General features: G+C 53.2%; 111 protein-coding genes, 3 tRNA genes, 4 rRNA genes and 1 pseudogene (2 of these 119 running past the window's edge). 52 read left to right on the top strand and 67 right to left on the bottom strand.

Translation table 11 applies throughout. The features are described 5' to 3' along the window. From glmM to rlmE, 4 genes are all read right to left on the bottom strand, one after another. Positions 1-1,289, bottom strand: the 5' portion of a protein-coding gene (gene glmM, locus HVX64_RS02790; protein ID WP_042998287.1) for a phosphoglucosamine mutase. It extends 49 nt beyond the left edge of the window; only the first 1,289 of its 1,338 coding nucleotides appear in the window; it begins with the start codon at positions 1,287-1,289; its stop codon lies off the left edge, out of view. Continuing rightward, on the bottom strand, positions 1,282-2,130 hold the full coding sequence (gene folP, locus HVX64_RS02785) for a dihydropteroate synthase (RefSeq protein WP_042998288.1): 849 nt from the start codon (positions 2,128-2,130) through the stop codon (positions 1,282-1,284). Before folP ends, glmM begins: the two co-directional genes overlap by 8 nt. 88 nt (positions 2,131-2,218) lie before the next feature. Then, positions 2,219-4,150, bottom strand: a complete 1,932-nt coding sequence (ftsH, locus tag HVX64_RS02780; protein ID WP_044255934.1) for an ATP-dependent zinc metalloprotease FtsH — start codon at positions 4,148-4,150, stop codon at positions 2,219-2,221. A 99-nt stretch (positions 4,151-4,249) separates the two neighbouring features. Continuing rightward, the gene (rlmE, locus tag HVX64_RS02775; protein WP_042291855.1) at positions 4,250-4,879 is read right to left on the bottom strand and encodes a 23S rRNA (uridine(2552)-2'-O)-methyltransferase RlmE; all 630 of its coding nucleotides are present in this window, start codon (positions 4,877-4,879) and stop codon (positions 4,250-4,252) included. Between the two features lie 126 nt (positions 4,880-5,005). Here rlmE and yhbY point away from each other — a divergent pair, with 126 nt between their 5' ends. Beyond that, the gene (gene yhbY, locus HVX64_RS02770) at positions 5,006-5,299 is read left to right on the top strand and encodes a ribosome assembly RNA-binding protein YhbY (protein ID WP_041686369.1); all 294 of its coding nucleotides are present in this window, start codon (positions 5,006-5,008) and stop codon (positions 5,297-5,299) included. Between the two features lie 145 nt (positions 5,300-5,444). Here yhbY and greA read toward each other — a convergent pair whose 3' ends face one another. Continuing rightward, positions 5,445-5,921, bottom strand: coding sequence for a transcription elongation factor GreA (gene greA, locus HVX64_RS02765; protein ID WP_042998290.1), 477 nt, complete (start codon positions 5,919-5,921; stop codon positions 5,445-5,447). A 246-nt stretch (positions 5,922-6,167) separates the two neighbouring features. Between greA and dacB the strand changes: the two genes are divergently transcribed. After that, positions 6,168-7,601: a serine-type D-Ala-D-Ala carboxypeptidase gene (gene dacB, locus HVX64_RS02760; RefSeq protein ID WP_044255937.1), complete on the top strand. Its 1,434-nt coding sequence runs from the start codon at positions 6,168-6,170 to the stop codon at positions 7,599-7,601. Positions 7,602-7,649: 48 nt separating this feature from the next. Here dacB and cgtA read toward each other — a convergent pair whose 3' ends face one another. From cgtA to rplU, 4 genes are all read right to left on the bottom strand, one after another. After that, a complete protein-coding gene (gene cgtA, locus HVX64_RS02755) occupies positions 7,650-8,822 on the bottom strand; it encodes an Obg family GTPase CgtA (protein ID WP_042325080.1) in 1,173 nt (390 codons plus the stop codon). Between the two features lie 15 nt (positions 8,823-8,837). Then, positions 8,838-9,803 (bottom strand): DMT family transporter, encoded by a 966-nt coding sequence (locus HVX64_RS02750; RefSeq protein WP_042998293.1) that lies wholly within the window; start codon positions 9,801-9,803, stop codon positions 8,838-8,840. Positions 9,804-9,931: 128 nt separating this feature from the next. Then, complete coding sequence (gene rpmA / locus HVX64_RS02745) at positions 9,932-10,189, bottom strand: 50S ribosomal protein L27 (protein WP_003861831.1); 258 nt, start codon at positions 10,187-10,189, stop codon at positions 9,932-9,934. A gap of 19 nt (positions 10,190-10,208) precedes the next feature. Further along, a complete protein-coding gene (gene rplU, locus HVX64_RS02740) occupies positions 10,209-10,520 on the bottom strand; it encodes a 50S ribosomal protein L21 (protein WP_003025032.1) in 312 nt (103 codons plus the stop codon). A 258-nt stretch (positions 10,521-10,778) separates the two neighbouring features. Here rplU and ispB point away from each other — a divergent pair, with 258 nt between their 5' ends. Beyond that, complete coding sequence (gene ispB / locus HVX64_RS02735; RefSeq protein ID WP_042998294.1) at positions 10,779-11,750, top strand: octaprenyl diphosphate synthase; 972 nt, start codon at positions 10,779-10,781, stop codon at positions 11,748-11,750. A 227-nt stretch (positions 11,751-11,977) separates the two neighbouring features. Continuing rightward, positions 11,978-12,265 (top strand): DNA-binding transcriptional regulator SfsB, encoded by a 288-nt coding sequence (gene sfsB, locus HVX64_RS02730; RefSeq protein ID WP_042998295.1) that lies wholly within the window; start codon positions 11,978-11,980, stop codon positions 12,263-12,265. A 55-nt stretch (positions 12,266-12,320) separates the two neighbouring features. Here the strand turns inward: sfsB and murA are convergent, their stop codons facing one another. The 7 genes from murA to mlaF all read right to left on the bottom strand — a co-directional run bounded on the left by murA (position 12,321) and on the right by mlaF (position 17,125). Next, positions 12,321-13,580: a UDP-N-acetylglucosamine 1-carboxyvinyltransferase gene (gene murA, locus HVX64_RS02725; protein WP_042998296.1), complete on the bottom strand. Its 1,260-nt coding sequence runs from the start codon at positions 13,578-13,580 to the stop codon at positions 12,321-12,323. Between the two features lie 52 nt (positions 13,581-13,632). Further along, positions 13,633-13,887: a BolA family iron metabolism protein IbaG gene (ibaG, locus tag HVX64_RS02720; RefSeq protein ID WP_042325065.1), complete on the bottom strand. Its 255-nt coding sequence runs from the start codon at positions 13,885-13,887 to the stop codon at positions 13,633-13,635. A gap of 123 nt (positions 13,888-14,010) precedes the next feature. After that, a complete protein-coding gene (mlaB, locus tag HVX64_RS02715) occupies positions 14,011-14,307 on the bottom strand; it encodes a lipid asymmetry maintenance protein MlaB (protein WP_042998297.1) in 297 nt (98 codons plus the stop codon). After that, entirely contained in the window at positions 14,307-14,942 is a 636-nt protein-coding gene (mlaC, locus tag HVX64_RS02710) for a phospholipid-binding protein MlaC (protein WP_042998298.1), read from the bottom strand. Before mlaC ends, mlaB begins: the two co-directional genes overlap by 1 nt. An 18-nt stretch (positions 14,943-14,960) precedes the next feature. Further along, on the bottom strand, positions 14,961-15,518 hold the full coding sequence (gene mlaD / locus HVX64_RS02705; RefSeq protein WP_043001758.1) for an outer membrane lipid asymmetry maintenance protein MlaD: 558 nt from the start codon (positions 15,516-15,518) through the stop codon (positions 14,961-14,963). A gap of 4 nt (positions 15,519-15,522) precedes the next feature. Continuing rightward, the gene (gene mlaE / locus HVX64_RS02700; protein ID WP_044255944.1) at positions 15,523-16,305 is read right to left on the bottom strand and encodes a lipid asymmetry maintenance ABC transporter permease subunit MlaE; all 783 of its coding nucleotides are present in this window, start codon (positions 16,303-16,305) and stop codon (positions 15,523-15,525) included. Between the two features lie 7 nt (positions 16,306-16,312). Further along, on the bottom strand, positions 16,313-17,125 hold the full coding sequence (gene mlaF, locus HVX64_RS02695; RefSeq protein WP_042998300.1) for a phospholipid ABC transporter ATP-binding protein MlaF: 813 nt from the start codon (positions 17,123-17,125) through the stop codon (positions 16,313-16,315). A 208-nt stretch (positions 17,126-17,333) separates the two neighbouring features. Here mlaF and HVX64_RS02690 point away from each other — a divergent pair, with 208 nt between their 5' ends. The 12 genes from HVX64_RS02690 to yrbL all read left to right on the top strand — a co-directional run bounded on the left by HVX64_RS02690 (position 17,334) and on the right by yrbL (position 26,086). After that, on the top strand, positions 17,334-18,311 hold the full coding sequence (locus tag HVX64_RS02690) for a calcium/sodium antiporter (protein ID WP_042998301.1): 978 nt from the start codon (positions 17,334-17,336) through the stop codon (positions 18,309-18,311). A gap of 14 nt (positions 18,312-18,325) precedes the next feature. After that, positions 18,326-19,312 (top strand): arabinose-5-phosphate isomerase KdsD, encoded by a 987-nt coding sequence (kdsD, locus tag HVX64_RS02685; RefSeq protein WP_042998302.1) that lies wholly within the window; start codon positions 18,326-18,328, stop codon positions 19,310-19,312. Positions 19,313-19,332: 20 nt separating this feature from the next. Beyond that, entirely contained in the window at positions 19,333-19,899 is a 567-nt protein-coding gene (gene kdsC, locus HVX64_RS02680; RefSeq protein ID WP_042998303.1) for a 3-deoxy-manno-octulosonate-8-phosphatase KdsC, read from the top strand. After that, positions 19,896-20,471: an LPS export ABC transporter periplasmic protein LptC gene (lptC, locus tag HVX64_RS02675; protein ID WP_044255950.1), complete on the top strand. Its 576-nt coding sequence runs from the start codon at positions 19,896-19,898 to the stop codon at positions 20,469-20,471. Before kdsC ends, lptC begins: the two co-directional genes overlap by 4 nt. Further along, on the top strand, positions 20,440-20,994 hold the full coding sequence (lptA, locus tag HVX64_RS02670) for a lipopolysaccharide ABC transporter substrate-binding protein LptA (RefSeq protein ID WP_042325045.1): 555 nt from the start codon (positions 20,440-20,442) through the stop codon (positions 20,992-20,994). Before lptC ends, lptA begins: the two co-directional genes overlap by 32 nt. A gap of 6 nt (positions 20,995-21,000) precedes the next feature. Further along, positions 21,001-21,726, top strand: coding sequence for an LPS export ABC transporter ATP-binding protein (lptB, locus tag HVX64_RS02665; protein WP_042998305.1), 726 nt, complete (start codon positions 21,001-21,003; stop codon positions 21,724-21,726). A gap of 47 nt (positions 21,727-21,773) precedes the next feature. Beyond that, positions 21,774-23,207 carry an RNA polymerase factor sigma-54 gene (rpoN, locus tag HVX64_RS02660; protein ID WP_046401907.1) on the top strand — a complete coding sequence of 478 codons (1,434 nt, stop codon included), beginning with the start codon at positions 21,774-21,776 and terminating at the stop codon, positions 23,205-23,207. Positions 23,208-23,229: 22 nt separating this feature from the next. Then, positions 23,230-23,517, top strand: a complete 288-nt coding sequence (hpf, locus tag HVX64_RS02655; protein WP_003025078.1) for a ribosome hibernation promoting factor — start codon at positions 23,230-23,232, stop codon at positions 23,515-23,517. A 115-nt stretch (positions 23,518-23,632) separates the two neighbouring features. After that, a complete protein-coding gene (ptsN, locus tag HVX64_RS02650; RefSeq protein ID WP_042325036.1) occupies positions 23,633-24,124 on the top strand; it encodes a PTS IIA-like nitrogen regulatory protein PtsN in 492 nt (163 codons plus the stop codon). Between the two features lie 33 nt (positions 24,125-24,157). After that, positions 24,158-25,012, top strand: a complete 855-nt coding sequence (rapZ, locus tag HVX64_RS02645) for an RNase adapter RapZ (RefSeq protein WP_012908509.1) — start codon at positions 24,158-24,160, stop codon at positions 25,010-25,012. After that, positions 25,009-25,281: a PTS phosphocarrier protein NPr gene (gene npr / locus HVX64_RS02640; RefSeq protein ID WP_042998307.1), complete on the top strand. Its 273-nt coding sequence runs from the start codon at positions 25,009-25,011 to the stop codon at positions 25,279-25,281. Before rapZ ends, npr begins: the two co-directional genes overlap by 4 nt. Before the next feature lie 199 nt (positions 25,282-25,480). Continuing rightward, positions 25,481-26,086 (top strand): PhoP regulatory network protein YrbL, encoded by a 606-nt coding sequence (yrbL, locus tag HVX64_RS02635; protein WP_181825226.1) that lies wholly within the window; start codon positions 25,481-25,483, stop codon positions 26,084-26,086. A 34-nt stretch (positions 26,087-26,120) separates the two neighbouring features. Here the strand turns inward: yrbL and mtgA are convergent, their stop codons facing one another. The 4 genes from mtgA to HVX64_RS02615 all read right to left on the bottom strand — a co-directional run bounded on the left by mtgA (position 26,121) and on the right by HVX64_RS02615 (position 31,078). Then, a complete protein-coding gene (mtgA, locus tag HVX64_RS02630) occupies positions 26,121-26,840 on the bottom strand; it encodes a monofunctional biosynthetic peptidoglycan transglycosylase (RefSeq protein ID WP_042998309.1) in 720 nt (239 codons plus the stop codon). After that, a complete protein-coding gene (gene elbB, locus HVX64_RS02625) occupies positions 26,837-27,490 on the bottom strand; it encodes an isoprenoid biosynthesis glyoxalase ElbB (protein WP_044255959.1) in 654 nt (217 codons plus the stop codon). The genes mtgA and elbB overlap by 4 nt, the downstream gene beginning before the upstream one ends. A gap of 228 nt (positions 27,491-27,718) precedes the next feature. Continuing rightward, a complete protein-coding gene (gene arcB / locus HVX64_RS02620; protein WP_042998311.1) occupies positions 27,719-30,055 on the bottom strand; it encodes an aerobic respiration two-component sensor histidine kinase ArcB in 2,337 nt (778 codons plus the stop codon). Positions 30,056-30,148: 93 nt separating this feature from the next. Next, a complete protein-coding gene (locus tag HVX64_RS02615) occupies positions 30,149-31,078 on the bottom strand; it encodes a TIGR01212 family radical SAM protein (RefSeq protein WP_044256074.1) in 930 nt (309 codons plus the stop codon). Between the two features lie 686 nt (positions 31,079-31,764). Here HVX64_RS02615 and gltB point away from each other — a divergent pair. From gltB to HVX64_RS24275, 3 genes and pseudogenes are all read left to right on the top strand, one after another. Beyond that, positions 31,765-36,225: a glutamate synthase large subunit gene (gene gltB / locus HVX64_RS02610; protein WP_044255961.1), complete on the top strand. Its 4,461-nt coding sequence runs from the start codon at positions 31,765-31,767 to the stop codon at positions 36,223-36,225. A gap of 12 nt (positions 36,226-36,237) precedes the next feature. Next, positions 36,238-37,656, top strand: a complete 1,419-nt coding sequence (gene gltD / locus HVX64_RS02605) for a glutamate synthase subunit GltD (protein ID WP_042998313.1) — start codon at positions 36,238-36,240, stop codon at positions 37,654-37,656. Between the two features lie 213 nt (positions 37,657-37,869). Then, positions 37,870-37,968: pseudogene (locus tag HVX64_RS24275) on the top strand (hypothetical protein); the annotation flags it as partial. Between the two features lie 108 nt (positions 37,969-38,076). Here HVX64_RS24275 and nanQ read toward each other — a convergent pair. The 8 genes from nanQ to sspA form a co-directional block, all read right to left on the bottom strand. Continuing rightward, the gene (nanQ, locus tag HVX64_RS02600; RefSeq protein ID WP_044255963.1) at positions 38,077-38,544 is read right to left on the bottom strand and encodes an N-acetylneuraminate anomerase; all 468 of its coding nucleotides are present in this window, start codon (positions 38,542-38,544) and stop codon (positions 38,077-38,079) included. Beyond that, entirely contained in the window at positions 38,531-39,415 is an 885-nt protein-coding gene (locus tag HVX64_RS02595) for an N-acetylmannosamine kinase (RefSeq protein WP_044255965.1), read from the bottom strand. The genes nanQ and HVX64_RS02595 overlap by 14 nt, the downstream gene beginning before the upstream one ends. Next, positions 39,412-40,101 carry an N-acetylmannosamine-6-phosphate 2-epimerase gene (locus tag HVX64_RS02590; protein WP_044255967.1) on the bottom strand — a complete coding sequence of 230 codons (690 nt, stop codon included), beginning with the start codon at positions 40,099-40,101 and terminating at the stop codon, positions 39,412-39,414. Before HVX64_RS02590 ends, HVX64_RS02595 begins: the two co-directional genes overlap by 4 nt. Positions 40,102-40,148: 47 nt before the next feature. Beyond that, positions 40,149-41,639 (bottom strand): MFS transporter, encoded by a 1,491-nt coding sequence (locus tag HVX64_RS02585; protein WP_181825225.1) that lies wholly within the window; start codon positions 41,637-41,639, stop codon positions 40,149-40,151. A 115-nt stretch (positions 41,640-41,754) separates the two neighbouring features. Then, positions 41,755-42,648, bottom strand: coding sequence for an N-acetylneuraminate lyase (nanA, locus tag HVX64_RS02580; RefSeq protein ID WP_044255969.1), 894 nt, complete (start codon positions 42,646-42,648; stop codon positions 41,755-41,757). 133 nt (positions 42,649-42,781) lie between these two features. Further along, positions 42,782-43,573, bottom strand: a complete 792-nt coding sequence (nanR, locus tag HVX64_RS02575; RefSeq protein WP_080343284.1) for a transcriptional regulator NanR — start codon at positions 43,571-43,573, stop codon at positions 42,782-42,784. Positions 43,574-43,684: 111 nt separating this feature from the next. Further along, positions 43,685-44,185: a ClpXP protease specificity-enhancing factor gene (gene sspB, locus HVX64_RS02570; protein ID WP_042998320.1), complete on the bottom strand. Its 501-nt coding sequence runs from the start codon at positions 44,183-44,185 to the stop codon at positions 43,685-43,687. A 5-nt stretch (positions 44,186-44,190) separates the two neighbouring features. Then, positions 44,191-44,829, bottom strand: coding sequence for a stringent starvation protein SspA (gene sspA / locus HVX64_RS02565; RefSeq protein ID WP_042998321.1), 639 nt, complete (start codon positions 44,827-44,829; stop codon positions 44,191-44,193). A gap of 113 nt (positions 44,830-44,942) precedes the next feature. Here sspA and HVX64_RS02560 point away from each other — a divergent pair, with 113 nt between their 5' ends. After that, positions 44,943-45,137, top strand: a complete 195-nt coding sequence (locus HVX64_RS02560) for a hypothetical protein (protein WP_099433685.1) — start codon at positions 44,943-44,945, stop codon at positions 45,135-45,137. On the opposite strand, the gene rpsI is transcribed toward HVX64_RS02560, so the two are convergent. The 3 genes from rpsI to zapE all read right to left on the bottom strand — a co-directional run bounded on the left by rpsI (position 45,134) and on the right by zapE (position 47,329). Beyond that, a complete protein-coding gene (gene rpsI, locus HVX64_RS02555) occupies positions 45,134-45,526 on the bottom strand; it encodes a 30S ribosomal protein S9 (protein WP_000829818.1) in 393 nt (130 codons plus the stop codon). The two genes, HVX64_RS02560 and rpsI, sit on opposite strands and share 4 nt — an antisense overlap. 15 nt (positions 45,527-45,541) lie before the next feature. Next, positions 45,542-45,970, bottom strand: coding sequence for a 50S ribosomal protein L13 (rplM, locus tag HVX64_RS02550; protein ID WP_042998322.1), 429 nt, complete (start codon positions 45,968-45,970; stop codon positions 45,542-45,544). 231 nt (positions 45,971-46,201) lie between these two features. Continuing rightward, positions 46,202-47,329: a cell division protein ZapE gene (zapE, locus tag HVX64_RS02545; protein WP_044255971.1), complete on the bottom strand. Its 1,128-nt coding sequence runs from the start codon at positions 47,327-47,329 to the stop codon at positions 46,202-46,204. Between the two features lie 192 nt (positions 47,330-47,521). On the opposite strand from zapE, the gene zapG reads away from it, so the two are divergent. From zapG to degS, 3 genes are all read left to right on the top strand, one after another. Beyond that, the gene (zapG, locus tag HVX64_RS02540) at positions 47,522-47,920 is read left to right on the top strand and encodes a Z-ring associated protein ZapG (RefSeq protein ID WP_043001761.1); all 399 of its coding nucleotides are present in this window, start codon (positions 47,522-47,524) and stop codon (positions 47,918-47,920) included. 168 nt (positions 47,921-48,088) lie between these two features. Continuing rightward, complete coding sequence (gene degQ, locus HVX64_RS02535) at positions 48,089-49,456, top strand: serine endoprotease DegQ (protein WP_042998324.1); 1,368 nt, start codon at positions 48,089-48,091, stop codon at positions 49,454-49,456. A gap of 90 nt (positions 49,457-49,546) precedes the next feature. Next, a complete protein-coding gene (gene degS / locus HVX64_RS02530; protein WP_042998325.1) occupies positions 49,547-50,614 on the top strand; it encodes an outer membrane-stress sensor serine endopeptidase DegS in 1,068 nt (355 codons plus the stop codon). Positions 50,615-50,683: 69 nt separating this feature from the next. Here the strand turns inward: degS and mdh are convergent, their stop codons facing one another. Next, positions 50,684-51,622, bottom strand: a complete 939-nt coding sequence (mdh, locus tag HVX64_RS02525; RefSeq protein WP_042998326.1) for a malate dehydrogenase — start codon at positions 51,620-51,622, stop codon at positions 50,684-50,686. A 414-nt stretch (positions 51,623-52,036) separates the two neighbouring features. Between mdh and argR the strand changes: the two genes are divergently transcribed. Both argR and yhcN read left to right on the top strand, forming a co-directional pair. After that, a complete protein-coding gene (argR, locus tag HVX64_RS02520) occupies positions 52,037-52,507 on the top strand; it encodes a transcriptional regulator ArgR (RefSeq protein ID WP_042324992.1) in 471 nt (156 codons plus the stop codon). Positions 52,508-52,874: 367 nt separating this feature from the next. Then, positions 52,875-53,138 (top strand): peroxide/acid stress response protein YhcN, encoded by a 264-nt coding sequence (yhcN, locus tag HVX64_RS02515; RefSeq protein ID WP_042998327.1) that lies wholly within the window; start codon positions 52,875-52,877, stop codon positions 53,136-53,138. A 57-nt stretch (positions 53,139-53,195) separates the two neighbouring features. Here the strand turns inward: yhcN and HVX64_RS02510 are convergent, their stop codons facing one another. The 5 genes from HVX64_RS02510 to aaeX form a co-directional block, all read right to left on the bottom strand. Further along, the gene (locus tag HVX64_RS02510; protein WP_042324989.1) at positions 53,196-53,468 is read right to left on the bottom strand and encodes a barstar family protein; all 273 of its coding nucleotides are present in this window, start codon (positions 53,466-53,468) and stop codon (positions 53,196-53,198) included. 29 nt (positions 53,469-53,497) lie between these two features. Next, complete coding sequence (locus tag HVX64_RS02505; protein WP_044255973.1) at positions 53,498-54,946, bottom strand: NAD-dependent succinate-semialdehyde dehydrogenase; 1,449 nt, start codon at positions 54,944-54,946, stop codon at positions 53,498-53,500. A 90-nt stretch (positions 54,947-55,036) separates the two neighbouring features. After that, on the bottom strand, positions 55,037-57,004 hold the full coding sequence (gene aaeB / locus HVX64_RS02500) for a p-hydroxybenzoic acid efflux pump subunit AaeB (RefSeq protein ID WP_044255975.1): 1,968 nt from the start codon (positions 57,002-57,004) through the stop codon (positions 55,037-55,039). Between the two features lie 5 nt (positions 57,005-57,009). Then, positions 57,010-57,942: a p-hydroxybenzoic acid efflux pump subunit AaeA gene (gene aaeA, locus HVX64_RS02495; RefSeq protein ID WP_042998330.1), complete on the bottom strand. Its 933-nt coding sequence runs from the start codon at positions 57,940-57,942 to the stop codon at positions 57,010-57,012. Between the two features lie 7 nt (positions 57,943-57,949). Next, positions 57,950-58,153, bottom strand: a complete 204-nt coding sequence (aaeX, locus tag HVX64_RS02490) for a p-hydroxybenzoic acid efflux pump operon protein AaeX (RefSeq protein WP_000051841.1) — start codon at positions 58,151-58,153, stop codon at positions 57,950-57,952. Positions 58,154-58,335: 182 nt separating this feature from the next. Here aaeX and aaeR point away from each other — a divergent pair, with 182 nt between their 5' ends. After that, on the top strand, positions 58,336-59,265 hold the full coding sequence (gene aaeR / locus HVX64_RS02485; RefSeq protein WP_042998331.1) for an HTH-type transcriptional activator AaeR: 930 nt from the start codon (positions 58,336-58,338) through the stop codon (positions 59,263-59,265). 91 nt (positions 59,266-59,356) lie between these two features. Here aaeR and tldD read toward each other — a convergent pair whose 3' ends face one another. From tldD to csrD, 8 genes are all read right to left on the bottom strand, one after another. After that, positions 59,357-60,802 carry a metalloprotease TldD gene (gene tldD / locus HVX64_RS02480; RefSeq protein WP_044263671.1) on the bottom strand — a complete coding sequence of 482 codons (1,446 nt, stop codon included), beginning with the start codon at positions 60,800-60,802 and terminating at the stop codon, positions 59,357-59,359. A 77-nt stretch (positions 60,803-60,879) separates the two neighbouring features. Next, entirely contained in the window at positions 60,880-64,680 is a 3,801-nt protein-coding gene (gene yhdP / locus HVX64_RS02475; RefSeq protein WP_044255983.1) for an AsmA2 domain-containing protein YhdP, read from the bottom strand. A 56-nt stretch (positions 64,681-64,736) separates the two neighbouring features. Continuing rightward, entirely contained in the window at positions 64,737-66,206 is a 1,470-nt protein-coding gene (gene rng / locus HVX64_RS02470; RefSeq protein WP_042998334.1) for a ribonuclease G, read from the bottom strand. Continuing rightward, the gene (locus tag HVX64_RS02465; RefSeq protein WP_042998335.1) at positions 66,196-66,789 is read right to left on the bottom strand and encodes a nucleoside triphosphate pyrophosphatase; all 594 of its coding nucleotides are present in this window, start codon (positions 66,787-66,789) and stop codon (positions 66,196-66,198) included. Before HVX64_RS02465 ends, rng begins: the two co-directional genes overlap by 11 nt. An 8-nt stretch (positions 66,790-66,797) precedes the next feature. Then, on the bottom strand, positions 66,798-67,286 hold the full coding sequence (gene mreD / locus HVX64_RS02460; protein ID WP_042998336.1) for a rod shape-determining protein MreD: 489 nt from the start codon (positions 67,284-67,286) through the stop codon (positions 66,798-66,800). Beyond that, on the bottom strand, positions 67,286-68,314 hold the full coding sequence (gene mreC, locus HVX64_RS02455) for a rod shape-determining protein MreC (RefSeq protein WP_042998337.1): 1,029 nt from the start codon (positions 68,312-68,314) through the stop codon (positions 67,286-67,288). The genes mreD and mreC overlap by 1 nt, the downstream gene beginning before the upstream one ends. A 63-nt stretch (positions 68,315-68,377) precedes the next feature. Next, entirely contained in the window at positions 68,378-69,421 is a 1,044-nt protein-coding gene (mreB, locus tag HVX64_RS02450; protein WP_000913396.1) for a rod shape-determining protein MreB, read from the bottom strand. A gap of 308 nt (positions 69,422-69,729) precedes the next feature. Next, the gene (csrD, locus tag HVX64_RS02445; protein ID WP_044255989.1) at positions 69,730-71,670 is read right to left on the bottom strand and encodes an RNase E specificity factor CsrD; all 1,941 of its coding nucleotides are present in this window, start codon (positions 71,668-71,670) and stop codon (positions 69,730-69,732) included. Positions 71,671-71,876: 206 nt separating this feature from the next. On the opposite strand from csrD, the gene HVX64_RS02440 reads away from it, so the two are divergent. From HVX64_RS02440 to accC, 5 genes are all read left to right on the top strand, one after another. Continuing rightward, positions 71,877-72,851 carry an MDR family oxidoreductase gene (locus HVX64_RS02440; protein ID WP_044255991.1) on the top strand — a complete coding sequence of 325 codons (975 nt, stop codon included), beginning with the start codon at positions 71,877-71,879 and terminating at the stop codon, positions 72,849-72,851. A gap of 105 nt (positions 72,852-72,956) precedes the next feature. Further along, the gene (gene msrP / locus HVX64_RS02435) at positions 72,957-73,961 is read left to right on the top strand and encodes a protein-methionine-sulfoxide reductase catalytic subunit MsrP (RefSeq protein WP_042998340.1); all 1,005 of its coding nucleotides are present in this window, start codon (positions 72,957-72,959) and stop codon (positions 73,959-73,961) included. Further along, a complete protein-coding gene (msrQ, locus tag HVX64_RS02430) occupies positions 73,962-74,561 on the top strand; it encodes a protein-methionine-sulfoxide reductase heme-binding subunit MsrQ (RefSeq protein ID WP_044255994.1) in 600 nt (199 codons plus the stop codon). A 382-nt stretch (positions 74,562-74,943) separates the two neighbouring features. After that, the gene (gene accB, locus HVX64_RS02425; RefSeq protein ID WP_042998342.1) at positions 74,944-75,411 is read left to right on the top strand and encodes an acetyl-CoA carboxylase biotin carboxyl carrier protein; all 468 of its coding nucleotides are present in this window, start codon (positions 74,944-74,946) and stop codon (positions 75,409-75,411) included. Positions 75,412-75,421: 10 nt separating this feature from the next. Continuing rightward, entirely contained in the window at positions 75,422-76,771 is a 1,350-nt protein-coding gene (accC, locus tag HVX64_RS02420) for an acetyl-CoA carboxylase biotin carboxylase subunit (RefSeq protein WP_042998343.1), read from the top strand. 92 nt (positions 76,772-76,863) lie between these two features. Here the strand turns inward: accC and HVX64_RS02415 are convergent, their stop codons facing one another. Together HVX64_RS02415 and HVX64_RS02410 are read right to left on the bottom strand one after the other, a co-directional pair. Next, positions 76,864-77,301 (bottom strand): DoxX family protein, encoded by a 438-nt coding sequence (locus HVX64_RS02415; RefSeq protein WP_044255997.1) that lies wholly within the window; start codon positions 77,299-77,301, stop codon positions 76,864-76,866. A 28-nt stretch (positions 77,302-77,329) separates the two neighbouring features. Then, the gene (locus HVX64_RS02410; protein WP_161804588.1) at positions 77,330-78,022 is read right to left on the bottom strand and encodes an oligogalacturonate-specific porin KdgM family protein; all 693 of its coding nucleotides are present in this window, start codon (positions 78,020-78,022) and stop codon (positions 77,330-77,332) included. A 579-nt stretch (positions 78,023-78,601) separates the two neighbouring features. Between HVX64_RS02410 and HVX64_RS02405 the strand changes: the two genes are divergently transcribed. From HVX64_RS02405 to HVX64_RS02370, 8 genes are all read left to right on the top strand, one after another. Further along, the gene (locus HVX64_RS02405; protein ID WP_042998345.1) at positions 78,602-78,844 is read left to right on the top strand and encodes a YhdT family protein; all 243 of its coding nucleotides are present in this window, start codon (positions 78,602-78,604) and stop codon (positions 78,842-78,844) included. Further along, positions 78,834-80,285 (top strand): sodium/pantothenate symporter, encoded by a 1,452-nt coding sequence (gene panF, locus HVX64_RS02400; RefSeq protein WP_042998346.1) that lies wholly within the window; start codon positions 78,834-78,836, stop codon positions 80,283-80,285. Before HVX64_RS02405 ends, panF begins: the two co-directional genes overlap by 11 nt. Positions 80,286-80,296: 11 nt before the next feature. Then, on the top strand, positions 80,297-81,178 hold the full coding sequence (prmA, locus tag HVX64_RS02395; protein WP_042998347.1) for a 50S ribosomal protein L11 methyltransferase: 882 nt from the start codon (positions 80,297-80,299) through the stop codon (positions 81,176-81,178). Positions 81,179-81,324: 146 nt separating this feature from the next. After that, a complete protein-coding gene (locus HVX64_RS02390; RefSeq protein WP_044256000.1) occupies positions 81,325-82,065 on the top strand; it encodes a carbonic anhydrase family protein in 741 nt (246 codons plus the stop codon). Positions 82,066-82,392: 327 nt separating this feature from the next. After that, positions 82,393-83,358, top strand: a complete 966-nt coding sequence (gene dusB / locus HVX64_RS02385) for a tRNA dihydrouridine synthase DusB (RefSeq protein WP_044256003.1) — start codon at positions 82,393-82,395, stop codon at positions 83,356-83,358. 25 nt (positions 83,359-83,383) lie between these two features. Beyond that, a complete protein-coding gene (gene fis / locus HVX64_RS02380) occupies positions 83,384-83,680 on the top strand; it encodes a DNA-binding transcriptional regulator Fis (protein WP_000462905.1) in 297 nt (98 codons plus the stop codon). An 85-nt stretch (positions 83,681-83,765) separates the two neighbouring features. Next, a complete protein-coding gene (gene yhdJ / locus HVX64_RS02375) occupies positions 83,766-84,650 on the top strand; it encodes an adenine-specific DNA-methyltransferase (protein ID WP_044256007.1) in 885 nt (294 codons plus the stop codon). Between the two features lie 82 nt (positions 84,651-84,732). Beyond that, entirely contained in the window at positions 84,733-84,897 is a 165-nt protein-coding gene (locus tag HVX64_RS02370) for a DUF2556 family protein (RefSeq protein WP_042998358.1), read from the top strand. Between the two features lie 27 nt (positions 84,898-84,924). Here the strand turns inward: HVX64_RS02370 and envR are convergent, their stop codons facing one another. Further along, positions 84,925-85,572, bottom strand: a complete 648-nt coding sequence (envR, locus tag HVX64_RS02365) for an acrEF/envCD operon transcriptional regulator (RefSeq protein ID WP_042998359.1) — start codon at positions 85,570-85,572, stop codon at positions 84,925-84,927. Between the two features lie 412 nt (positions 85,573-85,984). Between envR and HVX64_RS02360 the strand changes: the two genes are divergently transcribed. The 7 genes from HVX64_RS02360 to HVX64_RS02330 all read left to right on the top strand — a co-directional run bounded on the left by HVX64_RS02360 (position 85,985) and on the right by HVX64_RS02330 (position 95,320). After that, entirely contained in the window at positions 85,985-87,148 is a 1,164-nt protein-coding gene (locus HVX64_RS02360; RefSeq protein ID WP_044256011.1) for an efflux RND transporter periplasmic adaptor subunit, read from the top strand. An 11-nt stretch (positions 87,149-87,159) separates the two neighbouring features. Next, positions 87,160-90,273 (top strand): efflux RND transporter permease subunit, encoded by a 3,114-nt coding sequence (locus tag HVX64_RS02355; protein ID WP_044256013.1) that lies wholly within the window; start codon positions 87,160-87,162, stop codon positions 90,271-90,273. Between the two features lie 244 nt (positions 90,274-90,517). After that, positions 90,518-90,739, top strand: a complete 222-nt coding sequence (locus HVX64_RS02350; protein ID WP_000825639.1) for a membrane protein — start codon at positions 90,518-90,520, stop codon at positions 90,737-90,739. Positions 90,740-91,164: 425 nt separating this feature from the next. Continuing rightward, complete coding sequence (locus HVX64_RS02345; RefSeq protein ID WP_044256016.1) at positions 91,165-92,190, top strand: amino acid ABC transporter substrate-binding protein; 1,026 nt, start codon at positions 91,165-91,167, stop codon at positions 92,188-92,190. 69 nt (positions 92,191-92,259) lie between these two features. Next, positions 92,260-93,441 carry an amino acid ABC transporter permease gene (locus HVX64_RS02340; RefSeq protein WP_044256018.1) on the top strand — a complete coding sequence of 394 codons (1,182 nt, stop codon included), beginning with the start codon at positions 92,260-92,262 and terminating at the stop codon, positions 93,439-93,441. Positions 93,442-93,450: 9 nt separating this feature from the next. Beyond that, positions 93,451-94,554, top strand: a complete 1,104-nt coding sequence (locus HVX64_RS02335; protein WP_044263691.1) for an amino acid ABC transporter permease — start codon at positions 93,451-93,453, stop codon at positions 94,552-94,554. Between the two features lie 7 nt (positions 94,555-94,561). Further along, on the top strand, positions 94,562-95,320 hold the full coding sequence (locus tag HVX64_RS02330) for an amino acid ABC transporter ATP-binding protein (RefSeq protein WP_042324914.1): 759 nt from the start codon (positions 94,562-94,564) through the stop codon (positions 95,318-95,320). A 106-nt stretch (positions 95,321-95,426) separates the two neighbouring features. On the opposite strand, the gene rrf (HVX64_RS02325) is transcribed toward HVX64_RS02330, so the two are convergent. The 7 genes from rrf (HVX64_RS02325) to HVX64_RS02295 all read right to left on the bottom strand — a co-directional run bounded on the left by rrf (HVX64_RS02325) (position 95,427) and on the right by HVX64_RS02295 (position 100,849). Next, positions 95,427-95,542 (bottom strand): 5S ribosomal RNA (gene rrf, locus HVX64_RS02325). A gap of 40 nt (positions 95,543-95,582) precedes the next feature. Next, positions 95,583-95,658 (bottom strand) — tRNA-Thr (locus tag HVX64_RS02320). A gap of 14 nt (positions 95,659-95,672) precedes the next feature. Then, a 5S ribosomal RNA gene (gene rrf, locus HVX64_RS02315) occupies positions 95,673-95,788 on the bottom strand. Between the two features lie 96 nt (positions 95,789-95,884). After that, positions 95,885-98,790: ribosomal RNA gene (locus tag HVX64_RS02310) — 23S ribosomal RNA — on the bottom strand. 181 nt (positions 98,791-98,971) lie between these two features. Beyond that, positions 98,972-99,047 (bottom strand) — tRNA-Ala (locus tag HVX64_RS02305). Between the two features lie 114 nt (positions 99,048-99,161). Continuing rightward, a tRNA-Ile gene (locus HVX64_RS02300) sits at positions 99,162-99,238 on the bottom strand. A 69-nt stretch (positions 99,239-99,307) separates the two neighbouring features. After that, positions 99,308-100,849: ribosomal RNA gene (locus tag HVX64_RS02295) — 16S ribosomal RNA — on the bottom strand. The 16S, 23S and 5S rRNA genes sit together here with 3 tRNA genes alongside, the layout of an rRNA operon. 471 nt (positions 100,850-101,320) lie before the next feature. On the opposite strand from HVX64_RS02295, the gene HVX64_RS02290 reads away from it, so the two are divergent. Next, on the top strand, positions 101,321-101,875 hold the full coding sequence (locus HVX64_RS02290; protein ID WP_042998365.1) for a gamma carbonic anhydrase family protein: 555 nt from the start codon (positions 101,321-101,323) through the stop codon (positions 101,873-101,875). Here the strand turns inward: HVX64_RS02290 and HVX64_RS02285 are convergent. The 6 genes from HVX64_RS02285 to dprA are packed head-to-tail and all read right to left on the bottom strand — an operon-like array spanning position 101,851 to position 105,643. Then, positions 101,851-102,108, bottom strand: a complete 258-nt coding sequence (locus tag HVX64_RS02285) for a DUF1488 domain-containing protein (RefSeq protein ID WP_042998366.1) — start codon at positions 102,106-102,108, stop codon at positions 101,851-101,853. The genes HVX64_RS02290 and HVX64_RS02285 overlap by 25 nt on opposite strands. Then, positions 102,105-102,923, bottom strand: coding sequence for a shikimate dehydrogenase (gene aroE, locus HVX64_RS02280; RefSeq protein WP_044257549.1), 819 nt, complete (start codon positions 102,921-102,923; stop codon positions 102,105-102,107). The genes HVX64_RS02285 and aroE overlap by 4 nt, the downstream gene beginning before the upstream one ends. 4 nt (positions 102,924-102,927) lie before the next feature. Further along, a complete protein-coding gene (gene tsaC / locus HVX64_RS02275; RefSeq protein ID WP_044257541.1) occupies positions 102,928-103,500 on the bottom strand; it encodes an L-threonylcarbamoyladenylate synthase type 1 TsaC in 573 nt (190 codons plus the stop codon). Then, the gene (locus HVX64_RS02270) at positions 103,493-104,047 is read right to left on the bottom strand and encodes a type I DNA topoisomerase (RefSeq protein WP_044257542.1); all 555 of its coding nucleotides are present in this window, start codon (positions 104,045-104,047) and stop codon (positions 103,493-103,495) included. Before HVX64_RS02270 ends, tsaC begins: the two co-directional genes overlap by 8 nt. Before the next feature lie 26 nt (positions 104,048-104,073). Further along, entirely contained in the window at positions 104,074-104,547 is a 474-nt protein-coding gene (gene smg / locus HVX64_RS02265; protein WP_012908442.1) for a DUF494 family protein Smg, read from the bottom strand. Next, entirely contained in the window at positions 104,519-105,643 is a 1,125-nt protein-coding gene (gene dprA, locus HVX64_RS02260; protein WP_044257543.1) for a DNA-protecting protein DprA, read from the bottom strand. The genes smg and dprA overlap by 29 nt, the downstream gene beginning before the upstream one ends. A 129-nt stretch (positions 105,644-105,772) precedes the next feature. Here dprA and def point away from each other — a divergent pair, with 129 nt between their 5' ends. The 5 genes from def to mscL all read left to right on the top strand — a co-directional run bounded on the left by def (position 105,773) and on the right by mscL (position 110,536). Next, positions 105,773-106,282 carry a peptide deformylase gene (def, locus tag HVX64_RS02255; RefSeq protein ID WP_044257544.1) on the top strand — a complete coding sequence of 170 codons (510 nt, stop codon included), beginning with the start codon at positions 105,773-105,775 and terminating at the stop codon, positions 106,280-106,282. Between the two features lie 14 nt (positions 106,283-106,296). After that, complete coding sequence (fmt, locus tag HVX64_RS02250; protein ID WP_044257545.1) at positions 106,297-107,244, top strand: methionyl-tRNA formyltransferase; 948 nt, start codon at positions 106,297-106,299, stop codon at positions 107,242-107,244. Positions 107,245-107,296: 52 nt separating this feature from the next. Continuing rightward, the gene (rsmB, locus tag HVX64_RS02245; RefSeq protein ID WP_044257550.1) at positions 107,297-108,586 is read left to right on the top strand and encodes a 16S rRNA (cytosine(967)-C(5))-methyltransferase RsmB; all 1,290 of its coding nucleotides are present in this window, start codon (positions 107,297-107,299) and stop codon (positions 108,584-108,586) included. A 21-nt stretch (positions 108,587-108,607) separates the two neighbouring features. Next, complete coding sequence (gene trkA, locus HVX64_RS02240; protein WP_042998372.1) at positions 108,608-109,984, top strand: Trk system potassium transporter TrkA; 1,377 nt, start codon at positions 108,608-108,610, stop codon at positions 109,982-109,984. A 141-nt stretch (positions 109,985-110,125) separates the two neighbouring features. Beyond that, on the top strand, positions 110,126-110,536 hold the full coding sequence (gene mscL / locus HVX64_RS02235) for a large-conductance mechanosensitive channel protein MscL (protein WP_042326268.1): 411 nt from the start codon (positions 110,126-110,128) through the stop codon (positions 110,534-110,536). On the opposite strand, the gene arfA is transcribed toward mscL, so the two are convergent. The 6 genes from arfA to rpsD form a co-directional block, all read right to left on the bottom strand. Beyond that, positions 110,533-110,751 carry an alternative ribosome-rescue factor ArfA gene (arfA, locus tag HVX64_RS02230; RefSeq protein WP_042998373.1) on the bottom strand — a complete coding sequence of 73 codons (219 nt, stop codon included), beginning with the start codon at positions 110,749-110,751 and terminating at the stop codon, positions 110,533-110,535. The genes mscL and arfA overlap by 4 nt on opposite strands. Before the next feature lie 55 nt (positions 110,752-110,806). Continuing rightward, the gene (zntR, locus tag HVX64_RS02225; protein WP_044257546.1) at positions 110,807-111,232 is read right to left on the bottom strand and encodes a Zn(2+)-responsive transcriptional regulator; all 426 of its coding nucleotides are present in this window, start codon (positions 111,230-111,232) and stop codon (positions 110,807-110,809) included. A 10-nt stretch (positions 111,233-111,242) separates the two neighbouring features. After that, entirely contained in the window at positions 111,243-111,611 is a 369-nt protein-coding gene (locus HVX64_RS02220) for a DUF1992 domain-containing protein (protein ID WP_044257547.1), read from the bottom strand. A gap of 106 nt (positions 111,612-111,717) precedes the next feature. Then, complete coding sequence (rplQ, locus tag HVX64_RS02215; protein WP_001216372.1) at positions 111,718-112,104, bottom strand: 50S ribosomal protein L17; 387 nt, start codon at positions 112,102-112,104, stop codon at positions 111,718-111,720. 40 nt (positions 112,105-112,144) lie between these two features. Beyond that, the gene (gene rpoA / locus HVX64_RS02210; protein WP_001162094.1) at positions 112,145-113,134 is read right to left on the bottom strand and encodes a DNA-directed RNA polymerase subunit alpha; all 990 of its coding nucleotides are present in this window, start codon (positions 113,132-113,134) and stop codon (positions 112,145-112,147) included. 25 nt (positions 113,135-113,159) lie between these two features. Continuing rightward, positions 113,160-113,412, bottom strand: the end of a protein-coding gene (gene rpsD, locus HVX64_RS02205; protein ID WP_000135226.1) for a 30S ribosomal protein S4. 368 nt of this gene lie beyond the right edge of the window; 253 of the gene's 621 nt are visible here — the last part of the coding sequence; its start codon lies off the right edge, out of view; it ends in the stop codon at positions 113,160-113,162.

Raw genomic sequence — 113,412 nt, 5'->3', positions numbered from 1 at the left:
TGGGCTTCATCTTCGCCTTCAACCATCACGCGGATTAACGGCTCAGTGCCCGATTTACGCAGCAATACACGTCCACGACTTCCCAGCGCAGATTCTACGTCCGCAGTCACGGCTTTCACCGTATCATTTTCCAGCGGATCGCCGCTACCGGCGGTGTAACGCACATTTACCAGGATCTGCGGGAACATTTTCATGCCGCTGCAGAGATCGTGAAGGCTCATGTGGTTACGCACCATCGCCGCTACTACCTGCAAACCGGCAACAATGCCGTCACCGGTGGTGGTTTTATCCAGCAGAATGACGTGACCAGAGTTTTCCGCCCCGATACGCCAGCCTTTTTCCTGCATTTTTTCCAGCACGTAGCGGTCACCGACTTTCGCACGGGTAAACGGAATGCCGAGTTGCTTGAGCGCCAGTTCCAGCCCCATATTGCTCATCAGCGTCCCGACCGCGCCACCGCGCAGTTGTCCCTGACGCAGGGCTTCACGGGCGATGATATACATGATCTGATCGCCATCGACTTTATTGCCTTCATGGTCAACCATGATCACGCGGTCACCGTCGCCATCCAGCGCGATACCCAGATCGGCTTTTTCCGCGAGCACGCGGGCCTGCAAGGCACGCACATCGGTGGCACCGACTTCTTCGTTAATATTCACGCCATTGGGCTCACAGCCAATGGTAATCACTTTCGCACCCAGTTCACGCAGCACGTTAGGCGCAATGTGGTAGGTTGCCCCGTTAGCGCAATCCACCACAATTTTAAGTTCGTTCAGGCTTAACTCGTTCGGAAAGGTGCCTTTGCAAAATTCAATGTAGCGCCCTGCTGCATCAACGATGCGGCTGGCTTTACCGAGCTCAGCGGAGTCCACACAGGTGATCTCTTTTTCCATCTCCGCTTCAATGGCTTCTTCGACGGCGTCGGGTAGTTTGGTACCGTCGATGGAGAAGAATTTAATACCGTTGTCATAGAACGGGTTATGCGATGCGGAGATCACAATCCCGGCTTCGGCGCGGAAAGTACGCGTCAGGTAAGCAACTGCAGGCGTCGGCATTGGGCCCGTAAACGAGGCGGACAACCCTGCTGCCGCCAGACCCGCTTCAAGTGCTGACTCCAGCATGTAACCGGAAATACGGGTATCTTTGCCGATGATGATTTTACGCGAGCCGTGGCGCGCCAGGACTTTACCGGCCGCCCAGCCCAACTTCAGTACAAAATCAGGCGTAATCGGCGCATCGCCCACACGGCCCCGGATCCCATCAGTGCCAAAATATTTACGGTTACTCATAGCGTTTGTTTTCCTTTGCGGACAATGTGGCTTCCACCACACGCATCGCTTCTACGGTTTCTTTGACGTCATGGACACGAATGATCTGCGCCCCCTGCATAGCAGCAATGACCGCACAGGCAAGGCTACCGCTCAGACGCTCTGATGGGCCCACATTGAGCAGTTGGCCCACCATCGATTTACGTGACATTCCCACCAGCAGCGGCAGGTTAAAATGGTGAAATTCAGCCAGTCGCGCCAGTAATGTATAGTTATGGGAGAGATTTTTACCGAAACCGAATCCCGGGTCGAGCAACAATTTCTCTTTTGCGATGCCTGCCCTTTCACAACGTGCTATTTGCTCAATAAAGTAGCGATTTACCTCGGCAAACACGTCCTCATATTTGGGCGCTTCCTGCATGGTCTTCGGCTGTCCCTGCATATGCATCAGACAAACCGGTAAACCAGTTTCTGCCGCCGCCTCCAGCGCGCCGGGTTCAGAGAGCGAGCGAATATCGTTAATGATGTGAGCACCGACTCTTGCCGATTCGCGGATCACTTCAGGCTTTGAGGTATCAACAGAAATCCAGACTTCAAAACGTTGGGCAATCGCCTCAACCACCGGGATAACACGCGCCAGTTCCTCTTCCACACTCACATCCGCCGCACCGGGGCGCGTAGACTCACCGCCGACATCAATGATAGTCGCCCCGGCATTAATCATCAGATTGGCATGTTTCACTGCCTCAATCAGCGTGTTGTGCGTTCCACCATCCGAGAAAGAGTCTGGCGTGACGTTAAGGATCCCCATCACATGAGGATGGCTGAGATCCAGTGAAGTGCCCTGGGCATAGAGTTTCATGGTGTTATCCCTGGTATAAATTGATAAGAAAAAACCCCGGAGCAAGCCCCAGGGTTTTCAATTAAACGCAGTCATCAACAACGGTAACTTATTTGTCGCCTAACTGCTCTGACATGGTATTACCTGGGTTCGGCGTGCGCGGTTCATCAACCGGGCGCGGCGCACGAGGCGTGCCATTGTTGTCAGAATTGTTAGAGCCCGGTTCTTCCCAGCCAGCTGGCGGGCGAACATCGCGGCGAGCCATCAGGTCATCAATCTGCGGCGCATCGATGGTCTCATATTTCATGAGCGCATCTTTCATGGCGTGCAGGATGTCCATGTTGTCATTCAGGAGCTGGCGTGCACGATTGTAGTTACGCTCAATCAGTGCTTTCACTTCCTGGTCGATGATACGCGCGGTTTCATCGGACATATGTTTCGCTTTTGCAACGCTACGACCGAGGAATACTTCGCCCTCTTCTTCCGCATACAACAGCGGACCGAGTTTGTCGGAGAAGCCCCACTGGGTCACCATGTTACGCGCCAGGTTAGTGGCCACTTTAATGTCGTTCGACGCACCGGTAGAAACATGTTCAACACCGTAGATGATCTCTTCAGCCAGACGACCGCCGTACAGCGTGGAGATCTGACTTTCCAGCTTCTGGCGGCTGGCGCTGATCGCGTCGCCTTCAGGCAGGAAGAAGGTCACACCCAGCGCACGACCGCGCGGGATAATCGTCACTTTATGCACCGGATCGTGTTCCGGTACCAGGCGACCGATAATCGCATGGCCTGCTTCGTGGTACGCGGTTGATTCTTTCTGCGCTTCCGTCATCACCATGGAGCGACGTTCCGCACCCATCATGATTTTGTCTTTCGCTTTCTCGAACTCAACCATCGACACGACGCGCTTGTTGCCACGAGCAGCAAACAGTGCCGCTTCGTTCACCAGGTTCGCCAGGTCCGCACCGGAGAAGCCCGGCGTACCACGGGCAATGATTGCCGCATCGATATCCGGCGCCAGCGGTACGCGACGCATATGTACTTTCAGGATTTGTTCACGACCACGCACATCCGGCAAGCCGACCACAACCTGACGGTCGAAACGGCCAGGACGCAGCAGTGCTGGGTCAAGAACGTCCGGCCGGTTAGTGGCTGCAATAACGATGATGCCTTCGTTACCTTCGAAACCATCCATCTCAACCAGCATCTGGTTCAGAGTCTGTTCACGTTCATCGTGACCGCCACCCAGACCTGCGCCACGCTGGCGACCTACGGCATCGATTTCATCGATGAAGATAATGCACGGTGCTGCTTTCTTGGCCTGTTCGAACATGTCACGCACACGAGATGCACCAACACCGACGAACATTTCCACGAAGTCAGAACCTGAAATCGTAAAGAATGGAACCTTCGCTTCACCTGCAATGGCTTTCGCCAGCAGGGTTTTACCGGTACCCGGAGGGCCAACCATCAGGACGCCTTTCGGGATTTTACCGCCCAGTTTCTGGAAGCGGCTCGGCTCGCGCAGGTATTCAACCAGTTCCGCAACCTCTTCTTTCGCTTCGTCACAACCTGCGACGTCGGCAAACGTGGTTTTGATCTGATCTTCCGTCAGCATGCGCGCTTTGCTCTTACCGAACGACATGGCACCTTTGCCACCGCCGCCCTGCATCTGACGCATAAAGAAGATCCAGACGCCGATCAACAGCAGCATTGGGAACCAGGAAATGAAGATGGAAGCCAACAGGCTCGGTTCTTCTGGTGGTTCACCCACAACCTTGACGTTCTTAGTCAGCAGGTTATCAAGCAGCTTCGGATCGCTTACCGGAATGTAGGTCGTGTAACGGTTACTATCTTTCTTGGTAACGTTGATCTCACGTCCGTTGATACGTGCTTCACGAACCTGGTCGTTGTTGACCTCTTGCAGGAAGGTAGAGTAATCCACCTTACGGCCATTAGACTCGCTGGGCCCAAAGCTCTGGAATACTGACATCAGCACAACGGCAATGACCAGCCAGAGTATTAGGTTTTTCGCCATGTCACTCAAGGGATTAACCTCTTATTACAACTGTGTTAAAAACAGCGTCAGGATACTCTATATCCAGCGTCTTTCAAACTTTCGTCTGAAATCGACCAGTTATGGTTTACGCCCGGTCGCTACAATATACACTTCACGCGAACGTGCGCGAGAAGAGTCCGGTTTACGAACTTTCACCTTCGTAAACAGGGAGCGAATTTCCCTTAGGTACTCATCGAAACCTTCGCCCTGGAACACCTTCACTACAAAACTGCCACCCGGCGCTAGCACATCACGACACATTTCTAACGCCAGTTCCACCAGATACATGGCACGGGGGATATCCACCGCTGGTGTTCCGCTCATGTTTGGTGCCATATCTGACATGACAACCTGGACTTTACTGTCACCCACGCGTTCCAGCAGCGCTTTCATGACAAGTTCATCACGAAAATCGCCCTGAAGAAAGTCCACACCAACGATAGGATCCATAGGTAAAAGATCACAAGCGATGATACGGCCTTTGCCGCCAATCTGCGAGACCACATACTGTGACCAGCCTCCTGGCGCAGCACCGAGATCGACTACCGTCATCCCCGGCTTAAAAAGTTTGTCACTTTGCTGTATTTCATCAAGTTTAAACCAGGCACGGGAACGCAACCCCTTTTTCTGTGCCTCTTGAACATATTTATCGCTAAAGTGTTCCTGAAGCCAGCGACTCGAGCTGGCAGAACGCTTCTTACCTGTCATTTAACTTTCCCATCGGGGCAGAACATCGTTGCCATACGGCGTAAATTTCCACGCACTATTTGGCGATATATGGGAGATGGCGGTAGAATGACCCGTTTTCAATCCCAACGTAAGCAAAAATATACGATGAATCTGAGTACTAAACAAAAACAGCACCTGAAAGGTCTGGCACATCCGCTCAAGCCGGTCGTTATGCTTGGCAATAATGGTTTGACCGAAGGGGTACTGGCCGAGATTGAACAAGCGTTAGAGCACCATGAACTCATCAAGGTGAAAGTCGCGTCTGAAGATCGCGAAACAAAAACCTTGATCGTGGACGCTATCGTGCGCGAAACCGGCGCCTGTAATGTACAGGTCATCGGTAAAATGCTGGTGCTTTATCGCCCGAGTAAAGAACGCAAAATCTCGCTGCCACGCTAAGAATATCCTAAAGTCGAACACAAAACCTGTGTAAAACGAGGGATTTCCCGCAAGCAGGAGAGCAAAATGCCACGCTCTCTTCGTTGATAAAAGGCCGCTATGCGGCCTTTTTCCTTTCTTTACAATACATCAACATCTTGAGCACTTACAGGTATTCTACCTTAGTGATTTCATATTCGACTTCGCCGCCTGGCGTTTTGATCACCACGACGTCATCCTGTTCTTTGCCAATCAGGCCGCGTGCAATCGGCGAATTGACGGAAATCAGGTTCTGTTTGAAGTCCGCTTCGTCATCGCCCACGATACGCCAGGTCTGCTCTTCGTCATTATCAAGGTTCAGAACGGTGACCGTCGCGCCAAAGACAACGCGACCGTTATTCGGCATTTTGGTGACATCGATGACCTGAGCATTCGACAACTTCGCTTCGATGTCTTTGATACGACCTTCACAGAACCCCTGCTGTTCACGCGCCGCATGATATTCCGCATTCTCTTTCAGATCGCCATGCTCACGCGCTTCGGCAATAGAGGCGATAATTTCAGGACGGCGCACAGATTTCAGAAAATCCAGCTCTTCGCGTAATTTTTCTGCACCACGTAAGGTCATCGGAATCGCTTGCATTTGTTATACCTCTTGAACATTCCTGTAGGGGGCGATTGCTGTGCCCCGGCTGTTAAGCCTGCCCCGGTATGGCGTCATACCCGGACCAGAAGCAAAAAAATACCGACCCGGACGCAAGGTCCAGGTCAGCTACAATTCTTAATTTGATACTCATTTTACCCTGGAGTTCCCTATGGGTCATCGTTTACTTTCCAGGGCATTGCGCCGTAGTATGTCGGCTTGTTTCCAGGTTGTTAGCGCGAGATTATGCGATTTTCCAGATTTATCATCGGATTGACCACCAGTGTAGCGTTCAGCGTCCAGGCCGCGAACGTTGACGAGTACATCAACCAGCTCCCTGCCGGAGCTAACCTTGCCCTCATGGTCCAGAAGGTCGGCGCCCCGACTCCCGCAATTGATTATCATAGTCAGCAAATGGCACTTCCTGCCAGTACGCAGAAAGTGATTACCGCGCTGGCGGCCTTAATTCAGCTTGGCCCTGACTTCCGCTTTACGACCACGCTGGAGACCAAAGGCAGCGTTGATGCGGGCGTTCTCAAAGGTGATTTAGTGGCGCGATTTGGTGCCGATCCGACGCTAAAAAGGCAGGATATTCGGAATATGGTGGTGAACCTGAAAAAAGCAGGCGTCACGCAAATCACCGGAAACGTCCTGATTGATACCTCTGTTTTTGCCAGTCACGATAAAGCGCCGGGATGGCCCTGGAACGACATGACCCAGTGCTTCAGCGCGCCGCCTGCGGCCGCCATTGTCGATCGAAACTGCTTCTCGATTTCGCTCTACAGCGCGCAAAAAGCGAACGATTTGGCCTATATTCGCGTAGCGTCTTACTACCCGGTCACCATGTTCAGCCAGGTTCGCACCCTCCCACGCGGCTCTGCGGAGGCGCAATATTGTGAACTGGACGTGGTTCCGGGCGATTTAAACCGCTTCACGTTGACCGGGTGTCTGCCGCAGCGTGCCGACCCTCTGCCGCTGGCATTTGCCATTCAGGACGGCGCCAGCTATGCCGGGGCGATCCTGAAAGATGAACTCAAACAGGCCGGTATCACCTACAGCGGAACCTTATTACGCCAGACACAGGTCAATGAGCCAGGCACCATTGTGGCCAGTAAGCAGTCTGCGCCGCTGCACGATCTGCTTAAGATTATGCTGAAAAAGTCGGACAACATGATTGCCGACACCGTCTTCCGAATGATTGGTCACGCACGGTTTAATGTACCGGGAACGTGGCGTGCGGGCTCCGATGCTGTGCGGCAGATCCTGCGTCAACAAGCCGGAGTCGATATTGGCAATACGATTATTGCCGACGGCTCCGGCCTGTCGCGCCATAACCTGATCGCCCCTGCCACCATGATGCAGGTTCTGCAATACATCGCGCAGCATGACAACGAGCTGAATTTCATCTCAATGCTGCCGCTGGCGGGCTATGACGGCTCTCTGCAGTACCGTGCGGGTCTGCATCAGGCGGGTGTCGATGGTAAGGTCTCAGCGAAAACGGGATCATTGCAGGGGGTGTACAACCTGGCGGGCTTTATTACCACCGCCAGCGGGCAACGGATGGCGTTTGTACAATATCTGTCGGGTTATGCGGTAGAACCTGCCGATCAACGTAACCGCCGCATTCCTCTGGTTCGCTTTGAAAGCCGATTGTACAAAGATATCTATCAGAATAACTGAGTCCGCAAAAACAAAAACCCCGGCAACATGTCCGGGGTTTTCCTGAGATTAACGCTTATAGATGAACTCGACGCCTTCTTCGTCGTCTTCGTCCCAGTCGTCATCCCAGTCGTCTTCCGCTTCTTCTTCCACTTCAGCGATTTGCTGGCGATGATAATCATCCCACATGAACTCGACTTTCTCTGGCTGCTTCGCTTCTTCCGCCTGAGTAATCGGGTTCTCGATGATAAAGGTCATCACATCCCAGCAGAGATCTTTCACGCCCAGTTGGCTGGCGGCAGAGATCAGATAGTATTTATCTTCCCAGCCCAGCGCCTGGGCGATAGCTTTGGCTTTCTCTTCCGCTTCGGCTTTGTCCAGCAAATCGATCTTGTTGAACACTAACCAGCGCGGTTTAGCTGCCAGATCCTGACTGTATTTTTCCAGCTCGCCGATGATGATGCGCGCATTCTCAACCGGATCGGAGCCGTCGATAGGATCGATGTCAATGAGATGCAGCAGTACGCGGCAACGCTCAAGGTGTTTCAGGAAGCGGATACCCAGACCGGCACCTTCCGCAGCGCCTTCAATCAGCCCCGGAATGTCCGCCACCACGAAGCTCTTCTCGTTATCCATACGGACAACACCGAGGCTCGGCACCAGCGTGGTAAACGGATAATCCGCCACTTTAGGCTTCGCCGCAGAGACCGCACGGATAAAGGTCGATTTACCGGCATTTGGCATCCCCAGCATGCCCACATCCGCCAGCAGCATCAGCTCCAGCAGCAGATCACGCTTGTCACCCGGCGTCCCCATCGTTTTCTGACGTGGCGTACGGTTGACGGAAGATTTGAAACGGGTGTTACCCAGACCGTGCCAGCCGCCTTTTGCGACCATCAGACGCTGACCGTGCTTAGTCATGTCGCCCATGGTTTCGCCCGTGCCCTGATCGATCACACGCGTACCTACCGGCACTTTAATCGTGACATCTTTCCCGCGTTTACCGGTACAGTCACGGCTGGCGCCATTCTGGCCTCGTTCTGCGCGGAAAGATTTCTCAAAACGGTAATCGATCAGGGTGTTCAGGTTTTCGTCGGCTTCCATCCAGACGTCGCCACCATCACCGCCATCGCCGCCGTCCGGGCCGCCTTTCGGGATGTATTTCTCACGGCGGAAGCTTACGCAACCATTGCCGCCATCGCCTGCAACGACCAGAATCGTTGCTTCATCAACAAACTTCATTTTACTCTCCGTAAATCATTCGCCTGAGCGGGGCTGCGATACCACCGATTCATGCTTACGTAATCCGCCCCAAATACGATGACCAATGGCGGAGTACATCGCGCCCGCAACCACGACAAACGCACCGAGATAACCGAGAAGGTTTAACATCGGTCTGGCGAAGAAATCGGGCCAGGCCATAGATAAAAGATCTGAAAATAACAGCGTAAACAGCGGGGTGAGCGTGATTAATGCGCTCACCTGCGCTGCCTGCCAACGCGCCATCGCTTCCGCCAGGGCGCCATATCCTACCAGTGTATTCAGCCCACAGAAAATTAAACAGGCAAGCTGCCAGTCACTGAGCTGGGCTATCACGCCGGGCTTCGCCAGCGGCAATAGCGCTATCGTACATAAAGTGTACAGTAAAAACAGGATCTGCGGTGATGCCAGACGTCGCAATAACACCTTTTGCGCGACACCATAACTTACCCAGACCGTAGCCGCACCGACGCCAAAAATGACGCCCCAGGTGTAATCGGTCAGCCTGGTAAAAATTTCGATCAGACTGGTGTTGAAGAACATCACCAGTCCGCACAACAGCATTATCGCGCCGACAATCTGCGTACCGCGCATTTTCTCTTTAAGGATAAATACGCTCGCGACCATCATGCCCACTGGCGACAGTTGGCCGATCACCTGCGAAGCCGTTGGGCTTAAATACTGCAGGGAAGAGCTGAACAGGATGAAGTTGCCAAAGAGCCCACCGGTAGCAATTGCCAGCAGAACCAGCCAGCGCGCTTTGCGAAAAATTCGCAGCGGCGGAAGCTTACGCTTCGCGGCCAGAATCGCCCCGAGGCCAATACTGGCGATTAAAAAACGGTAAAAAACGATGGTAGGAGGCTCCATCACCTCCAGCACCTGCTTCATAGCAATTGGCAAAGCCCCCCAACATACCGCCGTTGTGAGCGCCAAAAGAATACCAATGCCAGCCTGCTGCTTCATGCCCGTTTCCCTGCAAGGGCTCGTTATCCGGTGCAAAGCGGTTTCACGAGCATATTTACCGGTCGTCGAATGTAAAAAGCCCCGCAACAGGGTGCGGGGCTTTTATCCGTTACCGGACCACGAAAAACTTACTCAGCAACGATGCTGATGTATTTACGGTTGTTCGGGCCTTTAACTTCAAATTTCACTTTACCGTCTGCTTTAGCAAACAGAGTGTGGTCACGACCGCAACCTACGTTAGTGCCAGCGTGGAACTTGGTACCACGTTGACGAACGATGATGCTACCCGCCAGAACGGATTCGCCACCGAAACGCTTAACGCCCAGGCGTTTAGCTTCTGAATCGCGACCGTTACGAGTTGAGCCGCCAGCCTTTTTATGTGCCATTTAAATCTCTCCTCAGGTCTTAGGCGCTGATGCCAGTAATTTTCACATCAGTGAACCACTGACGATGGCCCTGCTGCTTACGATAGTGTTTACGACGACGAAACTTAACGATTTTAACTTTCTCGCCACGACCGTGAGCAACAACTTCAGCTTTGATAACGCCGCCATCAACGAAAGGAACGCCGATTTTGACTTCTTCACCGTTTGCGATCATCAGAACTTCAGCGAATTCAACAGATTCGCCAGTTGCGATGTCCAGCTTTTCCAGGCGAACGGTCTGACCTTCGCTTACTCGGTGTTGTTTACCACCACTTTGGAAAACCGCGTACATAAAAAACTCCGCTTCCGCGCACACCTTTTCAATGATTCAGAGTGCGCTATAAATATTCACAATAGGGCGCGAATATTACGCAAAACGTGAGCCTTTGACAAGTGCTACAGTCAATACATGAAGAAAAAAAACACAACGTGTACGGTAACGTTTATCTGCGGCGTTTTTTCAGTACAATCAGCATATATTTCTAACCCTAAACCCTAAGTTACCTTGCCGCATGATGAGGTAAACGGGGCGAAAAGCCCGGCTTTTGCGATGAATTTAGAAAAAATCAACGAGTTAACCGCGCAAGATATGGCGGGTGTCAATGCGACAATCCTTGAACAGCTTAATTCCGACGTCCAACTGATCAATCAGTTAGGCTATTACATTGTGAGCGGTGGCGGTAAACGCATTCGCCCGATGATTGCCGTCCTCGCGGCGCGCGCCGTTGGCTATCAGGGAAATGCCCATGTCACGATCGCGGCATTGATCGAATTTATCCACACCGCCACCCTGCTTCATGACGATGTGGTGGATGAATCCGATATGCGCCGGGGTAAAGCCACTGCGAACGCCGCGTTTGGTAATGCCGCCAGCGTGCTGGTTGGCGATTTTATCTATACCCGAGCTTTCCAGATGATGACCAGCCTCGGCTCGCTGAAAGTGCTGGAGGTGATGTCTGAAGCTGTGAACGTCATTGCTGAAGGTGAAGTCCTGCAGTTAATGAATGTTAACGACCCTGACATTACGGAAGACAGCTATATGCGGGTGATCTACAGTAAAACAGCGCGTCTGTTTGAAGCGGCGGCGCAGTGTTCCGGTCTCCTCGCGGGCTGTAGTGAAGCCGAGGAAAAAGGACTGCAGGACTATGGTCGCTATCTGGGCACTGCATTCCAGTTGATTGACGATCTGCTGGACTATAACGCCGACGGCGAACAGCTCGGTAAAAATGTCGGTGATGACCTGAACGAAGGCAAACCGACGTTACCGCTGCTGCATGCGATGCGTAACGGTACGCCAGAGCAGGCGCAAATGATTCGCCATGCGATCGAGCAAGGCAATGGCCGACATCTTCTGGAGCCCGTGCTGGAAGCGATGAACGCCTGCGGCTCACTGGAATGGACTCGCCAGCGTGCGGAAGAAGAGGCCGACAAAGCCATCGCCGCGCTGCAAGTGTTGCCGGATTCCCAATGGCGCGAAGCGTTGATCGGCCTGGCGCATATCGCCGTCCAGCGCGATCGCTAATAACGATGGAATCATCCCGCCACTCTGCGCGGGATGATTCATAAAAGATCTAATAAAACCCACCGAATCTCTCTATTCCGCTGCAAGCAAAGCAATAACTCTTAATAAATTCTGAATATTCAAACTCTTTACTTGAACATATTAGAACAACAATTCTCTGGGAGTATAGTGTCTTCTGCAAATTGATGGTGCAAATCAACGATGAATGACCATAAACGAGGGGATAAATGGAGAGCAAACTCATTGACTGGCATCCGGCAGATATCATTGCTGGATTACGTAAAAGAGGGACATCAATGGCTGCCGAGTCACGCAGAAACGGATTAAGTTCCTCCACGCTGGCAAACGCCTTAACCCGACCATGGCCGAAAGGCGAGCTGATCATTGCGAAAGCGCTCGGAACGGATCCCTGGGTGATCTGGCCTTCACGATACCATGACGCAAAAACTCATGCGTTTATCGACAGAACGCGCATGATGCGGGCGTCACGTCGTGACAAGCAGGATGTAGAGTAAGGCACAAAGCAGTAGCCCCAGCCATTGGCAATGGGGCTACTGATTTCATTGACGCTTATTCGGCTTTCACGCGCTCGATATTGGCACCCAGGGCGCGCAGTTTATCTTCGATACGCTCGTATCCGCGATCGATATGATAAATACGATCCACGACCGTCGTCCCTTCTGCAATACATCCCGCCAGCACCAGACTAGCCGACGCACGCAGATCCGTCGCCATCACCTGCGCACCGGAGAGCTTATCCACACCGTGACAAATCACGGTATTGCTTTCGATTTCTGCATGAGCGCCCATACGGCTCAGCTCAGGCACGTGCATAAAGCGGTTTTCAAACACGGTTTCCGTGATGAATCCGGTCCCTTCCGCTACCAGGTTCAGCAGCGTGAACTGGGCCTGCATGTCCGTCGGGAATGCCGGGTGCGGTGCAGTGCGCACGTTGACAGCTTTCGGACGTTTACCGTGCATGTCGAGGCTAATCCAGTCTTCACCCACGTCGATATCCGCGCCGGCATCGCGCAGTTTCGCCAGTACCGCGTCCAGCGTATCCGGCTGCGCGTTACGACAGAGGATTTTGCCGCGAGAAATTGCCGCTGCGACCAGGAAAGTCCCGGTTTCGATACGGTCCGGCAATACGCGATAGACACCACCGCCCAGACGTTCTACGCCTTCGATGGTGATACGATCGGTACCCTGGCCGGAAATTTTCGCTCCCAGCGCAATCAGGAAGTTGGCCGTGTCGACAATTTCTGGTTCACGTGCGGCGTTTTCAATGATGGTGGTGCCTTCCGCCAGCGTGGCGGCACACATGATGGTGACCGTTGCGCCAACGCTGACTTTATCCATGACGATATGCGCGCCTTTTAGACGGCCATCCACGGAGGCTTTCACATAGCCTTCTTCCAGCGTGATCGTGGCGCCCAGTTGCTCCAGACCGGTGATATGCAGGTCAACCGGACGTGCGCCGATCGTGCAACCGCCAGGCAGAGAAACCTGGCCCTGACCAAAACGGGCCACCAACGGTCCCAGCGCCCAAATTGATGCGCGCATGGTTTTTACCAGGTCATACGGTGCGCAGAAAACATTAACGTCGCGGGCATCGATGTGCACGGAGCCATTGCGTTCCACTTTGGCGCCAAGCTGACTTAGCAGTTTCATCGAGGTATCAACGTCCTTCAGTTTCGGGACGTTCTGGATCTCTACCGGCTCTTCCGCCAGCAACGCCGCAAAAAGGATCGGCAGAGCGGCGTTTTTCGCGCCAGAAATTGTGACTTCGCCCTCGAGCCGGGTTGGCCCTTGTACACGAAATTTATCCATGATGTTGTTCTCAGTTAAAATTCATCGTCGTTACCGGTGTGACACCCGTAACTCAAAAACCGTTAAGTTTGCGATCGCGCGCCCATTCTGCGGGGGTATACGCTTTGATCGACAGGGCATGAATGCGATTGTCCGCAATGTACTCCATCAGCGGCGCATAGACCGACTGCTGCTTCTTCACCCGGCTCATGCCGTCAAACATCTCACCCACGGCAATAACCTGAAAGTGACTGCCATCGCCAGAGACGTGGACTTCCTGGAGGGAGAGTGCGTTCATCAGCACGCTCTGAATTTCATTATTTTCCATGGGCTCTTCATTCGTCAGATTGTGAATACAGCCCAACATCTTAGAGCAAAGTTGCGCTGTCATAAATAAGCAAAAAGCCTCGCGGGTCAATCCAGCGAGGCTGTAGATAATAACGTACTGATATTACTGACGCGGAAGCACGTCAGCAGGCAGATTATAGAGTTCCGCCAGGGTAAAGACTTTGTCATTCACCCCCGACAACGACACGTTGTTGCCCTGCTGTTTCGCCAGACTGATGAGATGGACCAGCAGCGCCAGTCCCCCCGTATCCACTCGGGAAACCTGACTGAGGTCGATGCAGGTGACACCGGTCATTGCTTCAATGCGCGCATCCCACAAAGGATTAAGCACATCCTGGTCCAGTTCTCCCACCAGCGCCAGCTTGTCACCGTCACGCGTCCAGTTGAGTGACTGAGTCATTACTTCTTCTCTTCCAGCGTGATTTTTTGCTGCGCGATAGATTTCAGTTGCGCCGTCAGTCCATCGATCCCTTTAGTACGCAGCAGATCGCTCCACTCGTTCTGTTTGGTAGTGATCATGCTGACGCCTTCGGCGATCATGTCATAGGCCTGCCAGTGACCCGTCTGAGTGTTTTTACGCCACTGGAAGTCCAGACGCACCGGAGGACGGCCGTTGGGATCGAGGATGGTTACACGGATCGGAACGATGCTCGCATCACCCAACGGTTGTTCCGGAGCAATCTGATACGTCTGACCGTGATACATCGCCAGCGCCTGGCCGTAGGCCTGTTTCAGGTATTCACGAAACGCGGCGAAGTAGGCTTCACGCTGAGCCGGAGTGGCTTCTTTGTAGTAACGCCCCAACACCAGCGCGCCAGCATATTTCACCTGCACATACGGCAGCAGTTCCTGGTCAACCACGTCACGCAGATAGTCCGGATTAGAACGGATTTTCGGCTGTTCGTTTTTCAGGCGGTCGAAGGTTTTCTGCGCCGCTTCATTCATCAACTTGTAAGGGTTGGTCTGATCGGCTGCAATGGCGGTGCTCAGCGGTGCAATCACCAGCAGAGCCACCATCATTAAACGCTTAAGCATAATTCGATTCTCCTGAGATTAATTCGTTGTGCCCGCAGGCCCAGTGGCTTCATTATGGCCTTCGGTCGGCGCCGACGCATCGCCAGAATTCTTATTGTCATCGCCTTTACTGTTGCTGTTGTAAAGGAACTGACCAATCATATCTTCCAGCACCATCGCGGATTTGGTGTCCTGGATTGTGCCGCCATCTTTGAGGATAGACGTTCCCAGCTCAGGATCTTCAAAACCGACGTTCAGCGCCAGATACTGTTCCCCCAGCAGACCGGACGTCCGGATGCTCAGCGAACTGGTATCAGGGATGTGGTTATAGCGCTCTTCGATGTCCAGCGTCACGCGCGGTAAATAGGTCTTCGGATCCAGAGAGATATCCGCCACGCGCCCCACCACCACACCACCGATACGCACCGGCGAGCGCACTTTCAGGCCGCCGATATTATCGAATGTCGCGTAAATCGTGTAGGTCGGTTCTGTGCGCATAGAGGTCACATTAGCCGCCTTCAGGCAGATAAACAGTGCGGCCAGCAATGCGGCTAATAAGAAGATCCCCACCCAAATTTCATTTTTTTTCGTTTGCATGAACTCAATTCCCAAACATCAATGCGGTCAGTACAAAGTCCAGACCCAGAACGGCCAGCGACGAGTGCACAACGGTGCGTGTGGTTGCCCGGCTGATTCCCGCCGAGGTCGGAATCGCATCATACCCATTGAATAATGCAATCCAGGTTACCGTAATGGCGAACACCACGCTTTTAATCAAACAGTTGACCAGATCCAGACGCCAGTCGACGGCATTCTGCATCGCGGACCAGAAGAAGCCAGCATCAATCCCCTTCCAGCTTACGCCGACCAGAGAACCGCCCCAGATCCCGACGGCCACAAACAAAATCGTCAGCATCGGCAGCGAAATCACGCCCGCCCAGAATCGCGGAGAGATCACCCGGCGCAGGGGATCGACAGCCATCATTTCCATACTGGAAAGCTGCTCGGTCGCGCGCATCAGGCCAATTTCAGCGGTGAGTGCAGAGCCCGCACGCCCCGCAAATAACAACGCGGCGACAACCGGACCGAGTTCACGCAGCAGCGACAGTGCCACTAACATCCCCAGACTGGTTTCCGCGCTATAGGTGGTAAGTACCAGATAGCCCTGCAGCCCCAGCACCATGCCGATAAACACGCCAGAAACAATAATGATCAGCATCGACAGGACGCCCACATTATAAAGCTGGCGCACCAGCAACGGCGCGTGCTTACGAAATTCCGGTTTGCCGACCAGCGCATTGAACAACATTAACCCGGCGCGCCCGAACGTTCTGAGAGTTTTAATCCCCTTGTGTCCCAGCGTCGCCAGTGCATTTAACAGCATGAGTGGCTTAACTCCCTGTTCCGAGTAAATCAGAGTGATAATCGCCCGCAGGATAGCGGAACGGGACCGGCCCGTCTGCAATGCCATCCAGGAACTGACGCACACGCGGGTCGTCATTCTCTTGCAACGCCTGCGCGCTGCCGTGGGCCACAATCTTTTTGTCCGCCATAATATAGGCGTGATCGGCAATGCTCAGGACTTCCGGCACATCGTGAGAGACCACGACGCAGGTCACGCCCAGCGCATTGTTTAATTCAGAAATCAGTTTGACCAGCACGCCCATGGTGATCGGATCCTGTCCGACAAACGGTTCATCAAACATGATGAGATCCGGCTCCAGCGCAATGGCGCGTGCTAACGCCGCCCGGCGCGCCATCCCACCGGACAGTTCAGAGGGCATCAGTTTTGCCGCGCCGCGCAGACCGACAGCTTCCAGTTTCATCATCACCGTGCTCTTCAGTAACGGCGGGGGAAGCGTGGTATGTTCGCGTAGCGGATAGGCCACGTTATCAAACACGTTCATGTCGGTGAACAGCGCCCCGGACTGAAACAGCATACTCATCCGTTTGCGTACCGTGTAGAGGCGCGAGCGAGACATCTCAGGAATGTTCTCGCCATCAAACAAGATCTCCCCCTTGTCTGGCACAATTTGTCCGCCGATCAGACGCAAGAGCGTCGTTTTACCGATGCCCGATGGCCCCATGATCGCGGTTACCTTGCCACGCGGTACGGTCAGAGAGATGTTATCGAAAATGCAGCGGTCGCCGCGCGTAAAGCTGACATCGCGCATATCGACTAAATTCGCCACAGACTGCCCCATTGATTCATCCTTCGTGTTGCTTGTTGATCTCAGCATGGCGTGGAATTCAGCCATGAACCCAACATATTTACAGAATATTACCCGTGCTGGTTAGCTAAAGCTGGCATTTGTTTTACTTTTTAGCTGCATAAAGTCAAAATTAAGACTTCGTTACGGTTTCCAGACGATCCCGGTGGACCGGCGAGTATACCTGAAGAAAGGACTTTAGATGCTTTTAGCAACGGCGCTGTTAATTATTGGTTTATTATTGGTCGTCTACGGCGCCGACCGCCTGGTTTTTGCCGCGTCAATCTTATGTCGAACCTTTGGGATTCCGCCGCTGATTATCGGTATGACGGTAGTCAGTATAGGCACATCTCTGCCTGAAATTATTGTTTCTGTCGCCGCCTCTCTGCACGGGCAGTTAGATTTAGCCGTCGGCACCGCGCTAGGCTCTAACATTACTAACATTTTGTTGATCCTCGGGCTTGCCGCGCTGATCCACCCTTTTACCGTGCATTCCGATGTTCTGCGTCGCGAATTACCGCTAATGTTGCTGGTTAGCGTAGTGGCCGGATCCGTACTGTATGACGGACAACTCAGCCGCAGCGATGGTATCTTTCTTTTACTGTTAGCCGTGTTATGGCTGCTGTTCATTGTTAAAATCGCCCGTCTCGCTGAGCGTCAGGGCAATGACAGCCTCACCCGCGAACAGGTTGCCGAGTTGCCGCGTGAAGGCGGATTACCGGTGGCGTTTTTATGGCTGGGCATTGCGCTGATTATCATGCCGATGGCGACCCGAATGGTGGTGGATAACGCCACTGTGATTGCCAATTTCTTCGCGATGAGCGAACTGACGATTGGCCTGACGGTGATCGCAATTGGCACCAGCCTGCCTGAACTGGCAACCGCTATCGCTGGCGTGCGCAAAGGTGAGAACGATATCGCGGTGGGCAATATCATCGGCGCGAACATTTTTAACCTCACCATTGTTCTCGGCCTTCCCGCTCTGATTACGCCGGGTGACGTCAATCCGCTGGCGTTCAGCCGTGACTACAGCGTGATGCTGCTGGTGAGCATCATCTTTGCATTACTTTGCTGGCGGCGTCCCCGCCAGTCCGGTCGCGGCGCGGGCGTGCTGCTGACCGGCGGTTTTATCGTATGGCTGGCGATGCTGTATTGGCTATCGCCACTTCTCGTTGGATAACTGGAAACAGACATATGTCGCACTTAGCGTTACAACCGGGTTTTGACTTTCAGCAAGCCGGCAAAGAAGTTCTGGCGATTGAACGTGAAGGCCTGGCGGAGCTCGATCAGTACATCAACCAGGATTTCACTCTCGCCTGTGAGAAAATGTTCAACTGCACCGGCAAAGTGGTGGTGATGGGCATGGGGAAATCGGGGCATATTGGCCGCAAAATGGCCGCGACCTTTGCCAGCACCGGCACCTCTTCCTTCTTCGTTCATCCGGGCGAAGCCGCCCACGGCGATCTGGGAATGGTGACCTCGCAGGATGTAGTGATTGCCATCTCCAACTCCGGGGAATCCAGCGAGATCGCGGCCCTGATTCCAGTTCTTAAGCGACTGCAGGTTCAGCTTATCTGCATCACCGGGCGACCAGAAAGCAGCATGGCGCGTGCTGCGGATGTCCATCTGTGTGTTAAAGTACCGCAAGAAGCCTGTCCGCTTGGACTGGCCCCGACAAGCAGCACCACCGCTACATTAGTGATGGGCGATGCGCTGGCGGTGGCGTTATTAAAGGCGCGCGGCTTTACCGCTGAGGATTTTGCTCTGTCGCATCCGGGCGGTGCGCTAGGGCGTAAACTGCTGTTGCGCGTGAACGATATTATGCATACGGGTGATGAAATCCCGCATGTCACCAAAGAAGCCAGCCTGCGCGATGCGCTGCTGGAGATAACCCGCAAGAACCTCGGGATGACCGTGATTTGCGATGATGCGATGAAGATCGACGGTATCTTCACCGACGGTGATTTACGTCGCGTCTTTGATATGGGCGTTGATGTGCGCCAGCTCGGTATCGCCGACGTGATGACGCCAGGGGGCATTCGCGTGCGTCCAGGAATACTGGCGGTCGATGCCCTGAACTTAATGCAGTCTCGTCATATCACCTCCGTAATGGTTGCCGATGGCGACCAGTTACTCGGTGTGTTACATATGCATGATCTCCTGCGTGCAGGCGTTGTGTAGAAATTCAAGGATAAAATGAAATGAGCAAAGCAGGTGCGTCGCTTGCGACCTGTTATGGACCCGTCAGCGCAGACGTCATCGCCAAAGCAGAGAATATCCGTCTGCTGATTCTTGATGTCGATGGCGTGCTGTCGGATGGCCTGATTTATATGGGCAACAACGGTGAAGAGCTGAAGGCTTTCAACGTCCGTGACGGTTACGGGATCCGTTGTGCGCTGACGTCTGATATCGACGTCGCCATCATTACCGGACGAAAGGCTAAACTAGTAGAAGATCGGTGTGCCACACTGGGGATCACGCACCTGTATCAGGGGCAGTCGGACAAGCTGGTCGCCTTTCACGATCTGTTGGCAAAACTGGCGATTGCGCCGGAAAATGTGGCCTACGTCGGTGACGATCTGATTGACTGGCCGGTGATGGAAAAAATTGGCCTGAGCATTGCCGTTGCGGATGCGCATCCGTTACTGCTTCCGCGCGCGGATTATGTCACGAAAATCGCGGGCGGACGCGGCGCGGTACGAGAAGTCTGTGATTTATTATTACTGGCGCAGGGTAAGCTTGATGAGGCCAAAGGGCAATCGATATGAGTAAAGCCAGACGTTGGGTTATCATTCTACTGTCATTGGCCGTGCTGGTGCTGATTGGGATTAACCTGGCCGATAAAGACGACACGGCGCAGGTGGTGGTGAATACGAGCGATCCGACCTATAAGAGCGAGCATACGGATACCGTTGTCTACAGCCCGGAAGGTGCGCTGAGCTATCGTTTGATCGCCCAACATGTTGAATATTATTCCGATCAGGCCGTTTCGTGGTTCACACAACCCGTATTAACGACGTTTGATAAGGACAAGATCCCGACGTGGTCAATCAAGGCTGATAAAGCCAAGCTAACTGAGGATCGAATGCTGTATCTTTATGGTCACGTTGAAGTCAACGCGCTGGTGCCTGACGCTCAACTTCGCAGAATTACCACCGATAACGCGCAGATCAATCTGGTGACGCAGGATGTTACCTCTGAAGACCTCGTCACGTTATACGGAACAACATTTAACTCCAGCGGACTGAAAATGCGCGGCAACTTACGCAACAAGAACGCCGAGCTGATTGAAAAGGTTAGAACCTCCTATGAAATTCAAAACAAACAAACTCAGCCTTAATCTTGTGCTTGCCAGCTCACTTCTGGCCGCCAGCATTCCGGCGTTCGCCGTCACGGGCGATACCGAACAGCCGATCCACATCGAATCGGACCAGCAGTCTCTGGATATGCAGGGCAACGTCGTGACCTTCACCGGTAATGTCATTGTGACCCAGGGCACTATCAAAATTAACGCCGATAAAGTGGTCGTTACCCGCCCTGGCGGTGAAGAGGGTAAAGAGGTCATTGATGGCTTCGGCAACCCGGCCACGTTCTATCAAATGCAGGACAACGGTAAGCCGGTAAAAGGCCATGCGTCGAAAATGCATTATGAACTGGCGAAAGATTTTGTCGTGCTCACCGGCAATGCGTATCTGGAACAGCTCGACAGCAACATCACCGGGGACAAAATTACCTATCTGGTGAAAGAGCAGAAAATGCAGGCCTTCAGTGAGAAAGGCAAGCGTGTGACCACCGTTCTGGTTCCGTCGCAGTTGCAGGACAAAAACAAAAACCAGGCTCCGGCTCAGAAAAAGAGTAACTAATTCGTTATGGCAACATTAACTGCAAAGAATCTGGCGAAGGCCTACAAAGGCCGCCGCGTCGTGGAAGATGTCAGCCTGACCGTCAACTCGGGCGAGATTGTCGGTCTGCTTGGGCCGAACGGTGCGGGTAAAACCACCACCTTCTACATGGTCGTCGGCATTGTGCCGCGCGATGCCGGTAACATCATTATTGATGATGAAGACATCAGTCTGCTGCCGTTGCACGCCCGCGCGCGCCGCGGAATTGGCTATCTGCCGCAGGAAGCGTCGATTTTTCGCCGCCTGAGCGTGTACGATAACCTAATGGCCGTACTACAAATTCGTGACGATCTCTCCAGCGAACAGCGTGAAGACCGCGCTAATGAGCTGATGGAAGAGTTCCACATTGAGCATCTGCGCGACAACATGGGTCAGTCACTCTCCGGCGGGGAACGTCGCCGTGTGGAAATCGCCCGTGCCCTCGCCGCCAACCCGAAATTTATCCTGCTGGATGAACCCTTTGCCGGCGTTGACCCCATCTCCGTTATCGATATCAAACGCATTATTGAGCATCTGCGTGACAGCGGTCTCGGCGTGTTGATTACCGACCATAACGTCCGCGAAACGCTGGCCGTGTGTGAACGCGCCTATATCGTGAGCCAGGGACACCTGATCGCGCACGGCACGCCGACAGAAATCCTGCAGGACGAACACGTGAAGCGCGTATACCTTGGGGAAGACTTCAGACTCTGATAGGGTAGAAGTTTGCGACGTCATAGCGGGAGAAAACGACTCTGAACATGAAGCAAGGTTTGCAACTCAGGCTGAGCCAACAACTGGCGATGACGCCGCAGCTACAACAGGCGATTCGTCTGTTGCAGTTGTCCACGCTGGAACTGCAGCAGGAACTCCAGCAAGCGCTGGAAAGCAATCCGTTGCTGGAACAAACCGATCTTCACGACGAAGTTGATACCCGCGAAACTCAGGACAGCGAAACGCTGGATACCGCCGACGCGCTCGAACAAAAAGAGATGCCGGAAGAGTTGCCGCTTGACGCCAGCTGGGATGAAATCTACACCGCCGGAACGCCGTCGGGCACCAGCGGCGACTACATTGACGATGAGCTCCCCGTTTACCAGGGTGAAACCACGCAGACCCTACAGGATTACCTGATGTGGCAGGTGGAACTCACCCCGTTCTCCGATACCGACCGCGCAATCGCCACGTCGATTGTAGATGCCGTTGACGATACCGGTTATCTCACCGTTTCGCTGGACGACATCCTCGAAAGCATGGGCAATGAAGAGGTCGGCCTTGATGAAGTCGAAGCCGTACTCAAACGTATTCAGCGGTTTGATCCCGTAGGCGTGGCGGCAAAAGATCTGCGCGATTGCTTACTGATCCAGCTCTCGCAATTCGACAAATCGACCCCCTTCCTTGAAGAAGCCCGGTTGATCATCAGCGATCATCTCGATCTGCTGGCGAACCACGACTTCCGCACTCTGATGCGCGTCACTCGTCTCAAAGAAGAGGTGCTCAAAGAAGCGGTCAATCTGATTCAGTCACTCGATCCCCGACCCGGGCAGTCGATCCAGACCGGCGAACCGGAATACGTGATCCCGGATGTGCTGGTACGCAAGCATAACGGTCACTGGACGGTTGAGCTCAACGGTGACAGCATTCCCCGCTTGCAGATCAATCAGCACTACGCCGCCATGTGCAACGGTGGGCGTAATGACGCCGACAGCCAGTACATCCGCAGTAATTTGCAGGATGCGAAGTGGTTGATTAAGAGTCTGGAAAGCCGCAATGATACCCTGCTGCGCGTCAGCCGTTGCATCGTTGAGCAGCAGCAAGCCTTCTTTGAGCAAGGCGAAGAATTTATGAAACCGATGGTGCTGGCTGACATCGCCCAGGCCGTCGAGATGCACGAATCGACCATTTCTCGTGTGACGACGCAGAAGTATCTGCACAGTCCACGCGGCATTTTTGAACTGAAGTATTTTTTCTCCAGCCATGTGAATACCGAGGGGGGTGGCGAAGCGTCCTCCACGGCGATCCGCGCACTGGTGAAGAAGTTGATTGCGGCGGAAAACCCCGCGAAGCCTTTGAGCGACAGCAAGCTAACATCGATGCTGTCGGAACAAGGCATCATGGTGGCGCGCCGCACCGTTGCGAAGTACCGAGAGTCTTTATCCATTCCGCCGTCAAACCAGCGCAAACAACTGGTTTGACCCAACCGATAAGGAAGACACTATGCAGCTCAACATCACTGGAAACAACGTCGAGATCACAGAAGCCCTGCGTGACTTTGTGAATACCAAGTTCGCCAAACTCGAACAGTATTTTGACAGGATCAATCAGGTCTATATTGTGTTGAAAGTGGAAAAGGTTACCCACATCTCGGATGCAACACTGCATGTAAACGGTGGCGAAATTCACGCCAGCGCGGAAGGTCAGGATATGTATGCGGCTATTGATGGCCTGATTGACAAGCTGGCAAGACAGCTCACCAAACACAAAGATAAATTGAAACAACACTAATTGTCCGGGCAGTTAGCGGGTGCAGGACGGCCTGTTGTGCAGAACAACAGGCCATTTGTACAGTTAGCGCTCCGAATCCGTTCCGCTGTTGTGGGACGGATTCTTAGGTGAAATTATGATAAATAACGATACGACTCTACAACTGAGTAGTGTACTTAACCAGGAATGTACGCGCAGTGCCGTTCACTGCCAGAGCAAAAAACGCGCGCTGGAAATCATCAGTGAACTGGCTGCAAAACAGCTCAGTCTACCGCCGCAGGTCGTTTTTGAAGCGATCCTGACGCGCGAAAAAATGGGCAGTACCGGCATCGGCAATGGGATCGCCATCCCGCACGGTAAGCTGGAAGAAGATACCCTGCGCGCCGTCGGCGTGTTTGTGCAACTGGAAACGCCCATCGCCTTCGATGCGATTGATAATCAACCTGTTGATCTGCTTTTTGCCCTGCTGGTGCCTGCGGATCAAACCAAAACGCACCTGCATACACTATCGCTGGTGGCTAAGCGTCTGGCGGATAAAACCATCTGCCGTCGATTGCGCGCCGCACAGAGCGATGAAGAGTTGTATCAAATCATCACTGACACCGAAGGCGGTCAGGATGAAGCGTAACTCCCCTTTTTCCGTGGTGAGGAGAAACAGTACATGGTACTGATGATCGTCAGCGGTCGTTCAGGGTCAGGTAAATCTGTCGCCCTGCGCGCGCTGGAAGATATGGGCTTTTACTGCGTGGATAACCTTCCCGTCGTATTGTTACCCGATCTGGCTCGCACGCTTGCCGAACGCCAGATTTCGGCTGCCGTCAGCATTGACGTACGCAATATGCCAGAGTCGCCGGAAATTTTTGAGCAGGCGATGAACAACCTGCCCGAGGCGTTCTCGCCGCAGTTGCTGTTCCTCGATGCCGATCGCAACACGTTGATTCGTCGCTACAGCGATACGCGTCGTCTGCACCCTCTCTCCAGCAAGAACCTGTCGCTGGAAAGCGCCATTGATCAGGAAAGTGACCTGCTGGAACCGCTGCGTTCTCGCGCCGACCTGATCGTCGACACCTCAGAAATGTCGGTGCATGAACTGGCTGAAATGCTGCGGACCCGCCTGTTGGGTAAACGTGAGCGTGAACTGACGATGGTGTTTGAGTCCTTCGGCTTTAAGCACGGGATCCCCATCGATGCCGATTACGTTTTCGACGTCCGCTTTCTGCCAAACCCGCACTGGGATCCGAAACTGCGTCCAATGACCGGTCTCGACAAGCCCGTCGCCGCCTTCCTCGACAGACACACAGAAGTACACAATTTTATCTACCAGACTCGCAGCTATCTTGAGCTATGGTTACCCATGCTGGAGACCAACAACCGTAGCTATCTGACCGTTGCTATCGGTTGTACCGGCGGGAAACACCGTTCGGTGTATATTGCAGAACAGCTGGCAGACTACTTCCGCTCACGCGGTAAAAACGTACAGTCACGCCATCGTACGCTGGAAAAACGCAAAACATGACCGTGAAGCAAACTGTTGAAATCACGAACAAGCTGGGCATGCATGCCCGGCCAGCAATGAAGCTCTTTGAATTAATGCAGGGATTTGACGCGGAAGTCCTGCTACGAAATGATGAAGGCACCGAAGCGGAAGCCAACAGCGTCATCGCATTACTGATGCTGGACTCCGCCAAAGGCCGACAGATTGAAGTTGAAGCCTCCGGTCCGCAAGAGGTTGAAGCGCTGGCGGCCGTCATCGCTCTTTTCAATTCGGGATTCGACGAAGACTGAGTTTTCTCGTTCCGCGGATACCTTCACAGAAAACGCCACCAGGCGTTTTTTTTCGTTTTTGCCCCCTAAACTGTACAATTCGTGCGCTTTTTAACTTAAGAATTACCTTAAGAAAACCTTAAGACAAGTCGTTTAGGTTTCATTTAACCTGAGTGTTCATACTGGATTATTGTCAGTAAATATTTCCAGGATATCACTCATGATTCGTTTATCAGCAGAGACTCCCCTGGGCACCGGACGACATCGTAAGTGTTATGCGCATCCGGATGATGCCCAACGTTGTATTAAGATCGTTTACAACAGTGGACACGGCGGCGACAAAGAGACACAGCGTGAACTGAAGTACTATGCTCACCTCTCTCGCTACCTGAAAGACTGGAGCGGTATCCCACGCTATTACGGCACGGTCGAGACCGACTGCGGAACGGGTTACGTTTACGATGTGATTACCGATTACGACGGCAAGCCGTCCATCACTCTCACCGAATTTGCCAAACAATGTCGTTACGAAGACGACTTTGCCGTGCTGCGTCAGCTGCTGAAGACGCTAAAACGCTACCTGCGTGACAACCATATCGTCACCATGACGCTGAAACCACAGAACATTCTTTGTCACCGTATCAGCGAATCGGAAGTGGTGCCGGTGGTTTGCGATAATATTGGCGAAGGGACGTTGATCCCGCTGGCGACCTGGTCAAAATGGTTCTGCCATCGTAAGCAGGAAAGGCTGTGGCAGCGTTTTATCGCCCAACCGGTACTGGCCGTCGCGCTGGAAAAAGACGTCCACCCGAAAGAACGCAGCTGATTGTCACTCTCTTCGCGCGAGGCGTAATGCAGATTTAATGCAGGTGGTGGCGGGTCATAAACGACTCCCCACCCAACTGTCGCATTTGACGCAGTATCCACGCCTGACGGCTACGCACATAGCCTGAAGGTGCTGCGGCCTTAAAGCGCAGAGGATTGGGTAATACAGCGGCAAGCAGCGCCGCTTCTGACTGAGTCAATCGGCTGGCCGGTTTGCCAAAATAGCGTTGTGCGGCGGCTTCGACGCCAAATACGCCATCACCAAATTCCGCGATATTCAGGTAAACCGTCAGGATCCGCTTCTTGCTCCAGACCGTCTCTACACCGACGGTAAGTCCGGCTTCCAGCCCTTTCCGCAACCAGCTACGCCCATCCCAGAGAAAGAGATTTTTAACCGTTTGCTGTGACAATGTTGACGCGCCGCGAATGCGGTTTTCATTACGTTCGTTATGTGACAGCGCTTTTTCGATGGCAGCAACGTCAAAACCCCAGTGGTCCGGGAAGGTCTGGTCTTCTGCGGCAATCACCGCGAGTCCCATCCACGGAGAGATTTCATCCATACTCACCCAGTCGGAATGAGCAACATAGCCAAAGTCACCCTGTAGCCAGGCACCGATCTGCCGCTCAACCATTACCGCTGAAAAAGGCACAGGCACCACGCTAAACAGCGCAATGCCACCGCCCCAGAAAACGGCGAGGATAATCACGACGCGCAATATCACTCGCCTCAGAAAGGCGAAAACTCCTTTTTTCATTCCGCCAGGACCAGCACGCGTGATACCAGTTTTTCGATCCCCATTGCCGCCTGAGCGATGTCCTGCGCCAACATGTAGGCCGGTGTGGTGACGATTTTATTATCTTCATCAACGACGATATCATCGACCGGGCACGGCACATGCTCCGCCCCCATATCTTCCAGCACTTCCGCTGTATCAATATCGGTCCCGATTGTCAGACGTAGCGGAAAGTCGAAGATTTTCGGCAGCATCGCCGGGGCGATGCACATAAAACCCAGCGGCTTGCCCGACTGATGCATCGCCAGAGCGAGCCCGGCTAAATCCGGATCAACCCGGCATTCACTGCCCTGACTGGCAAAGTTGCTCAAATTTTTGGCCGCGCCAAAACCACCAGGAACAATCAGCGCATCCAGATCGGCTGAGACTGCCTGAGAAAGCGGACGAATGTTGCCGCGTGTAATACGGGCCGCTTCAATCAGTACATTACGGGTTTCCGCCATCGGTTCGCCCGTCAGATGATTAATCACATCGGCCTGCGCTTTGTCGGGCGCAAAGCAGACGGCCTGCGCGCCGCTGCGGGCAATGGACAGCAACGTCAGTACGGTTTCATGAATTTCAGCACCGTCATACACACCGCATCCACTGAGAACTACGCCAATTTTTTTCATTCAAATGTCCTTTTCACCACTATCTGCAGCACATTAATAATTGTGATTAAAATGCTACGCTTCACACATTTAACTGATTCATGTAACAAAGCATTTAAGATTTGCTATCTTAACTGCGTGCGGCCCGAATTTACGCGCTGCGCCTTTTAAATCACAATTATAACTTACGGCGCAGCCATGATTTCCCTGGTGTTGGCGCAGTATTCGCGCACCCCGGTCAAGCCGGGGTCATTTTTTTCCAGCGTTCGCCACCCAGGCCTTTAATACCGCAACGTCGTGTTGCCACTCCTGTTTCATCTCTTCAATCCATTCCCCCACGTTATCTTCCCATGCTGGAAGATCGGGTGACTGGATCTGCTGCCCCAGCTGTTGCAGATGACGAAGGCCAACAGAACCCGCCGCCCCTTTAATTTTATGCCCTTCTTCAACCACGCCTTTTTTGTCACGCGCGGTCAGATTGGATTCCAGAACGCTTAAATAACCTGGCATCATCTTCTCGAACACCGCCAGGCCATCGGTAATTAGTTTCGGCCCCACCAGCTCTATGTACTGTTCCAGCATCGGAATATCTAATAGCGCTTGCGATTTACTGCTCTCTTCAGATTTCACCGTGCACTCCTCCTCATCTTGGGTATCCCAGTACTTCTTAATCATGGCGGTTAACGCCGGTACCGACAGCGGCTTGCTCAGCACGTCATCCATACCGGCATCCAGATACTCTTTTTTATCTTTCAGGACGTTTGCCGTCAGCGCCACCAGCGGCGGCAGATCTTCACGCGCATAACGCTGGGTCAGTTCGCGTGAAATATCGAGGCCCGTCATATCCGGCAACTGAATATCCAGCAACACCAGGTCGTATTCGCCCGGCGTGAACATCTCCAGCGCCGCTTTCCCGGTCATCGCGACATCCACGCTATTACCGAGTTTTTCCAGCACCGAGCGCGCCACAATGACGTTCAGTTCGATATCTTCCACTAGCAGGACATTTAACGCCGGTAGCGGCAAATCGTCATCCTCAAACGCATCTTCAACTTCTTCTGCCACCGCTGGCGCATGGACGGTCAGAGTAAAGATTGAGCCTTTACCTGGCTGACTTGCCACGGTGATATCTCCACCCATGTTTTTCGCCAGACGACGCGAGACCGCCAGACCGATGCCTGTACCGGTCGCTGGTTTTCCGCCGTGACTGTCTTTCACCTGATAATACATGGCAAAGATTTTGTCCTGCTCATCCTGCGGAATGCCGATGCCGGAATCTTCCACTTCAAAGTGCAGAGTACTGCCGGCATCGTAACGTACGCGCACGGTCACCTGGCCCTGCTGGGTAAATTTCACCGCGTTGCTGATCAGGTTCCACAGGATCTGCCGCAGACGCGTGCCGTCAGTCACCACTTTATGCGGCAGCGGCAAGGTCGGGTCGAGCACAAAACGCAGCCCTTTCTGCTGCGCCTGCAGGCCGGAGAGGTTCTCCAGATCGGCCATGAAGCTGGTGAAATCCACTGGCTGGTTATCCAGTTGAACCTTACGCCGCTCCATCTTATCCATATCAATGATATCGTTGAAGATGTTCCCCAACGTCACGGCGGAGACATGGATCGTTTTCAGGTATTTTTCCTGTTCGGCCGTCAGCTCAGTGTCCAGCAGAATACGACTCAGACCGACAATTCCGTTCAGCGGTGTGCGCAGCTCGTGGCTAATGGTGGAAATAAAGGTGGTTTTATCGCGGCTGGCGCGCTCAAGCGCATCCTGATAGCGCTTGCGCTCGGTAATATCGCGACCAAAACCCATCAGGCCATGACGTTTACCAACGCGATCGTAATAAGGCACTTTGCGGATTTCAAAACAGGCTTTGCGCCCGTCGGGATAATCAAGCCATTGCTCATAGGTCAGCGACACATTATGGCGGAAAACTTTTTCGTCGGTCTCAATGACTTTTTCGGCGGCTTCCGGCGAGTACACATCAGCAGGCTTTAAATGAACCAGTTGTTTTTCGCTTTTGCCGGTGAGCAACTCCATCGCCCGGTTACAGCCGGAAAACTCTTTATCTTCGTTGCGATAAAAAACCAAATCCGGCGAGGCATCCAGAAAAGAACGTAAAAAAGAGGATTGCTGTTCAAGTTGGATCTGCGCCTCTTCGCGCTCTTTGATCTCAACTTTGAGCTGCTCAAACGTGGACTGGCGTTCCGCCTCTGCCTTTTCGCGGTCGGCAATCTCCTGATTCAGCTGCGAAATATTATCTTTCAGTTGGACGTTGAGCTTGAGGTCGCGCTCACGCATCTCTTCCAGCTTTTGCACCAGTCGGGATAACCGCTGACGGGATTCTTCCAGTTGCTCCACCACCACCGACAAAAAATAGACCGCCCAGGGGGTGATTAACAAACCAAAGAAAATGGAGCGGATGACATCGATCTGTTCGACCCGACCATGTAGCACCATGGTGACCGCCATCTGCACCACAATTGCCAGCACAACGAGCGCTAACGCCAACAACAGCGAAAAGCGCACCAGACCCAATTTCATCATCAGGTCCACATAGTACTGCGCCAGCATACGAATTTGCTTCATCAGGGATTTCCTTTACGACAACCTGGCACAATAATACTCAATTCTGGGCAAGACGTTGAAGAATGTGCAAGAAATGCGAATGCCCGTCATAGTTCAGGCGTCAGGCTGAACCCATGCCCGTCCGATCGCAGAACCCTGCACGCCATGCGTATTCAGATAACGATCCAGCTCGACCATCCCGGTCCAGCGGTTTTCGCACCACAACGGTGCCAGCAGCGTGGGACGGCGCGCGCTGGCGGAAATACGATGATAAATCACCTCCGGCGGGGTATGACGGATCATCTCGCCTGCGGTTCGCGTGTAGTCATCCAGTTCAATCCCGTTCAGACGCCCTGCTTCCCACGCTCTGGCCATAATGCTGCCCTTTACGATGTGCAGCGGATGCAGTTTGATGCCATCCACTCCCGTCTCCACTACTCGCTCAAGCGTTTGCAGACATTCCGCTTGCCGTTCTCCCGGCAGGCCGACAATAAGGTGCGAACAAACTTTCAGGCCGCGCTCACGGGCAAGGCGGGTCGTGCGCTGATAACAGGCAAAATCGTGACCACGATTAATACGGTACAGCGTTTTGTCATGTGCGGTCTGCAGCCCCAGCTCCAGCCACACTTCATAGCCCTGGTCTTTATACTCACAGAGCAGATCGAGAACCGCCTCCGGTACGCAGTCGGGACGCGTTCCCACGCACAGCCCGACAATACTGGCCTGACTGACCGCCTGCTGATACATCGAGCGCAACACCTGCACTTCAGCAAAGGTACTGGTATAGGCCTGGAAATAGGCCAGATAGCGTTTCGCACGATTAACCAGATGCGCCTGGTGCGCGAGTTGTTCGGCGATCGAATGATGCTGCTGCGCTTCATCCGCAAAAGAGGCAACATTACAGAAAGTGCAGCCGCCGCGTCCGATGGTGCCATCGCGATTTGGACAGCTAAATCCGCCGTGGAGCGTCAGTTTATGAACCTTTTGCCCATAACGCCGAGAAAGATCCCCACCAAACATATTGACTAATTTCTGTAACTGCATAATCTGATAGACCGCGCCTTGAAAAGAGGCCAAAGCCTGCCATTTTTAACCCTTGTCGGCGATGACCTGGATCAATCGCCCTGGCAGGCTTTTATCAATTGCATATTCAGTCAAAATAAACGATATTTCATTCACAACCCAGCCAATTACTTTTCCTTATCTCCGGTCATTTTTTTTATCTTCTGACGTCGATTGCGCAAAAACAGTATCATGAAATGCCATATCGCAACAAACCAGCACAAAACACTACATCTGACGATGAATAAAGCGGAGACATGAGCTAACAAGCGGTTATGACAGTGAGACAGATCACACTCCTCGCCTCGTTTCCAGTACGTTAATTCAATGTCAAAATGATATTATTTTCAATATTTTCATGAAGATAAATGCTCTATAGCACATTATTAGAGAAATAAGATTGCCATTTGACCTGTGTGTGGATTCCCGATAACGTGGAAATCCGCTGGAAGCTTTCTGGATGAGCGGTGTGCTCATCATATTTATGCAGTAATTGAGATTCCCTCTGACAGCAAGTCCTCAAACTTGTTTGACCTAAGCGAAATGGATAAAGAGGGCGAATGCGAGGTACGCGTATGACACGCAAACCCCGTCGCCATGCTCTTGGTGTGCCCGTGCGCAAACGGTATCGGAAGGGGGTCTCGCAGAGCCTGGGGAGGTTCACTGATATGTTGTACGATAAATCCCTTGAGAAGGATAACTGTGGTTTCGGCCTGATCGCCCACATAGAAGGCGAACCTAGCCACAAGGTAGTGCGTACCGCCATACACGCACTGGCCCGAATGCAGCACCGTGGCGCAATCCTCGCTGATGGTAAAACCGGCGATGGTTGTGGTCTGCTGCTGCAAAAACCTGACCGCTTTTTCCGCATCGTTGCGCAAGAGCACGGCTGGCGTTTAGCCAAAAACTACGCGGTTGGCATGATCTTCCTGAACAAAGACCCTGAACTGGCCGCCGCCTCTCGCCGTATTGTCGAAGAAGAGCTTCAGCAGGAAACTCTGTCGATTGTTGGCTGGCGTGATGTACCAACCAACGAAGGTGTACTGGGTGAAATCGCCCTCTCCTCCCTGCCGCGTATTGAACAAATTTTTGTGAATGCCCCTGCGGGATGGCGTCCGCGCGATATGGAACGTCGTCTGTTCATCGCCCGTCGCCGTATTGAAAAACGACTACAGGAAGACAAAGACTTCTACGTCTGTAGCCTGTCAAACCTGGTCAACATCTATAAAGGTCTGTGTATGCCGGCGGATCTGCCGCGCTTCTACCTGGACCTCGCGGACTTGCGTCTGGAATCGGCCATTTGCCTGTTCCACCAGCGTTTTTCCACCAACACCGTGCCGCGCTGGCCGCTGGCGCAGCCGTTCCGCTACCTGGCGCACAACGGCGAAATCAACACCATTACCGGTAACCGCCAGTGGGCTCGCGCCCGTACCTATAAATTCCAGACCCCGCTGATACCGGATCTGCACGACGCCGCGCCGTTCGTTAACGAAACCGGCTCAGACTCCAGTTCCATGGATAATATGCTGGAACTGCTGCTGGCGGGCGGGATGGACATCATCCGCGCCATGCGTCTGCTGGTGCCGCCAGCCTGGCAGAACAACCCGGATATGGATCCGGATCTGCGCGCCTTCTTTGACTTTAACTCCATGCATATGGAGCCGTGGGACGGCCCGGCCGGTATCGTCATGTCCGACGGGCGTTTCGCCGCCTGTAACCTCGACCGTAACGGTCTGCGTCCGGCGCGCTATGTCATCACCAAAGACAAGCTGATCACCTGCGCATCTGAAGTCGGGATCTGGGACTACCAGCCTGACGAAGTGGTCGAAAAGGGCCGTGTCGGCCCCGGCGAACTGATGGTTATCGACACCCGCAGCGGTTGCATTCTGCACTCCGCCGAAACGGACGACGACCTGAAAAGCCGCCATCCGTATAAAGAATGGATGGAGAAAAACGTCCGCCGCCTGGTGCCGTTTGAAGATCTGGCAGACGATCAGGTGGGCCAGCGTGAACTGGACGACGATACGCTCGCCAGCTACCAGAAACAGTTTAATTACAGCGCCGAAGAACTGGATTCCGTTCTCCGCGTGCTCGGCGAAAACGGTCAGGAAGCGGTCGGTTCAATGGGTGACGATACCCCGTTTGCCGTGCTTTCCAGCCAGCCGCGCATCATTTACGACTACTTCCGCCAGCAGTTTGCCCAGGTGACGAACCCACCTATCGATCCGCTGCGTGAAGCGCATGTCATGTCGCTGGCGACCAGCATCGGTCGCGAGATGAACGTCTTCTGCGAAGCGGAAGGCCAGGCGCACCGTCTGAGCTTTAAATCACCAATTCTGCTGTACTCTGATTTCCAGCAGCTCACTACGATGAAAGAAGAACATTATCGCGCCGACCGGCTCGATATCACCTTCGATGCGACGCAAACCACGCTGGAAGAGACAGTCAAAGCGCTGTGCGATACCGCCGAGCAAATGGTCCGCAGTGGCACCGTTCTGTTGGTACTGACAGACCGTAATATCGGCAAAAATCGCCTGCCGGTACCGGCGCCGATGGCCGTCGGCGCAGTACAAACGCGCCTGGTTGAGCAGAACCTGCGCTGCGACGCCAACATTATTGTCGAAACCGCAAGCGCTCGCGATCCGCATCACTTCGCCGTGCTGCTGGGCTTTGGCGCGACGGCCATTTACCCGTACCTCGCGTATGAGACGCTGGGCCGTCTGATCGACACTCAGGCGATCGCCAAAAACTACCGTACCGTGATGCTGAACTACCGTAACGGCATCAATAAAGGGCTATACAAAATCATGTCCAAAATGGGCATCTCGACCATCGCCTCCTACCGCTGCTCCAAACTGTTTGAAGCGGTGGGCCTGCATGATGATGTCGTGAATCTCTGCTTCCAGGGCGTGGTCAGTCGCATCGGCGGCGCGGGCTTTGCAGACTTCCAGCAGGATCTGCTGAACCTGTCCAAACGCGCATGGCTGGCACGTAAACCTATTTCACAGGGCGGCCTGCTGAAGTATGTGCATGGCGGCGAATACCACGCCTACAACCCGGACGTGGTACGAACCCTGCAACAGGCGGTTCAGAGCGGGGAATACAGCGACTATCAGGAATACGCAAAGCTGGTCAACGAGCGTCCCGCGACGACACTGCGCGATCTGCTGGCAATTAATCCTGGCGACAACGCGGTCAGCATCGAGGAAGTCGAACCGGCGAGCGAACTGTTCAAACGTTTTGATACCGCGGCAATGTCGATCGGCGCGCTAAGCCCGGAGGCACATGAAGCACTGGCCGAAGCGATGAACAGCATCGGCGGTAATTCCAACTCCGGCGAAGGCGGCGAAGACCCGGCGCGCTACGGCACCAATAAAGTGTCACGCATTAAGCAGGTGGCCTCTGGTCGCTTCGGTGTCACCCCGGCGTACCTGGTTAACGCCGACGTGATTCAGATTAAAGTCGCCCAGGGTGCGAAACCGGGAGAAGGTGGTCAGCTACCGGGTGATAAAGTGACCCCGTACATCGCCAAACTGCGCTACTCGGTACCGGGCGTGACGCTGATCTCCCCGCCGCCGCACCACGATATCTACTCTATCGAGGATTTAGCGCAGCTGATTTTCGATCTGAAGCAGGTGAACCCGAAGGCGATGATCTCCGTGAAGCTGGTGTCCGAACCGGGCGTCGGTACCATCGCGACCGGCGTGGCGAAAGCCTACGCTGACCTGATCACCATCGCCGGTTATGACGGCGGCACCGGCGCGAGCCCGCTCTCTTCAGTAAAATACGCAGGCTGTCCGTGGGAACTGGGCCTGGTGGAAACCCAGCAGGCGCTGGTCGCCAACGGCCTGCGTCATAAGATCCGTTTGCAGGTCGATGGCGGTCTGAAAACCGGCGTGGATATCATCAAAGCGGCGATCCTCGGTGCAGAAAGCTTCGGCTTCGGTACCGGCCCGATGGTGGCGCTGGGCTGTAAATACCTGCGTATTTGCCATCTCAACAACTGTGCAACCGGTGTGGCAACCCAGGACGATAAACTGCGCAAGAACCATTATCACGGTCTGCCGTTCAAAGTAACCAACTACTTTGAGTTTATCGCTCGCGAAACGCGCGAACTGATGGCGCAGCTTGGCGTGACGCGTCTGGTGGATCTGATTGGCCGTACCGACCTGCTGAAAGAACTGGACGGGTTTACCGCCAAACAGCAGAAACTGGCGCTGTCCCGGCTACTGGAAACCGCGGAGCCGCATCCCGGCAAAGCGTTGTACTGCACCGAGAACAACCCGCCGTTTGATAACGGTGTACTGAACGCACAGTTGCTGCAACAGGCGAAACCGTATGTTGATGAGCGCCAGAGCAAAACCTTCTGGTTCGATATTCGTAACACCGATCGTTCTGTTGGCGCGTCGCTCTCGGGATATATTGCTCAGACCCACGGCGATCAGGGGCTGGCCTCTGACCCAATTAAAGCGCACTTCAGCGGTACCGCAGGCCAGAGCTTCGGCGTCTGGAACGCGGGCGGCGTGGAGCTGTACCTGACCGGCGATGCTAACGACTATGTCGGCAAAGGCATGGCGGGTGGTCTGCTGGCGGTGCGTCCTCCGGTCGGTTCCGCTTTCCGTAGCCATGAAGCGAGCATCATTGGCAACACCTGCCTGTATGGTGCGACCGGGGGTCGTCTGTATGCCGCAGGGCGTGCGGGTGAGCGTTTCGGGGTGCGTAACTCCGGTGCGATCACCGTGGTGGAAGGGATTGGCGACAACGGGTGCGAATACATGACCGGCGGAATCGTCTGTATCCTCGGCAAAACCGGAGTGAACTTCGGCGCGGGTATGACGGGCGGGTTCGCCTACGTGCTGGATGAAGATGGTGAGTTCCGTAAACGTGTAAACCCGGAACTGGTCGAAGTGCTGGGCGTTGACGAACTGGCTATCCACGAAGAGCATCTGCGTGGCCTGATCACCGAACACGTGCAGCATACCGGTTCTCAGCGCGGGGAAGAGATTCTGGCTAACTGGTCAGCCTTCGCTAACAAATTCGCGCTGGTTAAACCGAAGTCCAGTGATGTGAAAGCACTGTTGGGTCACCGTAGTCGTAGCGCAGCAGAGCTGCGTGTGCAGGCGCAGTAAGGGGTAGCAGCAATGAGTCAGAACGTATACCAATTTATCGACCTGCAGCGCGTTGATCCGCCGAAGAAGCCGCTGAAGATCCGCAAAATCGAGTTTATCGAAATCTACGAACCGTTTTCAGAAGGTCAGGCAAAAGCACAGGCGGATCGTTGTCTTTCCTGCGGTAACCCGTACTGTGAGTGGAAATGCCCGGTTCATAACTACATTCCGAACTGGCTGAAGCTCGCCAATGAAGGACGCATTTTTGAAGCTGCGGAACTGTCTCACCAGACCAACACGCTGCCGGAAGTGTGCGGTCGCGTGTGCCCGCAGGACCGTTTGTGTGAAGGTTCTTGTACGCTGAACGACGAGTTCGGTGCCGTCACCATCGGCAACATCGAGCGTTATATCAATGATAAAGCGTTCGAAATGGGCTGGCGTCCGGATATGACCGGCGTTCGCCAGACTGACAAGCGGGTTGCGATCATCGGTGCCGGTCCAGCCGGGCTGGCTTGTGCCGACGTGTTGACCCGCAATGGCGTGAAGGCCGTGGTGTTTGACCGTCATCCAGAGATTGGCGGCCTGCTGACCTTTGGCATTCCGGCCTTCAAGCTGGAAAAAGAGGTGATGACTCGCCGCCGTGAAATTTTCACTGGCATGGGAATCGAGTTCAAACTGAATGTGGAAGTGGGACGTGACGTACAGCTCGACGACCTGCTGCAAGAGTACGATGCGGTATTCCTCGGCGTCGGCACCTATCAGTCCATGCGTGGCGGGCTGGAAAACGAAGACGCCGATGGCGTATTCGATGCCCTGCCGTTCCTGATCGCCAATACGAAGCAGATCATGGGCTTTGGTGAAACCACCGACGAACCGTACGTCAATATGGAAGGTAAACGCGTGGTGGTGCTGGGCGGTGGCGATACCGCCATGGACTGCGTGCGGACCTCCGTTCGTCAGGGCGCAACGCATGTCACCTGTGCCTATCGCCGTGACGAAGAAAACATGCCGGGTTCCCGACGCGAAGTGAAAAACGCGCGTGAAGAAGGTGTGGAGTTCCAGTTCAACGTGCAGCCGCTGGGTATTGAAATCAATGCGAATGGTAAAGTCAGCGGCGTGAAAATGGCACGTACCGAAATGGGTGCGCCGGATGCGAAAGGCCGCCGTCGTGCGGAAATCGTCCCCGGTTCCGAACATGTGGTTCCGGCGGATGCCGTTGTGATGGCGTTTGGCTTCCGCCCCCATAACATGGAGTGGCTGGCAAAACACAGCGTCGAACTGGATTCTCAGGGCCGTATTATCGCGCCGGAAGGCAGCGATAACGCCTTCCAGACCAGCAATCCGAAAATCTTCGCCGGCGGTGACATTGTGCGTGGTTCGGATCTGGTGGTGACCGCCATTGCCGAAGGCCGCAAAGCGGCTGACGGGATCATGAACTGGCTGGAAGTGTAGTAAACCTTTCTGACTCCCCTGCTCTGAGTTCTCGCTCAGGGATGGGGAGTCACCCTTTCTTTTCGCTATATCCCACCTTCATTCTTCGAAAGCGGCTCGCAAATTTCGCCGTAAATGAATGTAATGGGCTGAGTAGAATTGACCGTATATCCCTTTAAATGTACTGATAGCGAGATATTTTCAATCCGTAACTATCATGTCAGGGATAATATGATGGCAACAACATCGGCACAGCCCGCCGGCGATTATCAGCAAATCCACAACGGCATAATCCATCTGCTGGATACTGCCAGGACAGAGACCGTCCGCAATTGGCACTGACAGCGCAGCAAGCGGTATCCCAGAAACATCATTGACAAAATAATGAACGGGATGGATGTGTAAAGCGTAAGACCGGATGGTAAAAACCATCCGGCATTTTCATGCGACTAACAGGCTGGCGCGAACCTTGACGACAACTTTCTTAATCTCTTTCGGTTCTTCCACGCTACACCCCGGTTTGTGCGGCTCTCCGGGCATAAACACCGCGAACATGCCTGGCTGTAGGGTAGTGGTCTGACTACCCGCTATCTCGCGACAAAGCTGATAATCCTCCTCAACATGTACCTCTTCACATTGCCGCGCAGAATCCGCCACGCCGAAATGAATGCGTTCCTCTCCCGCCAGCAGTAGCTGGATATCGATGTATTGCTCGTGCAGTTCGGCCTTTTTCTCTGAGGCCGATTGCGTGGCAAACTGCATTACGTTCATAAAGATATCGTCCCCGCGTAGCTCAACGCGACCAGGGGATTGCTCCTGCGGTCTGGCGGTCAACGCCAGCGTCAGCGCCTCTTCCAGCACGGGATGTAAACCGGCATCAGACAACGAACGAACTTCACCTAATATCATCTTTCTCCCCTTTCGCTAACAATGCCGCGCCCAGCAGTCCCGCGTCGTGGCGGTAGTGTGCCGGGCTTAATTCTACGTGATAAACCGAAGGCATCCGTTCGAGACAGGCGCGGACCTGCGACAGATACCCCTGCGCCAGCCCAACGCTGCCGCCGACAACCACCCGCTGACAATCGGTGACCGCTTTCGTATCGGCAATCAGCCGTGCCAGCACCTGTGCGGAGTCAGCGACCAGTCGGCGGGCCTGTTCATCCCCTTCTGCCGCGCGGGCAAAAATGGTTTTCGCATCGCATCCGGCAAGCGAGCCTTGCGCTGCGGCAGCAATACCGCGTCCCGACGCGATAGCCTCGACGCATCCCACTCGTCCACAGCCGCACACCGGCCCATTAGGGTCCGCGAGGGTATGACCCAAGTGTCCGGCCAAACCACCGGTACCGGTGACTAGCTGACCGTCGCTGACCACACCGCCGCCGACGCCGGTTGAAACGGTGATAAACACCATATCCCGCGTTTCATCGGCAATTGCATGATATTCCGCCCATGCGGCAGCCTGTGCATCGTTGATCGCCAGCGTTGGTAAGCCGGTGAGGGCTTCTAACGTCTGCACCAGCGGAAAGTGAAGCAACCCGCCCAAATTAGAGGGATTTATCGCCAACAGGTGGCCTTCGCGGATAATCCCCGTCGAGGCTATCGCCACCCGATGCGCTTGCGACTGCAACGGTTGCACCAGTGTTTTCAGCGCGTCGCGTAGTGCCGGAGACGTTTTACTGGCAGGGGTGGGCAGCTCACGACGTTCGCGAATCTGCAAATCATCCTCCACCAGCGCGGCGGCGAGTTTCGTACCGCCAATATCAATGGCCAGCGTCGTCATAGCACCGCCCTTTTCAACGCTGTGTTATACCATTCACAGATGTGCTCCAGCCGGGTAATCGCAGATCCGACCGTCACTGCCCAGGCGCCGTGACGCATTGCTTCACCGGCCTGCGCCGGGGTATTGTAGCGACCTTCAGCAATCACCCGGCACCCGGCTTCACTCAGCGATTTCACTAGCGCCAGATCCGGTTCATCAGGGGTTTCTGCGGTGGTGTAACCCGAAAGCGTGGTGCCAATAATGTCTGCACCGAGCGCCTGACAGGCCAGGCCGTCCTCCTGTGAAGAGCAATCGGCCATTGCCAGCAACTGGTGGTGATGGATACGCGCCAGTAGCACCGCAACCGGCACCGGACGCACGCGGTCGGTGCCATCAATCGCGATAATGTCCGCGCCGGCCTGCGCCAGCGCATCGACATCCTCCAGAAACGCGGTGATGCGCACAGGAGAATCCGCGAGATCGCGTTTGAGAATGCCGATTATCGGTACGGAAACCACGGCACGCGTCGCCTTCAGGTTCTCAATCCCTTCAATACGTAACGCGACGGCCCCAGCTTGCTCTGCCGCCAGCGCCATCGCCGCCACAATCTCGGGTTTATCCAGTGGACTGCCGGGAACCGGCTGGCAGGAGACAATCAAACCACCACGCACGGCAATGCTTTTATCCAGTTGTGCAAGTAACGACATACTTCTTCCCTTACGTGTATTGCCCGGTGCAGGACCGGGCAAGTGGATTAACTTTTGCTTTTGACTAAGGGGCTTTTATCGCCGCCGAACGGGATAGCGCCGCTGAACGGCTTACCGTCAATGGCATCATGGGTACGCAGCGCCTCCGGTCGCAGCCAGCGCTGGACGCGGGATGGCATATCCAGACCAATCAGTAGAATCACCACAAAGGTCAGGCTGAAAGAGAGCGATCCCAACGCGGTGCCCAGATCCAGTCGTTGGGCAATCAGCGCCCCCAGGATCGGTGCCAGCGCCCCGCCGAGCGCCCCGACGTTATAGGTGAAACCCAGACCCGCCGCACGCTGATCGGTATCGAAATAACCGCCAATCAGTTTCGGTAAGATTCCGGAGATCCCTTGCCCCAGCATCTGCTGGAAAAACAGAAGTAAACCAAGTACCCAGACATTGGTACCGCCGATGGCAAACACCGGAATGATCAGCAATTGTGAGGCCAACAGACTGTAAACATAAGCTTTGCGGGTCCCCAGCCAGTCACCAAGGAAGCCGCCGACGCAGCAGCCGACCGCAGCACCAAAGCCGCTAAAGAAGAGTACGCGCGCCACGGTGGAAGGATCGTATGCCAGTTCCGTTTTCAGATAGGTGGGCAACAGCGCCTGAATCGGCCACGAGTAGAGGAAAGCAAACAGGACGACAATCATGAGCATCACGCCCGTCGGCCAGCGCTTGCCGCTACTTTGTACCATGAAGCTGATAAAGATCACCGCGCACAGCAAACCCAGTACCGCGACAATCGCCGCATTTTGCAAGTTCCCGGCAAAACAGAACCACAGTGCGGTCGCCGCCGCTATCGTCATCAGAATGTTGACGACGCGATGTTCACCCCGATAAAGAATATCGACCATCGTGCGTACCGGCGCTTTGCCTTCATGCTTCTCTTTCCAGTCCTCTGCTTCCGGTATGTTTTTGCGTAGCCAGAGGGCAAAAATAATCGGCAGAATGCCAATGAAGAACAGCGCGCGCCAGCCCCAGACCGGCACCACCAGGCTGTAGACCTGAGCCGCAATCACGGCACCAACGGAGAACCCCGAGATCAGAAAACCACTGGCCTTATTACGCAGATGTTTTGGCCAGCTTTCAATAACATAGGTCACACTGGAACCGTATTCGCCCGCCATCCCCATGCCAATCACCAGTCGGGCGATAAACATAGTGGTGTAACCCGGCGCAAAACCACAGGCCAGCGTTCCCATTGAAAACAGAATAATACTGGTGACCATCGCCAGACGACGCCCATACCGGTCACCCATCGCGCCCAGCATTAACCCGCCAAACCAGCGTGAAATAAAGGCTGCCGAAATCAGGCTCGCCGCCTGAACCGTCGTCAGCCCGAACTCTCCTTGTACTTCCGTCAGCACAAGGGCTATCAACACAAAATCAAAACCATCCAGCAAATATCCCAACCATGCGGCGGAGAATGCCCGCCATTGCGCCCGGTTGAGATGGCGATACCACGGGATGCTTTGGGTAGAAGTACTCATTTTACTCTCCCGACGATTTTTGTTGTTGTGCCGGATGACGATTCAGCCTTATCCGGCACACTATGCTTTTTTGTCGGCCGGGTAAGCGCAGCGCCCCCGGCACTACGTTACGCGGTTACGCCTTCTCTGCCATTAACTGCTGCGCCAACGCCTTCAGTTCCGGCAGATATTTTTCATCCACGGGGGCAAACGGCTTACGGCACAGCGGTACAGAAACCACGTCCATATAGTGCAGAACCGTTTTCAGCCCACGGAACACGCCAGCCTTAATGAGGAGATCGATAACCTTATTGCACTCTGTTTGCAGTTTTTGCGCAGTCCGGATATCTCCTTCTTTGAGCGCTTTCACAATTCCCAGATATCGCCAGCCCATGATGTTGTAAGTGCTGCCGATACCGCCGTCCGCTCCGGCCAGCAGGCCTGAAGCGAAAATTTCGTCATAACCGTTATAAAGCACCAGATCCGGATGCTCGCGACGGATCTGCTCCATCTGGAACAGATCGCCCGATGTTTGCTTCAGTGCACCTACGCCCGGCAGGGTGACCAACGTGTTGATCTGATCCAGCGTTAACTTCACGCCGCTCAACGCCGGAATGTTATAGACCACCATCGGCAAACCATCCGCCGAATCAATAATGGCCCGGTAATGATCGCAGTGCTCTTCAAAGCTGAACGGATAGTAGAACGGCGTCACCGCAGAGACCGCGTTAAAGCCGTAACGATGCGCGGCACGGGCGAGCTGCTGGCTCTCATGGGTGCTGACCGTTCCAACGTGAGCGATCAGCGTGACTTTGCCCTTCGCCTCTTCCGCGACGACTTCCAGCACCTGCTCCCTTTCCGCACAGCTCTGTACAAAGGCTTCGCCGGTGGAACCGCCCACGTACAGCCCATCGATCCCCTGAGCGATGTTAAAACGCACCAGCCGGCGCAGGCTTTCAATATCCAGCTTCTGTTGGTTATCGAAAGGGGTTAACAACGCCGGCATTACGCCTCGTAAATCTTTTGCCATAACGACCTCTGTCATGATTAGTGTTATCTAACTGCATACCTTTATACCTGTTATACCAGATCAAATAAGCAGCAATACAATACAGAACGCTTATAGTGCGATCTGCTTCACTAAACGATCGTCAGGATCGCGATCACTTACGCATTTTTGAATGTTGACCGAGGGCGTGCCAGGTGGCGGAAACGCTGTTGAGATGAGATTGCAGTGCGCGATCGGCCTCATCTGGATCGCGTCGGCGAATCGCATCAACGATAGCGATATGCTGCTGATAACTTACGTTATTATGCTCGAAGAGCTCGCGATCCGGCACGGTCGGGCGAGCGGCGATCAGCCAGTCCAGCAGCGCAACGTGGATCGCCATAAAGATCGGATTGCCGGGGATCTCCGCCAGCACGCGATGAAAATCGACATCTGAACGGATGAACAGCGTATTGTCATCCAGCGACTGGCTGTTGATCTCCAGCGCTTTTGCCAGCAGATCGATCTGTTCTTCTGTGGCATTCTCCGCTGCATAACGCACGAGACTGGACTCAAAGAACAGGCGCAACTGCTCAAAGTGGGCAATGCCGCCAGGATGTGCGAGGAAATCTTTTGCCATTCCGGACAGCTCACCAATGATGGTATCCGCCGAAGGACGGGAAACACGGGCACGTTCGCCGTTGTTGATTTGCACCAGGCCTTTACGCTTCAGCGCGGCCAGTGCCTCACGCACAGAGGGACGACCGACGTTGAAAAAGGCCATCAGTTCCCGTTCGGACGGCAACTGTTCCCCCTCGCCGAACTCACGGCGACGGATCATCTGCTCTAACTCTTCCTCGACCATTTCCGACAGCTTTTTTCGCGCCAGCGGACGACGGCGAAGGCTACGCCCAATAGTGGCTGGAGAATCTTCTGCTTGAGAATCGAATGCGTTCATAAGACCTATTTGCGAGTCACGGTGACAAACAACAGCAGGCTCATCGTAACACAGGATCGGAAGGAGGGTGAAACCACGGTCGGTGCGATCAAAAACAGGCCCAGCGGGGCCTGTTTTCATCTATTTAACAACACGTAATGCCGGTCGCCCACCACGCGGCGGCGGCGGATCGTCATCCGGATTGTTGTCATCGTCATGATCCGGTTTATCACCATCAATGACTGACATAACGGTTTCGCTCTCTGCGCCAGATGTCGCGTCATCATCATTAAGACTGGCAACATCTTCGTCATAGGCCGCTTCCGGTTCAAACATCGTTCCGGCACCGTTTTCACGCGCATAAATAGCCAGCACTGCCGCTAATGGCACAGAAACCTGACGCGGAACGCCGCCGAAACGCGCATTAAAACGCACCTCATCGTTAGCCAGTTCCAGATTCCCCACCGCGCGCGGTGCAATGTTCAGGACAATCTGCCCGTCGCGGGCATATTCCATCGGAACATGCACACCCGGCAACGTCACATCCACCACCAGGTGCGGCGTGAGCTGGTTGTCCAGCAACCACTCATAAAATGCACGCAGCAGATACGGACGGCGCGGTGTTAGCTGTGACAAATCCATCAGTATTAACCCCGGCCAAGACGCATTTCGCGTTCAGCTTCGGTTAAGGACGCCAGGAAAGAATCACGCTCAAAGACGCGGGTCATGTAACCCTTCAGCTCTTTCGCGCCCGCACCGCTGAACTCAATACCCAGCTGCGGCAAACGCCACAACAGCGGCGCCAGGTAGCAATCCACCAGGCTGAATTCATCGCTCAGGAAATACGGTTTCTGACCGAATACCGGTGCAATCGCCTGCAGTTCTTCACGCAGTTGTTTGCGAGCAACGTCAGCTTCTGAAGCAGACCCGTTAACGATGACGTTCATCAGCGTATACCAGTCTTTTTCGATACGGTGCATGTACAGGCGGCTTTCGCCACGTGCTACCGGGTAAACCGGCATTAATGGCGGATGCGGGAAACGCTCATCCAGGTATTCCATAATGATGCGAGATTCCCACAGGGTCAGCTCACGATCTACCAGTGTCGGGACGCTCTGATTCGGGTTGAGGTCAATCAGATCCTGAGGTGGATTGTCCTTTTCCACGTGCTCGATCTCGAAACTTACACCTTTCTCAGCCAGCACAATGCGGACCTGATGGCTATAGATGTCAGTAGGACCAGAAAACAGCGTCATTACCGAACGTTTGTTGGCAGCGACAGCCATGAAAACCTCCAGGTATATTCAGAATTTTTACTGCTACCAGCCATCGCATGGCCAGTCAGAAGTGATGTCACCCACGTCGGAAAAGTCATCATCGTTCAAAAAGCAAACAAAAAATGAGCAATACCCGATATTTGGGCAGAAAATTGGATGATAGTTTACCAGATTTTGTGACCTTTGTGGTGAGTCGATTCTGGAAATGGGGAAAAAGAGGGTTTTGTCAGAGGATTACGCCAGATTTATCCATAAAAAAACCCGCCGAAGCGGGTTTTTTCGCCAACCGTAATCTGCCAAAGGCAGAAAACAATTAACGTTTGGAGAACTGCGGACGACGACGTGCTTTACGCAGGCCGACTTTCTTACGTTCAACCTGACGAGCATCACGAGTAACGAAGCCTGCTTTACGCAGTTCGGAACGCAGGGACTCGTCGTACTCCATCAGAGCGCGGGTGATACCGTGACGGATCGCGCCAGCCTGACCAGAGATACCACCACCTTTAACAGTGATGTACAGATCCAGTTTCTCAACCATGTCGACCAGTTCCAGCGGCTGACGAACTACCATGCGGGCAGTTTCACGACCGAAGTACTGTTCCAGAGAACGTTGGTTGATAACGATTTTGCCGTTGCCCGGTTTGATGAAAACGCGAGCTGCGGAACTTTTGCGGCGACCAGTGCCGTAGTATTGATTTTCAGCCATTGCCTATAATCCCGATTAGATGTCAAGAACTTGCGGTTGCTGTGCCGCGTGGTTGTGCTCGTTGCCAGCGTAAACTTTCAGTTTACGGAACATAGCACGACCCAGCGGGCCTTTTGGCAGCATGCCTTTAACCGCGATTTCAATCACACGCTCAGGACGGCGAGCAATCATCTCTTCAAAGGTCGCTTCTTTGATACCACCGATGTGACCGGTGTGGTGATAGTACACTTTGTCAGTACGCTTGTTGCCGGTTACAGCAACTTTGTCAGCGTTCAGAACGATGATGTAATCACCGGTATCTACGTGCGGAGTGTATTCCGCTTTATGCTTACCGCGCAGGCGAATAGCCAGTTCAGTAGCCAGACGGCCCAGAGTTTTACCGGTCGCGTCAACAACGTACCAGTCGCGTTTTACGGTTTCTGGTTTAGCTGTAAAAGTTTTCATTAAAAGCTTACCCAATAAATAAGTTACACGTTGGTGAACACCCAAACGTTATGTCAGTTGAGGTTCACACGACAAAGTCCGGCAAACCTACCCCTTCGAATAGCCAATGCCAGCACACAAAAAGTTTTGGGAAAAAAACTTTCTTGTAACGTGGGGTCGCAAGATTATAGAGAAGTCGGGGTCAAAGATCGACCCCTTTCTGTGATTTGCACAACAGTTTATTGGCCGCGATCAGGGCATGTGTTCTTGCTTGAGATATTCCTCGCTCTGCATCTCCTGCAAACGCGACAGACAGCGCTGGAATTCGAACTTCAGTCGCTCCCCCTGATACACCTCATATAAAGGCACAGCGGCGCTTACCACCAGCTTGACGTGGCGTTCGTAAAATTCATCCACCAGCGCGATAAAACGACGCGCTTCGCTTTCCATTAACGGTGTCATCACCGGCACGTCAAACAGCATAACCGTATGGTAGAGGCGTGACAGCGCAATATAGTCGTGCTGGCTGCGGGCATCAATGCACAGCGTATGAAATGAGACCGCCAGCGTCTGGTTTTCCATGCCCAGCGTCGGCAATGGACGATGATTAATCTCCAGAACCGGTCCCTGCTGTTCACGTTTGGTGCCAGCCAGCGCCAGCCAGAGGTTATCCATCTGCTGCTGCGTTTCATTATTCAGTGGTGAGAGCCACAAATGCGCCTGGGTCAACGTCCGCAGACGATAATCCACGCCTGCGTCTACGTTCATGATGTCGCAATGCTGCTTAATCGCATCGATGGCGGGAAGAAAACGCGTACGCTGTAACCCGTTACGGTACAGCTCATCTGGCGGAATATTCGAAGTTGCCACCAGCGTAATACCGCGCGCAAACAGCGCCTTCATCAGGCCGCCGAGCAGCATGGCATCGGTAATATCAGACACAAAAAACTCATCAAAGCACAGCACATCTGTTTCTGCCTTAAAACGGTCGGCCACGATGTCGAGCGGATCGGTTTGTCCCTGCAACGCAGTTAACTCCTCATGCACGCGCAGCATGAAGCGATGGAAGTGCAGACGCTGCTTACGAACGCCAGGCAGGCTGTGGTAGAACAGATCCATCAGCCAGGTTTTCCCCCGACCAACGCCCCCCCACATATATAAGCCTCGCACCGGCGCGCTGTGTACCTCTTCCTTTTTCCCCAGCAGTTTGCCCACGCGGGCCATAAACCCTTTTGCGTCGGAAACCGCAGGGGGGTTCGCCGTTAACGCCTGGTAAATGCTCTCCAGACGATTGACCGCTTCTCTCTGCACGTCGTCGGGTTGGTGAGTGCCTTCGTTAATGGCTTTCAGGTAACGCGATGTGGGGGTAAAGCTCTGCATGATGTTATTGTTATTCCTTGAAAATCGGTGTGCCGTCGTTCACGGTTGACGAAAAAAAGGCCGTTCTACACTACGCGATATAAAGACGGGATTCCACTTCTGTGGGATTAGCGGTTATAGTGGCAGTATCAGGCGCAGGCATGGAGCCTAAAGCCAACACCCTACGGAAACAAAAGACAACGGGAGATGTTCATGACCTGGGAATATGCGCTAATTGGGTTAGTCGTCGGCATCATCGTCGGTGCTGTAGCCATGCGTTTTGGTAACCGGAAATTACGCCAGCAACAGGCGTTGCAGTACGAACTGGAAAAGAATAAAGCTGAGCTGGAAGAGTACCGCGAAGAACTGGTCAGCCATTTTGCCCGCAGCGCCGAGTTGCTGGACACCATGGCTCACGATTACCGTCAGCTGTATCAGCACATGGCGAAAAGCTCCAGCAGCCTGCTGCCGGAACTGTCTGCGGAATCTAACCCGTTCCGTAACCGTCTGGCTGAGTCTGAAGCCGGCAACGACCAGGCTCCGGTACAAATGCCGCGTGACTACTCCGAAGGCGCATCCGGCCTGCTGCGTAGTGGCGCAAAGCGCGACTGACTGCACAGCGATAATATTTTTCCTGGGCGCAGCGATTGCGCCCACCTCTTCTCTCCCGTCCCGACTATCATTTAATCATTATCCGCATTGTTAGCAGACTGAAAATTCAATAACATCAAACTGTTTTGAATCGTCTTTCCCTTTACTCAAGGTACGAGAGCAGGATCAATGAAAATACAAACCCAGCTGTTGAGTGCATTAGCGTTAAGTGTCGGGTTAACTCTCTCGGCGCCGTTTCAGGCCATTGCGTCGATCCCAGGCCAGGTTCCCGGCCAGCCCGCGCTTCCCAGTCTTGCCCCGATGCTCGAAAAAGTGCTGCCTGCCGTCGTTAGCGTGAAGGTTGAAGGCACCGCCACTCAAACGCAGAAAGTCCCGGAAGAGTTTAAAAAATTCTTTGGCGATGATCTGCCCGATCAGCAGGCACAGCCGTTTGAAGGACTGGGTTCCGGGGTCATTATCGATGCCGCAAAAGGCTATGTTCTGACCAACAATCATGTGATTAATCAGGCGCAGAAAATCAGCGTTCAGTTGAATGACGGGCGTGAATTCGAGGCCAAACTGATTGGCAGCGACGATCAAAGCGACATCGCCCTGCTGCAAATTCAAAACGCCAGCAAGCTGACGCAAATCGCCATCGCCGACTCGGATAAACTGCGCGTTGGTGATTTTGCTGTGGCGGTCGGTAACCCGTTTGGTCTGGGGCAAACCGCCACCTCCGGTATCGTCTCCGCGCTGGGACGCAGTGGGTTGAACCTGGAAGGTCTGGAGAACTTTATTCAAACCGATGCTTCAATCAACCGCGGGAACTCCGGCGGCGCGCTACTTAACCTGAACGGCGAGCTGATCGGTATTAACACCGCTATTCTTGCGCCTGGCGGCGGCAGCGTCGGGATTGGTTTTGCCATCCCCAGCAATATGGCCCGCATCCTGGCGCAGCAGCTGATTCAGTTTGGTGAAATCAAGCGGGGTCTGTTGGGGATTAAAGGGACCGAAATGTCCGCCGACATCGCCAAAGCATTCAAGATAGATGTGCAGCGCGGTGCCTTTGTCAGCGAAGTACTGCCAAACTCCGGTTCAGCCAAAGCGGGCATTAAGTCCGGCGATGTGATTACCAGTCTCAACGGCAAACCGCTCAACAGTTTTGCTGAACTGCGTTCCCGGATTGCCACCACAGAACCCGGTACTAAAGTGAAGCTGGGCCTGTTGCGTAACGGCAAACCGCTGGAAGTGGAAGTGACACTTGATACCAGCACCTCGTCATCTGCCAGCGCGGAGATGATTGCCCCGGCATTACAGGGTGCGACGCTGAGCGATGGTCAGCTCAAAGACGGCAGCAAAGGTATCAAAATTGACAGCGTTGAAAAGAGCAGTCCCGCCGCGCAGGCTGGTTTGCAGAAGGATGATGTGATCATCGGGGTCAACCGTGACCGCGTGAATTCTATCGCTGAGATGCGCAAAGTGCTGGAAGCCAAACCGTCCATTATTGCGCTACAGATCGTCCGCGGTAACGAGAGCATTTATCTGCTCCTGCGTTAAATCCAGACGACCGGGCATCAGCCTCGCGTGTGATGTCCGGTTAACTCGTGATATGCTGCTGCCGTTCCCTTTATTAATGACGCCTCCATCATGTTAGTGAAGCTCTTACGTTCGGTCGCAATTGGTTTGATTGTTGGTGCCATTCTTCTGGCCGCCATGCCTTCGCTACGCAAAATCAACACGCTTTCTGCACCGCAATATGACAGTGCCGACGAGACGCCCGCCAGCTATAACTCTGCGGTACGTCGTGCGGCCCCCGCTGTGGTCAACGTCTATAACCGCAGTATGAACAGCACCGCGCATAATCAGCTGGAAATCCGCACCCTGGGTTCAGGTGTAATCATGGATCAGCGCGGCTACATCATTACCAACAAGCATGTGATCAACGATGCCGATCAAATCATCGTCGCCTTGCAGGATGGACGTGTGTTTGAAGCGCTGCTGGTTGGCTCCGATACGCTGACCGACCTGGCGGTACTGAAAATCAACGCCACTGGCGGTCTGCCGACGATTCCGATCAACGCCGGACGTTCACCGCATATCGGTGACGTAGTCCTGGCGATCGGTAACCCTTATAATCTCGGACAAACCATCACCCAGGGCATTATCAGCGCCACGGGGCGTATCGGCCTGAACCCAACCGGACGACAGAACTTCCTGCAAACGGATGCCTCGATCAACCACGGTAACTCTGGTGGGGCACTGGTGAACTCGCTGGGTGAGCTCATGGGTATCAACACCCTGTCGTTTGATAAAAGCAATGACGGCGAAACGCCGGAAGGGATTGGCTTTGCCATTCCGTTCCAGCTGGCAACCAAAATTATGGATAAGCTGATCCGCGATGGCCGTGTTATCCGTGGCTACATTGGGATTGGTGGTCGTGAAATTGCCCCACTGCACACGCAGGGCGGCGGTATGGACCAAATCCAGGGGATCGTCGTGAACGAAGTGGCGCCGGATGGCCCGGCGGCGCAGGCCGGTATTCAGGTTAACGACCTGATTATCTCCGTGAACAGCAGACCGGCGGTCTCCGCACTGGAAACCATGGACCAGGTAGCAGAGATTCGACCAGGTTCGGTCATTCCGGTGATTGTCATGCGTGATGATAAGAAGCTGACGCTACAGGTCACTATTCAGGAATACCCGGCAACCAATTAGTTATCGGCAATCAGGCAATAAAAAACCGGAGACATATTGCTCCGGTTTTTTTATGGCTTCGCGGTTCGCTTACTTGTTAACGAACTCTTCACCCAGTTGAATATCTTTCTTCAGGGTATCCAGCATACCTTCCAGCGCATTCTGCTCGAATGCGCTCAGTTTGCCGATAGACTGACGCTCTTCGACGCCGTTTTTACCCAGCAGCAGCGGCTGCGAGAAGAAACGTGCGTACTGGCCGTCACCTTCAACGTAGGCACATTCTACAACGCCTTTTTCGCCCTGCAGCGCGCGCACCAGAGAAAGACCGAAACGAGCGGCCGCCTGGCCCATTGACAGGGTTGCCGATCCGCCACCCGCCTTCGCTTCAACCACTTCGGTACCTGCGTTCTGAATACGCTTGGTCAGGTCAGCGACTTCCTGGTCAGTGAAGCTCACGCCCGGGATCTGCGACAGCAGTGGCAGAATAGTCACGCCAGAGTGTCCGCCGATAACCGGAACTTCAACTTCAGTCGGCAGTTTACCTTTCAGTTCCGCCACAAAGGTGTTGGAGCGGATGATGTCCAGCGTGGTCACGCCAAACAGTTTATTTTTGTCGTAAACGCCCGCTTTTTTCAGTACTTCTGCTGCAATAGCGACAGTGGTGTTCACCGGGTTGGTGATGATACCGATGCAGGCTTTCGGACAGGTCGTCGCGATCTGCTGTACCAGGTTCTTCACGATGCCCGCATTGACGTTAAACAGGTCGGAACGATCCATACCCGGTTTACGCGCTACACCTGCGGAGATCAGCACCACGTCCGCACCGTGCAGTGCAGGGGTCGCGTCTTCACCGGAGAAGCCTTTGATTTTCACAGCAGTTGGGATATGGCTAAGATCTACAGCCACACCGGGAGTCACTGGAGCGATGTCGTACAGGGAGAGTTCTGAACCTGAAGGCAGTTGGGTTTTTAACAGTAGTGCAAGCGCCTGGCCGATACCGCCGGCAGCGCCGAGGACTGCGACTTTCATCCTAAACTCCTTATTATATTGATAAACTAGTGTTTGTTGCTCCGCGGCGGCGACGTTAAACCACAAATTCGATGAATACAATCACCCGTATTCAATTCTGTGTTGTCACGCGAATTTAGCTTTTATGCATTTAATTGACGTAATCCGAAGCTGTCTGTGCAGTAGAGCAACTTTCCAACAGGTGGTGACAATATACCCTACTACCAGCCCAAAACAACATCAATTTGATAACAATTAATTTACTTTTAAGCTTATTTGCGAGGCGTGACACAGGCATGTTTCTTGATAACAATATTTGATAAAATTCCGCTCTTTCATAACATTATTTCAGCCTTCACTTGGGCAGACTATTTGCATAAAAATTCATCTGTATGCATAATAATGTTGTTTCCACTCTCATACTACGGGTGACTTATGCGAAGCTCAGCTAAGCAAGAAGAATTAGTTAAAGCGTTTAAAGCGCTACTTAAAGAAGAAAAATTCAGCTCTCAGGGCGAAATTGTCCTCGCATTGCAGGATCAAGGCTTTGATAACATCAACCAGTCCAAAGTGTCACGCATGCTGACAAAGTTTGGGGCAGTCCGTACCCGCAATGCGAAAATGGAGATGGTGTACTGCCTCCCGGCTGAACTGGGCGTACCCACCACCTCCAGCCCACTGAAAAACCTGGTTCTTGATATCGATTTTAACGATGCAGTGGTGGTGATCCACACAAGTCCTGGCGCGGCGCAGTTGATCGCCCGCCTGCTGGACTCGCTGGGTAAAGCTGAAGGCATTCTGGGCACCATCGCCGGGGATGACACCATCTTTACCACCCCGGCTAATGGCTTTACGGTAAAAGATCTCTACGAAGCCATTCTGGAGCTGTTCGAACAAGAGCTCTGACCTTCTCACCCCGTCGTCTGAGGCGGCGGGGTAAAACCCTGCTTTAACGTTCACTTCCCGTTATTTTATCTGCCTGTTATTTAGCAAATAGTGCGTTTATCTGCCCAAAATCATTCAAGCAGTGAATATGCTCATGCAAAACCGCACAAATCGCAAAATTTCATATCCATATGATTTTATTAGATATAAACAAAAAACCATCACTTTTTAATTCCAGACAGGCATAAAAAAATAAATTTTCATTACTTACGCATTGCTGAAACCATTAGCGTGGTATTAATTTATCACGTGATTAGTGTATACTTGATTTTGTGATGAGGGTCACGAAACGAAGACCCCCAATAATAAATTCGACGAGGTACTTATCATGAAAATCAAAACAACTGTTGCTGCGTTAAGCGTTCTCTCTGTTCTTTCATTCGGCGCATTCGCCGCAGATTCTATCAACGCAGAACAAGCACAAAATCGCGAAGCGATTGGCTCTGTCTCCGTAAGTGCAATCGGCTCCAGCCCAATGGACATGCATGAAATGCTGAACAAGAAAGCCCAGGAAAAAGGCGCATCAGCGTATCAGATCACCGAAGCCCGTAGCGGTGACACCTGGCATGCCACTGCCGAATTGTACAAATAAACCCTCGTCGTCTAGTCCGACGACCTTGCCCCCGACTGTCGGGGGCTTTTTTATCTCTCAATGACGAACATTAAAACGCAACTGACCTTCCAGTTCTTCTTCTGCTTCATCAAACAACAAAATCAGTGCGCCATAACGCCGGCGTGATTTCTCGGGTAGATGTACAAACTCGATCTCCAGCGGTAACGGCAGCGCTTCACTCATGATGATGTCCCACAGAGAGTCGAGATCGCTTACTTTCTCTTTGGCCAGGCCAAACATTCGCGCAAACTCACGATAAAAGTCGTCCTGATCCTCAATTTCATCAAAATCAAATGTATAGATATTCATCTATCGCCACCTTCCCGATATCGGTCTGACTACAGGCCGCCAATATGCAGGGTTTTCACTTCCAGAAATTCGTCTAACCCCAGAACCGATCCTTCACGTCCCAGCCCGGACTCTTTCACCCCGCCAAACGGTCCCAACTCGGTGGAAACCGCACATTCGTTTATCCCGATCATACCGCTCTCAATAGCCTGAGAGACGCGGAACACCCGTTGTAGGTTTTGCGTATAGAAGTAAGCGGCCAGGCCAAACGGCGTGTTGTTCGCGCGCTCAATTACCTCTTCTTCTCGGGTAAAGAGGAAGCAAGCGGCAACCGGTCCAAACGTCTCTTCGCTCGCCAGTTTCATGTCATCACGACATTCACTCAATACCGTTGGTTGCCAGAAGTTACCGCCGAGTGCGTGCGCTTTCCCGCCCGCCAGCACTTTGGCTCCTTTCGCAACGGCATCTTCCACATGCTCACGCACTTTATCGACCGCAGACGGTTCGATCAGCGGCCCGACGACGACGCCGTCATCCAGGCCATTCCCCACCTGCAATGCCTGAACCGCATCAGCCAGTTTGCGGGTGAATTCGTCGTAGACACTCTCCTGGATATAAAAACGGTTCACGCTGACACAAACCTGCCCGGCATTACGGAACTTATTGGCAATAGCGCCTTTTACCGCCGCATCGATGTCCGCATCGTCAAACACGATATAGGGAGCATTGCCACCGAGTTCCATCGACACTTTTTTCATGGTTTCCGCGGCATTACGTACCAGCGTTTTACCGACAGCCGTTGAACCGGTGAACGAAATTTTGCGCACCGCATGACTTGCCATGATGGCATCGCTGATTTCCGGCGTATTGCCCGCTACGGCGTTGAGTACGCCATCAGGGACCCCCGCTTTCTTCGCCAGCGTGAGCAACGCAAAGGCACTCAGCGGCGTGTTATTGGCCGGTTTTATCACCCCGGTACAGCCCGCCGCCAGCGCCGGGCCGAGCTTACGGGTCAGCATCGCCATCGGGAAATTCCACGGCGTAATGGCTGCCACAACACCAATCGGTTCGCGGGTCGCCAGAATGCGAGAGCCGGGTTTGATCGGCGGGATAATTTCGCCATTGGCACGCTTCGCCTGCTCGGCAAACCATTGGATAAAGCTGGCAGCGTATTCGACCTCACCCTCGGCTTCTTTCAGCGGTTTCCCCTGTTCGGTGGTCATCAACCGTCCCAGCCAGCTTTTGTTTTCGATGATCAATTCATACCAACGGTACAGAATTGCCGAGCGCTCTTTTGCCGTTTTTGCCCGCCAGGCAGGAAATGCCTTACTGGCCGCGGCAATCGCCTCCTCGGTCTGCTGTTTTCCTGCTTTCGCCACCTTCGCGATCGCGTCGCCGGTCGCCGGATTGATCACATCAAAGGTGGTATCAAGCGTTTTCCACTGCCCATCAACCAGATATCCCGTCTGAAAAAGTTCGTTGTCCTGAAGCGTTTGCATGGTGTTTTCTCCTTCTGATGTCCTGCATTGCGCACATCGAATAAGTATAGCCATAAAAAAACCGACGCTTTTGGCATCGGTTTCTGAGGGTTAGCTGTCGGTTAGCGCATGCTGGTACTTGTGCAACATACCGGTCAGTCGTTTCACCGGTTCAGTGACCTGCGGGGGCGCTTCCCAGACTCGCAGCTTTTCCTGATACACGTCCAGCTCATCCAGTAGCTGACCAAAGTAGCGTCGACGTTTGTCGTCATTCACGGCTGAAATGACATGATCCGCCGTACGACGCAACTGCTGGTGGAACGCGGAGAGATCGTCGTTGACCGGAATCGGCGCATCCCGCAGACGCTGGTGTGCAATGATCATGGTCAGCGCCAGACGGAACTTCGGCAAATCCCCCGGGAATTTATTCATCAACAGAAACAGCTGCTGATAAAGCGCGGGAAGATGGTTCTCTTTGCGCCGTACCACGTTGGTGGTCATCGCTGACACCGCCGCAGAAACAAACTGGTTGAGCAGCACACGACCCGTACGATCGCGAGAATTATCGCGCACAATCACAATGACCAGAAAGGCCAGTACGCAGCCCACAATCTGCCCTAACGCACTGTCCAGGAACTGGCTGAAGTGGAAGGTCATCGGGTTATCCAACACGATAATGTTAATGGTACTGGCCAGCGCGCCCATCGACCCCAGACGCCGCTTCTGTACTTCGATCCCCAGAAAGAATCCCAGCACCGCGAGGCTCAGACAAAGCAACAGCATGCTCTGTTGGGTATTGGGGAGGATCACCAGAAAATAGAGCGCCCCCAACGGCAGCGCGGCAAGCGTACCGTAGATAAAGTCGATAGCGACCATGCGTGGGTTCGGCAGACGCATCGCCAGCGAAGTCACCACCGCAATCATCACCATTGCGCCGTTACCGGAAGTCCAGCCTGTCCACAGCCAGAACAGCGTTCCCAGCACACAAGAGAGCGTGGTGCGCCAGAAGTTCACCATGGCATGGTGACGTTCCGCGGACTCGACTTTCACCACCGGTTCTCCCTGCAACACCTCCTCTTCCGTGGCGCTGATTTTGGTATTGCTGATCACGCCACGCTTCAGCAGCAGATAGCGCGTTGCCGCCCCAGCCCAGGTATACAGCGTGACGGGCGTTTCACGCTCACCGGTCCAGGCAATCACCCGGCGCAGGCGCTTAAGCTGCTTATGCACATCCTGCGCGGTTTCAACCGGCATGGCGAAAAACTCGCGGAAGGTATCGGTGATCAGCTCAGGACGCGTGTTCTGGATCAGATAGGTTTCGCAAGATTGCGTAATCATGGTCAGCGACAGGGTATTGATCGCCTTCAGGCGGCGATTCGCCCGCGCCCAGCGGGAGGATTCCATGTTCAGGTTGCTGCGCATTCCTTCCAGCGCCGTGGCCCGACGTACCAGATCGCCCCAGGCTTTGTCCACTTCTTCGCTATCGCCATGTTTAATGCACAACTGCATCAGTTGGTACTGTGCCACCAGCAGGCTATCCAGCTCACGATCGACCTCTTGCTTGATCGATCGCGGAGAAAAGAGCAGATCTGCGATAATGGCGCAGACAATCCCGATGACAATCTCGCTACAGCGTTCTACAGCAAACTGCGGCGTAAGCAGCGGTTCGGTTTGAATAGTGATGACAATAATCAGCGCGGTGTAACCCGATAACCCCCATGCATAGGAGTTCTCAACGCGCACCAGCGAAGAGATCCACGTACAAAACCCCGCCCAGATACAGCACACCAGAATCATCAGCAAAGGTGCGCGGATCATCGCAATGATGATCACCAGTGCCGCAATACAACCAATAAAGGTGCCGACAATGCGCAACATCCCGCGATAACGAATCGCGCCAGAATACGGTTCGCCGCCGGCGGCAAAGGCCGGACCCGCCGCGACAATCGCCGCCGTCAGCACCGCCCAGCGTGGTGTTTCAAGCTGAAAGTGAAAGCCAACAAACAGCGCCAGGACAATCGCACAGGCCAGTTTGACCGCAAAGCGAATGTGCTGGTTGGCGATGGAAAAAATGCCCATCGCGATTAACCAAATTCGCGCAGACGGTGCGCCATTTTACGGAAGAACGAATCATTATTTTCGTCACGATCCTGCTTGCCGGTGATCACGACAGTCGCCGTGGTGCCGGCAGGCCACAGATTTTCCTGCTGATCGTCAAGCTGGATACGCACCGGAACGCGCTGCGCCAGGCGTACCCATTCCAGATTGGAATCGATCGTCGCCATGCCTTTATCGTCGCGGGTACTGCTGGCATTGGTGACCCCTGCCGCGATGCTATCGACTCGCCCTTTTAACACCTTATTGCTACCCAACGGGGTAATTTCTGCGCGATAGCCCGGACGGACGCCCTCCAGCTTGGTCTCTTCCATATAGGCCAGCACATAGAAGGAGTTCTGTTTCACCAGCGCCACGGCGGTAGAGCCTCGGGTAATAAACTCACCGGTATAGACGTTCAGGTTGGTCACCCAGCCATCCGCAGGCGCGCGAATGACGGTGCGTTCGAGATCTAACCTGGCGAGGTCGCGAGTCGCCTGCGCTTTAGCCAACTGATGTAATACGGTTTGCAGAACGTTATTGGCCTGATCAATCTCTTCACGGGACATCGCCTGGACGCCAAGACGGTTACGACGTCCGGCTTCCTGGCGTTTCTCTTGCGCCAGCACCTGATAATAGGCGACGTCGGCTTCGGCCTCTTCCAGCGCTTTTTGGTAGCGCGGTTGATCGATGGTGAACAGCACCTGATCTTTCTTCACCAGTTGATTATCATGCACCTTAACGGCAGTGATGAGTCCGGCAACGTCCGGCGCGATGGCAACCACGTCTGCGCTGAATCGGGCATCACGCGTCCACGGTGATTCAGTGTAATAGACCCAGGCGCGGAAAATAGCGATGAATGCCAGGATGACCAGTACGAGGGTAATGGCCGTACGGGAGATTTTTCTTGTTAGTGTTTTCACTTCAACCTCAAACGAACAGGCGCGATATCAAGTAAAAGAGACAGCAATACAGCGCAGTATTAAACAGAGCCGGATGCCAGACAAAATCATAGATGCCCGTAGGCACAAGCACCCGGCGCACCAGCCAGAAAATCGCCAGTGACAGAAGCAATTCAAAGAATATCGGTGGGAAGGACAGACCAAACACCACGATAACGGGAAACAGACTCATATTGACCTTGATATTGTAGAGAGTGCAGGCGATACAGTTTTCAGCAAATGTCGACGCGGAGAAGGGCAAGGAAAGCCAGGCGAGAGCGACATAGCCTTTATTTGAATAATAATATATTACCGTAACTGTTATGCTGTTATCTATAATATGTGATCTAAATCACTTTTAAGCCAGAGTGAATAATGGAACGATTAAAGCGCATGTCGGTGTTCGCGAAAGTGGTGGAATTTGGTTCCTTCACCGCCGCTGCCAGACAGCTACAAATGAGTGTTTCGTCGATTAGCCAGACGGTGGCAAAACTGGAAGATGAGCTGCAGGTCAAGCTGCTGAACCGCAGCACGCGTAGCATTGGCTTGACTGAAGCCGGGAAAATTTATTATCAGGGCTGTCGGCGTATGCTGCATGAAGTGCAGGATGTTCACGAGCAGCTTTATGCCTTTAACAACACGCCGATTGGTACGCTGCGCATTGGTTGTTCTTCAACCATGGCACAAAATGTCCTCGCGGGGATCACCGCTAAAATGCTCAAAGAGCACCCTGGCCTGACGGTCAATCTGGTCACCGGTATTCCGGCCCCCGACCTGATTGCCGACGGTCTGGATGTGGTTATCCGCGTGGGTGCCCTCCAGGATTCAAGCCTGTTTTCACGTCGCCTGGGCGCAATGCCGATGGTGTTATGCGCGGCGAAACGCTATCTCGCACAGTATGGGACACCGGAAAAACCGGCCGATCTCACCAACCACTCCTGGCTGGAATACAGCGTGCGTCCGGATAATGAGTTTGAGCTGATCGCCCCGGAAGGGATCTCCACGCGACTGATCCCACAGGGACGCTTTGTAACCAACGATCCAATGACCCTCAGCCGCTGGCTGACCGCCGGCGCAGGGGTTGCCTACGTCCCGCTGATGTGGGTGATCAATGAGATCAACCGGGGCGAACTTGAGATCTTACTGCCGCGCTACCAGTCCGATCCGCGTCCGGTCTATGCACTGTATACCGAAAAAGACAAACTGCCGCTGAAAGTACAGGTAGTGATTAACTATTTGACCGACTATTTCGTCGACGTGGCACAGATTTTTCAGGGAATGTATGGTCGGGGAAAAGAAAAGTGAGAAATTGCCCGGTGGCGCTGCCGCTTACCGGGCCTATGGGAGCATCAGTTGTTGACCGGACAGGCGTAAACCACTATCCGGCAACTGACAGTCAGGCGGTGCCGCCGACCGTCAGGTTATCCACTTTCAGCGTCGGTTGACCCACGCCCACCGGCAGGCTCTGGCCTTCTTTGCCACAGACGCCGACGCCGTTATCCAGCTTCAGGTCGTTACCGACCATCGAAATCTGCTGCATCGCTTCGATACCCGAACCAATCAACGTGGCCCCTTTCACCGGCTTCGTCACTTTGCCGTTCTCAATCAGATACGCCTCTGAGGTAGAGAAGACGAACTTACCGGAGGTGATATCCACCTGACCGCCGCCAAAGTTTGGCGCATAGATCCCGTACTCTACGGACTCAATGATCTCCTGCGGCGTGGATTTACCCGGCAGCATATAGGTGTTGGTCATACGCGGCATCGGCAGATGCGCGTAAGACTCGCGGCGACCGTTTCCGGTCGGCGCAACGCCCATCAGCCGCGCATTCAGTTTGTCCTGCATGTAACCTTTCAAAATGCCGTTTTCGATCAATACATTGTATTGACCCGGCGTGCCTTCGTCGTCAATGGCCACCGACCCCCGGCGCTCCGCCATCGTCCCATCGTCCACCACGGTGCACAGTTCAGAGGCGACCAGTTCGCCCATATGACCGCTGAATACCGATGTGCCGCGACGGTTAAAGTCCCCTTCCAGGCCATGTCCCACCGCTTCGTGCAGCAGTACGCCAGGCCAGCCAGCCCCCAACACAACGGGCAGCGTCCCGGCAGGCGCGGCAACCGCAGACAGGTTCACCAGCGCCATGCGTACGGCCTCTTTCGCCCACGCGTCGGCGCGGACGTCGCCATCCAGATCGGCGAGGAAATAATCGTAGCCAAAACGCCCACCGCCACCGCTGGCGCCGCGCTCACGTTTACCGTCTTCTTCCACCTGTACGCTGACCGACAGGCGCACCAGCGGACGCACATCGGCGGCCAGTGTCCCGTCAGTAGCGGCAACGAGGATCAATTCATACACGCCGGTCAGGCTGGCCGACACTTCCTGCACGCGTTTATCCGCTTCACGGGCAACTTTATCGACGCGGCGCAGGATATCGAGCTTCTCTTCACGGCTCATGCTTTGCAGCGGATCGACAGAGGTGTACAGCGCAGGATACTCAACGGCACCGAGGGTCTTCACTTTCCCGTCGCCATTGTCACGCACGATGGTACGCGCGGCGCGCGCACTCTGTTCCAGCGCCTGCAGACTGATCTGGTCAGCATAGGCAAACCCGGTTTTTTCACCGCTCACTGCGCGAACACCAACGCCCTGATCGATATTGTAAGAACCATCTTTAATGATGCGGTCTTCTAAAACCCAGGATTCGTGATAGCTCGACTGAAAATAGAGATCGCCGTAATCAAGACGACGTTCGGCCAGTTGGCCCAGAATGGCAAACAGATCCTGATGTTTCAGGCCGTTCGCCGCTAGCAATTGTTCACTTACCAGGTTCAGACTCATCGTTATTGCTACTCGTTAATGACTGCAGATAGAGGATCTATGTACTGAGAGTGGGGCAATTCCTTGCCCCCGTCAAATCATTGCGAATTTTCTTTCCGCGGCTGGCGCAGGACTTCGTTGATTTGTGGTTTGTCGACCGGACCGGTGATCCGATAGCGCAGAATCGAGACTTTACTCCATAGCGGTCCAAGCACTTTACTGGCGGCAAAGACTGCCGCACCAACGATCGGGTTCACCGCAAACGCGGCGGCTACCCCCACCGTGGCGGAGATTTCCGGTGCCACCACCGCTTCAATATCCAGCTCGCGGCGCACCAGGTTGACCGACCCTTTCATGGCGATATCCGCTTCCAGCCCGTCTACCAGCGTGTCGTCCGTATGCAATATGCCGTCTTTGATCCAGGCGGTGCTGCGAATGGAGTCGAAGTAAAAACCTTCATTGAAGGTATCGCTAAAATCGAAGCGTAGTTTACGCAGCAGCGCGTCAAAGCTCAGCAAGCGCAGCAACTGTCCCGCATGCCCGGTGCTTAGCTCGGTGATCTCCCCTTTGCCCAGACGGGTGCGGATAATGCCGTTCAGCGAGGCTTCCTCCGGCTTCCACGGCGGATTGCGCCAGTGCAGATCGTAATCCACGTTGAACGACGCGTTGCGAATCGGTGTAGAGACGCCAAAGAACCCTGCCGCGGCGTCAATTTTGTTACCCCGCAGTTTTCCTTTTAAAGAGGTACGCTCGCTGCCAGGGGTGTTAACCCACTGTCCGTCCGCCGTCAGCCTGGTGAAACCGGTGTCCAGCAGACCGTTACTCAGGTTCAGAGTGTCCCCCTGAATGGCCACATCCGCATCGATGCGTCCGTATTTCTGTCCCCACATCCAGCACTCTTCACAGCGTAACTGGACGTCAGGCCAGCCACGGAAACTAACGCGTTCTACGGATGCAAATGCCGATGCCGGCGTGTCGCTGTTATCCGTTTTGGCCACGGTGGGGTTGTAATAGAGGTATTTGATATTTGCCAGCCACGGTGCGTTATTGCGCATTGCCAGCGTTGCGTTGATCTCACGCCCCTGCGCCTCGACTTTAGTGCCATTCGATGCCGGTTCAGACACGAGGCTCAGGTTGTTCCACTGTTGTCCGCCCAGCGTTAACGCTGGCGTGCGCAGCGTAATGTGTTGCGGGAAGTTCGCGTTGGCACCAACGTTGTCCGCCGCACCTTTCTGGAACAGGGCCAGCCATTGTGCGCCATCCATCGCGGGCAGATTCAGCTCAATGCCTTCGCGTTCAGGCAAAGGCGGCGGCGTCCGGCTTTCCGCCGTCCAGATCGCGCGATCCAGCGTCAGCTTCTGATTTAACAGCCAGCGGCTGTTAAAATGATTTTCCTGTCCGGCGCTACCGGTCAGCGTAAAGCTGCGCAGGTCGCCCGTTGCTTTAATTTTAACGGGTAATGCCTCACCCGCGCTTTTATCCAGCGGAGAAGGTAAGTGACTGCTCACATTCCTGAGATCGCCGTTCAGCTCAACGTTGTAGGTCGTGCCGGAATGATACGGCAGGTCGATACCCACTTTACCGTCCCACGTCAGACTGCCGCTGAGCGCGTCATTAATTTGTGATGGCAGAACGCCAGTACGAGCGGGCTGCCAGTTACCGTTAAGATTCACCGCAACCTGATAGGCTTTCGTCCCTTCCGTGGTGGCGAAATCAACGTTCACTGGCTGATTAAACCAGTTCGCCGTCATCGGCTCGCTTTTCAGGTTGCCATTGGTAAAGCTGAATTTGCCGCTGAGGTTTTTCAGGGTGCTGTCGAGCGGTTTGATGAACAGGCTATTATCGCGCAGCGACACATCGCCTTTTGCGGTAACTAATTCGCCGTCCAGCGGGATATCCAGATGTAAGCGAGCATTCACATCGCCGTCGATCTGCAGTTGCTCAAGCGTGGCACCCAGCGAATCCTTCAACGGCGTGTCGTCAAAATACGGACCTACCGCCTTGCCTGGCCCCTGAATATCAGCATCAATCAGCAACTTCTCTTTGGCGTAGTCCGGGATGACCGCCGTCAGGTTCGTGGCCTTCACGCCGCCTAAATTGACGCCATCGGTTTTCATCCACAGGCCGTCATTCAGGAAATCCAGCTCGATATTCAGGTCGGTCAGTGCAGGCCAGTCCGGCTGAAAGGCAAATTTCGCATTGCGTAGTGGAACCAGCACTTCAAATTGGCCTTCGTTGTGCTTGTACGGGAACAAATGCGGATTACCGCCATACACCAGCGTCGCGTTTTCCGCTTCTCCACCCTGAATCGCACCGCTGAGATAGTCCACCAGCGCCTTGCCCATCAGATTTTCCGGGAAGTAACGCCAGGCCTGAGAGCCGTCATCAGTGCTGATACCCGCCAGAATCCCCAGCCAGGGGTCATCGCCTGTCGGCTGTAGATAGCGGAAGCCGCCACGCGCATGGACCGCTTTCGCTTTCACATCAATATTACGTCCGTCCAGCTGAAAACCGTTGTCATTCTTTAGCCAGTTCAGCGTGGCAACGCCGTCTTCAATTTCTAATGGCGCACGGAAGACCGTTTCGTAGGGCATTTTGGCCTGTTTCATCGATGCGGTCAGCGCGCCATTCTCCACACTCCCGGAGAGCGTTCCGGAGAAGTGCTCTGCCCCTGGCAACAGCTTCCACTGTTTCCACGCCAGATCGCGCCATGAGGCCTGAAAACGCGTCTTTTCCGTGGCCTGAAGCGGGATATCCAGCGCCAGGGTATCGATATTTCCGCTCGGTTGGGTGGCAAGCCAGATGTCACCCAGCTCGGGCGAAAGCTTCGACACCATCGGGCGTAGCCCCTCAAGCCCGGTCAACTCCAGATGGCTGGCGCGGATGCGCAGTTCGTCACTGCGTTTTCCGTCTGCGCCACCGACTTCCTGCTCGGGGATCCAGGCGAGCTGTAGCGCACCGCGCGGCCAGGCCTTGCCGTCCATTGTGATGCGAGTATCGGGAATAGAAAACTGCCAGCCCGGCTGTTCACGACTGATATGCGCCGTCAGATTGTCGACAGAGAGCGTATGGAGGTTATTGTCGCCTTTCCAGCTCGCGCCCCCCTGTTTCAGCCAGACATCGCCACCGGCGATCTCACCTTTGCTGATGGTCATCCAACTTTCGAGGCTAAAGCGCGCGGTCTCCAGCGCCACGTTATCCTGCATCCATTTTCCCAGCCACGGCTTCACGTCGATATCGTCGGCCTGCAACCAGACCCGACCATTATTCAGCAACCCTTCATCATCACGCAGATCCATGCGCACCTGCATGACGCCGTGCTGACCGGTCAGACTGGAGAGGCTGACTTGTCCTTCCGCGCGGTGGCGGTTTTTACCATTAACCCAGGTCAGTTGCGGAATCGCCAGTTCGGCGCGCTGACCGGAGAGCGTCAGAAAGCTGATTTGACTGTCGCGGAGATCGAAGTGATCGAACTGGCGCAGGAAAAGATCGTTGATTCGGCTGGCTTCCAGACCGTCACCGCTTTCGCTGCGTTCAATCGGCGTGTTGGTACGGAAATTCAGTTGCCAGAAGGTGAGATCGCGAAATTGCCAGCGCATGTGCAGCAAACTTTGCCAGACATCCAGCGCCAGGGTAACGCGTTTTACCGAAAATTCGCCGCCGTCTTTCAGTTCCGCGCGGATATCACGTGCTTCGAGAGTGGGTCCAAAATTTTGCCAGTTGGCGGAGATCTGGCTGGCCTTGACCGGCAGCCCCGTCGCAGACTCAATTTTGCTGAGGATCGTCGGACGCCAACTGTCGAGATGCGGTAATGCCAGGCGCAAACCACTGACCAACAGCGCTACGACAACGACGAGCGCGGCTCCAGTGAGCAATAATATCCCCGGCAATCGCCTCACGCGTCTCTCCTTGTCTGCCTGAAAATGCGCCGCCCGTCACGCGGCACCGTATCGGTTTACATCATTACGACGTCAAACTGCTCCTGGTTATAGAGCGGTTCAATTTGTACTTTCACCTGTTTGCCGACAAAAATCTCAACTTCCGCCAGCGCGTGCGACTCTTCCCCTTTCAGGGTTTCCGCCACTGCCGGAGAAGCATAGACCAGGAAGCGGTCGGAGTCGTAGGCGTGGTGCACGCGAACGATCTCACGCATGATCTCATAGCAGACAGTTTCCACCGTCTTCACCGTGCCGCGTCCGTGACAGGTCGGACATTCGTTGCACAGCACATGCTCCACGCTCTCACGCGTGCGCTTGCGCGTCATCTCCACCAGACCCAACTGCGAAAAACCGTTAATGCTGGTTTTCACCCGATCTTTACTCAGCGCCTGCTCAAGCGAATGCAGAACCCGGCGACGGTGATCCTCATTATTCATGTCGATAAAATCGATAATAATGATACCGCCGAGATTACGCAGTCGCAGCTGACGGGCAATCGCCTGGGTCGCTTCAATATTAGTGTTGAAGATGGTGTCATCAAGATTACGATGACCGACAAACGCGCCGGTATTAATGTCGACGGTGGTCATCGCTTCAGTTTGATCGATAATCAGATAGCCGCCGGATTTCAGTTCCACTTTGCGCTCCAGCGCTCGCTGGATTTCATTCTCAACGTCAAAGAGATCGAAAATCGGCTGGCGTCCGCTGTAATGCTCCAGCTTGCTGGTCATTTCCGGGATGTATTCCGCAGTAAACTCCAGCAGGGCTTCATAGGTCAGACGGGAATCCACGCGAATGCGGTCTAACTGTGCATCAGCAAAATCACGCAGTACACGCTGCGCCAGCGCCAGCTCGCCATACATCTGGTAACGCGTCTGCGGGCGCTTTTTGCGCTCCATCACTTTGGTCCAGACGCGCTTGAGGTACGCGGCGTCTGACGCCAGATCGTCTTCACAAACGCCTTCTGCCGCAGTGCGGATGATAAATCCCCCCTGCTCGTCACAGTACTCAGCGACCACTTTCTTCAGGCGCTCACGCTCGGCTTCACTTTCGATACGCTGAGACACGCCCACGTGCGAGGCGCCGGGCATAAAGACCAGATAACGAGACGGTAAAGTGATGTCGGTGGTCAGACGCGCGCCTTTGGTGCCCAACGGATCTTTCACCACCTGCACCATCAGATCTTGCCCCTGACGCACCAGCTCCGAAATATCGCGAACAGTAAACTGCTTCTGCTCTTCACCCGCCACGCATTCGGTGTGCGGCATAATGTCGGAAGCGTGAAGAAACGCGGCTTTATCCAGCCCAATATCTACAAAAGCCGCCTGCATACCCGGAAGTACGCGACTGACCCGACCTTTGTAGATATTGCCTACGATCCCGCGTCGCGCTTCGCGCTCAATATGAATTTCTTGCAGAATACCGCCATCAATGTACGCCACGCGTGTTTCCGATGGCGTTACGTTTACCAACAATTCAGCCGTCATGTGTATCCCTTTTCTCACGCAGTGAGTTAAAATTGCTCAGCAACTCATACGTTTCAACCAGCGGTAAGCCGACTACGGCGTGATAGCTGCCATTTATCTTCCTGACAAAACAGCCACCCTGCCCCTGAATACCGTATGCACCTGCTTTATCCATCGGTTCACCGCTGGCGATATAGTCAGCGATATCCGCATCCGTCAACGCTCTGAACGTCACCTCGGTCATCACCAGGCAGTCAAGCACATACTGGCTATCCGCCAGCGCAACGGCCGTCATCACCTGATGCGTTTGCCCGGACAATTTGCGCAACATCAGCGCCGCATGGTGTACGTCACGTGGCTTCTCTAACACTTCCCCATTGAGGATAACGATGGTATCCGCCCCCAGAACAGGGAGATCGCGCGGCGTCTGCGCCACGCCGGCCTGGGCTTTTTCCCGCGCCAGACGCGACACATATTGCTGTGCGCTTTCCCCCTCGCCACGCGTTTCTTCGATTCCCGTAACTATACGTTCGAAAGAAACGCCTAACTGCGTGAGCAGTTCCTGACGACGCGGCGAACCGGAAGCTAAGTATAGAGATGTCATAGAAACCTTTATTGCACTGCAAATTGCTGGCGGACTTTACGCATCAGCAAGAAAAGCCACGGCCAGAGCACACCGTTGACTACACTACTCCAGAACACTTCAGGTCTGAAAGAGACGTTGATCACTAAAAACTCTGACCAGAAAACAATAATATCCACCACCAGCGAAAGCAACATCACCACCAGTGCCTGCTGCCAGAGCGCCAGATTGCGAAAGAGCTGAAATTTCAGCGCAACCAGGTAAGCGATGATGCTCATCGACAATGCCCGCACGCCAAGCGTGGAACCACTAATGAGATCCAGTATGGCACCCATCACGAAACCTGTGCCCACATTGACGCGATGCGGCAGGGCGAGGATCCAGTAGAGTAAAATAAGCAGCACCCAGTTTGGCCGAAAGACAATGATCTCATCCGGCCAGGGCATCACTTGCAATAACAGAGCGATAAAGAACGAGAGCCAGATAACCCAGCGACCCTGGCTACGATAGCTTGCCACTACTGGCCTCCCGGCGCACGCGCTGGAGGCGGCGTCGCACCCGCTGGCGGAGCGGCAGGTGATGACGTGATACCGGTTGCTGGCGCAGGCACGGGCGACGGCGGCCCCATCATGTCCGGAGACGGCAACACTTGCGGCATCATCTGCATCAGACGTTCATTCGCCACGCGATGCACATCTTCCGGCGTCATCGGGTTGGCGCCGTTACGGTCGGCCCCCCACAGCAACAGCAGATAGCGCAGACGCTGTAAGCCCGCAGTAGGACGCGCCTGAATCACGGTGTAAGCACGTTGAGTATCCAGCTTAACGGAAGAGACCACGCCAACCGGATAGCCTTCCGGGAAACGACCGCCCAGACCAGACGTAACCAGCACATCGCCAACGCGAATATCGGTATTGGCTGGCAGGTGTTCGAGTTGCAGATCGTCGGTGCAGCCGTTACCGGCCGCGATCACCCGGATGTCGTTGCGCAACACCTGAATGGGTAAGGCATGCGTGGCATCACAAATCAGCAGGACGCGGCTGGTCAGCTTCGCCACCGCGACGACCTGACCGACAACGCCTTTGTCGCTGATTACCGGTTGGCCTTCGTAAACGCCGTTCACGCTGCCTTTGTCGATAACCACCTGGTCGCTGTAGGGATCGTTAACCGTGGAGATGACCTGCGTCACCATCTTTTGTTCATCCTGACGCAGCGGCGAACCCAGCAGCTCGCGCAGGCGCGCGTTCTCCTGTTTGTACTGCCCCAGCATCAACAGTTCACTGTTTTTCAGCAGCAGTTCCTGGCGCAGCGCCCGGTTTTCAAGCTCAAGCTGGTCGCGTGAGGCGAGCGTTTGCGAGACGCCATCAAGCAGTTCACGGGGACCATTGGAAATAAAGTAGAAAGGACTGACGGCGGTATCCATGTAGGTACGGATCTGACTGAACGTACCCAGGCGGCTGTCGGCAATAATAACGCCGAGCGCCACCAACACCGCCAGAATAAGGCGAATCTGTAGCGAGGGGCCACGGCTAAAAATTGGCTTCATAAGTTTGCGTATTCTCGTATCAGAGTCGGCAGGACAGCATAATGCTCTCCTGCCGGCACCCGATTACTCTTCGCTGAACAGGTCGCCGCCGTGCATGTCGATCATTTCCAGCGCTTTGCCGCCGCCACGCGCCACACAGGTCAGCGGGTCTTCAGCGACAACAACTGGAATACCGGTTTCTTCCATTAACAGACGATCAAGGTTACGCAACAGCGCGCCACCGCCAGTGAGCACCATTCCGCGCTCGGAGATATCAGACGCCAGTTCCGGCGGGCACTGTTCCAGTGCAACCATCACCGCGCTAACGATACCGGTCAGCGGTTCCTGCAGGGCTTCCAGAATCTCGTTAGAGTTCAGGGTGAAGCCGCGAGGAACACCTTCTGCCAGGTTACGACCGCGCACTTCGATTTCGCGCACTTCGTCGCCCGGATAAGCAGAACCAATTTCATGCTTGATACGCTCTGCGGTGGCTTCACCGATCAGAGAACCGTAGTTACGCCGCACATAATTAATGATGGCTTCATCGAAGCGATCGCCACCGATACGGACAGAAGAAGAATAGACCACACCGTTCAGGGAGATAACGGCGACTTCCGTCGTACCACCACCGATATCCACAACCATCGAGCCGGTTGCCTCAGAAACGGGCAGACCCGCACCGATTGCCGCCGCCATCGGCTCTTCAATCAGGAAGACTTCGCGGGCGCCAGCGCCCTGTGCGGATTCACGAATAGCACGACGCTCAACCTGAGTGGCACCAACCGGTACGCACACCAGCACTCGCGGGCTTGGACGCATAAAGCTGTTGCTGTGCACTTGCTTGATGAAGTGCTGGAGCATTTTTTCAGTCACGAAGAAATCGGCAATAACGCCGTCTTTCATTGGGCGAATAGCAGCAATGTTGCCCGGCGTACGACCCAGCATCTGCTTCGCATCATGACCTACTGCAGCCACGCTTTTCGGTGAACCGGCACGATCCTGACGAATGGCCACAACGGAAGGCTCATTCAATACGATGCCTTGTCCTTTTACATAAATGAGGGTATTCGCGGTACCCAGGTCAATGGACAAGTCATTGGAAAACATGCCACGAAATTTTTTCAACATACTAAGGGATAATCCTGAAAGCTGGGGCGGAAAACAAAATCCGCTTACTTTACCAACCACACGCAGCAGCGACAAGGCGCAAAAATCATCTGCTACGGTGAAAATTAGTGCAGTTCGTTTCCTTTGTTACAAATCTCTACCTGAGTCCCTCAGGGCTGAGTACTTCAGCAGCAATCCTCGCCCTCATTTGCAACCGGTTTAAGGTCATTCACCTGCATATGTGCTGTTACAAAATGGCGAGCAGACAAGCACACCCCCATGAAGGCACAGCGCGCGTTATTCTACGTGAAAACTGAACAAACGGCAGGTTAAACCGAGTATCTTTGAGAATATTTTTTCACATTGGTATCCAGCGGCTGGGAGGCAGCAAAAAAATCCCCCTGTCCACCGGAAACACCACGCGCTGTCAGCGTCTGCCACTCACCGCGCGAACGTACACCCGTTGCGTAAACCTGGGTGCTGGTGCCTGAGCACGCCTCCACCAGGCTTTGAACCAGCAACTGGTTTTCCGTTCGCTTCTCAATGTTCCTGACCAGACTCGGATGAAGCTTGATCAATTCCACATTGAGTTCCTTAATCCAGCTGGTACTCACCAGCGTTAAACCCGCCTGCGTGACGGCAACCCGAACGCCTAATGCATTCACTAAGCGGATAACGGGCTGCAACCGACTGATGTGTTGACCTACATCCGCCTCCGCAAGTTCAATAATTATGCGTTTTCGTTGCGATTTTTCACACTGCATCAAGGTATCGCGTAACCAACGCTGAAAACGTGGACGAATCAGCGACTCTACCGTCACCTGCATCGCCAGATTCTCTTCCGGCCAGTAGTTTAGCAGCGGGATGACGCGGCTTATTTGTAAGCGGTCATACTCTTCTGATAAACCGAACTGTAACACCATCGGCATGTATTCCGCCGTGCTGACCTCTTCATTACCATCAAAGATGCGGCACATCAGTTCCCGATGATGCACATGTCCGTCCCGAGTGACGGCCGGTTTCTGATAAATTCGCGGGCCGCCGCGGCTGAGCATCTGCTCAATCAGCGTTCGCCAGCGCACGTTGCCACGCCCTTTTTCCGGCAGCGAGTCGTCATATACCGCCCAGCTATTTCCGCCCTGCAACACGGCATTGCGGGTCGCCGCCTCTGCATGTTCCATCACCTGTTCCGTCGACTGCCCGCTACGCCAGGCGCAAATGCCGATATGTACCATATCGTCACGATCGAGCATTTTATTAGTCGGAAGTGCATCGACTGCTTTTAAAAGTTGTCCGGCTACGCTTTCCGCCTCTTTCAAAGTGCGGTGCGGTAGCAAAACGGCAAAGTCGCTGCGATGGTAGCGCGCCAGTAGCGACCCCGGAAAACGCATCATAAAAGTGGACAATAAATTGATCAGACTAAACAGCTCTTCTTCGGCGAGGTTACGCCCCCAACTGTCGCGCAACAGGTTAAAGTCCGGCAGGCGAATCATCATCACCACGCCATGCGCGCCGATCTTCTCCTGATCGTCCAGCAACGTCGCCAGTTGGTTGTCAAAAAAGAGCCGATTGCTGAGGCCGGTTTTGGTGTCCTGCGCGGCGTAAGAGCGAATCAGCGTATCGAGACGGCTCCGCTGCTCCTGGGCGCTCTGGATTTCGGACAACAGCATATCCAGCGCGCTACTGGTGCGCGCCGGCCATTCATAGACCGTACCCCGTACACTGGCTCCCCGTTCTCCATTCAAAATGCGCGTCGAACGTATCTCCAGCAGTTCCTGACCGGAAAGTTGACGCTGTAGCCAACGTACCGACAGAAACAGCATCAGTACAATAAAACCAATGGCCAGCGTGAGCGGTGCCGTCGTCATCAGTGAATGAAAATAGTTGCCCATCGGATCCTGATAGACCAGATCCATCGTCATTCCCGGGTGCTTCATCAGTGGAACCGAGAGCTCGCGAAAGAGATTACTGGTGCCAACCGGGCGATAGCTACTGTTACGGGTTTGGCTATAAATGACTTTTTCACCCTGCAGCAGATCGACGCGTACGACGTCGGCAGACACCATCAGTTCGTCAACTTGCGATGTTAACTGTTTGAAATCGCGTGAAACAAGATGCGTGTCAATGGCTGTCGCCACCGCCTGGACACGATGGGCCATCTTGTACTGGATGGCGTTGTAAAAGCTCAGCGAGCAGCCGATCAGGGTGACAAAGATCGTTAACCCGGTGAGCAGCGTGACAAAAGCTGAGAATTTCGTCGTTAATCGCATCCTTGAGTTAACTCCGACGGTTGAATTGCGACACGAAACTGCTTAACCAAACGCAAAATTCGTCCGGTTGCGCAAAGAGTGAGTGCATACTACCAAATCAGGTGTATCTGGCAATTTATTGCGTTGCATCGGATTCACGTTTCAATTAGCGAGTATAGTCTTCAGACGTCATTTTCCAATCCACCATGCAGAATTGAGGACAGGTTATGCAGGCTTTGATCTTAGAACAGCAGGACGGTAAAACCCTTGCTTCCGTGCAGACTCTTGAAGAAAGTCGGCTGCCGGAAGGCGATGTCACAGTGGATGTCCACTGGTCCAGTCTGAACTATAAAGATGCGCTCGCCATCACCGGAAAAGGAAAAATCATCCGCAACTTTCCGATGATTCCTGGCATTGATTTCGCTGGCACCGTTCGGACCAGCGAAGATCCTCGTTTTCATGCGGGGCAGGAGGTGTTGCTGACCGGTTGGGGCGTTGGCGAAAATCATTGGGGTGGCCTGGCAGAACAGGCACGCGTGAAAGCGGACTGGCTGGTTGCGCTGCCAAAAGGGCTGGACAGCCGTAAAGCGATGGTGATCGGCACTGCCGGGTTTACTGCCATGCTGTGCGTGATGGCGCTTGAAGAGGCGGGCATTCGTCCGCAAGACGGTGAAATCGTGGTCACCGGCGCCAGCGGCGGTGTCGGCAGTACCGCGGTCGCGCTGCTGCATAAACTGGGCTATCAGGTTGTTGCGGTGTCCGGACGTGAAAGCACCCATGATTATCTCCGCCAGTTGGGCGCAAGCCGTATTCTGGGTCGTGATGAGTTCGCCGAATCCCGTCCACTGGAAAAACAACTGTGGGCCGGGGCAATTGATACCGTGGGTGATAAAGTGCTGGCGAAAGTGCTTGCGCAAATGAACTACGGGGGCTGTGTCGCTGCCTGTGGTCTGGCGGGCGGTTTTGCCCTGCCAACGACAGTGATGCCGTTTATTTTGCGCAACGTTCGTCTGCAAGGGGTGGATTCTGTGATGACGCCACCGGCGCGCCGTGCTCAGGCCTGGCAGCGTCTGGTGAATGACTTACCGGAATCATTCTATGCACAGGCAGCAACGGAAATTTCACTGGCTGAGGCGCCGAAGTTCGCCGATGCCATCATTAATAACCAGGTACAAGGCCGTACGCTGGTTAAAGTGAAGTAAACACAAACGCCGCAGAAATTTACACTTAATTAACGAAATTTCGCTGCGCACTGACAGACTCCCTGCCATAGTAACTACGCATTATATGTACGCCTGGAGTCTGTTATGAAGAAATTACGTCCACTCAAAGAAGCCGATGTCACTGCCGAATCGGCTTTCTTTATGCATCGCCGCCAGGTGCTGAAAGCGCTGGGGATCGGGGCTGCCACGCTGTCGCTGCCGATATCCGCGCAGGCGGATCTGTTGAGCTGGTTCAAAGGCAACGATCGTCCACCCGCGCCCGCCGGCAAACCGCTGGAATTCAGCAAACCCGCCGCATGGCAAAACACGCTGCCTTTAACGCCAGAAGATAAAGTCACTGGCTACAACAACTTCTACGAGTTTGGTCTGGATAAGGCCGATCCTGCCGCCAATGCGGGCAGCATGAAAACCGATCCCTGGACGTTGAAAATCAGTGGTGAAGTGGCTAAACCATTAACCCTGGATCACGATGCGCTCACCACACGCTTTCCTTTAGAGGAGAGGATTTACCGGATGCGCTGTGTTGAAGCCTGGTCGATGGTGGTGCCGTGGATTGGCTTTCCTTTACATAAGCTGCTGGCGCTCGTCGAACCCACCAGCAATGCAAAATATGTCGCGTTCGAGACGCTTTATGCGCCGGACGACATGCCGGGACAAAAAGATCGCTTCATTGGCGGCGGTTTGAAATATCCTTATGTCGAAGGACTGCGCCTGGACGAGGCAATGCATCCCCTGACGCTGCTGACCGTTGGTGTATACGGTAAAGCATTACCGCCGCAAAACGGCGCGCCTGTACGCCTGACAGTGCCGTGGAAATATGGCTTTAAAGGCATTAAATCGATCGTCAGCATTAAACTGACCCGCGAGCGGCCCCCCACCACCTGGAATCTTGCCGCTGCCGATGAGTACGGTTTTTACGCTAATGTGAATCCGCATGTTGATCACCCGCGCTGGTCGCAGGCAACGGAACGATTTATCGGCGCAGGCGGGATTCTGGATGTCCAACGGCAACCCACCCTACTGTTTAACGGCTATGCCGATGAAGTGGCCTCGCTGTATCGCGGCCTGAACTTGCGGGAGAATTTCTAAGTGCGGCTGAGTGCAAAGCAGATTACCTGGCTGAAAGTGGCGCTTCATCTGGCGGGATTGCTACCATTTCTCTGGCTGTTCTGGGCCATTAACAACGGCGGGCTCAGCGCCGATCCGGTAAAGGACATCCAGCACTTTACCGGTAGGACAGCTCTGAAATTTTTGCTCGCTGCCTTGCTGGTCACGCCGCTCGCACGCTACGCTAAACAGCCATTATTGATACGCACCCGTCGTCTGCTGGGGTTATGGTGTTTCGCCTGGGCTACGCTGCATCTGACCAGTTACGCGCTGCTGGAGTTAGGTATCCATAATCTCGGATTGTTGGGACGAGAACTGATTACGCGCCCGTATTTAACGCTTGGGATCATCAGTTGGCTCATCCTGCTCGCGCTGACGCTAACATCAACACAGGCAGCACAACGAAAATTGGGTAAGCGCTGGCAATTTTTGCACAACTTCGTCTATCTGCTGGCGATCCTCGCGCCGATACATTATCTGTGGTCGGTGAAGATTTTGTCACCTCAACCCATCATTTATGCTCTGCTCGCACTGCTGCTTTTGGCCTGCCGTTACAAGAAGTTCCGCCAGTGGTGGCGCTAGTTCGGCGAACTGTGCAGTCGGTTACAAAATGCAGAGACTCGGATGTTATTTGTGTGTTAGCGGTTGATTATCTTCCCTGATAAGACCAGTATTTAGCTGCCAATTGCTACGAAATCATTATAATGTGCGACCTTGGCTCCCTGGACAGCGTTTTTAGACCGCTGAAAAGGTGACAATCGAGCATTGAAGGTATATTTTGTTTTTTGCCGGAGGATTGCAGCAAATCGCTGCATGTTAACCGACAAGTCTCACATGAATCGTTGAGGCGGAATATACCGGCGTCCTGGCAGGCGCAAGCCGTTTTGCCATCGGGACTCACGCTTTACAGACAGCGCTTAATGCCTGTCACAATCACACTAAACAAAGAGTACGGAACCCACTCATGGATATTCGTAAGATTAAAAAACTGATCGAGCTGGTTGAAGAATCAGGCATCTCCGAACTGGAAATTTCTGAAGGCGAAGAGTCTGTACGCATCAGCCGCGCAGCGCCAGCAGGTAGCTTCCCGGTGATGCAACAAGCCTACGCTGCACCAATGATGCAGCAGCAACCGGCTCTGTCTAACGCAGTTGCTCCGGCAGCAGAAGCGCCGGCAGCCGCCGCAGCAGAAATCAGTGGTCACATCGTACGTTCCCCAATGGTTGGTACTTTCTACCGCACCCCGAGCCCGGACGCTAAAGCGTTCATCGAAGTGGGTCAGAAAGTCAATGTAGGCGATACCCTGTGCATCGTTGAAGCCATGAAAATGATGAACCAGATCGAAGCGGACAAATCAGGTACCGTGAAAGCTATCCTGGTCGAAAGTGGTCAACCGGTAGAATTTGACGAGCCGCTGGTCGTCATCGAGTAACGAGGCGAACATGCTGGATAAAATTGTTATCGCCAACCGCGGCGAGATTGCATTGCGAATTCTTCGTGCCTGTAAAGAACTGGGTATCAAGACTGTCGCTGTGCACTCAAGCGCGGATCGCGATTTAAAACACGTACTGCTGGCGGATGAGACGGTTTGTATTGGTCCGGCTCCGTCCGTAAAAAGCTATCTGAACATCCCGGCTATCATCAGCGCCGCTGAAATCACTGGCGCGGTAGCGATTCACCCGGGTTATGGCTTTCTCTCTGAGAACGCCAACTTTGCTGAGCAGGTTGAACGCTCTGGCTTTATCTTCATCGGCCCGAAAGCGGACACCATCCGTCTGATGGGTGACAAAGTATCGGCGATCACCGCGATGAAGAAAGCTGGCGTCCCGACCGTACCGGGTTCTGACGGCCCGCTGACCGACGATATGGATGCGAACCGTGCCCATGCAAAACGCATCGGCTATCCGGTTATCATCAAGGCGTCCGGCGGCGGCGGCGGTCGCGGTATGCGCGTAGTACGCGGCGATGCCGAACTGGCGCAATCCATCTCCATGACCAAAGCGGAAGCGAAAGCAGCTTTCAGCAACGACATGGTTTATATGGAGAAATACCTCGAGAACCCACGCCACATCGAAATTCAGGTGCTGGCAGACGGTCAGGGTAACGCGATTTATCTGGCGGAACGTGACTGCTCTATGCAGCGTCGTCACCAGAAAGTCGTCGAAGAAGCACCGGCACCGGGTATTACCCCAGAACTGCGTCGCTTCATTGGCGAGCGTTGCGCGAAAGCCTGTGTGGATATCGGCTATCGCGGCGCGGGCACCTTTGAGTTCCTGTTCGAAAACGGCGAGTTCTACTTCATTGAAATGAACACCCGTATTCAGGTTGAACACCCGGTTACCGAAATGATCACCGGTGTTGACCTGATCAAAGAACAGTTGCGCATTGCTGCTGGCCAGCCGCTGTCGATCAAGCAAGAAGAGGTGCAGGTCAAAGGCCACGCGGTGGAATGCCGTATCAATGCTGAAGACCCGAACACCTTCCTGCCGAGCCCGGGTAAAATCACCCGCTTCCACGCGCCAGGCGGTTTTGGCGTGCGCTGGGAGTCGCATATCTATGCCGGTTACACCGTACCGCCATACTATGACTCCATGATCGGCAAGCTTATCTGCTACGGCGAAACCCGTGATGTGGCGATTGCCCGCATGAAAAACGCGCTGCAGGAACTGATCATCGACGGTATTAAAACCAACGTTGATCTGCAGACGCGCATCATGAACGACGAGCACTTCCAGCAAGGTGGTACTAACATCCACTATCTGGAGAAAAAGCTCGGCCTCACTGAGAAGTAATTCTCGGTGCACAGCAAAATGGGCTCGGAAGAGCCCATTTTTTTACACCGATTTATCTTCTTCTAAGGCCCGAATTTTCGGGCCTTCTCTTTTTACCGGCGAGAAGAAAATTCAGACATTACGGAATATTTTCCACCACCCAGAAAGAGCATACAAAACCCACCACACAGATATATAGCCTGTAACTCCAGGGCCCATGATCCCTGAGGCGTCAGAGCCAATACTTTCCCGTCCATCACCAGATATGTCGCAAACAGCATTGTGAAGGTAAAAATTGCCGCCGCATAACGTGTCATGACGCCGAGAATCAGCATTAACGGCGCGACGATTTCGCCGATGAACGATCCCCACGCGATAAAAGCCGGCAAATGGTGAGATTCCAGCAGGAACACGACTGCGCCAAGTCCGTGTTTCGCTTTCGCTACGCCATGAAATAGCATGAGTCCGCCAAAAACCACCCGCAGTATTAATTTTGCCGCATCCGGGTTATTAGTATATCGATGAAATACTTCATTCCATTGTTTTAACATTCTGTGCAACTCCATTTCATCCCTTGCTTTAATAGGTATACTGGAAACCTATCCGGAAACGTGTTTGCCTGTCGTCTTGCAGTCTGTTAACGGAGACATTGCCAATCTCAATATAAGGTGCCCAGTTTTTGGTGACAGAGTAGGCGACCTTCATGTCATGCTCATAGTCAGTGTGACTTTCATTATAAATATCGGTATTGGCATGTAAGTAAACAAAGTTGTATTCAAACTTCCAGTCACCGGTCTTATAGCCAAGCCACGCGTCATAACGCCCAGTTGCTTTATTATTCAGGTCTTCATTATCCTGCAAGGTGTAATCATAACGATAGCGCAGGTTCAGATAAAAACCATTACCCAGTACGGTCCCGAGTAACAGGTTAGGTTTATAGATGGTATTACCCGAATTACTATCAATATTAAAAGCAGGGATCAGATACATTTTGGGATTAAGGATAAAGCGATAGCTGATAGTGGCTTCACTACCGTTATTATCTAATTCATTAAAAGGCTCATTTGCATCGTCACCACTTGATTTATAACGGGTCTCGACAGAGAAACCGAATTGGTTATCAAACCGATGCGCAAAATAGATACGATCTTTATTAATTTTTCCATCATCGAAGTAGTCGTGACGTAAATCGATAACAGATTCAGCGGCCAGGACATTGCAGCTAACCAGTATTGCCACCGCACTAATAGTCATTCTCTTATTTAATTTCATATTAAAGTCCATGTATGAACGCAAAAAAAGACCTTTCCGTCTCTGACAGAATTAAGAAAAGGCATTGCCACTGAGAATCTCGCTACTCAGAAAACCCGATAACAGGTTCAGCGCCGGTTAAGAATATTATTGTTATATCACCCTGTAAATTGCAGTCATTAATAAAATATGAGATCTGGCGAGCAAAATAAGAGGCATAAGAAAACATCCATATAAATAGCCATTGAGAAAAAACAGCGCATTCATCGACTTTATATAGTCGTCACAGCTTATTACGTCATTAATTAATAACATACCGTTAGTCGCCTTATTATTAATTAATAACGGAGGAGCTATCTAATTTAGGTACTTTGCCCAATAAAAACGAGAGTAATCAATATTATTATCTAAAACAAAAATAGAAAAATAAAAATAGAATACGTTGATTTTCAGAACAGTTCGTTTTGATTAATTGATCGTGATTATTTTGTCTCCTCACCCCACAGGGGCAAGATCGTTCTTCAGCCGCCACCTTTCTCTCCCCCCTGACCAGCGGCTTAAGGTACAATCCCCGCTTTCTTTTTCAACAAGGGACAAAAAATGGACAAACGTTTTGTTCAGGCCAATAAAGAAGCGCGTTGGGCGCTATGGCTGACCCTTCTCTATCTGGCTGCCTGGCTCGCCGCAGCTTACATTCCAGGGGTGACGCCGGGCATAACCGGGTTGCCGCACTGGTTTGAAATGGCTTGCCTGTTAACACCGCTGATCTTCATTTTGCTGTGCTGGGCCATGGTGAAATTTATCTATCGTGACATTCCCCTGGAGGATGACGATGCAGCTTGAAGTCATTCTGCCGCTGGTTGCCTATCTGGTTGTTGTGTTCGGTCTTTCTGTTTATGCCATGCGTAAACGGCAGACCGGCACCTTCCTGAATGAATATTTTCTGGGTAGCCGTTCCATGGGGGGGATCGTCCTGGCGATGACCCTGACCGCGACATACATCAGCGCCAGCTCATTTATTGGTGGACCTGGTGCGGCCTATAAATACGGACTGGGATGGGTGTTGCTGGCGATGATTCAGCTTCCCGCCGTCTGGCTTTCGCTGGGGATACTCGGCAAGAAATTCGCCATCCTTGCCCGTCGCTATAATGCCGTCACCCTCAACGACATGCTGTTTGCCCGCTACCAGAGTCGCCTGCTGGTGTGGCTGGCGAGCCTCAGCCTGCTCGTGGCGTTTGTCGGTGCCATGACCGTGCAGTTCATCGGCGGCGCACGCCTGCTGGAAACGGCGGCGGGTATTCCCTATGAAACAGGCCTGCTGATTTTCGGTATCAGTATCGCGCTGTATACCGCGTTCGGCGGCTTTCGTGCCAGCGTGCTTAATGACACAATGCAGGGACTGGTGATGCTGATTGGCACCATCGTGCTGCTGGTCGGTATCGTGCATGCGGCCGGTGGCCTGAGCCATGCCGTAGAGACCTTAAACACCATCGACCCAAAACTGGTTTCACCGCAGGGCGCCGATGACATTCTGTCTCCGACCTTTATGACCTCATTCTGGGTACTGGTCTGTTTTGGTGTGATCGGTCTGCCGCATACGGCGGTGCGCTGCATCTCCTACAAAGACAGCAAAGCGGTACACCGCGGGATAATCATCGGTACCATCGTGGTGGCGATCCTGATGTTTGGTATGCATCTTGCCGGCGCGCTGGGTCGTGCGGTTATCCCTGACCTGACGGTGCCGGATCTGGTGATCCCCACGCTGATGGTCAAAGTGCTGCCGCCTTTCGCCGCCGGGATCTTCCTTGCCGCGCCAATGGCGGCCATTATGTCGACGATCAACGCCCAGTTGCTGCAAAGTTCCGCTACGATCATTAAAGATCTCTATCTTAATATTCGCCCGGAACAGTTGCAGAACGAGACGCGGTTGAAACGAATATCGGCGATGATCACCCTCATCTTAGGCGCGCTGCTCTTACTTGCCGCCTGGAAACCGCCAGAGATGATCATCTGGCTGAATCTGCTGGCGTTTGGCGGTCTGGAAGCCGTGTTCTTGTGGCCGCTGGTGCTTGGCCTTTACTGGGAGCGCGCGAATGCGACCGGAGCGCTGAGTGCGATGATTGTCGGCGGCGTGCTGTATGCGATTCTCGCCACCTTTAACGTTCAGTACCTGGGCTTCCATCCGATTGTGCCCTCGTTGCTGCTAAGTTTGCTGGCTTTCCTGGTCGGAAACCGTTTCGGTTCTCCTGCCCCGCAAGCCGCTGTATTGACTACTGATAAATAAAGAGTTTTGCCATGCCATGGATCCAATTAAAACTGAACACGACGGGCGCTAACGCGGAAGCATTGAGCGATGCCCTGATGGAAGCGGGTTCCGTTTCCATCACCTTCCAGGACACGCACGACACGCCGGTTTTTGAGCCATTGCCGGGCGAAACACGCCTGTGGGGCGACACCGACGTTATCGGTCTGTTTGATGCCGAAACCGACATGAAAGAAGTCGTCGCCATCCTGGAACACCATCCGCTGCTGGGCGTCGGGTTCGCGCATAAAATTGAACAACTGGAAGATAAGGACTGGGAACGCGAGTGGATGGATAACTTCCACCCCATGCGTTTTGGCGAACGCCTGTGGATCTGCCCAAGCTGGCGCGACGTGCCGGATGAAAATGCCGTCAACGTAATGCTCGACCCCGGTCTGGCGTTTGGTACCGGCACTCATCCCACCACCTCACTGTGCCTGCAGTGGCTCGACAGTCTCGATTTAACCGGTAAGACCGTTATCGACTTTGGTTGCGGTTCCGGCATCCTCGCAATTGCCGCACTGAAACTGGGTGCCGCAAAAGCGATCGGTATCGATATTGATCCGCAGGCGATTCAGGCCAGCCGTGATAACGCCCAGCGTAATGGTGTATCAGAACGTCTTGAACTCTACCTGCCACAGGATCAGCCAGACGCCATGAAAGCCGACGTAGTGGTCGCCAACATTCTGGCAGGCCCATTACGCGAGCTGGCACCGTTAATCAGCGTCCTGCCCGTTACAGGCGGTCTGCTGGGCCTTTCCGGTATCCTTGCCAGCCAGGCGGAAAGTGTTTGTGAAGCTTATGCCGATCTCTTCGCTCTCGATCCGGTGGTGGAGAAAGAAGAGTGGTGTCGAATCACAGGCCGTAAGAAATAACCCTGTCTCCCGCGCGTGGCCGTACTACCGGCCACGTTTTTCAGCATTTTGCCCGCTCCTTCCTCTTCCTCTCATACGGTAAAATAGGCGCGTAACTCATTGAAGTTGCAAATATAAAAATCTATTTTATTCATTGGAAGAATTTCATGAACCCTTTTTTGAGCAAGGCAACGCTTCTCGCGTTAAGCATCATGTCATCCACCGCAATGGCGTCACACTGGAGCTATGAGGGTGAAGGATCCCCGGAACACTGGGGCGCACTCAGTGAAGAGTATAAAACCTGTCAGACCGGGATGAATCAGTCCCCAATAAACATCGACCAGTCGGCAAATGCCCACCTGAAGCCCCTGAAACCCCACTACACTGAGGGCCCCATTACTCTCATTAACAACGGTCACACAATCCAGGCCGCGTTAAAGAGCGCAACGGCTGATACCATCACGATTGACGGGACTCCGTTTACATTGCAGCAATTCCACTTTCATGCCCCAAGCGAAAATACGGTTCACGGTAAACATTACGCGATGGAAATGCATCTTGTGCACAAAGACGCAAATGGTGCTATCGCCGTTGTTGCGGTCATGTTTGATAAAGGGGCGGCAAACACTGAGCTGGACAAACTGTGGGCGACTATGCCTGAACAAACCGGGCAGGACGCTAACGTCACCTCACAAATGGATCTGAATGCCCTGCTGCCGAAAAACAAACGCTTTTGGCGTTTCAGCGGTTCACTGACCACACCGCCCTGCTCTGAAGGGGTAACCTGGATTGTCATGAAGCACCCTCTGACGCTGTCCGCCGCGCAGTTAGAAAAATTCAGCCATACGATGCATCATGACAATAATCGTCCGCCCCAACCGCTGAACGGTCGTGTCGTGGTCGAGTGATGACCGATGCGTTGCCCAATCATCTGCTGAAATGAGAGCGATGTCACATTAACTCAAGATAATCTGCTGATTAATTCAGCAGATTATCTTGCAAGCCCGCGCAGATTCGAAGAAAAAATGAGAAGTTACGCAAAATTATAAGCGTACAGAATTTCGTCACGCTTTTGTAATGCAATGATTTGTATGGCTAATTATTTTATGGCGTTGACGTTAACGGCGATTCTTTGATCCACCGCAGAGGATTGGTCAAAGTTTGGCCTTTCATCTCGTGCAAAAAATGCGTAATATACGCCGCCTTGCAGTCACAGTATGGTCATTTCTTAACTCATGCGCATCGGACAATACCAGCTTAGAAATCGCCTGATCGCAGCGCCCATGGCTGGCATCACTGACAGACCTTTTCGGACGCTGTGTTATGAGATGGGAGCCGGATTGACCGTATCCGAGATGATGTCGTCTAACCCGCAGGTTTGGGAAAGCGACAAATCCCGTTTACGGATGGTGCACGTTGATGAGCCAGGAATTCGCACGGTGCAAATTGCCGGTAGCGACCCTGTTGAGATGGCCGATGCCGCACGGATTAACGTGGAAAGCGGCGCCCAGATTATTGATATCAATATGGGGTGTCCGGCTAAAAAAGTGAATCGCAAGCTCGCAGGTTCAGCCCTCTTGCAGTACCCGGATTTAGTGAAGTCGATACTAACCGGGGTGGTTAATGCAGTGGACGTTCCTGTGACCCTGAAGATTCGCACCGGCTGGGCTCCGGAACACCGTAACTGCGTAGAGATTGCCCAACTGGCTGAAGACTGTGGCATTCAGGCTCTGACCATTCATGGACGCACCCGCGCCTGTTTGTTCAATGGAGACGCTGAGTACGACAGTATTCGGGCAGTTAAGCAGAAAGTTTCCATTCCGATTATCGCGAATGGTGACATTACTGACCCGCTTAAAGCCAGAGCTGTGCTTGACTATACGGGGGCTGATGCCCTGATGATAGGCCGCGCAGCTCAGGGAAGACCCTGGATCTTTCGGGAAATCCAGCATTATCTGGACACTGGGGAGTTGCTATCCCCCCTGCCTCTGGCAGAGGTTAAGCACTTGCTTTGTGCGCATGTTCGGGAACTGCATGACTTTTATGGCCAGGCAAAAGGGTACCGAATCGCGCGTAAACACGTCTCCTGGTATCTCCAGGAGCACGCTCCAAATGACCAGTTTCGGCGCACATTCAACGCCATTGAGGATGCCAGCGAACAGCTGGAGGCGTTGGAGGCATACTTCGAAAATTTTGCGTAAACAGAAATAAAGAGCTGACAGAACTATGTTCGAACAACGCGTAAATTCTGACGTACTGACCGTTTCTACCGTTAACTCTCAGGATCAGGTAACCCAAAAACCCCTGCGTGACTCGGTTAAACAGGCACTGAAGAACTATTTTGCTCAACTGAACGGTCAGGATGTTAATGACCTCTATGAGCTGGTACTGGCTGAAGTAGAACAGCCCCTGTTGGACATGGTGATGCAATACACCCGTGGTAACCAGACCCGTGCTGCCCTGATGATGGGCATCAACCGTGGTACGCTGCGTAAAAAATTGAAAAAATACGGCATGAACTAATCTCGATTAGCTAATTGCTTGTTTAAAAAGGCGCTACTCGGCATGGGGAAGCGCCTTTTTTATACGCCTCTTTTGTGGAGCCGATATGAACTCACGATGTGAGCCACACTACTTTGGTGATGAATCTGCGTCGATCATCCACGGAGATGCGCTGACAGAACTCAAGAAACTCCCCGCTGAAAGCGTCGATTTAATCTTTGCCGACCCGCCTTACAATATCGGAAAGGATTTTGACGGGATGGTCGAGTCCTGGGACGAAGACATCTTCCTGGGCTGGCTGTTCGCGTGCATTGAGGAGTGTCATCGGGTGCTGAAAAAACAGGGCACGATGTACATCATGAACAGCACCGAAAACATGCCGCATATCGATCTCAAATGCAGAACGCTGTTTACCATCAAAAGCCGGATTGTCTGGTCTTATGACAGCTCAGGCGTGCAGGCGAAGAAATTCTTTGGCTCAATGTACGAACCGATCCTGATGATGGTCAAAGATGCCCGACAGTACACTTTCAACAGTGACGCTATTCTGGTTGAGACCAAAACCGGTGCGAAAAGAGCGCTGATTGACTACCGTAAAAACCCACCACAGCCTTACAACACGCAAAAAGTTCCGGGCAACGTCTGGGAATTTCCCCGCGTGCGTTATTTGATGGATGAATATGAAAACCATCCGACGCAAAAACCTATCGCCCTGCTAAAACGGATCGTTTTGGCCTCCTCCAATCCTGGCAATACGGTGCTGGATCCCTTCGCCGGCAGCTTTACGACAGGTGCTGTGGCCGTGGAATCGGGACGTAAATTCATCGGTATTGAGGTCAATAATGAGTATGTGAAGATGGGGCTCAGACGGCTGAACATCAGCTCACACTACTCCCAGGAAGAGCTGACGAAAATCAAAAAGAGAAAGACGAAAAACCTGTCGAAAAAGAGTCGAACGGCGTCAGATGTGGTGAAGATGACAGCAAAGTAAAAGCATTGTAAGCCTGCTTTTCAGGACGCATTTTTCGTGTATATTTCCTGCACGCTTGGGCATGAATACACAGGATTTGGCAATGATTCGTAAGTATTGGTGGCTGGTTGTTTTTGCGGTCTCCGTGTTCCTTTTTGATGCGTTACTGATCCAGTGGATTGAACTGATCACCACAGAAGTCGATAAATGCCGCAATATGGATTCCGTCAATCCGCTCAAGCTGGTCAACTGTACCGAATTACAATAGCGTGTGATTGATAGACAGGAGAAATGATTATAGGGTTTCCGATGTTAATTGCATGACATATCCATCAGGAATTAACATCCTTAATACATTATCCACCAGCGCCGGTGCCTGCTGATAAAGATCGTAGCGGGTAGAATTCATCAACCAGTTTTTCACGATCCCGCTAAAACTACCGTGAATAATAATTAACACAACGTCTAAATCCAGGGTTCTGGAAATTAACCCTTCCGTCATACTCGCCTGCAATGCGTCGCGTAGTCCCCTCTGGCTAAACCCAATTTTCTCGCGTATTTCCTGTTCTGATATCATCCCCTCATGAAATTCACATTTATGATATAAAATTTGCAGCAAGGCCTGCTGCCGGGGAATTTCCGCGATATATTGCAATCCGGCAATTAACTTTTCGCGCAACCGCTGCAAGGGATTATCGCAGTCATGCAAAGCTAACCGGTCCTGAATCAGATCACGTAATGGCGGTTGCTGTTGCCAGAGTTCATTGAAGAGCTGCGTTTTGTTGTCAAAATGCCAGTAGATAGCCCCCCGCGTGACCTGGGCCGCGTCGGCAATGTCGTTAAGCGTCGTGTTGCCAACGCCTCGCGTGGCAAACTGGATGATTGCAGTCTCAATCAAATGTTGTCGCGTTTTTAACGCTTCGGCTTTTGTTCTTTTAGCCATAAGTTATCGTTTCAGGAGCAGGATAAAAAACAGAAATATGGCAATTCACAATTGCCGTTCAAAAAGAACTGTATCACCTCATCCGTTCCGAGATGAAACAAAAGCGAATAGCCTCAGCACAAAACATTCAATCAAATAACCCCAACAAATAAAAACCAACAAAAACATTCATACAACAAATGTACATTTCCAAATATATTAGCCAGCAACAAGGCATGACAAAGAAAAACAAAATGAAAAGACAAAGCCATCACTTTTTTGTTTTTACGTGCCGTAGATCCGGCCATAAAATAACTATCGCTTACATCGCACGCTAATAATTTGTAGGATAGCCAACTATTATTTCTTCGTGCACGTTATCGCCTTACCGTTATCCGGTAAATAACGAGCTATTGGTTTTTAAGGAACAGTAATGACGAAACATGCCAGGTTTTCACTCCTGCCCTCATTTATCCTCATCTCTGCTGCGTTACTTGCCGCTTGTAACGATCAGGGAGATAAGCACGCTCAGGCAACCGAACCGCAGGTGACCGTTCATGTGGTTACCGCCGCGCCATTAGCAGTAACCACCGAACTGCCAGGACGCACCTCGGCATTCCGCATTGCAGAAGTTCGTCCACAGGTCAGTGGTATTGTTCTCAAAAGAAACTTCACCGAGGGCAGCGATGTTCAGGCCGGGCAGTCACTGTATCAGATCGATCCTGCCACTTATCAGGCAGATTACGATAGCGCGAAAGGGGAACTGGCGAAAAGTGAAGCTGCCGCCGCCATCGCACACCTGACGGTTAAGCGCTATGTTCCGCTGGTAGGGACAAAATACATTAGCCAACAGGAATACGACCAGGCGATTGCAGATGCGCGTCAGGCCGATGCGGCAGTCATTGCCGCACGAGCCGCAGTGGAGAGCGCACGTATCAATCTTGCTTACACCAAAGTCACCTCGCCGATCGATGGTCGTATTGGCAAATCCAGCGTGACGGAAGGCGCGCTGGTCACCAATGGCCAGGCAACAGCACTGGCTACCGTGCAGCAACTCGATCCTATCTATGTCGATGTCACACAGTCCAGCAGCGACTTTATGCGACTGAAGCAGTCCGTTGAACAGGGCAGCCTGCATAAAGACAGCGCCAGCAGCAGCGTCCAGTTGGTGATGGAAAATGGTACGGCGTATCCCCTGAAAGGGACATTGCAGTTTTCGGATGTCACGGTGGACGAAAGCACAGGCTCCATCACCCTTCGCGCCGTCTTCCCTAACCCACAGCACGCTCTGCTGCCGGGGATGTTTGTTCGCGCTCGCATTGACGAAGGTGTTCAGCCCAACGCTATTTTGATCCCCCAGCAGGGCGTAACGCGTACGCCTCGTGGCGATGCGACGGTACTGGTCGTCAATGACCAGAGCCTGGTTGAGCCACGCGCCGTTGTCGCTTCGCAGGCTATCGGCGACAAATGGCTGATTAGCGAAGGCCTACATCCAGGCGATCAGGTGATTGTCAGCGGATTACAAAAAGCCCATCCCGGCACGAAAGTGAAAGCTACCACGGATGCCAATACTCCTGCGGCAAAAGCGGCGCAATAAGGTAACCGAACATGGCAAATTTCTTTATCAGGCGTCCTATTTTTGCCTGGGTTCTGGCCATCATACTGATGCTGGCGGGCGCTCTGGCGATTATGCAACTGCCCGTTGCGCAATACCCAACTATCGCGCCACCAGCGGTAGCCATTTCCGCGAACTATCCAGGGGCAGATGCGCAAACGGTGCAGGATACGGTGACTCAGGTTATCGAACAGAATATGAACGGTATCGATAACCTGATGTATATGTCCTCCACCAGCGACTCTGCGGGTAGCGTGACCATTACGTTAACCTTTCAGTCCGGAACCGACCCGGATATTGCCCAGGTGCAGGTACAGAACAAACTGCAGCTGGCGACGCCATTGCTGCCTCAGGAAGTTCAACAGCAAGGGATTAGCGTAGAAAAGTCGAGCAGCAGTTTCTTGTTGGTGGCGGGGTTTGTCTCTGACGATCCGCAAACGACCCAGGACGATATCTCCGACTACGTCGCCTCAAACGTAAAAGATACGATCAGCCGCCTGAACGGTGTAGGTGACGTCCAGCTGTTTGGCGCACAGTACGCGATGCGTATCTGGCTGGATGCGAATCGGCTGAACAAGTACCAGCTCACGCCGGTCGATGTGATCAATCAACTAAAAATACAGAACGACCAGATCGCAGCAGGTCAGTTGGGCGGAACGCCTGCTCTACCGGGGCAGCAACTGAACGCCTCTATCATTGCGCAGACGCGACTGAAAGATCCTGAGGAATTCGGCAAAGTCACATTACGGGTAAACAGCGATGGCTCTGTCGTTCGCCTTAAAGATGTCGCTCGTATCGAGCTGGGGGGAGAAAACTATAACGTTGTCGCCCGAATTAACGGTAAACCGGCTGCGGGTCTGGGGATCAAACTGGCGACCGGGGCCAACGCTCTGGATACCGCCAAAGCGATTAAAACCAAACTCGTTGAGCTGCAACCCTTCTTCCCGCAAGGGATGAAAGTGGTTTACCCGTATGACACCACGCCGTTTGTGAAGATCTCCATTCACGAAGTGGTAAAAACACTGTTCGAAGCGATCGTCCTGGTCTTCCTCGTGATGTATCTGTTTTTACAGAATATCCGCGCAACGCTCATTCCGACGATTGCGGTTCCCGTTGTGCTATTGGGTACATTTGCCGTGCTCTCGGCGTTTGGCTACTCGATCAACACCCTGACGATGTTTGGGATGGTGCTGGCGATCGGCCTGCTGGTCGATGACGCCATTGTGGTAGTGGAAAACGTTGAACGTGTGATGATGGAAGAAAAGTTGCCGCCCAAAGAGGCAACCGAGAAATCCATGTCGCAGATCCAGGGGGCGCTGGTTGGGATCGCGATGGTGCTGTCTGCTGTCTTCATCCCGATGGCCTTTTTCGGCGGCTCCACCGGGGCTATTTATCGCCAGTTTTCCATCACGATTGTGTCGGCAATGGCGCTTTCGGTTCTGGTAGCATTGATCCTGACGCCGGCACTTTGCGCAACGCTGCTAAAACCAGCGTCCGCCGAACACCTCGAGAAGAAAGGCGGATTTTTCGGCTGGTTTAATGCCAAATTTGATCTCAGCGTTAACCACTACACCAACAGTGTCAGCGGCATTGTGCGCAAAACCGGACGCTACCTACTCCTTTACATCCTGATTGTTGTCGGAATGGGGGTACTGTTTTTCCGTCTCCCCACTTCCTTCCTGCCTGATGAAGATCAGGGCGTATTCATGACGATGGTCCAGCTACCCGCAGGTTCAACCCAGGAACGAACCCAAAATGTATTGGATCAGGTCACCCATTACTACCTGACTCACGAAAAAGCGAACGTTGAAAGCGTGTTTACGGTCAACGGTTTTAGCTTTAGCGGCCAGGCGCAGAACGCGGGTCTGGCCTTCATCAGCCTGAAGCCCTGGGATGAGCGTAGCGGCAAGGAAAACAGCGTTGAAGCGGTAATTGCGCGTGCAACTCGCGCGTTCAGCCAGATCCAGGATGGACTGGTCTTCCCCTTCAACATGCCGGCGATAATTGAACTGGGCACCGCGACGGGTTTCGATTTTGAACTGCTTGACCAGGGGGGGTTGGGGCACACAGCGCTAACATCAGCACGTAATCAGTTAATGGGTATGGTGGCTAAGCATTCCGATCTGCTGGTCCGTGTTCGACCTAACGGCCTGGAGGATACCCCTCAGTTCAAGCTGGATGTCGACCAGGAAAAAGCACAGGCGCTTGGCATTGCGCTGTCAGACATTAACGAAACCATCTCTGCGTCGTTAGGCGGCAGCTATGTTAACGACTTCATTGACCGCGGACGAGTAAAGAAAGTGTATGTTCAGGCAGATGCGAAATTCCGTATGCTGCCAGAAGAAATCAATAATCTGTACGTTCGTAGTGCTAACGGCGAGATGGTCCCTTTTTCAGCCTTCAGCTCAGCCCGCTGGGTGTATGGTTCTCCGCGCCTGGAACGCTTCAACGGTATGCCATCGATGGAGTTGTTGGGTGAGGCTGCCCCCGGTCGAAGCACCGGTGAAGCGATGGCCATGATGGAAAGTCTCGCGTCAAAACTGCCTAATGGTATTGGTCATGACTGGACGGGGATGTCATATCAGGAACGTTTGTCCGGCAATCAGGCGCCTGCACTGTATGCCATCTCGCTGATCGTCGTGTTCCTCTGTCTTGCCGCGCTGTATGAAAGCTGGTCCATTCCGTTCTCGGTGATGCTGGTAGTCCCGCTCGGCGTGGTGGGTGCCCTTCTGGCCGCTTCCCTGCGTGGGCTAAATAACGACGTCTATTTTCAGGTCGGACTGTTAACCACGATTGGGCTTTCCGCGAAAAACGCCATTCTGATCGTGGAATTTGCCAAGGATCTGATGGAGAAAGAAGGTCGTGGCCTGATCGAGGCAACGCTTGAGGCTGCGCGCATGCGCCTGCGCCCTATTCTGATGACCTCACTCGCCTTCATCCTCGGCGTAATGCCGCTGGTCATCAGTCGCGGGGCAGGGAGTGGCGCCCAGCATGCAGTCGGAACCGGTGTGATGGGAGGGATGCTGACAGCAACGCTGCTGGCTATCTTCTTTGTCCCGGTGTTTTTTGTGGTCGTCAGAGGCCGGTTTAACAAATCCCAGCGTTAATGTGTAAATTAAGGCGTCTACGGACGCCTTTTTCCTTCAGGTATCTTTCTTTATTTATTAAACAGATAGTCATTTGCACTGCGGAATACTAAATTCACTCCTTCATTATTTTTACAATTCACATGAATTGAGATTATTCCATATGCCAATCTTTTTTTAAGCGGTGGTAAAATTCATTTCGTATTCGCAAAGCAGCATTCCCTGTTGCTGTATTTAGCGGAACGCTTATTTTTGAGGTAACACCATGAAAAGATTAATTCCAGTAGCATTGCTCACTGCATTGCTGGCGGGCTGTGCACACGATTCCCCCTGCGTTCCGGTTTATGATGATCAAGGACGTCTTGTTCATACCAACACCTGTATGAAAGGGACGACTCAGGATAACTGGGAAACCGCAGGCGCCATTGCTGGCGGGGCCGCAGCGGTTGCAGGCCTGACGATGGGGATCATCGCACTGTCAAAATAACATTCTCAGAGCGCGGTACTTGCCGCGCTCTTAGCCTAAGAATACGGTTTTTCATATCATTCAATGTGTTGAAAAATACGTGTTCTAATACATTTTAATAATCAATAACGTCCACCCCTTTCTCTTTTCGCATTTATCTTTCAATACTCACGCTCTGGATATTCACGCCTGAAATCGTTATTTCATTTTGCGAGCATTATTTTAAATATTTTGCTCCAAAATGTGGCTTACGTTTCAATTTCGCACCATTTCAGGGCGCTACTTTTATTTTTTCCTGTCTACACTCTGCTTATTGCGTCGGATATTCACGCGCAAAACCTGGCATTACCTTTGCTTAGAAGAGTATGGCCAATGCCACAGACAGGTTAAAGACGTTGCAGAACGTCTCTCTATAACAATAATTTCTTTGCCACACAGGATGCATTATGAAAAAGATGATGATAGCCACACTGGCTGCGGCCGGTGTGCTGCTTGCGGTTGCCAATCAGGCACATGCGGGAACCACGCTGGATGCTGTAAAAAAGAAAGGGTTCGTACAATGCGGTATCAGTGACGGTCTTCCCGGTTTTTCTTACGCTGACGCAGACGGGAAATTCTCCGGGATAGATGTGGATGTTTGCCGTGGTGTTGCCGCCGCCGTCCTGGGAGATGATACAAAAGTAAAATATACCCCTCTCACCGCAAAAGAACGCTTCACCGCATTACAGTCTGGCGAAGTCGATCTTCTCTCCCGTAATACGACCTGGACCTCCTCACGTGATGCAGGAATGGGCATGTCCTTCACTGGCGTTACCTATTACGATGGCATTGGCTTCCTGACCCACAACAAAGCGGGTCTGAAAAGCGCGAAAGAGTTAGATGGTGCCACCGTTTGTATTCAGGCGGGAACAGATACGGAACTGAACGTGGCGGATTATTTCAAAGCCAACAACATGAAATACACCCCGGTGACTTTTGACCGCTCAGATGAGTCGGCAAAAGCGCTGGAGTCCGGACGTTGCGATACCCTCGCCTCTGACCAGTCCCAACTGTATGCCCTGCGCATCAAACTCAGCAACCCGGCTGAATGGCTTGTACTGCCAGAGGTGATCTCGAAAGAGCCGCTGGGGCCAGTTGTTCGTCGCGGTGATGACGAATGGTTCTCTATTGTGCGTTGGACGCTGTTTGCCATGTTGAATGCCGAAGAGATGGGCGTGACATCGAAGAATGTCGCTGAGAAAGCGGCGAACCCTGCAACACCAGATATGGCGCACCTGCTGGGCAAAGAAGGCGACTACGGCAAAGATCTGAAGCTCGACAATAAATGGGCTTACAACATCATCAAGCAGGTGGGTAACTATGCGGAGATCTTTGAACGCAACGTCGGATCAGAAAGTCCACTGAAGATCAAACGTGGACAGAACAATCTCTGGAATAACGGCGGCATTCAATACGCACCGCCAGTGCGTTAAGTCGTTGTGATGTAACGGGCGCCGCACTAGCGGCGCTCAGTTCAGAGTTATGGTTACCGAGGCTTTCTTATGTTCCATCGCCGCTCAAGTGTAAAAGGGTCGCTCTCCTTTTCAAACCCTGCGGTCCGCGCCTGGCTGTTCCAGATCCTCGCCATTCTTGCGGTCGTTGCAGTTGCTATCTATCTCATTCATAACACGATTAATAATCTAAGCAGTCGCGGCATTACCTCGGGCTTTGCCTTTCTCGACCGTAGCGCTGGGTTTGGCATCGTCCAGCACTTAATCGACTATCAGCAGGGTGACACGTACGGACGTGTTTTTGTGGTGGGTTTGCTTAACACGCTGCTGGTTTCCGCGCTGTGTATTGTCTTTGCGTCATTTATCGGCTTCTTTCTCGGGCTGGCGCGCCTTTCAGATAACTGGCTACTGCGTAAACTCTCGACGATTTATATTGAGACCTTTCGTAATATCCCGCCTCTGCTGCAAATCTTTTTTTGGTACTTCGCGGTTCTGCGCAATTTGCCCGGCCCCCGTCAGGCCGCAAGCGCGCTGGATATGGTCTTTCTGAGTAATCGGGGACTCTATATCCCGTCTCCGCAGTTAGGGGAAGGCGTACTCGCTTTCGTGCTCTCGGCAGTGATTGCCATTGCGCTGTCCGTGGGTCTGTTCCGCTTCAATAAAATGCATCAGATGAAAACGGGACAACTTCGCAGAACCTGGCCTACTGCATTAAGCCTGATTGTGCTGCTGCCGCTCATCGCGCATTGGCTTTTTGGCGCGGCGCTGCACTGGGATATCCCACAACTACGCGGATTCAACTTCCGTGGCGGAATGGTGCTCATTCCTGAACTGGCAGCCCTGACGCTGGCGTTATCGGTATATACCTCGGCGTTTATTGCCGAAATCATTCGTGCAGGCATTCAGGCCGTTCCCTACGGTCAACATGAAGCCGCCCGTTCTCTCGGGTTACCTAATACTGTAACCCTTCGCCAGGTCATCATTCCTCAGGCACTTCGCGTCATTATTCCACCGCTGACCAGCCAGTATCTGAATATTGTCAAAAACTCATCGCTGGCCGCCGCCATTGGCTATCCCGACATGGTATCGCTGTTCGCCGGTACGGTACTTAATCAGACCGGACAGGCCATCGAAACGATCGCCATCACGATGTCGGTGTACCTGATCATCAGCCTGAGCATCTCGCTGCTGATGAACATCTATAACCGGCGAATCGCCCTCATTGAGCGCTAAGGAATCATGATGACAAAAGCACTGCTGTCTCATCCCATGCGCCCGGCCAGTAACGGCCCTGGTCGTTCGATCGTATGGGTACGGAAGAACCTCTTTTCCAGTTGGTCAAACAGCCTGCTGACGCTGTTCTGTCTGTGGCTGATGTGGGAGTTAATTCCCCCTTTGCTGAACTGGGCGTTCCTGCAGGCCAACTGGGTGGGCTCCACGCGTGCTGACTGTACCAAAGCGGGCGCCTGCTGGGTGTTTATTCATGAACGATTTGGACAATTCATGTATGGATTGTACCCACATGATCAGCGTTGGCGTATCAACCTGGCGTTGATCATTGGGTTGGCTTCCATTGTGCCGATGTTCTGGAAAGCGTTGCCGGGTCGCGGGCGTTATATCGTCGTCTGGGCCGTGATCTACCCGATCACTGTCTGGTTCCTGTTGTATGGCGGATTTCTTGGTCTGGATCGCGTTGAAACACGCCAATGGGGCGGGCTGACGCTGACCTTAATCATCGCATCCGTCGGGATCGCAGGGGCACTGCCATTAGGAATTTTGTTGGCACTGGGACGTCGCTCCCACATGCCCGTCGTGCGGATCTTATCCGTCATTTTTATCGAGTTCTGGCGTGGCGTCCCGCTGATCACCGTCCTGTTTATGTCTTCGGTCATGCTGCCGCTGTTTCTGTCAGAAGGAACCAGCATCGATAAGCTTATCCGGGCGCTGGTGGGCGTGATCCTCTTCCAGTCGGCCTACGTCGCGGAAGTGGTTCGTGGGGGGCTGCAGGCATTACCGAAAGGGCAATACGAAGCAGCAGAATCGCTGGCGTTGGGCTACTGGAAAACCCAGGGGCTGGTCATTCTTCCCCAAGCCCTGAAGCTGGTGATTCCCGGACTGGTGAACACCATTATTGCCCTGTTTAAGGATACCAGTCTGGTCATCATCATCGGTTTGTTCGATCTGTTCAGCAGCGTGCAGCAAGCGACAGTTGACCCTGCCTGGCTGGGTATGTCGACAGAAGGCTATGTCTTCGCTGCTCTGATTTACTGGATTTTTTGTTTCAGCATGTCGCGCTATAGCCAGCATCTGGAAAAGCGCTTTAACACCGGGCGTACACCGCACTGAGGATTCTATGAGCCAACTATTAATACAACCTGCCGACGCGATGATTACGCTGGAAAACGTCAATAAGTGGTACGGACAGTTTCATGTCCTTAAGGATATCAACCTGCGCGTTAAACAGGGGGAACGCATTGTGTTATGTGGGCCTTCAGGTTCGGGAAAATCAACCACCATCCGCTGTATTAACCATCTGGAAGAACATCAACAGGGACGAATTATTGTCGATGGCATTGAGTTGAATGAAGACATCCGCAACATCGAGCGAGTCCGACAGGAAGTCGGCATGGTATTCCAGCACTTCAATCTCTTTCCTCATCTGACGGTTTTGCAAAACTGTACGCTGGCACCGATTTGGGTGCGTAAGATGCCGGTAAAAGAAGCCGAAGCGCTGGGGATGCACTACCTGGAACGTGTGCGTATTGCAGAGCACGCACATAAATTTCCAGGGCAGATCTCCGGAGGACAGCAACAACGCGTTGCCATTGCCCGCTCGCTATGTATGAAACCCAAAATTATGCTCTTTGATGAACCCACGTCGGCGCTGGATCCCGAAATGGTGAAAGAGGTGCTGGATACGATGATTGGCCTGGCGCAATCAGGAATGACAATGCTTTGCGTCACGCATGAGATGGGATTTGCCAGAACGGTGGCTGACAGGGTGATCTTCATGGATCGTGGGGAAATTGTTGAGCAGGCCCCGCCGGATGAGTTTTTTGCACATCCTAAATCAGAACGTACTCGAGCATTCCTGTCTCAGGTGATTCATTAGTCGTTTGCTCTGCCGGGTGACGGCTTCACCTTACCCGGCCTACCGTTTTTTCGGCGTATAAACGCAAAAAGGCCATCCTTTCGGATGGCCTTCTCACTTGTTTGATGTCTGGCAGTTCCCTACTCTCGCATGGGGAGACCCCACACTACCATCGGCGCTACGGCGTTTCACTTCTGAGTTCGGCATGGGGTCAGGTGGGACCACCGCGCTACAGCCGCCAGACAAATTCTTTTCCACTGTGCCGAACTTTAACCTAATTAAGTGGTGCTGATACCCAGAGTCGAACTGGGGACCTCACCCTTACCAAGGGTGCGCTCTACCAACTGAGCCATATCAGCACGCTAAATTTGATGCCTGGCAGTTCCCTACTCTCGCATGGGGAGACCCCACACTACCATCGGCGCTACGGCGTTTCACTTCTGAGTTCGGCATGGGGTCAGGTGGGACCACCGCGCTACAGCCGCCAGGCAAATTCTGTTTATTAACCCGCCTTTCGCCGGTTAATCTAATCTGTAATCACGCTGAAAATTTTCTCTCAATCCGCCAAAACAGCTTCGGCGTTGTAAGGTTAAGCCTCACGGTTCATTAGTACCGGTTAGCTCAACGCATCGCTGCGCTTACACACCCGGCCTATCAACGTCGTCGTCTTCAACGTTCCTTCAGGACCCTTAAAGGGTCAGGGAGAACTCATCTCGGGGCAAGTTTCGTGCTTAGATGCTTTCAGCACTTATCTCTTCCGCATTTAGCTACCGGGCAGTGCCATTGGCATGACAACCCGAACACCAGTGATGCGTCCACTCCGGTCCTCTCGTACTAGGAGCAGCCCCCCTCAATTCTCCAGCGCCCACGGCAGATAGGGACCGAACTGTCTCACGACGTTCTAAACCCAGCTCGCGTACCACTTTAAATGGCGAACAGCCATACCCTTGGGACCTACTTCAGCCCCAGGATGTGATGAGCCGACATCGAGGTGCCAAACACCGCCGTCGATATGAACTCTTGGGCGGTATCAGCCTGTTATCCCCGGAGTACCTTTTATCCGTTGAGCGATGGCCCTTCCATTCAGAACCACCGGATCACTAAGACCTGCTTTCGCACCTGCTCGCGCCGTCACGCTCGCAGTCAAGCTAGCTTATGCCTTTGCACTAACCTCCTGATGTCCGACCAGGATTAGCTAACCTTCGTGCTCCTCCGTTACTCTTTAGGAGGAGACCGCCCCAGTCAAACTACCCACCAGACACTGTCCGCAACCCGGATTACGGGCCCACGTTAGAACACCAGCCATTAAAGGGTGGTATTTCAAGGACGGCTCCACACGAACTGGCGTCCGCGCTTCAAAGCCTCCCACCTATCCTACACATCAAGGACCAGTGTTCAGTGTCAAGCTATAGTAAAGGTTCACGGGGTCTTTCCGTCTTGCCGCGGGTACACTGCATCTTCACAGCGAGTTCAATTTCACTGAGTCTCGGGTGGAGACAGCCTGGCCATCATTACGCCATTCGTGCAGGTCGGAACTTACCCGACAAGGAATTTCGCTACCTTAGGACCGTTATAGTTACGGCCGCCGTTTACCGGGGCTTCGATCAAGAGCTTCTCCTTACGGATAACCCCATCAATTAACCTTCCGGCACCGGGCAGGCGTCACACCGTATACGTCCACTTTCGTGTTTGCACAGTGCTGTGTTTTTAATAAACAGTTGCAGCCAGCTGGTATCTTCGACTGATTTCAGCTCCACGAGTAAATCGCTTCACCTACATATCAGCGTGCCTTCTCCCGAAGTTACGGCACCATTTTGCCTAGTTCCTTCACCCGAGTTCTCTCAAGCGCCTTGGTATTCTCTACCTGACCACCTGTGTCGGTTTGGGGTACGATCTGATGTTACCTGATGCTTAGAGGCTTTTCCTGGAAGCAGGGCATTTGTTGCTTCAGCACCGTAGTGCCTCGTCATCACGCCTCAGTGTTAAAGTGAACCGGATTTACCTGGAACACACACCTACACGCTTAAACCGGGACAACCGTCGCCCGGCCAACATAGCCTTCTCCGTCCCCCCTTCGCAGTAACACCTGGTACAGGAATATTAACCTGTTTCCCATCGACTACGCCTTTCGGCCTCGCCTTAGGGGTCGACTCACCCTGCCCCGATTAACGTTGGACAGGAACCCTTGGTCTTCCGGCGAGCGGGCTTTTCACCCGCTTTATCGTTACTTATGTCAGCATTCGCACTTCTGATACCTCCAGCATGCCTCACAGCACACCTTCACAGGCTTACAGAACGCTCCCCTACCCAACAACACTTAGTGTCGCTGCCGCAGCTTCGGTGCATGGTTTAGCCCCGTTACATCTTCCGCGCAGGCCGACTCGACCAGTGAGCTATTACGCTTTCTTTAAATGATGGCTGCTTCTAAGCCAACATCCTGGCTGTCTGAGCCTTCCCACATCGTTTCCCACTTAACCATGACTTTGGGACCTTAGCTGGCGGTCTGGGTTGTTTCCCTCTTCACGACGGACGTTAGCACCCGCCGTGTGTCTCCCGTGATAACATTCTCCGGTATTCGCAGTTTGCATCGGGTTGGTAAGCCGGGATGGCCCCCTAGCCGAAACAGTGCTCTACCCCCGGAGATGAATTCACGAGGCGCTACCTAAATAGCTTTCGGGGAGAACCAGCTATCTCCCGGTTTGATTGGCCTTTCACCCCCAGCCACAAGTCATCCGCTAATTTTTCAACATTAGTCGGTTCGGTCCTCCAGTTAGTGTTACCCAACCTTCAACCTGCCCATGGCTAGATCACCGGGTTTCGGGTCTATACCCTGCAACTTAACGCCCAGTTAAGACTCGGTTTCCCTTCGGCTCCCCTATTCGGTTAACCTTGCTACAGAATATAAGTCGCTGACCCATTATACAAAAGGTACGCAGTCACCCCATAAAGAGGCTCCCACTGCTTGTACGTACACGGTTTCAGGTTCTTTTTCACTCCCCTCGCCGGGGTTCTTTTCGCCTTTCCCTCACGGTACTGGTTCACTATCGGTCAGTCAGGAGTATTTAGCCTTGGAGGATGGTCCCCCCATATTCAGACAGGATACCACGTGTCCCGCCCTACTCATCGAGCTCACAACACATGCAATTTTGTGTACGGGGCTGTCACCCTGTATCGCCGGCCTTTCCAGACCGTTCCACTACCACACATGCTGATTCAGGCTCTGGGCTGCTCCCCGTTCGCTCGCCGCTACTGGGGGAATCTCGGTTGATTTCTTTTCCTCGGGGTACTTAGATGTTTCAGTTCCCCCGGTTCGCCTCGTTAACCTATGGATTCAGTTAACGATAGTGCAACGAATTGCACTGGGTTTCCCCATTCGGACATCGCCGGCTATAACGGTTCATATCACCTTACCGACGCTTTTCGCAGATTAGCACGTCCTTCATCGCCTCTGACTGCCAGGGCATCCACCGTGTACGCTTAGTCGCTTAACCTCACAACCCGAAGATGTTTCTTTCGATTCATCATCGTGTTGCGAAAATTTGAGAGACTCGAACACACCATTAACAGTGTGTCGTTTCAATTTTCAGCTTGATCCAGATTTTTAAAGAGCAAAACTTCGCAGCGCACCCTTTCAGGTACACTCTGAAGTTTTCTTGATTACGTTCTACAGTATGGTGGAGCTATGCGGGATCGAACCGCAGACCTCCTGCGTGCAAAGCAGGCGCTCTCCCAGCTGAGCTATAGCCCCATACAGTGTAGTCAGAACCTCTGTACCGATAATTTTTCCTGAGACAAGGCGTGGAATGGCGAAGCATACTTAAAGTATGCGAGTCGTTTCACAACGCAGTATTCAGGGAAAATTTGGTAGGCCTGAGTGGACTTGAACCACCGACCTCACCCTTATCAGGGGTGCGCTCTAACCACCTGAGCTACAAGCCTGTAGAGGTTTTACTGCTCGTTTTTCATCAGACAATCTGTGTGGGCACTACAAAGGCAGGTTCTTTAAGGTAAGGAGGTGATCCAACCGCAGGTTCCCCTACGGTTACCTTGTTACGACTTCACCCCAGTCATGAATCACAAAGTGGTAAGCGCCCTCCCGAAGGTTAAGCTACCTACTTCTTTTGCAACCCACTCCCATGGTGTGACGGGCGGTGTGTACAAGGCCCGGGAACGTATTCACCGTGGCATTCTGATCCACGATTACTAGCGATTCCGACTTCATGGAGTCGAGTTGCAGACTCCAATCCGGACTACGACATACTTTATGAGGTCCGCTTGCTCTCGCGAGGTCGCTTCTCTTTGTATATGCCATTGTAGCACGTGTGTAGCCCTGGTCGTAAGGGCCATGATGACTTGACGTCATCCCCACCTTCCTCCAGTTTATCACTGGCAGTCTCCTTTGAGTTCCCGGCCTAACCGCTGGCAACAAAGGATAAGGGTTGCGCTCGTTGCGGGACTTAACCCAACATTTCACAACACGAGCTGACGACAGCCATGCAGCACCTGTCTCACAGTTCCCGAAGGCACCAAGGCATCTCTGCCAAGTTCTGTGGATGTCAAGACCAGGTAAGGTTCTTCGCGTTGCATCGAATTAAACCACATGCTCCACCGCTTGTGCGGGCCCCCGTCAATTCATTTGAGTTTTAACCTTGCGGCCGTACTCCCCAGGCGGTCTATTTAACGCGTTAGCTCCGGAAGCCACACCTCAAGGGCACAACCTCCAAATAGACATCGTTTACGGCGTGGACTACCAGGGTATCTAATCCTGTTTGCTCCCCACGCTTTCGCACCTGAGCGTCAGTCTTCGTCCAGGGGGCCGCCTTCGCCACCGGTATTCCTCCAGATCTCTACGCATTTCACCGCTACACCTGGAATTCTACCCCCCTCTACGAGACTCAAGCCTGCCAGTTTCGAATGCAGTTCCCAGGTTGAGCCCGGGGATTTCACATCCGACTTGACAGACCGCCTGCGTGCGCTTTACGCCCAGTAATTCCGATTAACGCTTGCACCCTCCGTATTACCGCGGCTGCTGGCACGGAGTTAGCCGGTGCTTCTTCTGCGGGTAACGTCAATTGCTGCGGTTATTAACCACAACACCTTCCTCCCCGCTGAAAGTACTTTACAACCCGAAGGCCTTCTTCATACACGCGGCATGGCTGCATCAGGCTTGCGCCCATTGTGCAATATTCCCCACTGCTGCCTCCCGTAGGAGTCTGGACCGTGTCTCAGTTCCAGTGTGGCTGGTCATCCTCTCAGACCAGCTAGGGATCGTCGCCTTGGTGAGCCGTTACCTCACCAACTAGCTAATCCCATCTGGGCACATCCGATGGCAAGAGGCCCGAAGGTCCCCCTCTTTGGTCTTGCGACATTATGCGGTATTAGCTACCGTTTCCAGTAGTTATCCCCCTCCATCGGGCAGTTTCCCAGACATTACTCACCCGTCCGCCACTCGTCAGCAAAGCAGCAAGCTGCTTCCTGTTACCGTTCGACTTGCATGTGTTAGGCCTGCCGCCAGCGTTCAATCTGAGCCATGATCAAACTCTTCAATTTAAGTTTGATGCTCCTAGAATTAAACGTCGTAATGAATTACGTGTTCACTCTTTGAGACTTGGTATTCATTTTTCGTCTTGCGACGTTAAGAATCCATGTCACTCTGAGTGCCCACACAGATTGTCTGATAAATTGTTAAAGAGCAGTTGCGACGCGCTTTAGCGCTCTGTCGCGAGGTGGCGTATATTACGCTTTCCTCTTTCAGAGTCAACCCTGATTTTCAGGATTTTTCTCTTCGCTGTGACGACCATCTTGTGAAGCGTTCCACTTTGTCGTCTCAACGGAGGCGCATTATAGGGATCCCATTTTTTTGCACAAGCCTTTTTTAGATCTTTTTTTCCGTTCGCTGCTTTTTCATCCCTTTCGCTCCATTCATGCGCAATTTGGCGAATTTTTGATAGCTAAAGCACTTGCGCAAGGCCAGAAATGCAACCAAAGTCATCATTACTGTTCTCTTTCCTTGAGGTAAACATGTCTGACGTATTACGTCCTTATAAGGATCTTTTTCCACAGATTGGCCAACGGGTGATGCTCGACAGCAGCAGTGTGATCATTGGTGACGTTCGCCTGGCGGACGATGTGGGGATCTGGCCGCTTGTTGCGATCCGTGGCGATGTAAATTACGTTGCGATCGGGGCGCGTACGAATATTCAGGATGGCAGCGTGTTGCATGTCACGCACAAATCCGCCTCCAACCCGGATGGCAACCCGCTCATTGTAGGAGAAGATGTGACGGTCGGGCATAAAGTGATGTTGCACGGCTGCATCATTGGCAACCGGGTCCTGGTCGGTATGGGATCGATTCTGCTGGATGGCGCGGTGATTGAAGACGACGTAATGATTGGGGCGGGAAGCCTGGTACCGCAAAACAAACGCCTGGAGAGCGGCTATCTCTATTTGGGGAGCCCGGTCAAACAGATCCGGCCGCTAACAGAGGAGGAGAAAGCGGGTCTGCAATACTCCGCCAGAAATTATGTGAAATGGAAAGACGAGTATCTCGCTCAGGGTAACCAAACCCAGCCATGATCGTCTTCTTGCTGGGACTGGATCAGTGCTTCCGCTTCTTCTTCCAGATCCCAGCGATGTTCGCAAAAGTGAGCTAACCATTGTTCCGTCGTTTCACCACCAAAGCGATTCGCCAGCGTTTCTCCCTTAATAGCGCACATTAACTGCATGCCATTAACCAGCGCGGGAAAGCAGACCGCTTTTTTCTGCGCGTCCCACTCTTCCCGGTCTGGAAACTGGATGGCCTGATTCATGCGGATAACTCCTGCTTGAGACGCGCAATCACTGGTTCAATTTCCGGCAACACACCGTGCCAGAGCAGAACGGCATGAGCTGCTTGCCCCACCAGCATCCCCAGACCATCGGCATAACGTTTCGCGCCCTGGCGTTCACACCAGGAGAGAAACGGCGTATTGCCCTTTTGGTAGAACATGTCGTAACAACATACCGCCGGACGAATGAGCGATACCGGGATCGCCGGGATCTCACCGCTGATGCCGCTGGAGGTGGCATTGATGATCAGATCAAACTCATGTCCTTCCAGCTCATCCATACCCAGCGCCTGCACGCTACCTGTATGTGCAAAAACCTGTGCCAGTTCTTCCGCACGGGATGCCGTCCGGTTAACAATCGTCACCCCGCAATCCAGAGAAAGCAGCGGTAACAATACACCACGCGAAGCGCCACCCGCGCCAATCAGCAGGATACGTTGCCCCGGCTGGATAAATGACAGACGTTCGAGGTCACTTAGCAGACCGATGCCGTCGGTGTTGTCACCCAGCAACCGACCATCTTCGAGCCGCTTGATCGTATTCACCGCACCGGCCAGGGCTGCACGCTCGGTGAGTTCATCGGCGCGGGCAAATGCTTCTTCTTTAAATGGCACTGTGACGTTCACTCCTTTACCGCCGTCGGCAAAGAACGCGTTCAGTGTGTTGATGAAATCATTAACAGGCGCCAGCACACGGCCATACGGATGCGCAATCTGCAGCTGCTGCGCAAATTGCTGATGAATAAACGGCGATTTGCTGTGCGCGATTGGATTACCAAAAACAGCATAGGTTTCCATCATCTTACCCCTGTCGAAACAACTCGCCCGTCAGGGCATCACGGATTTCCGAAGGATTCAATCGACCTCCGGTTTCTCCTGACACCACCGGGAAGTCTGAACCAAACTGTGTGCGAACTTCCTCAACCGTACGGCAAGGGGGTAATCCACTCAGGTTGGCGCTGGTTGAAACCAACGGTTTGCCATAAGCCTGGCACAAGGCGACCACCAGCGGATGATCCGTCACGCGCACCGCCAATGAATCAAAGCGCCCCGTCAACCAACGAGGCGTCGTCGCTGGCGCAGGGAAAACAAAGGTCACCGGACCAGGCCAACGAGCAAACACGGCATCACGCTGGGCATCGGTCAACATACTGTCGTCAATATACGGCTTGAGCTGCTCAAAACTGGCGGCGATCAAAATTAACCCTTTATCCACCGGACGCTGTTTCAAGGCCAACAGACGATTTACGGCCACTTCGCTATCGGGATCGCACCCGACGCCAAAGACGGCTTCTGTTGGATAGGCGATGACATTCTCTTTATTCAGTACCTCTATTGCGTCAGCGATAGGGTCTGTTGGCAGGTTATTATTCACTTGTTTGTTCCGCCGAAACCGGCTTTCCACATTGTTTACTGGCGCAAAAGTGCTTCACACCCTGCGCGGTTTTCTTTTCGATGAGTAGCGGATAGTGGCACTCAGGACACTCTCCGGCTATCGGTTTGAAGTTAATGACAAACTGGCACTCCGGATAGCGATCGCAGGAGTGGAAGGTTTTGCCATAACGGGAACGCCGCTGGACCAGATGGCCCGTCTGGCATTGAGGGCAGGTAATAGCGGTTTCATCGGGTTTATCAATGAGCTCGGTATGCTCACATTCTGGATAGTTGCTGCAGCCGATAAACATACCAAAACGCCCCTGGCGCAACACCAGTTCGCTGCCGCAGTCAGGGCAATGTTTCCCCTCCAGAACTTTGACGATATGTCCGTCCGCTGAGGATTTCAACGGACGGATATAGTCACATTCCGGATAGTGCGAGCAACCAAGAAACGGACCGTGTTTCCCGGAGCGAATCACCAGTTCAGCCCCGCACTGTGGACAGGGCTCATTTTTACGCACCGAAAACAGTGCTGATTTAGCCATAACAACTCATGCTGAATTAAGGTTGATTAATGCAGCATACCTTCATTCACTTCAAAGAGTAATTCTTCCATTTGCTGATATGCATTTTCACAACCTGGAATATTGAACAAAACCATCAGGATGACCCACTTCAGGTCTTCCAGGTCGAATTCTGCGGTATCCAGCGCGAGCACACGTTCAATCACCATTTCTCGCGTTTCGAGGTTTAGCACCTGAATCTGCTCAAGGAATAACAGGAATCCCCGGCAACTGGCATCCAGTCGGTCACACTCTTCTGGGGTATAAATACGCACAGAGAGAGGATCGGAGGCGAGCTGCATCGGCTCGGCAAGACCTTCCTGGTAGTCAGCAAGCTTTTCCAGCCACAGGAGCGCGTTGTAGATGTCTTCACGATCAAAACCAGCGTCGGTAAGATCCCGTTCAAGTTTGTCCTGATCCACACGTAATTCAGCTTCATTGTGGATATATGTCTCAAACAAATACATTAGTACGTCGAACATGGCATGCCCTCCTCAATCGGACATAGCCGCCGGGTACAACTGCGATCCATCCTGCTAACTCCAGTTCGAGTAGCTGAGCCACTACCTCTGGCACAGGTTGGCCGGCACGTTCAGCGACGACGTCAACAGGTGTTACCTCATCTCCTACGTTAGCCAGGAGCTCGGGAAATGGCAATGCTGCGCCTTCCTGATCTGATGAATAAAGTGATTTTTCAGGCTCATCTGGCAGCCAATGCAAGCCGTACTGCAAATTTTCCATGATTTCATCTGGGGCCGTCACAAGGGTGGCCCCCTGCTTCACCAGCCAGTGTGGCCCTTCGCTTCCGGGGCTGCCGAGGGGGCCAGGGATAGCGAACACCTCTCGTCCTTGCTCTAACGCACAGCGCGCGGTGACCAACGAGCCACTGCGTAATGCCGCCTCAACCACCAGAACCCCTTTACTCAGACCGCTAATGATACGGTTCCGGCGGGGAAAGTTGCGCGGTAAAGGGGCCATCATTAACGGAAATTCGGACACCAGCGCGCCTCCCGTTTCCAGCAACGCATCGGCCATCCCGGCATGTCGGCGGGGATAGACGGATTGCAGGCCGTTGCCTAATACGGCAATGCTTTTCCCCTTTGCCTGGATCGCCGCCCGATGGGCGATGCCATCAATACCTCGCGCCAGACCGCTGGTAATGGTGATATCCCAACTGGCCAGTTTCTCACAAAACATCTGCCCCCATCGTTCGCCATACCAGGACGGCGTTCGGCTTCCCACGACGGCGAGTTGAAAATCATGGAGACATCGCGGGGAGCCAACGACAAAAACCGCACCGGGATAATCTTCAATGGCGCGAAGCTGTGCAGGATAATCTTCACTGTCTGCCAGTAATAAGTGATGGTGCGGCAACTCAAGCCAGCGAAGGGTTCTTTCCAGTTCTTTTTCCGGAAAGGTCAAAAAGCGCGTTGCCTGGGAAGGGGAAAGGCCGGCACGCCGCAATGCGGCGATATCAATAGCCGGCTGTGATATCAGTCCGTGAGCGACGCGCACCATCTCATCGCCGAACAACTCATTCACAGCCATTAAACGTAGCCAAATTTCGGTACGGGTCATCCTTATCCCCCTGCCACAAGCAGTCTTAGCAATCTTTGCGATTGGTCACTGATGCTGTCAATCAGAGGGGGATTTGTCTAGAATAGAGGTAATAATCTTTCCAACTCCTGAACACAACTCTGGATAACTATGTCAGTTTTGCAAGTGTTACATATTCCGGACGAGCGCCTTCGCAAAGTCGCAAAGCCGGTAGAAGAAGTGAATGCAGAAATTCAGCGTATCGTCGATGATATGTTTGAGACGATGTACGCGGAAGAAGGTATTGGCCTCGCAGCAACGCAGGTTGATATTCATCAGCGGATTATCGTCATTGACGTGTCGGAAAATCGTGACGAACGCCTGGTGTTAATTAACCCGGAACTGCTGGAAAAAGAAGGCGAGACCGGTATTGAAGAAGGTTGTCTGTCTATTCCGGAACAGCGTGCTTTAGTGCCGCGTGCTGAGAAAGTGAAAGTTCGCGCGCTCAATCGCGAGGGTAAACCGTTTGAACTGGAAGCCGACGGCCTTCTGGCTATCTGTATTCAGCACGAGATGGATCACCTGGTCGGTAAACTGTTTATCGATTATTTATCACCGCTGAAGCAGCAACGTATTCGTCAGAAAGTTGAGAAACTCGACCGCCTGAACGCACGAGCTTAAGGACAAGAATCACCGTGTCAGACTCACTACGTATTATTTTTGCGGGTACACCTGACTTTGCAGCGCGTCATCTTGACGCGCTGTTGTCTTCTGAACATCACGTTGTCGGGGTATTTACCCAGCCCGATCGCCCGGCAGGTCGGGGAAAAAAACTGATGCCGAGCCCGGTAAAAGTGCTGGCAGAGGAAAAAGGCATTCCGGTTTTCCAACCCGTTTCCTTGCGCCCGCAGGAAAACCAGCACCTGGTTTCTGATCTGAACGCAGATGTTATGGTCGTCGTCGCGTATGGTCTGATTCTGCCGAAAGCCGTGCTGGATATGCCGCGTCTCGGCTGCATTAACGTCCACGGTTCGCTGCTGCCGCGCTGGCGCGGCGCGGCGCCCATTCAACGTTCTCTTTGGGCTGGGGACGCCGAAACGGGCGTGACCATTATGCAAATGGACGTGGGTCTCGATACGGGCGATATGCTCTATAAGCTCGCCTGCCCCATCACCGCGAAAGACACCAGCGGCACGCTGTACGACAAGCTGGCGGATCTTGGTCCGCAGGGGCTGATCGAAACGCTGAAGCAGTTAGCTGAGGGCCGTGCAAATCCGCAAGTGCAGGATGAATCGCTAGTCACTCACGCAGAAAAGCTCAGTAAAGAAGAAGCGCGCATCGACTGGTCGCTTTCTGCGACACAACTGGAACGTTGCATTCGCGCATTCAATCCCTGGCCAATGAGCTGGCTGGAAATTGACGGCCAGCCGGTAAAAGTCTGGCAGGCATCCGTGATAGAGACGCCGACGCTGGCAGAACCGGGAACCATCCTTGACGCCACGAAACAAGGCATTCAGGTCGCGACCGGCAACGGAGTCCTGAACCTGCTCTCATTGCAACCCGCCGGAAAAAAAGCGATGAGCGCCCAGGATCTTCTGAATTCACGTCGGGAATGGTTCATTCCTGGCAACCGTCTGGTCTGACGGTCACTTCTGATAACGCCCGGTGTTACCGGGCCTTTTTATTTTTGCGGTTATGAATAAGAAACTTAACTTACGCAGTATGGCGGCGCAGGCCGTTGAACAGGTCGTCGAGCAAGGGCATTCACTGAGCAATGTCCTGCCGCCGCTACAACAAAAAGTCTCCGATAAAGACAAAGCGCTGCTACAGGAACTCTGTTTTGGGGTTCTGCGTACGCTGTCGCAACTCGACTGGTTGATCAACAAACTGATGTCCCGCCCAATGACGGGAAAACAGCGCACCGTGCATTACCTGATAATGGTGGGATTCTATCAATTACTGCATACCCGAATTCCTCCACATGCAGCGCTGGCGGAAACGGTCGAAGGTGCCGTAGCGATAAAGCGCCCGCAGCTTAAGGGGCTAATAAACGGTGTTCTGCGTCAGTTCCAGCGTCAACAAGAAGTACTGCTCGCGGAATTCGCCAGCAGCGACGCGCGTTTTCTGCACCCTGGCTGGCTACTTAAACGCCTGCAAAAGGCGTACCCCACCCAATGGGAAGCGATTATTGATGCCAACAATCAGCGCCCCCCGATGTGGCTACGTGTGAATCGCATACACCATACGCGCGACAGCTGGCTGGCATTGCTCGAAAACGCCGGGATGAAAGGTTTCACTCATCCCGACTATCCCGATGCCATCCGTCTGGAAACAGCAGCACCGGTCCATACGCTTCCTGGGTTCGATGAAGGATGGGTCACCGTTCAGGACGCCTCTGCTCAGGGATGCGTGGCCTTCCTTGCTCCGCAAAACGGCGAACACATTTTAGATCTGTGTGCAGCACCAGGCGGTAAAACCACCCACATCCTCGAAGCGGCTCCCGAAGCAAACGTGCTGGCAGTTGATGTGGATGAACAACGACTCTCCCGCGTTTATGACAACCTGAAACGTCTTGGGATGAAAGCGACGGTTAAGCAGGGTGATGGGCGTTTCCCTGCACAATGGTGCGGCGAGCAGCAGTTTGATCGTATCCTGTTAGATGCCCCCTGCTCTGCAACCGGAGTTATCCGTCGTCACCCGGATATCAAATGGCTTCGCCGCGATCGTGATATTACCGAACTGGCAAAGCTACAGGCTGAAATTCTTGATGCCGTCTGGCCGCATCTGAAATCCGGCGGCACGCTGGTCTATGCCACCTGTTCCGTTTTGCCGGAAGAGAACAGTCAGCAGGTTCACGCCTTCTTACAGCGTACGACGGATGCCATGCTGAGCGAGACAGGCACACCCGAAATGCCGGGTCTTCAAAATCTGCCGGGTGCAGAAGACGGTGATGGCTTCTTTTACGCTAAGCTAATCAAAAAGTGATGGGATAACGGGTCACGACTGATGAAAATAATCATTCTGGGCGCAGGACAGGTGGGTGGAACGCTGGCAGAGAACCTGGTCGGCGAGAACAACGACATTACCGTAGTGGATACCAACGGTGAACGCCTGCGCAGCCTGCAGGATAAGTTCGATCTGCGTGTCGTTCAGGGACACGGCTCGCACCCACGCGTGCTGCGTGAAGCCGGGGCGGATGATGCGGATATGCTGGTTGCCGTGACCAGTTCTGATGAAACGAACATGGTTGCCTGCCAGGTGGCTTATTCGCTGTTTAATACGCCGAACCGAATCGCCCGTATCCGCTCTCCCGATTATGTCCGTGATGCGGACAAGCTGTTCCACTCAGAAGCCGTACCTATCGATCACCTGATCGCGCCCGAACAACTGGTCATCGACAGCATTTACCGCCTGATCGAATATCCAGGCGCATTACAGGTCGTCAATTTCGCAGAAGGCAAAGTGAGCCTTGCCGTCGTAAAAGCCTATTACGGTGGCCCACTGATCGGGAATGCGCTCTCAACGATGCGGGAGCATATGCCGCATATCGATACCCGCGTTGCGGCGATTTTCCGTCACGACAGACCGATCCGCCCACAGGGCTCCACCATTGTCGAAGCGGGCGACGAAGTCTTCTTTATTGCCGCTTCCCAGCACATTCGTGCGGTGATGAGCGAACTGCAACGCCTCGAAAAGCCTTACAAACGCATCATGCTGGTTGGCGGCGGTAACATCGGGGCAGGTCTGGCGCATCGTCTGGAAAAAGATTACAGCGTGAAATTGATCGAACGCGATCAACAGCGCGCTGCCGAGCTGGCCGAAAAACTTCAGAATACGATCGTCTTTTTTGGCGACGCCTCTGATCAAGAATTGCTGGCCGAAGAGCATATCGATCAGGTCGATCTGTTTATTGCCGTTACCAACGACGATGAAGCTAACATCATGTCAGCGATGTTGGCTAAGCGCATGGGGGCGAAAAAGGTGATGGTGTTGATTCAACGCCGCGCTTATGTCGATCTTGTTCAGGGTAGCGTGATCGATATCGCGATCTCTCCCCAGCAAGCAACCATCTCGGCTCTCCTTAGCCATGTGCGAAAAGCGGACATTGTTGGCGTCTCTTCATTACGCCGTGGCGTCGCAGAAGCGATTGAAGCTGTCGCTCACGGCGATGAAAGCACCTCACGCGTTGTCGGCCGAGTCATCGACGAAATCAAACTGCCGCCAGGCACGATTATTGGTGCTGTCGTGCGTGGTAACGATGTGATGATTGCTAATGACAACTTACGCATCGAACAAGGCGATCACGTCATTATGTTCCTGACGGATAAAAAGTTTATTACCGACGTCGAACGCTTATTCCAGCCAAGTCCTTTCTTCCTTTAACATTGAAGGGTGCATTGTTTGCACCCTTTTTAATCCCCTGATTTATCAAGGCTTAATTCATAATCTTAATCTCAATACTTAAATGGCAAATGCCTTAACATTTGTTAAACTTATTAACGTCAGCTGCATAGGGAGAATATAATGAGCATTATTAAAGAGTTTCGCGAATTCGCGATGCGCGGGAATGTTGTCGATTTGGCAGTGGGTGTCATTATCGGTGCGGCGTTCGGTAAAATTGTATCGTCACTGGTTGCCGATATCATTATGCCGCCGCTGGGTTTGTTAATTGGTGGGATCGATTTTAAACAGTTTGCCGTCACATTGCGTGATGCGCAGGGAGATATCCCGGCCGTTGTGATGCATTATGGCGTGTTTATTCAGAATATCTTCGACTTTGTGATTGTCGCCTTTGCTATTTTCATGGCAATTAAGCTCATTAACAAACTCAATCGTAAGAAAGAAGAGCCGGCGGCTGCACCTGCACCGACGAAAGAAGAAGTCTTGCTTACTGAGATCCGCGACCTGCTGAAAGAACAGAATAATCGTTCTTAACAGACCGCAGAAAGCAGAAGGCCAGTGGTAAAAAAGTGATTCACTTTCTTGCCACTGGCCTCCCAGTTACCCCGGTTACCGTGTTTGCCTTTACGTAAATAACTCCCTTTCCCTTTCTTATTCTTTTCAACACGCTGTCTGAATAGCGGGTCATGTAATAATGCCTCAATGGCATTGTCCTTTATCTGCCCTTTCGTATGCTGATAACGACTCATAATAACTCCAGTTTGTAGTTTAACGGCGGGAGTGTAGTCCCACCTGTCTGATAAATCAACAGCCCGACGCCACTCCACTGGCTCCTTGTTCAAGAGCTTCCAGGATTGAGCAGTACACACTGCTATGCGCAGTGCCACAGCAGGCATCGTTCAAACGCTGCAATGAACGCTGCATGCTTTGCAGTTCGGCAATACGAGCTTCAACTTCTTTCAGCCTGTCCTGCACGATCCCTTTGGATTCCTGACAGGTATGATGTTCAGGATCGATGCGGATCGATAACAATTCACGGATCGACTCAAGGGTAAAGCCAAGCTGTCGGGCATAGCGGATGAATTTAAGCCGTTGAAGATCCTTTTCCGTATATAACCGGAAACCGCCTTCTGTGCGCACCTCATGCTCCATCATCTGCTGCTTTTCATAGTAGCGGATCGTATCAGGGGTCACTTCCGCCAGCTTTGCTAACTCACCAATGCGATACATGTCCACTCCATTAATTATCGTTAATTTTATGCAGCAACTTATCAGCATACTCACCGCGTAAAAATTCCGTGCTCAGACCGGACTGCCGCAGCTTCAGTTCCAGCAGTGACAAACGCCGACTCACTTCCTGATACTGCGGATCATCCTGCCGCAGGCCTTTCAGCAGATCCAACAACTGGATGGCTTCTTTCCGCTGCTCCAGTTCGGGTGGGAGACAGCCTGCATTCTTCAGTAAGCGATAACCGGCACGTAGCTCATCAGGCACATGTGAATCATCATCCAGCACCAACGGTTGGCCAGCGCCGCGAAGATCTTCAAACTCACCATTTCTTTGTGCATCGATGATATGACGCTCTGCCCACTGGTCCAGTAACCACATAATGACTCCAGGGGATGAACAAAAAGAGTACAGATATTGTAGATAAGTGGGGGTGCTGCGGATATAAAAAAACCCGCCGAGGCGGGTTTTTTTACGTTACTACAGATTACTCTGCAGCAGCTTCTGCTTTCGACTCAGAGCGATCAACCAGCTCGATGTATGCCATCGGCGCATTGTCGCCTGCACGGAAGCCACACTTCAGAATGCGAGTGTAACCACCGGCGCGGCTCGCGAAACGCGGGCCCAGCTCGTTAAACAGTTTTGCCACGATCTCGTTATCACGAGTGCGGGCGAATGCCAGACGACGATTAGCTACGCTATCAGTCTTGGCAAGAGTAATCAGCGGCTCAACTACGCGACGCAGCTCTTTCGCTTTAGGCAGGGTCGTCTTGATGATTTCATGACGAACCAGTGAACCTGCCATGTTGCGGAACATAGCCTGGCGATGGCTGCTGTTGCGGTTCAGTTGACGACCACTCTTACGATGGCGCATGACCTTATCCTTCTCAGTAAAACCTTAACCTGTGATCCGGTTACTCGTCAGCGATGCTTGCCGGTGGCCAGTTTTCCAGGCGCATGCCCAGAGACAGTCCACGGGAAGCCAGCACGTCTTTAATCTCAGTAAGAGATTTTTTACCAAGGTTAGGCGTCTTAAGAAGCTCAACCTCAGTACGCTGTACCAGATCACCGATATAGTGGATAGCTTCTGCTTTAAGGCAGTTAGCAGAGCGGACAGTCAATTCCAGATCGTCAACAGGGCGCAGCAGGATCGGATCGAATTCTGGTTTCTCTTCTTTCACTTCCGGCTGACGTACATCACGTAAATCAACGAAAGCTTCCAGTTGTTCTGCCAGAATGGTCGCCGCACGACGAATCGCCTCTTCAGGATCGATTGTGCCGTTGGTTTCCATTTCGATGACCAGCTTGTCCAGGTCGGTACGCTGTTCTACACGCGCTGCTTCAACATTGTAGGCAATACGCTCTACAGGGCTGTAGCATGCGTCGACCAGCAGACGGCCGATTGGGCGCTCATCTTCTTCCGAATGAATTCGGGTAGAAGCCGGCACATAACCACGACCGCGCTGAACTTTGATACGCATGCTAATAGACGCGTTCTCATCGGTCAGGTGGCAGATCACGTGCTGCGGCTTGACGATTTCGACATCCCCGTCATGGGTAATGTCGGCTGCAGTCACAGGGCCAATGCCAGATTTATTCAAGGTAAGAATAACTTCATCTTTACCCTGAACTCTCACCGCCAGCCCTTTCAGGTTGAGCAGGATTTCCAGGATATCTTCCTGAACGCCTTCTTTGGTGCTGTACTCATGTAGTACACCATCAATCTCAACCTCGGTCACCGCGCAACCCGGCATCGATGAGAGCAGAATACGGCGCAGTGCGTTACCCAGAGTATGGCCGAAGCCACGCTCTAAAGGCTCAAGGGTCACCTTGGCGTGCGTCGAACTCACTTGCTCGATATCTACCAGGCGCGGTTTTAGAAACTCTGTCACAGAACCCTGCATTGTGTCCTCTCTTTGGTACTAAGCTTTACTTGGAGTAAAGCTCGACGATCAGGTGTTCGTTAATGTCCGCAGACAGATCAGAACGCTCAGGCTTACGCTTGTACGTACCTTCCATCTTGCCAGCATCAACTTCCAGCCAGGTTGGCTTTTCACGCTGCTCAGCCAGCTCCAGAGCGGCTTTCACGCGAGACTGCTTCTTCGCTTTCTCACGAATGCTAACAACGTCATTCGGACTAACCTGATAAGAAGCGATGTTAACAACACGACCGTTTACCATA

It is taken from the genome of Citrobacter sp. RHB20-C16, assembly GCF_013890155.1.
Taxonomy (GTDB): domain Bacteria; phylum Pseudomonadota; class Gammaproteobacteria; order Enterobacterales; family Enterobacteriaceae; genus Citrobacter_A; species Citrobacter_A amalonaticus.
Note: the sequence above shows the minus strand (reverse complement) of the source record. Positions and strands in the feature narration are given on the sequence as shown.

What these genes read in the sequence shown, in the direction of transcription:
- folP (WP_042998288.1), bottom strand. Translation starts at nt 2,130, where the DNA reads ATGAAACTCTATGCCCAGGGCACTTCACTGGATCTCAGCCATCCTCAT.
- ftsH (WP_044255934.1), bottom strand. Translation starts at nt 4,150, where the DNA reads ATGGCGAAAAACCTAATACTCTGGCTGGTCATTGCCGTTGTGCTGATG.
- rlmE (WP_042291855.1), bottom strand. Translation starts at nt 4,879, where the DNA reads ATGACAGGTAAGAAGCGTTCTGCCAGCTCGAGTCGCTGGCTTCAGGAA.
- yhbY (WP_041686369.1), top strand. Translation starts at nt 5,006, where the DNA reads ATGAATCTGAGTACTAAACAAAAACAGCACCTGAAAGGTCTGGCACAT.
- greA (WP_042998290.1), bottom strand. Translation starts at nt 5,921, where the DNA reads ATGCAAGCGATTCCGATGACCTTACGTGGTGCAGAAAAATTACGCGAA.
- dacB (WP_044255937.1), top strand. Translation starts at nt 6,168, where the DNA reads ATGCGATTTTCCAGATTTATCATCGGATTGACCACCAGTGTAGCGTTC.
- cgtA (WP_042325080.1), bottom strand. Translation starts at nt 8,822, where the DNA reads ATGAAGTTTGTTGATGAAGCAACGATTCTGGTCGTTGCAGGCGATGGC.
- HVX64_RS02750 (WP_042998293.1), bottom strand. Translation starts at nt 9,803, where the DNA reads ATGAAGCAGCAGGCTGGCATTGGTATTCTTTTGGCGCTCACAACGGCG.
- rpmA (WP_003861831.1), bottom strand. Translation starts at nt 10,189, where the DNA reads ATGGCACATAAAAAGGCTGGCGGCTCAACTCGTAACGGTCGCGATTCA.
- rplU (WP_003025032.1), bottom strand. Translation starts at nt 10,520, where the DNA reads ATGTACGCGGTTTTCCAAAGTGGTGGTAAACAACACCGAGTAAGCGAA.
- ispB (WP_042998294.1), top strand. Translation starts at nt 10,779, where the DNA reads ATGAATTTAGAAAAAATCAACGAGTTAACCGCGCAAGATATGGCGGGT.
- sfsB (WP_042998295.1), top strand. Translation starts at nt 11,978, where the DNA reads ATGGAGAGCAAACTCATTGACTGGCATCCGGCAGATATCATTGCTGGA.
- murA (WP_042998296.1), bottom strand. Translation starts at nt 13,580, where the DNA reads ATGGATAAATTTCGTGTACAAGGGCCAACCCGGCTCGAGGGCGAAGTC.
- ibaG (WP_042325065.1), bottom strand. Translation starts at nt 13,887, where the DNA reads ATGGAAAATAATGAAATTCAGAGCGTGCTGATGAACGCACTCTCCCTC.
- mlaB (WP_042998297.1), bottom strand. Translation starts at nt 14,307, where the DNA reads ATGACTCAGTCACTCAACTGGACGCGTGACGGTGACAAGCTGGCGCTG.
- mlaC (WP_042998298.1), bottom strand. Translation starts at nt 14,942, where the DNA reads ATGCTTAAGCGTTTAATGATGGTGGCTCTGCTGGTGATTGCACCGCTG.
- mlaD (WP_043001758.1), bottom strand. Translation starts at nt 15,518, where the DNA reads ATGCAAACGAAAAAAAATGAAATTTGGGTGGGGATCTTCTTATTAGCC.
- mlaE (WP_044255944.1), bottom strand. Translation starts at nt 16,305, where the DNA reads ATGCTGTTAAATGCACTGGCGACGCTGGGACACAAGGGGATTAAAACT.
- mlaF (WP_042998300.1), bottom strand. Translation starts at nt 17,125, where the DNA reads ATGGGGCAGTCTGTGGCGAATTTAGTCGATATGCGCGATGTCAGCTTT.
- HVX64_RS02690 (WP_042998301.1), top strand. Translation starts at nt 17,334, where the DNA reads ATGCTTTTAGCAACGGCGCTGTTAATTATTGGTTTATTATTGGTCGTC.
- kdsD (WP_042998302.1), top strand. Translation starts at nt 18,326, where the DNA reads ATGTCGCACTTAGCGTTACAACCGGGTTTTGACTTTCAGCAAGCCGGC.
- kdsC (WP_042998303.1), top strand. Translation starts at nt 19,333, where the DNA reads ATGAGCAAAGCAGGTGCGTCGCTTGCGACCTGTTATGGACCCGTCAGC.
- lptC (WP_044255950.1), top strand. Translation starts at nt 19,896, where the DNA reads ATGAGTAAAGCCAGACGTTGGGTTATCATTCTACTGTCATTGGCCGTG.
- lptA (WP_042325045.1), top strand. Translation starts at nt 20,440, where the DNA reads ATGAAATTCAAAACAAACAAACTCAGCCTTAATCTTGTGCTTGCCAGC.
- lptB (WP_042998305.1), top strand. Translation starts at nt 21,001, where the DNA reads ATGGCAACATTAACTGCAAAGAATCTGGCGAAGGCCTACAAAGGCCGC.
- rpoN (WP_046401907.1), top strand. Translation starts at nt 21,774, where the DNA reads ATGAAGCAAGGTTTGCAACTCAGGCTGAGCCAACAACTGGCGATGACG.
- hpf (WP_003025078.1), top strand. Translation starts at nt 23,230, where the DNA reads ATGCAGCTCAACATCACTGGAAACAACGTCGAGATCACAGAAGCCCTG.
- ptsN (WP_042325036.1), top strand. Translation starts at nt 23,633, where the DNA reads ATGATAAATAACGATACGACTCTACAACTGAGTAGTGTACTTAACCAG.
- rapZ (WP_012908509.1), top strand. Translation starts at nt 24,158, where the DNA reads ATGGTACTGATGATCGTCAGCGGTCGTTCAGGGTCAGGTAAATCTGTC.
- npr (WP_042998307.1), top strand. Translation starts at nt 25,009, where the DNA reads ATGACCGTGAAGCAAACTGTTGAAATCACGAACAAGCTGGGCATGCAT.
- yrbL (WP_181825226.1), top strand. Translation starts at nt 25,481, where the DNA reads ATGATTCGTTTATCAGCAGAGACTCCCCTGGGCACCGGACGACATCGT.
- mtgA (WP_042998309.1), bottom strand. Translation starts at nt 26,840, where the DNA reads ATGAAAAAAGGAGTTTTCGCCTTTCTGAGGCGAGTGATATTGCGCGTC.
- elbB (WP_044255959.1), bottom strand. Translation starts at nt 27,490, where the DNA reads ATGAAAAAAATTGGCGTAGTTCTCAGTGGATGCGGTGTGTATGACGGT.
- arcB (WP_042998311.1), bottom strand. Translation starts at nt 30,055, where the DNA reads ATGAAGCAAATTCGTATGCTGGCGCAGTACTATGTGGACCTGATGATG.
- HVX64_RS02615 (WP_044256074.1), bottom strand. Translation starts at nt 31,078, where the DNA reads ATGCAGTTACAGAAATTAGTCAATATGTTTGGTGGGGATCTTTCTCGG.
- gltB (WP_044255961.1), top strand. Translation starts at nt 31,765, where the DNA reads ATGTTGTACGATAAATCCCTTGAGAAGGATAACTGTGGTTTCGGCCTG.
- gltD (WP_042998313.1), top strand. Translation starts at nt 36,238, where the DNA reads ATGAGTCAGAACGTATACCAATTTATCGACCTGCAGCGCGTTGATCCG.
- nanQ (WP_044255963.1), bottom strand. Translation starts at nt 38,544, where the DNA reads ATGATATTAGGTGAAGTTCGTTCGTTGTCTGATGCCGGTTTACATCCC.
- HVX64_RS02595 (WP_044255965.1), bottom strand. Translation starts at nt 39,415, where the DNA reads ATGACGACGCTGGCCATTGATATTGGCGGTACGAAACTCGCCGCCGCG.
- HVX64_RS02590 (WP_044255967.1), bottom strand. Translation starts at nt 40,101, where the DNA reads ATGTCGTTACTTGCACAACTGGATAAAAGCATTGCCGTGCGTGGTGGT.
- HVX64_RS02585 (WP_181825225.1), bottom strand. Translation starts at nt 41,639, where the DNA reads ATGAGTACTTCTACCCAAAGCATCCCGTGGTATCGCCATCTCAACCGG.
- nanA (WP_044255969.1), bottom strand. Translation starts at nt 42,648, where the DNA reads ATGGCAAAAGATTTACGAGGCGTAATGCCGGCGTTGTTAACCCCTTTC.
- sspB (WP_042998320.1), bottom strand. Translation starts at nt 44,185, where the DNA reads ATGGATTTGTCACAGCTAACACCGCGCCGTCCGTATCTGCTGCGTGCA.
- sspA (WP_042998321.1), bottom strand. Translation starts at nt 44,829, where the DNA reads ATGGCTGTCGCTGCCAACAAACGTTCGGTAATGACGCTGTTTTCTGGT.
- HVX64_RS02560 (WP_099433685.1), top strand. Translation starts at nt 44,943, where the DNA reads ATGAGCAATACCCGATATTTGGGCAGAAAATTGGATGATAGTTTACCA.
- rpsI (WP_000829818.1), bottom strand. Translation starts at nt 45,526, where the DNA reads ATGGCTGAAAATCAATACTACGGCACTGGTCGCCGCAAAAGTTCCGCA.
- rplM (WP_042998322.1), bottom strand. Translation starts at nt 45,970, where the DNA reads ATGAAAACTTTTACAGCTAAACCAGAAACCGTAAAACGCGACTGGTAC.
- zapE (WP_044255971.1), bottom strand. Translation starts at nt 47,329, where the DNA reads ATGCAGAGCTTTACCCCCACATCGCGTTACCTGAAAGCCATTAACGAA.
- zapG (WP_043001761.1), top strand. Translation starts at nt 47,522, where the DNA reads ATGACCTGGGAATATGCGCTAATTGGGTTAGTCGTCGGCATCATCGTC.
- degQ (WP_042998324.1), top strand. Translation starts at nt 48,089, where the DNA reads ATGAAAATACAAACCCAGCTGTTGAGTGCATTAGCGTTAAGTGTCGGG.
- degS (WP_042998325.1), top strand. Translation starts at nt 49,547, where the DNA reads ATGTTAGTGAAGCTCTTACGTTCGGTCGCAATTGGTTTGATTGTTGGT.
- mdh (WP_042998326.1), bottom strand. Translation starts at nt 51,622, where the DNA reads ATGAAAGTCGCAGTCCTCGGCGCTGCCGGCGGTATCGGCCAGGCGCTT.
- argR (WP_042324992.1), top strand. Translation starts at nt 52,037, where the DNA reads ATGCGAAGCTCAGCTAAGCAAGAAGAATTAGTTAAAGCGTTTAAAGCG.
- yhcN (WP_042998327.1), top strand. Translation starts at nt 52,875, where the DNA reads ATGAAAATCAAAACAACTGTTGCTGCGTTAAGCGTTCTCTCTGTTCTT.
- HVX64_RS02510 (WP_042324989.1), bottom strand. Translation starts at nt 53,468, where the DNA reads ATGAATATCTATACATTTGATTTTGATGAAATTGAGGATCAGGACGAC.
- HVX64_RS02505 (WP_044255973.1), bottom strand. Translation starts at nt 54,946, where the DNA reads ATGCAAACGCTTCAGGACAACGAACTTTTTCAGACGGGATATCTGGTT.
- aaeB (WP_044255975.1), bottom strand. Translation starts at nt 57,004, where the DNA reads ATGGGCATTTTTTCCATCGCCAACCAGCACATTCGCTTTGCGGTCAAA.
- aaeX (WP_000051841.1), bottom strand. Translation starts at nt 58,153, where the DNA reads ATGAGTCTGTTTCCCGTTATCGTGGTGTTTGGTCTGTCCTTCCCACCG.
- aaeR (WP_042998331.1), top strand. Translation starts at nt 58,336, where the DNA reads ATGGAACGATTAAAGCGCATGTCGGTGTTCGCGAAAGTGGTGGAATTT.
- tldD (WP_044263671.1), bottom strand. Translation starts at nt 60,802, where the DNA reads ATGAGTCTGAACCTGGTAAGTGAACAATTGCTAGCGGCGAACGGCCTG.
- rng (WP_042998334.1), bottom strand. Translation starts at nt 66,206, where the DNA reads ATGACGGCTGAATTGTTGGTAAACGTAACGCCATCGGAAACACGCGTG.
- HVX64_RS02465 (WP_042998335.1), bottom strand. Translation starts at nt 66,789, where the DNA reads ATGACATCTCTATACTTAGCTTCCGGTTCGCCGCGTCGTCAGGAACTG.
- mreC (WP_042998337.1), bottom strand. Translation starts at nt 68,314, where the DNA reads ATGAAGCCAATTTTTAGCCGTGGCCCCTCGCTACAGATTCGCCTTATT.
- mreB (WP_000913396.1), bottom strand. Translation starts at nt 69,421, where the DNA reads ATGTTGAAAAAATTTCGTGGCATGTTTTCCAATGACTTGTCCATTGAC.
- csrD (WP_044255989.1), bottom strand. Translation starts at nt 71,670, where the DNA reads ATGCGATTAACGACGAAATTCTCAGCTTTTGTCACGCTGCTCACCGGG.
- HVX64_RS02440 (WP_044255991.1), top strand. Translation starts at nt 71,877, where the DNA reads ATGCAGGCTTTGATCTTAGAACAGCAGGACGGTAAAACCCTTGCTTCC.
- msrP (WP_042998340.1), top strand. Translation starts at nt 72,957, where the DNA reads ATGAAGAAATTACGTCCACTCAAAGAAGCCGATGTCACTGCCGAATCG.
- accB (WP_042998342.1), top strand. Translation starts at nt 74,944, where the DNA reads ATGGATATTCGTAAGATTAAAAAACTGATCGAGCTGGTTGAAGAATCA.
- accC (WP_042998343.1), top strand. Translation starts at nt 75,422, where the DNA reads ATGCTGGATAAAATTGTTATCGCCAACCGCGGCGAGATTGCATTGCGA.
- HVX64_RS02415 (WP_044255997.1), bottom strand. Translation starts at nt 77,301, where the DNA reads ATGTTAAAACAATGGAATGAAGTATTTCATCGATATACTAATAACCCG.
- HVX64_RS02410 (WP_161804588.1), bottom strand. Translation starts at nt 78,022, where the DNA reads ATGAAATTAAATAAGAGAATGACTATTAGTGCGGTGGCAATACTGGTT.
- HVX64_RS02405 (WP_042998345.1), top strand. Translation starts at nt 78,602, where the DNA reads ATGGACAAACGTTTTGTTCAGGCCAATAAAGAAGCGCGTTGGGCGCTA.
- panF (WP_042998346.1), top strand. Translation starts at nt 78,834, where the DNA reads ATGCAGCTTGAAGTCATTCTGCCGCTGGTTGCCTATCTGGTTGTTGTG.
- prmA (WP_042998347.1), top strand. Translation starts at nt 80,297, where the DNA reads ATGCCATGGATCCAATTAAAACTGAACACGACGGGCGCTAACGCGGAA.
- HVX64_RS02390 (WP_044256000.1), top strand. Translation starts at nt 81,325, where the DNA reads ATGAACCCTTTTTTGAGCAAGGCAACGCTTCTCGCGTTAAGCATCATG.
- dusB (WP_044256003.1), top strand. Translation starts at nt 82,393, where the DNA reads ATGCGCATCGGACAATACCAGCTTAGAAATCGCCTGATCGCAGCGCCC.
- fis (WP_000462905.1), top strand. Translation starts at nt 83,384, where the DNA reads ATGTTCGAACAACGCGTAAATTCTGACGTACTGACCGTTTCTACCGTT.
- yhdJ (WP_044256007.1), top strand. Translation starts at nt 83,766, where the DNA reads ATGAACTCACGATGTGAGCCACACTACTTTGGTGATGAATCTGCGTCG.
- HVX64_RS02370 (WP_042998358.1), top strand. Translation starts at nt 84,733, where the DNA reads ATGATTCGTAAGTATTGGTGGCTGGTTGTTTTTGCGGTCTCCGTGTTC.
- envR (WP_042998359.1), bottom strand. Translation starts at nt 85,572, where the DNA reads ATGGCTAAAAGAACAAAAGCCGAAGCGTTAAAAACGCGACAACATTTG.
- HVX64_RS02360 (WP_044256011.1), top strand. Translation starts at nt 85,985, where the DNA reads ATGACGAAACATGCCAGGTTTTCACTCCTGCCCTCATTTATCCTCATC.
- HVX64_RS02355 (WP_044256013.1), top strand. Translation starts at nt 87,160, where the DNA reads ATGGCAAATTTCTTTATCAGGCGTCCTATTTTTGCCTGGGTTCTGGCC.
- HVX64_RS02350 (WP_000825639.1), top strand. Translation starts at nt 90,518, where the DNA reads ATGAAAAGATTAATTCCAGTAGCATTGCTCACTGCATTGCTGGCGGGC.
- HVX64_RS02345 (WP_044256016.1), top strand. Translation starts at nt 91,165, where the DNA reads ATGAAAAAGATGATGATAGCCACACTGGCTGCGGCCGGTGTGCTGCTT.
- HVX64_RS02340 (WP_044256018.1), top strand. Translation starts at nt 92,260, where the DNA reads ATGTTCCATCGCCGCTCAAGTGTAAAAGGGTCGCTCTCCTTTTCAAAC.
- HVX64_RS02335 (WP_044263691.1), top strand. Translation starts at nt 93,451, where the DNA reads ATGACAAAAGCACTGCTGTCTCATCCCATGCGCCCGGCCAGTAACGGC.
- HVX64_RS02330 (WP_042324914.1), top strand. Translation starts at nt 94,562, where the DNA reads ATGAGCCAACTATTAATACAACCTGCCGACGCGATGATTACGCTGGAA.
- HVX64_RS02290 (WP_042998365.1), top strand. Translation starts at nt 101,321, where the DNA reads ATGTCTGACGTATTACGTCCTTATAAGGATCTTTTTCCACAGATTGGC.
- HVX64_RS02285 (WP_042998366.1), bottom strand. Translation starts at nt 102,108, where the DNA reads ATGAATCAGGCCATCCAGTTTCCAGACCGGGAAGAGTGGGACGCGCAG.
- aroE (WP_044257549.1), bottom strand. Translation starts at nt 102,923, where the DNA reads ATGGAAACCTATGCTGTTTTTGGTAATCCAATCGCGCACAGCAAATCG.
- HVX64_RS02270 (WP_044257542.1), bottom strand. Translation starts at nt 104,047, where the DNA reads ATGGCTAAATCAGCACTGTTTTCGGTGCGTAAAAATGAGCCCTGTCCA.
- smg (WP_012908442.1), bottom strand. Translation starts at nt 104,547, where the DNA reads ATGTTCGACGTACTAATGTATTTGTTTGAGACATATATCCACAATGAA.
- dprA (WP_044257543.1), bottom strand. Translation starts at nt 105,643, where the DNA reads ATGACCCGTACCGAAATTTGGCTACGTTTAATGGCTGTGAATGAGTTG.
- def (WP_044257544.1), top strand. Translation starts at nt 105,773, where the DNA reads ATGTCAGTTTTGCAAGTGTTACATATTCCGGACGAGCGCCTTCGCAAA.
- rsmB (WP_044257550.1), top strand. Translation starts at nt 107,297, where the DNA reads ATGAATAAGAAACTTAACTTACGCAGTATGGCGGCGCAGGCCGTTGAA.
- trkA (WP_042998372.1), top strand. Translation starts at nt 108,608, where the DNA reads ATGAAAATAATCATTCTGGGCGCAGGACAGGTGGGTGGAACGCTGGCA.
- mscL (WP_042326268.1), top strand. Translation starts at nt 110,126, where the DNA reads ATGAGCATTATTAAAGAGTTTCGCGAATTCGCGATGCGCGGGAATGTT.
- arfA (WP_042998373.1), bottom strand. Translation starts at nt 110,751, where the DNA reads ATGAGTCGTTATCAGCATACGAAAGGGCAGATAAAGGACAATGCCATT.
- zntR (WP_044257546.1), bottom strand. Translation starts at nt 111,232, where the DNA reads ATGTATCGCATTGGTGAGTTAGCAAAGCTGGCGGAAGTGACCCCTGAT.
- HVX64_RS02220 (WP_044257547.1), bottom strand. Translation starts at nt 111,611, where the DNA reads ATGTGGTTACTGGACCAGTGGGCAGAGCGTCATATCATCGATGCACAA.
- rplQ (WP_001216372.1), bottom strand. Translation starts at nt 112,104, where the DNA reads ATGCGCCATCGTAAGAGTGGTCGTCAACTGAACCGCAACAGCAGCCAT.
- rpoA (WP_001162094.1), bottom strand. Translation starts at nt 113,134, where the DNA reads ATGCAGGGTTCTGTGACAGAGTTTCTAAAACCGCGCCTGGTAGATATC.